Origin of the sequence: Streptomyces longisporoflavus, assembly GCF_014649775.1 — a bacterium.
In the GTDB taxonomy this organism is placed as follows: Bacteria; Actinomycetota; Actinomycetes; order Streptomycetales; family Streptomycetaceae; genus Streptomyces; species Streptomyces longisporoflavus.
In genome coordinates this window covers 1-115,343 of sequence record NZ_BMTR01000021.1, presented here as the reverse complement: position 1 = coordinate 115,343, position 115,343 = coordinate 1, and the positions used below count along the sequence as shown (strand labels likewise).

Genomic DNA, 115,343 nt, shown 5'->3' with positions numbered 1-115,343 from the left:
GAGATGGCCGCGTCGAAGATCTCCTTGTTGGTCAGCGGGCGCTTCCAGTAGCCGCCCGCGACGCTCTCGCCGCGCACCCAGATCTCGCCGACGGTCCCTTCTTCGCGCTCCTTGAAGGTCTCCGCGTCGACGATGCGTACGTCGAAGTCGTCGGCGTTGACGACTCCGCTGCTGACCAGGGTGCGGCTCGGGGCGTCCTCGCGCGGGTCGGCGAGCTCGCCCGCTTCCAGGGCCTCGGAGTCGACGCCGAGGATGACGGGCCGGCTGGCCTGCGGGGTGCCGGAGACGAGGAGCGTCGTCTCGGCCATGCCGTAGCAGGGGAAGAACGTCTCGGGCCTGAAGCCCGCGGGTGCGAAGCGCTCGGTGAAGGCCCGTATCGTCTCCGCCCGGACGGGCTCGGCTCCGTTGCAGGCGACCCGCCAGCTGGACAGGTCGAGGGTGGCGAGCTGCTCGTCGGTGACGCGGCGCAGGCACAGGTCGTACGCGAAGTTGGGGCCGCCGCCGATGGTGACCTTGTGGTCGCCGATCATCTGGAGCCAGCGGTGCGGCCGCTTGAGGAACGACACCGGCGACATCAGGGCGGCCGAGCCGCCGAGGAACAGGGGTTGCAGGATGTGCCCGATCAGGCCCATGTCGTGGTAGAAGGGCAGCCAGCCGCCGTAGCGGGTGTGGGAGTCGCCGCCCGCCGAATTCTTGATGGCCTGCTCGTTGGCGAGCAGGTTGCGGTGCGAGACCATGACGCCCTTGGGGTCGCTGGTCGATCCCGAGGTGTACTGGAGGAACGCGAGGTCCTGCGGGGTCAGGGCCGGCGCGGTCCAGGCCGCCGCGTCACCGTGGTCGGGGGCGTCGGTGGCCAGGCAGCGCACGTCGGTCATGTTCTCGGCCGCGAGCCAGGCGGTGATGTCGGGGGCGTTGTCCGAGTCGGTGAGGACCGCGCGCGCCTCCGCGTCGCGCAGGATCCCCGAGACCCGGGTGAAGTGGTTGCCCTGCTCGGTGGGGAGCGGCGCGGGCACCGCGACGGCCCCCGCGTACAGGCAGCCGATGAAGCCCTTGACGAATTCCAGGCCCGAGGGGAACAGCAGCAGGACCTGGTGCCCGGCGGCCCCGTTCTGCTGGAGCCAGGCCCCTATCCTGCGGGCCTCCTGGTCGAGTTGACGGTACGTCAGGTGCTGGGGGGCCGAACCCTTGGCGTCGTCCGGCAGAAAGATGAAGGCGTCCTTGGAGCCGAGCGCGTCGGTACGCGCCAGGACCAGTTCCGTAAAGGTTCGGAAGGCTGTCAACGTCGTTCCCTGACCTTTCGACGATCCGCCGGCGCAGCGCCGGACGTTGGTCTTTTCGGACATTGCGATGCTGCGGCGAACGGCTTGGGTGCCGCTTGTGCGGGTGCTGGGCATGCTTCGCCGGTCTTGTCGTCAGCTCGCGGACGGGCGGCCCGCGGCGAAGTCGGCCCGCAGGGCCAGATGTCCGGGCACCGGCGGGATGTCGTCGAGCCGGTGGACGAAGTCGAGCCCTCCGTCGGCCGTTTCCGCGGCCGTGCCGAATCCGAGCGAGGGGTAGAAGCCGCGCACCCGGTGGTTCTTCGCGGTGGGCCGGAAGCTCGCGTGCACGGTCGACGCCCCGGTGTCGCGGGCGTGCGTCAAAAGCGCGCTCAGGGCCGCCTGCTCGATGCCCCGGGCGAAGACCCGGCAGCTGAGCAGCATGTTGTCCAGGTGCAGGGCGTCGCCCGCGCGGTGCGCGAAGACGGCGCCGATCACGCCGTTGTCACCGAACTTGTCGCGGGCGCGCAGGGCGAGCACGAGATGGTCCGGATCGGCGCGCCGCTCCTGTACGTCGGCCTCCTGGAGCCTGCGGGTGGTGAGGTTGAACTGGTTGGTGCGCAGGGTGATCTGGGAGACGCGGGTCACTTCGTGGTCGCGTACGGGCGACATCTCGAGGCGGATGTCCAGGGCCCGCAGATAGTCCTCCATCGAGCCGGAGCTCTCCTGGAGGTCCTGTCGCTCGGCCTCGGAGCGGTACTGCCCCGAGCGCAGCCGGTCCTCGGCGGTCAGCGCGCGCACGTCGAACCAGCCGTCGGCGAGTAGCCGGTCCACGTGCAGGGCGGGCTCCTCGTCGAGCCGGACCACGGCGACCTCCGGCAGGCCGGCCGCGACCAGGCCGCACTCGAAGGGCGAGTCGTCGGCGAAGACGAAGCTGTCCACGCCGAGGTTGAGACGCGCGGCGATGTCCCGCAGATTGCCGTCCTTGGGATCCCAGTTGGCGTTGATCCGGGTGAAGTCGGCCTCGCGCAACGACATGTCGGGGTGGTCGCGCAGTACGTCGACGACGGGCTCCCGGTCGTTCTTGCTGCACACCGCGAGCAGCACGCCCTGGGCGCCGATCTGCTTGACGACCCGCTGGAACTTGCCGAACGCCTCGCCGCGGTACGTCGTCGCCGCGGCGATGCCGTCCGCGCCGTCGTCGCCGAGGATGCCGTCCCACAGGGTGTTGTCGGCGTCGACGACGAGGACCTTCTTGGCGCGTCCGCGCAGCGTCCGGGCGAGATGCCCGATCTCGCGCGCGTACCGCCCCAGGAGCTCCTCGCCCAGGTGCACCTTCGCGTACGCGGCGAGCCTGCTGTCGCGCACCGGGCCGCCGTCGGCGATCAGCGGGTCGAGGTCGACCACGTGCAGGCGCGGGTGGACGGCCGCCAGGCGAAGGAGCCCGGCGTTGAACTCGCGCCACCGCCAGGCCAGTTCACCGCGCGAGGCCTGGTCGACGAGCTGGTGGGTGTGGCCGCTCAGGAGCGGCAGGGTGTTGAGGACCAGAGTGCCGGAGCCGTGCTCGGCGTAGCGCTCGACGAGCCCGGCGATCTGCTTCAGCTTGCCGTCCAGGGCCGCGGCCAGGTCGGTGATCTGCCAGGGCAGCGGGAGCTCGTCGAAGACGATCTGTGCGTCCAGGACGCACAGGGCGAGCTCCGTGCCGGTCTCGTACAGCGGGCTCGACGTGTCCTGGAGGTCCCGCAGCCAGGAGTCGTACTCGGCGTCGGAGATCCGCACCGGTATGCCGTGCCGGGCGAACTGAGCGGTGAGGGCCGGGGGCAGCGCGTCCAGCATGCCGTGTCCGGTGAGCGCCACGGTCGCCGGCGCGACGCCCGGGTGCAGCTCTTCGATGCTCTCCGGCGGGACCCGGGCGAGCAGCCGTCCGGCGCGGGCGAGAGCGGCGAAGTCCGCGTCGCGGCCGACGAGTTCGGCCAGGAGCGCGGGCACCGCAGGGTACTCGGCCGCGATCCGCCCCTTCTGGTGCAGGTCGCGGAGCCGGTCGAGCGGACCGAGCTGCTCAGCCTCGGGGGTTGTCACTGCTGTGGTCACGTTCCTCTTCTCCCGTCAGTCGGGCAGCGGCCACACGCACGACCGTCGCCGCCGCTCGTGGCCAGTGACCGTGCCGGGGAGGGCTAAAGGGCCGGTTGCAGGCGGGCCGCCGGGCGGGAGCCGAAGGAACGGGCCGCCGGACGGGAGCCGAAGGCGGGCGCTTCAGCGAGCCGCAAGGACACGCGCGCACCCTGCGGTACCTGCACGCACGACCCACCCGGAACATCCAGTCCCCGCCGGCCACCCGGCCCGGCATGCGAGGAGACCTCATGAAGACCGACCCGGCTCCCGAGCGGGGTACCGCTCACGCGGGGGCGTCCGCACCTGCCGCCACCGCCCCGCCAGACCCCCGGCGCTGGTGGGTGCTCGGAGTCATCTCCCTTGCCCAGTTCGTCATCGCCATCGACTCGTCCGTCGTAAATGTGATGGGCCCCGAGCTGAAGGACGCCGTCGGCCTTTCGACCACCGGCCTTCAGTGGGTCATGAACATCTACGTCCTGCTCTTCGGAGGTCTCCTGCTGCTCGGCGGGCGGCTCGCGGACGTGGTCGGCCGCAGGCTCGTCTTCCTGGCGGGACTCGCGCTGTTCACGCTCGCCTCGCTGGGTGCCGGTCTCGCCGATTCGGAGGGCCAGCTGCTCACCGCGCGTGCGCTGCAGGGCATCGGCGCCGCGGCCCTGTCGCCCGCCTCACTGTCCATTCTCGTGACGGTGTTCCCCGACACCAAGGAGCGGGCGAAGGCGTTCGGCGTGTGGGGCGCGGTCATCGGCATCGGCGCGAGCACCGGCACCATCCTGGGCGGAGCCATCGCCAACGTGGACTGGCGCTGGGCGTTCTGGATCAATGTGCCGATCGGCCTGGCCGTCGGCGCGGCCGCCATCGCCCTCATCAAGGCGCCGAGGCCGTCCGGCGACCGGCCCGCCAAGGACCTCGCGGGAGCGGTCACCGCGACCGGCGGCCTGCTGCTGCTCGTGTACGCCATCGTGACCTCCGGCGACCACGGCTGGGCCGACTTGCGCACCCTGGGGGCCTTCGCCGGCGCGGCGGCGCTGCTCGTCGCGTTCGTGGTGGTGGAGAAGCGCAGCAAGGCGCCGCTCGTGCCGCTCCGGCTGTTCCGCTCGCGTTCCGTGGTGGCGGGCAGCCTCGGCGAGTTCCTCACCGCGGCGATCATGATGCCGATCTTCTTCCTGCTGCCCCTGTGGATGCAGGGCGTCCTCGGCTACAGCCCGCTGCAGACCGGTCTGGCGTATCTGCCGGTGAGCATCGCGCTGATGGTCCTCGCTCCCCTCGCCTCGACGCTGATCGGCAGGACGGGGCCGCGGAACATGTATTTGGCCGGTACGGTCGCGCTCGCGGGCTGCGTCGTGATGCTGATGGGCCTGCCCGTGCACTCCGGCTACTGGAGCTTCCTGCTGCCGGCCACCGCCCTGTTCGGCGTCGGCCTGGTCTTCTGCCTCATCCCGACCCCGGTGGTGGGCACGTCGGAGGCCACCGACGATGACGCGGGGACCACTTCCGCGCTGCTCAACGCCTCGACGCAGATCGGCGCCGCGTTCGGCATCGCCGTCGCCGTGACGGTGCTCAACAACAAGACGGCGTCGGAGGCCGCGCACGGCGCGAACCCCGATGTCGCGCTGGTGAACGGGCTGCAGTCCGCGTTCACCGTCCTGTTGGTGTTCCTGGCCCTGTCCGTGCTCACCGGTCTCCTCGGCTTCCGGCGCGGGCCCCTCACCTCTGCCGGTCCGCAGAGCACGGGCGGGGGCGCCGGCGGGAGCGCGGCCGGGACGGCGGACGTCTCCGCGGCCCCGGCGGACCGGCCCTCCGCGCAGACCGTCGGCTGAGCCATCTCCGTACCAAGCCTGTGGCCCGCCGCCCCTTCACCGGGACGGCGGGCCACAGGCTTGGTACGGGAGTCAGCCGCAGGCATCGTGGAGTTCACCGAGCCGCAGCGCGACGCTCTCGGCGAGAACGGCACCGGTCAGCGGGGCACCGCCGACCGCCTCACCGGTTTCGGCGAAGGACGGTACGCCGTCCCGCACGGTCACCGTCAGCGCGTGCTCGGCGGCGAGTTCCCCCAGCCGCGCGGGCGGAGGGTCGACCCACCCGGGGTCCACGACGGTGACCCCGACCCCCCGCTCGTCGAGCAGCCGGGCCGCCTCCAGGCAGATCCCGGCCATGGCTCCGACGGACACGACGAGTACGTCGCCGGGCAGCTGCCGCGCACCGCACAGCACGTCGAGCCCCCGGTCGTGGGCCACGGCCTCGACGTCCGGCGCCACGGGCCCTTCGGGGAAGCACACCGCGGTGGGCGCGTCCGCGACGCCGAGGGCCTCCCGCAGGCGCACCCGCAACCGCGCCCCGTCGCGCGGCACGGAACAGCGCACCCCGTCCGGAAGCCCTGCCGGGGACCGCGCCCCGTCGAGCACGAAGGTGGTCCCGTGCCCGTGCCCCACCGCGGGCGCCGGCGTCCCGCAGGGCCCGGCGACCACGGGATGCAGCCCCTCGGCGGCCAGGCCCGCCGCGCAATAGGCGGCATGCTCCCGGCTGCCGTCCGCGGCGAAGGCGCGCTCCGGGTCCATGGCGGCGAACTCCGCGAAGACAGGGGGAAGCCGCCGGGCCGCGCTCACCGCGACCACGTCCGGCCGCTCGGCCCCGGCCTCGGCCAGCTCACCGGCGAAGACGGCCGCCCACGACCGCGCGGGCGGCCCGGCGGACCGCCCGGCCACGGCCCGCCCCGGGGTCACGCAGTGCACGACCACCGGACGGCCCGCGTCCCTGGCGGCCCGCAGCGCGGACTCCAGCCGCGCGGGGCTGCGGCCGTCGACCGGACCGGTGTGTTCGAGACCCGGCCCGCCGAGCGCGTCGTACAGGCCCGTCCCGACGAGGGGCGCGCGGCGCAGGGCTCCCCCGATCCTGCCGGTGAGCCCGCCCCGCGCACCACGGGGCGGCCCGCCGTCCCCGTGCACCACGACGACGATCCGCAGTCCCGGGTTGCGGGCGAGGGAGTCCAGGGCCTCCCGGGCCGCGTCGGTGGCGAGGGTGGCGCTGTCCACGACGGCGATCGCGTGCCGGTCGGTGCGCCCGCCGAGCAGAAAGGCGCGGGCGAGCCCTTCGGCGTACGAAAGGGCCCGCCCGCCCAGGGGCGCGACGCTGCCGGTTCGGCTCGCGAACGCGCGCCGGTCCCGGAGCAGTTCGTGGGCGAAGGACGCCGTGGGGCTGTCCCAGGCCACCTGATCGCGGGCGGAGTCGAAGACGCGGTGCAGCGCGATGCCCAGCTCGACGGTGGCGTCCGCACCGGGACTCGGGGCGAGGGACTCCCGGACCTCCGCGGCCAGCGCGGGCAGTCGCGCAGGTGGCAGGGCGCGCACGTCATGGGGCCCGTAGACGTCGTCGAGCACGAGCGGCCACGGCGGAGTCTTCGGTGTCGGCATCACGGCGCACCTCCTGATCGGGTCGCGGCCCGCTCCGGCGACGCCTCACGGTGGCACGCGGGGGCGTACCGGGACAGAGATCCGGACACGGGCCGGAGCGTGCGTGCGCGGGAGCCGGACACCGCGCCGTCAGGCGGCGACGGGCACCCGCGCGTACTGGCGGACCAGGGGGGCGAGTTCACCCAGGAAGGCCTCCTCGTGGGCCCGGACGAAGAAGTGCCCGCCGGGCATCGTCCGCACCTCGCAGCCCCGCCCCGCGTGCCGCCGCCACGAGACCACCTCGGGCACCGAGACAAGCCGGTCCCTGCGCCCCGCGAACAGGTGCAGCGGCACCCGCAGCGGCTCGGAGGTGTACGAGGCGGCGTCGCCCGTGCACAGCAGCAGGTCGTCGCGGGCCACCGGCAGCAGCGCGGAGAGGAAGTCCGGGTGGTTGAGCAGCACTTGGGGGATGCCGCCGAGCGCGGCCAGGCTCTCGATCAGCTCCTCGTCGCTCGCCTCCGGGCTCGCGATCTGCGGCGCGGGCAGGTGCGGTGCACGGTAGGCGCTCAGTACGACCGCGAGCGGCAGCGGGGCGCAGCGCTGCTGCCGCCGCCAGGCCAGCGAGTAGGCGATCAGCGCGCCCATGCTGTGCCCGTAGAAGATGTGGGGCCGCTCCAGCTCGTCGTCGAGCTGGGCGTCCATGTCGTCGATCAAGGCGCGCAGATCGGTGAACCGGGGTTCGTCGATGCGTCCTTCACGGCCGGGGAGCTGGACGGGCATCACCCGCACCCCCGCGCCGTGGGCGTCCAGGGTGCGCTGCCAGCGCCCGTACGCCGAAGCGCCGCCGCCCGCGTACGGGAAGCAGAACAGCCGTATGTCCGCGCTCGAACTCTCGTCGATGCTGCTCCGGGCCAGGTATCGCGTCATCTTGCTCCGCCTCGGGTCCGTCCTGCGTGAGTGTGCCGGCGGGGGTCCGCCGCGCGGCGCTCGGCCGGCGGCCGATCGGACGGGCGGAGCCGGGCCCGCACAGCATGGACATGCGCGGGCCGGGTCGCTGCCCGGCCGGGAGGGCGCCGGATCCACTGCGGAGCGGACCCCGGCCGACACATCACGCAGCGTGCGGCCGGCGGCTAAAGGACGGCCAAATCCGTGTGGCCGCGGCGGCTCGGAGAGTCCGGCTTAACCGAGTCTTTAGTCCGGCACGCGAGGGTGGCGCCGACGCGTGCCGTACGTCGGCACCGACGCGCCGGCCCTCCCCGCACGCCGCCCCCGCCCCTCACCAGGAGTGATTCATGACGTCTTCCGCCACCCGGGACGCCACCCGCAGTTCGAAGCCGGTGGCGGTCCGCACCGCCTGGGCGCTGCTCGGCGCGTTCCTGCTCGTCTGGGTCGTGTTCGAGATGGTCAAACACGCGGGCTGGGTGATCCCGCTCGGCGTGCTCGGCTTCATCGCGCCCGACCTGTCGTTCTTCGTCGGCGCCTCGGGCCCGCATCAGCACGGTCAGCTGCCGCGCGCCACCGTGGGGGTGTACAACCTCGTCCACCGGCCGGTCGGACCGCTGGTCTGGATGACGGTCGTGGCGCTGCTCGCGGACGGCCCCGGCCAGAATGCCGCGCCGTTCACCTTCGGCCTGGCCTGGCTGCTGCACATCGCCCTCGACCGCGCCCTCGGGTACGGGCTGCGCACGCCCGACGGCTGGCAGCGCTGAGACGCCGCCGGATACGGGGCCTTTGCCGCGGCACAAGGCCCGGTTGCGACGATCTCGCGTGCCCTGACCCCCTCATGCGAGCCCCGACCCCCTCATGGAGGCAGCACCCATGGACGTCGAAGAGCAGCCGGCCCCCAGCGGCGCGAACGCCGCGGAGCCGACTCTGAGCTATCCGTTCCACCGCCCCTCCGCCATCGAAGTGCCGCCCTTGTACGCCGAGTTGAGGGAGAGCTGCCCGGTAGCTCACGTACGCCTGCCGAGCGGTGACCCGGGGCATGTGGTCACCCGCTACGACGACGTGCGCACCGTGCTCGCCGACCCCCGCTTCAGCCGCGCCGCCACCGTCGCGCCCGGCGCCCCCCAGCTGTCCAGCACGCCCCCGCTGGCCGGCGGCCTGTTCACCATGGACCCGCCCGAGCACACCCGGCTGCGCAAGCTGGTCCTGCGGGAGTTCACCGGGCGCCGTGTGCAGCGACTGCGCCCGCGCATCCAGGAACTCACCGACGGGCTGCTCGACTCGATGGACCGCCTCGCGCCGCCCGTCGACCTCAATACCGAACTGGCGTTCCCACTGCCGGTGATGGTCATCTGCGAGCTGCTCGGCGTGCCCTTCGAGGACAGGGGCCGCTTCCGCGCCTGGTCCGACGCCTTCGTGTCGCTCACCTCGCACACGCCCGAGGAGACGGCCGTCCAGCGCTCGTCGATGATCGCGTACCTGGCGGCTCTCATCCAGCGCAAGCGGGAGGAGCCCACCGACGACCTCATCGGAGCGCTCGTCGCCGCCCACGACGACGAGGGACGGCTCACCGAGCACGAGCTGATCACCATGTGCATCACGCTGCTCGTCGCCGGGCACGAGACGACCGTCTCCATGATCGGCACCTGTGTACTGACCCTGCTGCGGCACCCCGAGCACCTGGCCGCGCTGCGCGAGAACCCCGACATGATCGAGCACGCCGTCGAGGAGCTGATGCGGATCAACCCCATCGGTGACGGCGGTCCGCTGCGCGTCACCCTGGAGGACGTCGAGCTCGGCGGGACGCTCATCCCCAAGGGCAGCGCCGTGCTCGCGGCGATCTGCTCGGCCAACCAGGACGCGGCGCGCTTCCCCGAGGGCTCGCCCGCCGACTTCGACCCGCGGCGCCCCTCGGCGAACCAGCACGTCGCCTTCGGCCACGGGCCGCACCACTGCCTCGGCGCGGCCCTCGCCCGCGCCGAACTGCAGATCGTCATCGGCTCGCTGCTGCGCCGCTTCCCCGCCCTCAAGCTCGCGGAGGACGTCGCCGATCTGCGGATGACGACCGGCATGATGGTGCACGGACTGACCCGGCTGCCCGTCACCTGGTGACCTGCCCGGGCCGCGCACCCCGCGCCGGTACGGCGAAGGCCCTGACTCCCGCCCGGAGTCAGGGCCTTCGCCGTACGCGTCGGGTGCCCTCACACACGCGACGCCGGCCGGTGCGTGGCCACCGCGTGCGGTCCCGGCCGCTGCAACTGGAAGTACGCCCCCGCGAGCACCCGCTGCTTCAGCCGCTGGCTGCGGTCCACGGCCCGGTACAGGGTGCGCCGGAGCGTGCCGCCGGCGCCGTGCAGCGCGAAGAGCCGCTCCTGGCGCAGCTGGAGCGCCCGCGATTTGCTCACCGACGTCTCCCTGGCCCGCTGGAACTCCTCGCCGGCGCGGACGAGTTCCGTGACGGAACCGCCGGCCGCGAAGGCCCGCCGCACCAGCGGGGCCAGGGTCACCGCGTCGATGATGGCGTGGTTGACGCCCTGCCCCAGAATCGGTGTCAGGGTGTGCGCGGCGTCGCCGGTGAGCACCAGGCCGGGACAGGACCAGCGCGGCACCAGAGTGGTGAAGATGTCGAGCATCGACGTGTCCGACCAGCTGCGGATCTCGGAGCGCACCGTGCCGGACAGTTCGGGGGCGAGCCGGTCAAGGCGCTCGTACAGGGCGGGCAGTCCCTTGGCACGCAGTTCCTTGAGGCCGCCCTTGGGGATGTTGAAGCCCACCCGCACGCTGTCGGGACGGGTGGGGATGAACAGGCCGTGCTGATCGCCCTCGATGCGGATGCGGTACGTGCGGTCGTCCCACTCGGCCGGGAAGGGCAGCTTCAGCCACACCACGTCCCGCTCCAGCGGCATACGGGTGTAGGGCAGCCCGGACATCTCCCGCACCTTGCTGAACCGCCCGTCCGCCGCCACCGTCAGGGCCGCGTGCACCGTGACCTCGCCCTCCGGCGTACGCGCCCGCACCCCGGTCACCGGCCCCTCGCCCTCGCGCACCAGGCCCACGGCGGTGGCCTTGCGCAGCAGCGTGAAGTGGTCGGCGTGCTCCTCGCCGAGCCCGGCCAGCGCCGACAGGAGTGCGGGCTGCGGCATCTCGACCGGGTAGGGGTGCGGATAGGGAAAGCGGGTGAAGTCGGCACGCAGCACGGTGCTGCCGGAGTCCACTATCTCCATGCGGTGCATCTGCTGGTACGCGCCGTCCAGCCGCCCCAGGACGCCGAGGCGGTCGAGGAGCCACACCGAGTCGGGAGAGACCGACTCGCCGCGGAACGACCGGTCGAAGTGGCCGCTCTGCTCCAGGACCACGACGGAGACCGAGCGTTTGGCGAGCTCCACGGCCAGGGTGAGGCCCGCGGGACCCCCTCCGACCACGCACACTTGTGCGGTCAGCTCAGTTGTCATCGTCAACGCTGCCTTTCCGGAGGAGTCACGGTCGCTCGACTCTCCCGGCAGTGGCTAAAGAGGCCCTTGCAGGCCATCCGTCCGCGCGGGCCCAAGTGCGCCTTTAGAGCACCCCGGCAGGCTGCTGGACATGCGCCGCACCCGTTCGGCGCGGTCCCGGGGCGAGCCTGCCGCCGGCCCCACTTCCCCCGGGGGCCGGCGGCAGGCTCCCCTGCCAGACGCCCGGCGCCCGGCGCGCGAAGCCCGGCCCCGGCTCGTGGCTCCCGGCTCCGCTCGCGGCCGGCGGCCGGCGGCTCGCGGGCCTCAGTTCGCGGCCCGCTCCTCCACCCGCCCCTTCAGGGCATCGGTCAGCATCCCGAACCCCGTCTCGCTCTGCCGGATGACGGAGCCGGTGACGGGGACGAGCGCGCCGGTGAACGTCTCGCTCTGCAACACATGGGTGCCGCCCCCGCTCGGCGTCAGCTCGAAGGAGTGCAGTCCGTCGAACACACCGGGCACACCCAGCCGGCCCCGCCAGCGCAGCAGCCGACTGGGCTCGCTGATCAGGACGGTCGGCTTGAACACCATCTCGCGGCCGCCGTTCGGCAACCGGAAGCGCAGCATGAGCCGTTGCCCCGGCTCGGCGCGACCGGCGGCCCGCACCAGGAACGGGTTCCATTCGTGGAACCGCTCGAAATCGGTGAGGACGGCCCACACCTCGTCGGGACGTGCGCTGATCTGGACTTCGGACGCGATACGGCGCACTGTGTCTGCGCTCCTTCCACGGCATCCCGGGGGAGCCACTCACGGGCGGGTCACCACGTCACGCTACTAGGACAACACGCTCTGACGCAGGGGGCTTTGACGCCGCGCAAGCATCCCTTAAGGCCGTATACCGCCAAGGCCGTATACCGCCAAGGCCGCATGCCGCCAAGGCCGCATGCCGCAGTACGCCGACTCCGGCTGCCCCCTTCCGCTCAGGCGGACTGCGGCAGCGCCGGACCGAGAGCCGAAAGCAGCCACACCCCCGGCCTGACCTCCAGCGGCCGGCCCGCGAGGTCTCCCCCGCGGCCCGCGGCCACCGCGGCGTCCGCGGCGTCCACCGCGCCCAGCGTGCGCGTGGCGTACTCCTCCCAGCGGCGGTCGCCCGCACGCCGGGCCTGTGCCGCGCACTCGGTGAGCCGGCCGCGGGCCTCGGCGGTCCGCCCCTCCCGCAGCGCCACCAGGGCGAGGCCGCGCAGGGCGTCGGCGATGCCCCGCGGATCGTTCTCGGCCTGCCCGGCCGACAGCGCACGCACATAGCAGCGCTCGGCCCGCGCCCCCCGGCCCTGCCCCAGCATGACGTCCGCCTCGCCGGACAGACAGCGGGCCGCGGACGCGCGGTCCCCGCAGCGCGTGAAGAGGTGCCAGGCCAGGCGGTAGCGGTCGACGGCCGTCGTCGTCTCCTGGCGCTGCCACGCCAGATCACCGAGGGAGCGAAGGACCGCGGCCTCCGCGTGCGGATCACCGGCCTGCCGGGCCGCGTCCAGGGCGAGTTGGTGTCCCAGTTCCCAGTCGTCCCACAGTGCCCCGGCCTCGTAGTAGCCCGCCGACGCCGATGCCAGGGCGGAGCAGAGCTGCCAGAGCCCGGCCGCGTGCGCCTGCCGTACGGTCTCCAGGAGCCCCGCCGCCTCCTCCCTGAACCACTGGAGGGGCGCCGATCCGATCAGCGCGTCGGGGCTGATGCCGGCCGGCGGTTCCAGGGTGTCCCCCAGCGGGTCGCGTCCCGGTGCGAGCAGGGAGTCGGCGTGGCGGGCGAGGGCCAGGAACGCGCGGCCGAGCCGGTCGGTGGCGGACACCGGCCGCTTGTCGAGGAGTTCGAGGGACAGGGACCGCAGTAAGGGGTGGAAGCTGTAGCGCACCGTCGTCAGCTGCCCGGGGCGTGACCTTGCCTCCAGGAGCTGGGCGCGCACCAGTTCCTCGGTGTGCCGCTCGGCCTCGGGGAGCTCCGTGGCGAGCAGCGCCGCCGCGCTCCACAGCGCGAAGTCGGGCAGCGGGGCGAGCCCGAGCAGCCGGAATGCCTGCCGCCCCTGTATCCCCACGTCCCGGTAGGCGGTCAGGAGACTGCTGCGGACGTCGAGGTCGCCGAGTTCGAGGGAGCTGAGCCGGGTCCGTTCGTCGGCGAGCCGCCCGACGAGTTCCGCGGCACTCCAGTGCGGACGCGCGGCAAGGCCCGCCGCGGCCACCCGCAGCGCGAGCGGCAGGTTGCCGCACAGCCTGGCGGTCTCGCTGACCGCGGCCGGGTCCTCGCGCATCGCGGGACCGCCGCACCGCACCAGGAGTTCCTCCGCCTCCTCCCGGCTGAACACGTCGAGGACGAGGTGCTGTACGCCGTCGAGGGCGCCGAGCGCGTGCCGGCCGGTGAGCAGGACCGTGCTGTCGGGCAGTGCCGCGAGCACCGGCCTCACCTGCGCCTCGGACACCGCGTCGTCCAGGACGAAGAGCATCTTGCGGCCCTTGGTCAACTCGTAGAGCAGATCGGCGGGTTCGGGTTCGGGGGCGACAACGGGGGCCCCGGGTTCGCCGGCCACCACGGGCGCCGCGTCCTGACTGCCTCCCCGCAGTCGGCGCAACAGCGTCGACAGGGCGGCATGCGGGGTCAGGGCGCGCCCCCCGGCATCGCGCAGCAACAACAGCACCCGGCCGTCGGGGAAGAGGTCACCCGCGTCGTGCGCGAGGCGCGCGGCCAGCGCGGTCTTCCCGGCCCCGGCCCGCCCGGACAACGCGAGCACCCGCCCCGGCAGCGGCCCGGCTCCCGCCAGGAACCGCTGCCCCAGGGCGAGTTGGGCCGTGCGCCCGGTGAAGTGGTCCACCGGCCCGGGCAGCCGCACCACGGGCCCCGCCGGACGCGGCAGGACCTCGGGAGCGGCCGGTGTGTCCCGCTGCCAGGTCAGTGAGGCGTCGGAGGCAAGGATCCGCTCCAGGAGGCGGCTCATCACGGGGCCGGGTTCCACCCCGAGTTCGTCGACGAGGCCGCGGCGTGCCCGGTGGTACACGTGCAGGGCGTCCGACTGCCGCCCCGAGCGGTACAGCGCGACCATCAGATGGCAGTGCAGGGTCTCGCGCAGGGGGTGCTCGTGCGCGAGCGCCATGAGTTCGCCGATCAGCTCCTGGTGGCGGCCCATGCGCAGTTCGGCCGAGATGCGCTGTTCCAGGGCCTCAAGACGCAGCTCGTCGAGCCGGATCGCGGAGGTCTGGAGGGTCGGCCCGTGCGGAATGCCGGAGAGCGCGGGCCCGGTCCACAGGGCGAGCGCACGCGAGAGCCGCCGGGACGCCTCCGCGTAGTCCTTGCGCCCGTAGGCCGCCCGCCCTTCGTCGCGCAACGTCTCGAAGACCAGCAGGTCGAGATCGTCGGCGGCGACCCGGAGCTGATAGCCGGGCGGCACGGTGAGCAGCGGCTGCGCCCCTTCCCCGCTGCCCGCGACGCCCTCCACGAGTGCCTTGCGCAGATGGGAGACGTAGACCTGAAGGGTGGTGGCGGCCGTGCGGGGCGGCTCCTCGCTCCACAGCTCGTCGATGAGGGCATGGGTGGAGACCACGCTGTTGCTCTGCATCAGCAGGGTGGCGAGCACCACCCGCGGCTTGGCCGCGGTCGGCGCCCGCGGTGCCATCCGGACCGGCCCGAGCACTCGGAATCGCATGGCGTGCCTAGCAGTCCTGCAGTACGGACGCGGACACCCTGGCCACTTCGCGGTCTCCTTGCAGGAAGTCGAGACACAACCGGGCCGTGGGCAGCCCGCCGGCATCCCGTACAACGCCCTGGTCGCCCGGCTTCTCCGCGTACACCGCGCAGTGCAGGGGCAGCGCCGGCTCGGCGAAGCCCCGGAAGGCACCGTGCCAGCGGGTGAGCAGGGCGTGTGACGTGACAAACCCGTGCAGCTCCGCGGCGGCCAGCAGGGCCGCCTGCCGTGAGGCCTCCAGGAACAGCGCCGCGGGCACCTCGTCGCCGAAGACCCGGCCCGCGGCGTCCAGGTCCACGGGGAAGACGAGCCGCTCGTCCTCGCCCTCGGCCGGCAGCCCCACCAGTACGTTGTGCGCGCTGCGGCGCCCCACGCGTTCGGGCGCGGGCACGCCGGTCACCGCGATCTGCCCGTGCCCGGCGAGGAGGCTCTGCTCGCTCTGCCGCCGCCCCGCCTCGCGGTGACCGCGGTGCACTCCGGGCGAGAGGAAGACGAGTTCGGCGCCTGCCGTCCCGCAGCGCCGGCCGCCGATCGACACGACGGCCTCGCACTCCAGGCCGCGGGGCACTCCCGTGATCACGTTGACCGGGGTGAGGGCGAGTTCGAGCGCGATCCGCGCGGGCCCGCCGGACCGCCGCCACGGAGCCACGTCGGTGATCTCCGTGCCACTGACGGAGACCGCGGTGACCCGCTGCGGCGGCACCCGGAAGTACTGCCGGGCCGCGAACAGGGCCGCGTGCCGCAGCGCCTCGACGGGGAAGAGCAGATCGTGGAAGGGCGCGGCCATGTCGCCGAACAGCGGGTGATCCGCGGGCAGTTCGGTGGCGTAGGTGAAGCTCTGCCGCACGGGCGCGCCCGCACCGAGGAGGAAGGCCTCGGGGCTGTCCGGCTTGTGCACCAAGTGCTGGGGGCCGCGGAAGAAGGGCGAAAGCTCGGGAACGAGGTCCATGGCAGTCCTTCGGGGCGGGTGACCGAATCCTTGGCAGGTTCAAGTCTCGGCCCCACCCCGCCGACCAGGGAATCCTCGCCGTCATGCCTTCAACATGACGAATTCATGCGCGTACGTGCGGCATACGAATCCGGCGAGGCGAGGCGATCAACCGGAGGTGACCGGCAGGACGTCCGGGGAAAGAGCCGCCGCGTGAGACGAGGCGCTCGTCATCCGCTTGCGGTGGTGGCGGCGGCACAGCACCTCGTAACCCACCTCGTCCGCAGCGTGGTTGACGTCGCCGACGACGACCTGGGCGCCTTCCACGACCATCACGCCGCCTACCGTGCGGGCGTTGTGGGTGGCCCGGGCACCGCACCAGCACAGGGCCTCGACCTGCAACACCTCGACGCGGTCGGCGAGTTCGACCAGGCGCTGCGAACCGGGGAAGAGCTTGGAGCGGAAGTCCGTGGTGATGCCGAAGGCGAAGACACCGAGCCCGAGGTCGTCGACGACGCGGGCCAGTTGGTCGATCTGCGCGGGGGCGAGGAACTGCGCCTCGTCCACGATCACGTAGTCCGCGCTGCCGCCCCGCGAGAGATGGTCGACGAGATGGGCGTAGAAGTCGAAGCCGTCCGCGGCCTCGATCGCGTCGGTGACGAGGCCGAGCCGCGAGGAGAGCTTGCCCTCGCCGGCGCGGTCGTCACGGGTGAAGATCATCCCCTTCAGTCCGCGGGCCGAGCGGTTGTGCTCGATCTGCAGAGCCAGCGTGCTCTTTCCGCAGTCCATCGTTCCGGAGAAGAACACCAGCTCGGGCATGGGGAGTTGCGGCCTTTCGAGACGTACGTGGGGACGGTGTGCGGCGCGAACCCGGTCAGGAGCGCACCTCGATGAGCGGCACGAGCTGCTCGACGGCGGTCATGGAGCCGTGCATGCCGACCAGGGCCGACTCCTTGGGCTCCTTCTCGGTGGCGATGATCGCCACGTCGTCGTGGGCGGCCGCGATGACGTCGCCGATGCGTCCGTAGACCCGCTCGTCCATGGCGCCGGGCGGACCGAACCAGCCCGCCGCGATCGCCTCGTCCCGGCCCGCCACCCAGAACTGCTCGCCGAGCACCTCGCGCCAGACGGTCAGGACGTCGTTCTCGGCGCCCGGCACCGCGTACACGTGGCGGGCACGGCCCTCGCCGCCGAGGAGGGCGACGCCGGCGCGCAGCTCCCAGTCCTCGTCGAAGTCGATGCGGGACTGCTCGTCGAAGGGGATGTCGAGCATGCCGTGGTCTGCGGTGACGTACAGGGCGCTGCGCGGCGGCAGTTGCTCGGCCAGGCGCTGGACCAGGCGGTCGACGTACATGAGCTGGCCGCGCCAGGCGTCGGAGTCCACGCCGAACCGGTGGCCCTTGCCGTCGACCTCGGCGTAGTACGTGTAGACGAGCGAGCGGTCGCCCGCGCCCAGCTGCTCGGCCGCGAGGTCCATACGGTCCTCGCCGGAGAGCTTGCCGCGGAAGCTGCCGCCACTCAGCGCGATCTTGGTGAGCGGCGTCCTCTCGAAGGTCGGGGAGGACACCTGGGCGGTGTGCACACCGGCGGCGTGGGCCTGCTGGAAGACGGTGGGGTACGGCTGCCACTTGCGGGGGTCCGTCCACGGGTTCCAGCGGAGCTGGTTCATCAGCTCGCCGGTGGCCGGGTTGCGGACCGCGTAACCCGGCAGGCCGTGCGACGCGGGCGGCAGGCCCGTGCCGACCGAGGCGAGCGAGGTCGCCGTGGTGGCGGGGAAGCCGGCGGTGATCGGACGCCCCGTGCCGCCACGGGACGAGTCGATGAGCGAGGTCAGGAAGGGCGCCTCCGCCGGGTGGGCGCGCAGCTGCTCCCAGCCGAGGCCGTCGATCAGGAAGACGCAGTTCCGGTCGGCCGGGGCGAGCTCCTGGATGACGGGTGTGAAGCCCTCGACGCCCTGGTGGGAGACGAGCGTGGGCAGCAGGTCGGCGAGCGAGCCCGCGCCGTACTCGGGCAGGGGCGCGGAGTCGAGGGAGAGCGGCTGTACGTCGTCCCAGGCGGGCAGGGACATCAGCGGGCGGTGTCCGCGGTCGCCTCGGACAGCGCCTGGGCGAAGGCCAGAGTCTGGCGCACGGCGTCCGGCCCGTCGCCCGCCTCGCTGACGCGCAGGCTCAGGTCGTCGGCGGTAGAGCTGCCGGTGTACCCGTGGTCCGCCTCGCAATTGGGGTCGCCGCAGGCGGCGGGCTCGATGTCGATGCGCGCCACGGCGCCCCAGCCGATGGTCAGGACGACCTCGCGGGGCAGCGAGCCGGGCACGTACTTCTCGGGGTTGGCGACGACCCGGCTGACGACGACCGAGGAGATCCGGCCGATTTTCACGGACTCCGTGGAGGTCGTCGCGTACGGCGTCGGGGACGTGCTGTCCGCCGCCTGCTCGTCCGTGTGGCTGACGATGAAGCGATTGCCGGTCAGGACGAGGACCGTCACGTGCCGGCGCACTTCGTTCGCGTCGAACGTGGTCTCCTGGTGGACCAGGTAGGACCCGATGGGCTCGCCGCCGATCGCGGCCTCCACCGCCTCGGCCACGAGGGCCGGGTAGTAGCCGCTGCGCTCGATCGCCGCGCGCAGCCCCTGGGTCGTCGTACCGGTCTTTGCCATGCCGTCCATCCTACGACCCGGCGGAGGGCACGCGGTGCCCCACCGGCCGCCTCAGTACCCGGGCAGGGTCCGCGGACCGAGGTCGTCCCGGGCGGGCGGGGGCGCGAGACGCACCGAGGCGCCGAGCACGGAGAGGCCCCGCGGGGCGACGACCACGGGCTCCAGGGACACGGTGACCACCTCGGGGTGATCGTCCACGAGGCGCGAGACCCGCTGGAGCAGTTCCTCCAGGGCCGGGGTGTCGACGGGCGCGGAGCCGCGCCAGCCGAAGAGGAGCGGGGCAGTCCGGATGGACCTGACCAGGGAGCCCGCGTCGCGCTCGGTGACCGGGACCAGCCGGTGCCCGGTATCGCCGAGCAGCTCGGACGCGGCACCGGCGAGCCCGAACGAGAGCACCGCTCCGGCCGCCGGGTCGATGACCGCTCGGACGACGGTGTCGACGCCGCGGGGCGCCATCGCCTGCACCACGGGCCGCAGCTCCACGGGCTTGCCGAAGGTTTCGGTCAATTCGGCGTAGGCCCGGCGCAATTGCTCCTCGTCCGCCAGATCGAGCCGCACACCGCCGAGGTCGGCGCGGTGGCGCAGGTGCGGGGCCGTGGTCTTGAGGGCCACGGGGTAGCCGAGCGCGCGGGCGGCGGCCACGGCCGCGTCCGGGTCGGGCGCGGGCCGGGCGTCCCGTACGTCGATGCCGTACCGCCCGAGCAGTTCGCGCGCGTCGTCCTGCGTGAGGGTGGCGCCGCGCGGGTCGCCCTGCTCGGCGAGCAGCTCGTCGATGCGCCGGGCGGTGCCGTGCTCGTCGATGTCCTCGTACTCGTGCACCTTGCCGGGCTCCATGGCCTCGCGCCGCCACTGGGCGTACTTGACGGCTTCGGCGAGGGCCCGGACGGCGCGTTCGGCGGCGGGGTAGGCGGGGATGGAGGTGCGGTCGTGTTCCTTGGCCGTGGGCAGGCGTTCCGCGGGGCGGGACGGGTGGGCACGGCCTTCGGCGCCGGGTGCGGGTACAGGGGCGTCGGGGCGAGTGCGGGTAGCGGCGGCCAGCGCCTCGGCAAGCCCGCCGAGCTCCACGTGGACCACGGCGACGGGCTTCGCGGGACATCCCGCCGCGGCGGCGTGCAGCTCGTCCGCGAGTGTCTCCGGGGACGCCGTGACCCCGTCCTCCCCCACCCAGGGAATCGCCGTCACGATCACCGCGTCACAGGACTCGTCCGACAACGCCTCGGCGAGCGCCGTACGGAAGTCCGCGGGCGTGGCCCCCGTGGTGAGGTCCCGCGGAGGCGTCGGCCGAAGGCCGTCGGCCACACACGCGTCGTACGTCAGGAGCCCTAGCGACTCCGAGTTCCCGATGATCGCCACCCGCGGCCCTGCGGGCAACGGCTGCCCGGCGAGCAGCAGCCCCGCATCGACCATCTCGGTGACGGTGTCGACCCGGATGACCCCCGCCTGGCGCAGCAGCGCCGACACGGTGGCATGCGGAAGGCGCGTGGCCTGCACGGCGTGCCCCGTGGGCGCGATCCCGCTGTGCCGCGCCCCCTGCACCACGACGAGCGGCTTCGCCGTCGCCGCCCGCCGGGCGAGCCGCGTGAACTTGCGCGGGTTGCCGATGGATTCGAGGTACATCAGGGCGACATCGGTGTCGGGGTCCTCGTACCAGTACTGGAGCACGTCGTTGCCGGAGACGTCCGCGCGGTTGCCCGCGCTCACGAAGGTCGACAGGCCCGCACCGCGCCGGTGCAGACCCGAGAGCAGCGCGATGCCGATCGCACCGGACTGCGTGAAGAGACCGATCCGCCCGCGCTCGGGAGGATGCGGGGCCAGCGAGGCGTTGAGCCGCACGTCCGGCGACGTATTGATGACCCCGAAGGCGTTGGGGCCGAGGATGCGCGTGCCGTACGACCGGGCTTGGCGCACCAGTTCGCGCTGCCGCTCACGCCCCTCGGGACCGCTCTCGGCGTACCCGGCGGAGATCACGACGAGCCCGAGCACCCCGCGCTCACCGCATTCGGCGACGGCCTGCGACACGCGCTCGGCGGGCACGGTGACGACGGCGAGTTCGACGGGCGCGTCGATGTCCCGCACGGAGCGGTACGCGGGCACCCCGTCGATCTCACTGCCCTCGCCGCCCTCGGCGAAGGCGCTGTTCACCGCGTACAGGCTGCCCGTGAAGCCGGCCTCGCGCAGATTGCGAAGCACGCTGCGGCCCACGCCGCCCGGCGTGCGCCCGACGCCGATCACGGCGACCGACTTCGGCGTGAGGAGCCGCTGCACGGAACGGGCCTCGGCGCGCTGCTCACGGGCGCGCTGCACGGCCAGGGAGCGGTCGGTCGGCTCCAGATCGAATTCGAGACGTACGACGCCGTCCTCGAAGCTGCGCTTCTGCTGGTAGCCCGCGTCCGTGAACACCTTGATCATCTTGGTGTTGGCGGGCAGCACCTCGGCGGCGAAGCGGCGGATGCCGCGCTCCCTGGCGACGGCCGCGATGTGTTCGAGGAGGGTGGAGGCGACGCCACGGCCCTGGTGGGCGTCCTGCACGAGGAAGGCGACCTCGGCCTCGTCGGCGGGCGCGCTCGCGGACATGCCGCGGGAGTCGATGCGGTCGAAGCGCACGGTCGCGATGAACTCGCCGCCGACGGTGGCCGCGAGACCCACCCGGTCCACCTGGTCGTGATGGGTGAAGCGGTGGACGTCCTTGGCGGACAGGCGGGGGTAGGGCGCGAAGAAGCGGTAGTACTTCGACTCGTCCGAGACCTGCTCGTAGAAGCTGACCAGGCGGTCCGCGTCCTCGGCGGTGATCGGCCGGATGCGGGCGGTGCCTCCGTCACGCAGGACGACGTCCGCCTCCCAGTGGGAGGGATACGCCTGCCGGTCCGACGGGGTCTGCATGGGGCCAGGGTACGGGTCGCGGCGGCGCCGCGGCCGGGGCAGGCTAGGAGTCGTCGAAGGGCGGGTCGCGGGCCCCGCGGCACGAGGACGTACGGTCGACGGAGCAGGGACCACCGGTCGACGCCGTGCGGATCAGCGGCCGACGGAGCACGCGCAACGGCATGAGACACTGGTCTAGACAAGTGTGAGACACCTGGAAGGGCAGCAACACATGGCTGAGCGCCGCGTCAACGTCGGCTGGGCCGAGGGCCTTCACGCCCGACCCGCCTCCATCTTCGTCCGCGCGGCCACCGCCGCCGGCGTCCCCGTGACGATCGCCAAGGCGGACGGCAACCCCGTGAACGCCGCCTCCATGCTCGCGGTGCTCGGCCTGGGCGCGCAGGGCGGCGAGGAGATCGTGCTCGCCTCCGACGCCGAGGGCGCGGACGCCGCTCTCGACCGTCTGGCGAAGCTGGTCGCCGACGGCCTCGAGGAGCTTCCCGAGACCGTCTGACAAAGACCGGTACTCATACGCAGAAGGGCCTGTCCGGAATCGGGCGGGCCCTTCTGCGTTTTCGCGTCCGCCCGGCAATTACCGCGGCTACATCCGAATTCGGGCAGCAGAAAGAATCCCCCGCCGAATAGCATTACCTTTGTATACGGCGCCTCTGTTAATGCCGGAGGCCCGCCGTGTTTACGGCATGTTGCGAATCCCTCACACGATCACGGCTCGCGACTCGCCGGGCCTGCGGACGGCCCTGCGGGCCGACCTGCGAACCGGCCTGCGAACCGGCCTGCGGGGTAAAGCGCGGCCGGTGCGCCGTCGTCGAGCGTTCCGCGTGGGCCGCGGCGAGCGACCTGGCCCGTTCCGCGTCCCCGCGGGCGACCGCGTCGACGATCGCGGCGTGCTCCGCCCAGGTCTCCGCGGGAGTGGCCGAGGTCTCGACGACGTACATCCAGGCGATCTTGTGCCGGAGCTGGGTGAGCAGCGACGTGAGGCCGGGGCTGCCGGACGACTGGGCGAGAGTCTCGTGGAACCAGCCGTCCAGCGACCGCAGATCCTCGGTCCGGCCGCGCCTCGAACGCTCCTGGCCGAGCCTGACCAGGCCGCGCAGGACCTTCAGGTGCGCCTCCGTGCGGCGCTGCGCGGCGCGGGCCGCGCCAAGCGGCTCCAGGAGCATGCGGATCTCCAGGAGGTCGGCGGCCTCCTGCTCGGTGGGCTCCGCGACGCACGCGCCCGCGTGCCGGCGCGTGACGACGAAGCCCTCGGCCTCCAGGGTGCGCAGGGCCTCGCGCACGGGGACACGGGAGACTCCGTAGCGGCGCGCGAGCAGTTCCTCGGTGAGCCGGCCGCCCCGTTCGTAGACACCGGAGACGATGTCGTCCCGGATGGCCGTGCACACCGAGTGCGCGGGAATGCGCATGACCTGACCTCCGCCTTAATCCCCGCGAAACGCGGTCGATCGACGCTTTTTCAGTGACTCTATTGCAGAGCGGCTGAATTTCCGATGGGCGGCCGGAATCCATGGATACTTTTGGCCAAAGGTGATCGTGGCCAAAGGCGGGGCGACAAGACGCGGGAACGGCGAAAAGCCCCGGCTCGCGATGAGCCGGGGCTTTCGGTGAATCGGGTGCGCTTCGCGCGCCGGGGATCAGACGTTGACGCCGTGCGAGCGGAGGTAGGCGACCGGGTCGATGTCCGTGCCGTAGTCCGCGCCGGTGCGGGCCTCGAAGTGCAGGTGCGGGCCGCTGGAGTTGCCGGTGGAGCCCGAGAGGCCGATCTGCTGGCCCGGCGTGACCGCCTGGCCGACGGTGACGCCGAGGGACGACATGTGGCCGTACTGGGTGTAGGTGCCGTCGTTCATCTTGATGACGACGTTGTTGCCGTAGGCGCCGCCCCAGCCGGCCTCGACGACGGTGCCGGAGCCGACCGCGTGGACGGCCGTGCCGGACGCGGCGTGGAAGTCGACGCCGGTGTGGCTGCCGGAGGACCACATGGCGCCGCCGGTCTGGTAGCCCGTGGAGACGTACGAGCCGGAGATCGGGGAGACGTAGGTGTTCAGGCGCTTGCGCTCGGCCTCGCGGGCGGCACGCTCCTTGGCCTCGCGCTCCTTCTTGGCCTTGGCCTTCGCCTCGGCCTCGGCCTTGCGCTTGGCCTCTTCGGCCTTCTTCTTCGCGGCCTCTTCGGCCTTCTTGGCGGCCGCGGCGGCGTCGGCGGCCTGCTGCTGGGCGGCGGCCTGCGCGTCGATGCTCTCGGCGAGCGAGTCGCCGACGGAGACCGCCTGGGTGAGGCCGGTGTGCTCGAGGGCCGCCGCGTCGTCGGCGGCGAGCGCCGGAGCGGCCAGGCCTCCGATGACACCGGTGGTGGTCAGTGCGGCGACGCCCGCCACGTTCGCGGTGGTACGCGTGAGGCGGCTCGGGCGACGGTGCTTCCCGGTGGCACGGGTGAACGCCATGTAGCGGCTGATCCTTTCCTTCCTTCTCGCCTACCGGGTTAGCTGACGGGTTCGGAGCAGGAAGGTCTCCTACGAGTCCCTCACCTGACGGCAAGGTTCCCGATTCACCCCAAGGGGACATGTGGGTCCCCGGCTCCCCTGGCTCGCGCCGTACGGGGACTCGGCGATGACTGTCCGGTGCCGCGGGCGCGGCGTACTGCATGACGAACAGCCGGACCAGACGCTAAGCGGGGCGTCTTTCAAACGACAAACGGATCAGAGCTTTTGTAGCGCACGCCACAGGCCAGACACGTAACCTCCATACTAATTCGGACATATGAGGACCCCAGTAGCCAATTCCAGCCACTGGGGTCCCGATATGTCCTGACTGTCACTCAGCCTGGCATCGCTCTCAGCGCTCTCAGCACTCTCAGCCGGTGACGACACTCACTTCGCCGATGCCGAGCGCCCTGACGGGCTCCTCGATCTGCGAGGCGTCGCCGACGAGCACCGTCACCAGCCGGTCCACGGGGAAGGCGCTCACCACGGCCGCGGTGGCCTCCACCGTGCCGGTCGCGGCCAACTGGCGGTACAGCCGCGCCTGGAAGTCGTCGGGCAGGTGCTGCTCGACCTGGTCCGCGAGGGTGGCCGCCACGGACGCCGCCATCTCGTACTTGAGCGGGGCCACGCCCACCAGGTTCTGCACCGCGACGTCACGCTCGGCGTCCGTGAGGCCGTCGGCTGCGAGGGTGCGCAGCACCTTCCACAGGTCGTCCAGAGCCGGTCCCGTGGACTCGGTGTCCACGGAGCCGCTGATGGCCAGCATCGCGGCGCCCGAGCCGTCCGGAGCCGAGCGCAGGACCTGGGCGAACGACCGTACGCCGTAGGTGTATCCCTTCTCCTCGCGCAGGACGCGGTCCAGGCGCGAGGTGAGGGTGCCGCCGAGGCAGTACGTGCCGAGCACCTGCGCGGGCCAGACGCGGTCGTGCCTGTCCGGTCCCACGCGGCCGATGAGCAGCTGCGTCTGGACGGCACCGGGTCGGTCGACGATCACGACACGCCCGGTGTCGTCGGCGGTCACCGGGGGCACAGGGCGCGGCTGGGCCGTGTCGCCCGTCCAGGAGCCGATGGTGTCGGCGAGGACGGCGTCCAGGTCGGTGCCGGTCAGGTCGCCGACGATGACGGCGGTCGCCGTGGCGGGACGCACGTGCTTCTCGTAGAAGGCGCGCACCGCGGCCGAGTCGATGGCCGTGACCGTCTCCTCGGTGCCCTGGCGGGGCCGCGACATGCGCGCCGTGGCCGGGAACAGCTGCCGGGAGAGCTCCTTGGCGGCGCGGCGCGCAGGGTTGGCGGCCTCGTGCGGGATCTCGTCGAGGCGGTTGCGCACGAGGCGCTCGATCTCGCTGTCCGCGAAGGCGGGGGCGCGCAGGGCGTCGGAGAGCAGGCCGAGGGCCTTGGCCAGGCGGGACACCGGGACTTCGAGGGAGACCCGCACGCCGGGGTGGTCGGCGTGCGCGTCCATGGTGGCGCCGCAGCGGTCGAGTTCGGCGGCGAAGTCCTCGGCGGAGTGCTTGTCGGTGCCTTCGTTGAAGGCCCTCGCCATGATCGTGGCGACGCCGTCGAGGCCCTCGGGCTCGGCGTCGAGCGGCGCCTCCAGGTGGACCTCCACGGCGACGACCTGCTGGCCGGGACGGTGGCAGCGCAGCACGGTGAGGCCGTTGTCCAGGGTGGCGCGCTCGGGTGCGGGGAAGGCCCAGGGGCGGGCGGTGCCCGCCTGCGGCTGCGGGTGGAACTGCATCGTCGCGGCCTCGGTCACTTCGCCGCCTCCTCTTCGTCCTCGTCGGTGGCTTCGTCGGCCTCAGGGGCGATGGGCTCGTACACGAGCACCGCGCGGTTGTCGGGGCGCAGCCGGGCCGCCGCGGCAGCCCTGACCTCCTCGGCGGTGACGTCCAGGACGCGACCGACGGCGGACAGGGCGAGCTGCGGGTCGCCGAACAGCACGGCGTAACGGCACAGTTCGTCCGCGCGACCCGCCACCGTGGCAAGGCGGTCGAGCCACTCGCGCTCCAGCTGTGCCTGGGCGCGCTCCATCTCCTCCTCGGTGGGTCCCTCCGCCGCGAAGCGGGCCAGCTCCTCGTCGACGGCGGCCTCGATGACGGGGACCTCGACGTCGCCGGAGGTCTTCACGTCGAGCCAGCCGAGGGAAGGGGCGCCGGCCAGGCGCAGGAGGCCGAATCCGGCCGCCACCGCGGTGCGGTCGCGGCGCACGAGGCGGTTGTAGAGCCGGGACGACTCACCGCTGCCGAGGACCGTGAGCGCCAGGTCGGCGGCGTCGCACGCGCGCGTGCCGTCCTCCGGGAGGCGGTAGGCGGCCATCAGGGCGCGGGCCGGGACGTCCTCCTCGACGACCTCGCGCAGCTCCTTGCCGATGATGTCGGGCAGCGAGCCGTCGCGCGGCGGCTGCTTGCCGTCGTGCGAGGGGATGGACCCGAAGTACTTCTCGACCCAGGCGAGGGTCTCCTGCGGGTCGATGTCTCCGACGACCGACAGGACGGCGTTGTTGGGGGCGTAGTACGTACGGAAGAAGTTCCGCGCGTCCTCCAGCGTCGCCGCGTCCAGGTCCGCCATGGAGCCGATCGGGGTGTGGTGGTAAGGGTGGCCCTCGGGGTACGAGAGGGCGGTCAGCTTTTCGAACGCCGTGCCGTAGGGGACGTTGTCGTAGCGCTGGCGGCGCTCGTTCTTGACGACGTCGCGCTGGTTCTCCATGGACTCGTCGTCGAGCGCGGAGAGCAGCGAGCCCATCCGGTCGGCTTCCAGCCACAGGGCCAGCTCCAGCTGGTGTGCGGGCATCGTCTCGAAATAGTTGGTGCGCTCGAAACTCGTGGTCCCGTTGAGCGAGCCGCCGGCGCCCTGCACCAGCTCGAAGTGGCCGTTGCCCTTGACCTGCTTCGAACCCTGGAACATGAGGTGCTCGAAGAGGTGCGCGAGGCCCGTACGGCCCTTGACCTCGTGGCGCGAACCGACGTCGTACCAGAGGCAGACCGCGGCGACGGGGGTCAGGTGGTCCTCCGAGAGCACCACGCGCAGGCCGTTGGCCAGCCGGTGCTCGGTCGCTGTCAGGCCGCCGGAGCCGGCCTCGGCTGTGGCCGTGTGACCCTTGGGCATGTACGTCCCTTCGATCGCTGAATGCTGGAATCTCTGCCAGTCCTGACACTGTATGCAAGCGCGCTGACTACCGGCGAAGTTCCCGCTCCGCCCTCGGCGTACTCGTGCCCGAAGTCCGGGTCGTGGTCGGCGTTGTCAGTGGGACAGTCCACAATGGTCGGCGTCAGATCCCGTTGATGGTCGGCGTCAGGTCTTGCTGATGCCCTGGCAGACACCGTGAAGGAGCCGCAGCAGCGATGGCCCGCCGCAGCACGAAGACCCCGCCGCCCGACGAGTCGTTCGAGGAGAAGATCCTCGACATCGACGTCGTCGACGAGATGCAGGGCTCCTTCCTCGAGTACGCGTATTCGGTCATCTACTCGCGCGCCCTGCCGGACGCCCGCGACGGCATGAAGCCGGTGCACCGCAGGATCGTGTACCAAATGAACGAGATGGGCCTGCGCCCCGACCGCGGCTATGTGAAGTGCGCCCGCGTCGTCGGCGAGGTCATGGGTAAGTTGCACCCGCACGGAGACGCGTCGATCTATGACGCCCTGGTGCGCATGGCGCAGCCCTTCTCCATGCGCCTGCCGCTGGTGGACGGGCACGGAAACTTCGGCTCGCTGGGCAACGACGACCCCCCGGCCGCCATGCGGTACACCGAATGCAAGATGGCCGACGCGACGTCCCTGATGACGGAGTCGATCGACGAGAACACCGTCGACTTCGAGTCGAACTACGACGGCCAGGAGCAGGAGCCGGTCACCCTCCCGGCGGCCTATCCGAACCTGCTGGTCAACGGCGCGTCGGGCATCGCGGTCGGCATGGCGACGAACATGCCGCCGCACAACCTCGGCGAGGTCATCGCCGCCGCCCGCCACCTGATCAAGCACCCCGGGGCCGACCTGGAGACGCTGATGCGTTTCGTGCCGGGCCCGGACCTGCCCACGGGCGGCCGCATCGTCGGTCTCTCCGGGATCAAGGACGCGTACGAATCGGGGCGCGGCACCTTCAAGATCCGCGCGACGGTCTCCGTCGAGAACGTGACGGCCCGCCGCAAGGGCCTGGTCGTGACGGAACTGCCCTTCTCCGTCGGTCCCGAGAAGGTCATCTCGAAGATCAAGGACCTGGTCGGCTCGAAGAAGCTGCAAGGCATCGCCGACGTCAAGGACCTCACGGACCGCTCGCACGGCCTGCGTCTGGTCATCGAGATCAAGAACGGCTTCGTCCCGGAGGCCGTTCTCGAGCAGCTCTACAAACTGACGCCGATGGAGGAGTCCTTCGGCATCAACAACGTCGCCCTGGTCGACGGCCAGCCCCTCACCCTGGGCCTCAAGGAGCTCCTGGAGGTCTATCTCGACCACCGCTTCAACGTCGTGCGGCGCCGCAGCGAGTTCCGCCGCGGCAAGAAGCAGGCCAGGCTGCACCTGGTCGAGGGCCTCCTCGTCGCCCTCGTGGACATCGACGAGGTCATCCGCCTCATCCGCTCCAGCGACAACTCCGCGCAGGCCAAGGAGCGCCTGATGGAGCGCTTCTCGCTGAGCGAGGTCCAGACGCAGTACATCCTGGACACGCCGCTGCGCCGCCTGACGAAGTTCGACCGCATCGAGCTGGAGTCCGAGCGCGACAAGCTCAAGGCCGAGATCGACGAGCTGACCCGGATCCTGGAGTCGGACGCGGAGCTGCGCAAGCTGGTCTCCGCCGAACTGGCCGCCGTGGCCAAGAAGTTCGGCACGGACCGGCGCACGGTGCTCCTGGAGTCGGCGGGCACCCCGGCGCCCACGGTCTCGCTGCAGGTGGCGGACGACCCGTGCCGCGTACTCCTCTCCTCGACCGGGCTCCTGGCCCGTACGGCCAACGGCGAGCCCTTCGCCGAGCACGCCACCAAGCGCGTCAAGCACGACGTGATCGTCTCCGCCGTCCCGGCCACCGCGCGGGGCGAGGTGGGCGCGGTGACGTCCGGGGGACGGCTGCTCCGCCTCTCCGTGGTGGACCTCCCGCAGCTCCCGGAGACCGCGGCGGCGCCGAACCTCTCCGGGGGCGCGCCGATCGCGGAGCTGCTCACCCTGGAGCCGGACGAGAGCCTGATCTGCCTGATGACCCTGGACGAGTCCTCACCGGGTCTCGCCCTCGGCACCGAACAGGGCGTGGTCAAGCGCGTGGTCCCGGACTATCCGTCCCACAAGGAAGAGCTGGAGGTCATCACCCTCAGGGACGGTGACCGGATCGTCGGCGCCGCCGAGCTGCGCACGGGCGAGGAGGACCTGGTCTTCATCACGGACGACGCCCAGCTCCTGCGTTACCAAGCGTCCCAGGTCCGTCCGCAGGGCCGTCCCGCGGGCGGCATGACGGGCATCAAGCTCGCGGACGGCGTCAAGGTCATCTCCTTCGTGGCGGTGGACCCGGCCGCTGACGCCGTGGTCTTCACGGTGGCGGGCTCGCGGGGCACGCTCGACGACTCGGTGCAGACGACGGCCAAGGTGACGCCGTTCGACCAGTACCCCCGCAAGGGCCGGGCCACCGGCGGTGTGCGCGTCCAGCGCTTCCTGAAGGGCGAGGACTGCCTGAGCTTCGCGTGGGCGGGCCCGACGCCGCCGCTGGCGGCCCAGCGCAACGGCCTGCCGGCGGAGCTGCCGGAGATCGACCCGCGCCGCGACGGCTCGGGGGTCTCCCTGGCGAAGCCGGTGGCGGCGGTGGCCGGCCCGGCGTAGTCGCCTACGCTCCGTACTCCAGGGACTCCCCGGGCTCCGGTTCCTGTACGTACCGCAGTACGCCCCACATGCTGTGCTCATCGGCACCGGCGTGCGGGGCGTACGCACGACATGACTCGAGCTCCTTCTCCAGAGCAGGTAGGTCGATGCCCGCTCCGATGAGGACGAGCTGGGTCAGCCGGGTCTCGCCCGGCGCCCACGGCTCGGGGTAGAAGCGCAGGAACCGCCCCACGGCGTGCACCGCGTACTTGTTGCGCGGGTCGTCGGCACCGAAATCGACGTACCCCTTGATGCGGTACAGCCCCTCGGGCCGACTGTCGAGGAGGGCCATGAACGGGCGGGGGCTGATGGGCGCTTCGGAGGAGAAGGACAGGCTCTCGTAGGCGGAGTGCAGGTGGTCGTGGTGCTCGTCGCCCTGGTCATGGCTGTGCAGGTCGTCGAAGGACAACTGCCCGATCCGCTCCTCCACCGGCTTGCGGTCGAGGAGCAGTTCCACGTCGACGCGCCCGTACGAGGCGGCGACCACGGCGGCGCGATCGGTGCGGTCGCGCACCACGCCGAGGATGCGTTCGCGCTCCTCGGCGGGGACGCGGTCGGCCTTGTTGACGACGACGAGATCCGCGATCCCCAGATGCCGGTCCACCTGAGGGTGCCGCTGCCGGGTGGCGTCGAACTCGGCGGCGTCGACGACCTCGACGAGTCCGCCGTACACGATGTGCGGGTTCTCGCTGGCGAGCACCATGCGCACGAGTTCTTCCGGCTCGGCGAGCCCGCTGGCCTCGATGACGATCACGTCGATCCGGGCGGAGGGCCGCGCGAGTTTCTCCAGGTACTCGTCGAGCTCGTCGGCGTCCACGGCGCAGCACAGACAGCCGTTGCCGAGCGAGACGGTGGAGTCACCGAGCTGCCCGGCGACGGCCATGGCGTCGATCTCGATGGACCCGAAGTCGTTGACGATGGCACCGATTCTGCTGCCGCCGCTGCGGTGGAGCAGATGATTGAGCAGGGTCGTCTTGCCCGAACCCAGGAATCCGGTGAGGACGACTACCGGGATCTGCCTCGCACACGGCCGAGTCAACGCGCGACCCCTTTCACACTGACGCGTGCACCGGCGCGCGGCCGGCTCTCGTACGACGAATGACTGCCGCCCCAGCATACGAGCGCGTAGAAGGCCCACGGAGTGAACGATTGTTAGCGGCGCAGCCGGGGCACACATTGGGCACGGCGTCGGGACATGCGACCACCGCTGCCTTCCGTGCGCCTCCTCTCCGCCTCCCTGCCGATCAGAGCCGCTCGGCATCCTGGGAGGCGGCAAGCGCGCCGCCCATCGCTCGCCGGTCCTCACCCTGTCGACCCGCATCCGACGACCGGCGGACGGTCGCCTGATTCGGGGGTTGACATGGCCACACAGAAATTTGGGATACGGGGGTTGGGGTCCGCCGCTGCCGCGGGCCTTGCTTTCGCCGTCGGGGCCTTGACGGTCTTGACCGCTCACCAATACAAGCACGGAGCGCTGCAGCTGCGTTTCGCGCACACAGAACAGTCCCGGCACGAGCACAACACCACTTTGATCGCGCAACAGCGACTGCAGTTCGACATGCTCAGCAAGGCGATGGACGATCCTGACCTGGCGGCCGTCCTGGACACCTTCGACGTGGCTCTGGATGGCCGGACCCTCCGCCAGCACCTGTTCGCCAACGCTGTGTACACCAACGCACTGCTGTTCTGGCGCATCGGCAACTTCACCTGGGAAGAGGTGCACGGACACCTGCGCCTGATCTGCCAGAGCCCCGTTTTCCGCAGCTACTGGAAGGCCACGCGGCCGCACCGAGCCAGCCTGCTGGACGCCTCGGACGAGGCCCGCCTGGGCCGAATGGTTGACAAGCTCATCCGAGATCTGGAGGAAGCGGATACAGACGAGTGGTGGGTGGTCGGCGAACCTACATGCGAATAAGGCGAGTTGAGGCACCAGGGGACGGCACACACCGTGTTGACCCAGCTTGTCTCAGACATCAGCAGTCCCTAGGGTAAGCGCGCGCGTCACACCCCAGGCGCTGCGCCCCAAACCGCTTGTGACGTTTAGGTCGGCGCACTCAAGCCACTCCAGACTGGAAAACCGTTGAAGATCGTGCGCCGCATCGGCGCCTCCCCCCAGCAGCGGGGGAGCGCCTCAGGACAGTCCTGCCCGGATGTCTTCGAACTCAGTGACGGGAACTTCGCTGTGATCGGGACAGAGGCAACAGCGGCGCTTGAGAAAGAACTTCCCCCGGACGCCTCGCGGGCGGACTACGAACGCATCGTGATCGTGAGCCGCGAGACACTCGTTCGGGCCAAGGGCGACATCCCTGACGTCTAGCGTCAGGTGGTCGCCTAGCTTCAGTTGGTGGAAACCAGATACTCCTGATCGCACAGCACGGTTTCCCGCCCTGGGAACCAAGGGAAGAATCCTGCGGTCTCCCGAGGGAGGGAACGATGGCACGCCACACCACCTGGCGTTCAGCATTTTCCGTTTGCGCCTGGTTGACCGCCGCCGTTGCCGGCGTCGCATTGGTGGGCGCCGTTTCCGTCGTAGTCAGCGGATGGCTCGCCCGCGGTGCGGAGGCTGCCAGCGGAAGCAGGCAGACCGCGGAGGAACGCAGTGTCCTCGGGGACTATTTCGGCGGGGTGAGCGCCGTATTCTCCGGGGTCGCCCTGCTTCTGCTCATCGTCACGCTGCTCTTCCAGCAACGTGAGCTGCAGCTGCAGCGCCGGGAGCTTTCGATGCAGCGTGAAGAGCTTGCCGCATCTCGCAACGAGCTGCGTCGGAGCGCTGAAGCGGACATGCGCAACTTGCACGTACAACTGACTCAAATGGCGATGGACGACCCCTCACTGGCCGAGGTGTGGACCCGCCACGAAGGCGGGTCGGACGTCGCGCGTCGCCAGCACCTCTTCGCCAACCTGGTCTTCAGCCACTTTGTGCTCGCACTTAGCTGGGGCAGCTATTCCGAGGAGGACCTGGTCGTCTACGCCCGCGATCTCCTCGAAAATCCCGCGTTTCTGCGGTATTGGAACGCCACTCGCGAACATAAGAGTGATTTGCCGACCGAAAGCCTAGAGGGACGCCTGTTCCGCATCTTCGATCAGGCTATCGCGAACCATCATGGAGGGGCGCCCCCGCCCAGGTCTTGAGCGAAGGCACTCGAGCGTCAAGGCACACAAGCAGGACTCATCCGCACGCCCGCCATGCACTCAGCCGAGCGCCGGCACAGGTACCGGCGCCGCCGCCCCTACATACCGCGCCGCAGGCCGGATGATCTTCGAGTCCTGTGCCTGCTCCAGGATGTTGGCGCCCCAGCCCACAGCCCGCGCCGCAGCGAACGTCGGCGTGAACATCTCGCGCGGCAGACCGCACAGCTCCATGACGACGCCCGCGTAGAACTCCACGTTGGTGTGCAGCTCACGCCCCGGCTTCAGCTCCGCGAGGATCGCCTCGACCTGGCGCTCGACCTCGACCGCGAACTCCACCAACCCGCCCCCGAATTGCTGCGCGATGCCCCGCAGCATGCGCGAACGCGGGTCCTCCGTACGGTAGACGGGGTGACCGAAGCCCATGATGCGGTCCCCGGCGAGGACCCGCTCCCGGATCCAGCCGTCGATACGGTCGGGCGTACCGATGGCATCGAGGGTGTCGAGCGCACGACTCGGCGCCCCTCCGTGCAGCGGACCCGACAGGGCACCCACCGCACCCACCAGGCAGGCCGCGACATCCGCCCCCGTCGAGGTGATCACCCGGGCCGTGAACGTCGACGCGTTGAATCCATGGTCGATGGTTGAGATCAAGTACTGCTCGATCGCCCGCGCACGCGCCGGGTCCGGCTCCGAACCCGTCAGCATGTAGAGGTAGTTGGCCGCGTACGACAGGTCTTCGCGCGGCTCCACGGGGTCGAGGCCCTGGCCGAGCCGGTAGAGCGCCGTGAGCAATGTCGGCACCACGGCCGACGCGGCGAGCGCGTCCTCGCGGCGCCGGTCCTCGTCGATGTCGTACACCGGCCGGAAGCCCTTCGCCGCACCGAAGAGCGACAGTGCCGTACGGAGTCCGGAGAGCGGTCCCGACAGGGCGCCGGCGCGGGCTATGGCGGGCAGCGCGGCAAGCACCTCGTCAGGCAGGCGGCGCAGCCGCGCGGTCCGCGCGGCAAAGGCGGACCGCTGCCCGGCGTCCGGCAGTTCGCCGTGGAACATCAGGTGCCAGACGTCCTCGAAGCTGCGGGTCTGCGCGAGCTCCACGGCCGAGTACTGACGGTAGTGGTAGAAGCCCTCGTATCCCCTGACGTCCCCGAGCCGGGTCTCGGTCACGACGACGCCCGCAAGGCCGCGGGGTACCTCCACGGCCGCGGTGGGGGTGGTGGTGGAGCCATTGATCGGCATGTTCTTCCTCGACTTCCTCCCTGGACTTGATTCGACTGTCCATGCTTGACTGAGTGCCTGTCAATATTGATTGAATCAATATGAAGCTCCAGTGGATACGGTGACGCCCATGACGGATCAAGAGGCCACCCCGCAGGCCGCTGCGAACGAAGGCCGGCGCCTGAGCACCCGCGAGGCCGCCGAACTGCTCGGCGTGAAACCGGAAACCGTGTATGCCTACGTGAGCCGCGGCCAGCTCGGCAGCCGCCGCGGACCCGGCTCCCGCGGCAGCACCTTCGACGCGAAGGAGGTCGAGTCACTGGCCCGCCGGAACCGCCGTGAACCCGCGGCCCCTTCGACGAGCGGCGAGCTCTCCGTCCGCACGCGCATCACGCTCATCGACAAGGACCGCTACTACTACCGCGGCGTCGACGCGACGGAACTGGCCCTGGCGCACTCCTACGAAGAGGTCGCCGAGTGGCTGTGGACCGGCGTCATGCGCCCCGGAATCCGCTTCACCGCCCCCGAGGAGACCGCGGGCGCCGCACGCCGCGCCGTCGACGCGCTGCCCGAGCACAGCGGCCCGACCGACCGCCTGCGCGTCGCGGCCATCTCGGCCGCCGCGGCCGACCCCCTCCGCTTCGACCTCTCCGAAGAGGCCGTCATCGGCACCGCGCGTACCCTCATCCCCACCCTCGTCACCGCTCTGCCCCTGGCAAACCGAACCCACCGGGACGACGGCCCCCTGGCGCACCGGCTCTGGGCCCGGCTCAGCGGGCGGCAGCCGGACGACGCGTCCCTGCACGCCCTGGACACGGCGCTCGCCCTGCTCGTGGACCACGACCTCGCCGCATCGACGCTCGCCGTGCGCGTCGCCGCCTCCGCCCGCGCCCACCCGTACGCGGCGGTGTCCGCGGGCCTCGGCGTCCTGGAGGGCCCCCTGCACGGCGCGGCCAGCGGCCTCGCGCACCGCATGCTCCTGGACGTGCTCGACCGGGGCAGCGCGGCCCCCGTAGTGGCCGACGAACTCCGCGCGGGCCGCCGCGTCCCCGGCCTCGGTCACCGTCTCTACCCCGGCGACGATCCGCGCGCAGAGGCTTTGTTCGCCCTCCTGGAACTCATCCCCGGGGCCGGTCCCGCCCTGGCCGCGGCCCGCGACGTCGTGGCCACCACCGCCCGCCACACCGACCTGCACGCCAACGTCGACCTGGCCCTCGCCGTCCTGACCGCCTCGTCCGGGATGCCCGCCGAGGCAGGCGAGACGATCTTCGCCGTGGCCCGCACGGCAGGCTGGATCGCCCACGCCCTGGAGGAGTACGAGGAGCGCCCGCTGCGCATGCGCCCCAGCGGTCAGTACGCCGGACTGCGTCCGCCCCAGCCGATGCCCGAGTCAGGGCCCGGGCCCGCGCCCGACGGGGGATGAAACACCGCAGACCCGACGCAGGTTAGGCTCACCTCTGTGAGTAAGTGCGCCACCGCTTCGCGGGATCTGGACGAGCCCCTGGCGGGGACCGCGGCCACCGCCAGGACCTGGCTGCTGCTCGAGCAGCCGGGCCCGTGGGGCGCCAAGGCGCTCACCTCCAGCCACCTGGATCCGGAGATCGGCCGGGCACTCGAGGCGGCCGCCGAGGGAACGGGCGTGCGCATCGCGCTCATCCGCCGCCCCGGCCGCCATGCCGACAGCCGCTCCCCCGCGCTCCGCCGGGTGTACGCCGCCCACACCGTGCCCGGCAACACCTGGCTGCGCGGCCACCTCACGGACCGGCCCCGGGAACTGCTCGACCTCGATTTCACGGCACTCGGCGCGGGCGATCACGGCGGTTTCGGCACCCCGCACACGGGCGACCCGCTCGCCCTGGTCTGCACGAACGGCAAGCGTGACCGCTGCTGTGCCCTTCTCGGCAGGCCGCTCGCCGCCGAACTCAGCGCGTCCGGTGAACAAGGCGCCTGGGAAGTCACTCATCTGGGTGGGCACCGCTTCTCCCCCACGCTCCTCGTCCTGCCCTACGGCTACGCGTACGGCCGCTCCGGGCAGGCCGCCGTCAAGGAGATCCTCGAAGGGGTGCGCGCGGGCCGCGTCGTCACCGAGGGCTGCCGGGGCAGCTCCGCCTGGGACCGCCCCGGACAGGCCGCCGAACTCGCGGTGCGCGCTGCGACGGGCGAGGACGCCGCGGGCGCCCTGAGCATCGTGCACACGGACGGCACGGCCTCTGGCTGGGACGTGACGGTGGCCCACGCCGACGGGCGGCGCTGGCGCGTGACCGTCGCCCGGGGCACCTCGCTGCCGCCGCGGCCGGAGAGCTGCGGGGCGGCACTGGCGGCCCCGGCGCGGATGGATGTCGTGGCGGTGCGGCAGGTCGCGTACGACTCCGCACAGGAGATCCGCGCCACAGTGACTTCGGAGTAGCACTCCGGCCGCCGTACCGTTCGTACACATGAGCCCGACCTCCCCTGCCCGACGACTGCGCCTCGGCCTGCCGCGGCGCGTCTTCTCGCAGGTGCTGCTGATGCAGCTGGCCATCGCCGCCGGGGTCGCCGTGCTCGCCACGGGGCTCTTCCTCGCGCCGCTCGGCGATCAGCTGGACGACCAGGCCATGCGCCGCGCGCTCGCCATCGCGCAGACGACAGCTGCCCAGCCGCGGATCGCCGACGATCTGCGCGCTTCGAAGCCGACGGCCGGCGGTCCCGTGCAGGCGGAAGCGGAACGGATCCGGCGTGCCAGTGGCGCCGAGTACGTCGTGATCATGAACAAGGACGGCGTCCGCTGGTCCCACACCGACCAGGACCAGATCGGCCAGGTCGTCTCGACCGACCCCAGCGACGCGCTCGCCGGGCGCGAGGTCATGGAGATCGACGACGGCACGCTGGGCCGCTCGGCGCGCGGCAAAGTACCGCTGCGGGACATCGACGGTGACATCGTGGGCGCCGTCTCCGTGGGCATCGAGTACGACAGCGTCCGCGCCCGCCTCGTCCACGCGATCCCCGGTCTCTTCGCGTACGCGGGCGGGGCTCTGGCGGTCGGCGCCCTCGCCGCCTACCTGATCTCGCGCAGGGTCCAGCGGCAGACACGTGACCTGGCCTTCTCCGACATCTCGGCGCTCCTGGCGGAACGTGAGGCCATGCTGCACAGCATCCGTGAGGGTGTCGTCGCGCTGGACCGCGCCGGGCGGGTCCGGCTGCTCAACGACGAGGCACAGCGCCTCCTCGGCCTCGGCGCGGAAGCCATCGGGCAGCCCCTCGACACCGCGCTCGGTCCCGGCCGTACGACGGACGTGCTCGCCGGACGGGTCACCGGCACGGACCTCCTGACCGTCCGCGGCCAGCGCGTACTGGTCGCCAACCGCATGCCCACGGACGACGGAGGCGCCGTCGCCACCCTGCGCGACCGCACCGAACTGGAACAGCTGGGCCGCGAACTGGACTCCACCCGCGGCCTCATCGACGCGCTGCGGGCCCAGGACCACGAACACGCCAACCGCATGCACACGCTGCTCGGCCTCCTGGAACTGGAGATGTACGAGGAAGCCGCGGAGTTCGTCGGCGAGGTGGCGGGCGCGCACCGGGTGACCGCCGAGCAGATCACGGAGAAGATCGGCGATCCGCTCCTTGCCGCGCTCCTGGTGGGCAAGGCCACGGTCGCCGCGGAACGCGGAGTCGTCCTCTCCGTACCGCGCGACACCGCCCTGCCCGACCGTCTGATCGACCCGGGCGGCCTGGTCACCATCGTCGGCAATCTGGTCGACAACGCGCTCGACGCGGCGGCGGGCACGCCCCACGCGCGCGTGGAGGTCGATGTGCGCACCGAGGGACGCGCCGTCGTCCTCAGGGTGCGCGACACGGGCCCCGGCGTACCGGCCGGGCAGCGCGAGACGATCTTCACCGAGGGCTGGTCCACCAAGGAGCCCCCGGCGCACGGCAAGCGCGGCATCGGGCTCGCCCTGGTCCGCAGGCTGGCCGAGCGGCAGGGCGGCAGCGCGCGGGCCGGCGCCTCCCCCGAAGGGGGCGCCGAGTTCACCGTCGTCCTGCCCGAAGCGCTCGCACAGTCCGAACTGGCCCCCACGGAGGAGGCACGATGATCGAGGTGCTCGTCGTCGACGACGACGTCCGGGTGGCGGACGTCAACGCCGCCTACGTGGCGAAGGTGCCCGGATTCCACGTGGCCGCGAAGGCCCACAACGCCGCCGAGGCCCTGCGACGCGTCGAGGAACTCCCCGTCGACCTGATGCTCCTCGACCACTACCTGCCGGACGAGACGGGGCTCGCGGTGGTCCGTACGTTGCGTGAGCGCGGCCATCTGACCGACGTGATCATGGTGACGGCCGCGCGCGACGTCACCACCGTCCAGGCCGCGATGCGGCACGGCGCCCTGCAGTACCTGGTCAAGCCGTTCTCCTACGCGGGGCTGCGCGCCAAGCTCGACGCGTACGCGACCTTGCGCCGCACCCTGGACGGCGGGGGCGAGGCGGAGCAGGCCGAGGTCGACCGGATCTTCGGCGCTCTCTCGGCGACTCCGGCACCGGAGCTGCCCAAAGGGCACTCCCCCACCACGGCCGAACTGGTGCGCAGGGCCCTGATGGGCGCTGAAGGGCCCCTGTCGGCCCATGAGCTGGCGGACCGCACCCGGCTGAGCCGCCAGACCGCCCAGCGCTACCTGAAGCTCCTGGAGCGCTCCGGGCGGGTCCGGCTCAGTCTCAAGTACGGCGACACGGGCCGCCCGGAACACCGCTATGAGTGGGCCCCGAGCGCTTCTTAACCGGGTGCTGCGCGGCCGGGCGCTTCGTGGCCGGGTGAAACGCCGCCGGGTGCTACGCGGCTCCCGCTCCGGTGAGTGCCCGCACTTCGGTCTCCGCGTGCCTGGCCTCGTCCGCGGGCTCCCGCGAGGTGACGGTGCCTAGCCAGCCGGCGAGGAAGCCCAGTGGGATGGAGACGAGCCCGGGGTTCTCCAGCGGGAAGTACTGGAAGTCCATTCCGGGAAAGAGGGAACCCGGCCCTCCGGAGACCACGGGTGAGAGCACGACGAGCACCAGGGAGGGCACCAGACCGCCGTAGACCGACCAGACCGCTCCCCGCGTGGTGAAGTTCCGCCAGAACAGCGAGTAGAGCAGCACGGGCAGATTCGCGGACGCGGCGACCGCGAAGGCGAGCCCCACCAGGAACGCCACGTTGAGGTCACGGGCGAGCAGCCCCAGGCCGATCGCGACCACACCGACCCCGGCGGCGGCGAGGCGCGCCACCGCCACCTCGCTGCGCGGCTTCGACCGCTTGCGCCGCAGTGACGCGTACAGGTCATGGGCCACGGACGCCGAGGAGGCGAGGGTGATCCCGGCGACGACGGCGAGGATCGTGGCGAAGGCGATCGCGGCGACGATCGCGAACAGAACCGTTCCGCCCGTGGAGTCCGCGCCGCCCCCGAGATCGAGCGCGAGCAGCGGCACCGCCGTGTTCCCCGCGGCGTTCGACCCTCGTACGGCATCGGATCCCACGATGGCGGCGGCACCGAAGCCCAGCACGATCGTCATCAGGTAGAAGCTGCCGATGAGGCCGATGGCCCAGACGACGGAACGGCGGGCGGCGCGTGCGGTCGGCACCGTGTAGAAGCGGGAGAGGATGTGCGGCAGCCCGGCCGTGCCGAGGACGAGCGCGAGCCCGAGGCTGATGAAGTCAAGGCGCGACGTCCAGTCGCCGCCGTACTTCAGGCCGGGCGCGAGGAACTTGCTGCCGTGTCCGCTGCGGTCGGCCGCGGTCCGCAGCAACTGGTCGAAGTCGCCGTGGAAGCGCACCAGAACGAGCACGGTCAGCGCGATCGCGCCGCACATCAGCAGGACCGCCTTGACGATCTGGATCCAGGTGGTGGCCCGCATCCCTCCCAACGACACATAGACGACCATGAGCGCGCCGACGCCGATGACCGTCCAGGCCTGCGCCGCCCCGCTCGTCCCGCCGAGCAGCAGCGCGACCAGTGAGCCCGCCCCCACCATCTGCGCCACCAGATAGAGAACGGACACGGTGACGGAGGAAGTTCCCGCCGCGATGCGCACGGGCCGCTCCCTCATCCGGGCGGCGACCACATCGGCGAGCGTGAACCTGCCGCAGTTGCGCACGAGTTCGGCTACCAGGAACAACACGACCAGCCAGGCGACGAGGAAGCCCACCGAGTAGAGCAGCCCGTCGTACCCGAAGAGCGCGATCAGCCCGGAGATGCCGAGGAAGGAAGCGGCCGACATGTAGTCGCCGGCGATGGCGAAACCGTTCTCCATGGGGGAGAAGAGGCGTCCGCCCGCATAGAACTCCTCCGCCGAGCCGTGCCGGTTCCGGCTCACCCACGTCGTGATGCCGAGGGTGACGGCCACGAACACGCCGAACAGCAAAAGCGCCAGCGTCTGGTGGTCCCGGGTCATCGCTCGCTCCCCGGGACCGGCTCCTGCACGCTCCACGCGCCGGCTTCCCGGCGCCCGTGTTCCCGCTGCCGGTGATCCCGCTGATCGTGCGGGCGCCGGCCCTGCTCACGTTTCTGGTCCTGCTCCCGCTTCTGCTCGAACACGGCCCAGCGCAGGTCGAGCGCCGCACGGTCTCTCCTGAGCCGAGCGTGCCGGGCATACGCCCAGGTCAGCAGGAAGGTGGTGAGGAACTGCCCGAGGCCCGCGAGCATCGCCACGTTCACGGATCCGGCGACGGGCCGCGCCATGAGGCCGGGCGCGGTCGTCGCCGTCACGACATAGGCGACGTACCAGGTGAAGAAGGCGGCCACTCCAGGGATGACGAAGCGCCGATACCGGGCGCGCACCTCCTGGAAGGCCGCACTGCGCTGGACCTCCAGATAGATGTCGGCCGCGCTCCGCTCCGGCGCGGCTCGGGGCGGCACCACGGGCGCCGGCGCACCCGTGCCGTCCAACTCGCCCCAGCCGGACGCCAGCGCGTCGTACCAGGGATCTCTCGGATCACCGGTCCGCGCCTGCCCGGCATCGCGCCCGTCGTGCTTCTCCACCGAACTCTCCTTGTCCGCAGCCTTGTTCGGCCGCGTGCCCAAGGATGGACAGAACGGGAAGATCCCTGACTCTTCTCTCCCTCGTCTTCACCCCATCAGGTGAAGGACCTCGTCAAAGACCCCATGTGGGTCGGCCTGGCGCCCGGCGGCTTGCTCGGCGGTGCGGCGAGTCCGTGCGCGCAGGCGTTACGGGGCGGTCCTACGGCCCGGACGATGGCGGCGGTCTCGGCCGGAGAGGGCCTGGTCAGGACTTCGGCGAGGGGGCGGAACGTGGGTGGAGCCATCGGCTCCACCCACGTGTGGAGTGCGCTACGCGTCGATGCGCGAGCGGTCCAGCGTCGCCGCCGAACTCGTGATGAATTCCTTGCGGGGCGCCACATCGTTGCCCATCAGCAGATCGAAGACCTGCTCGGCGGCGTCCAGGTCGCCGATGTTGACCCGCCGCAGAGTGCGGTGGCGGGGGTCCATGGTGGTTTCCGCGAGCTGATCCGCGTCCATCTCGCCGAGACCCTTGTAACGCTGGATGGAGTCCTTGAAGCGGATCCCCTTGCGCTGGTACTCGAGGAGCGTCTCGCGCAGCTCGTTGTCCGAGTACGTGTAGACGTACTTGTCCTGGCCCTTCTTCGGCTGCACCAGCTCGATCCGGTGCAGCGGCGGCACGGCCGCGAAGACCCGGCCCGCCTCCACCATCGGGCGCATGTAGCGCTGGAAGAGGGTGAGCAGCAGAATCCGGATGTGCGCGCCGTCGACATCGGCGTCGACGAGGAGAATGATCTTCCCGTAGCGCGCCGCGTCGATGTCGAAGGTCCGGCCGGACCCGGCCCCTATGACCTGGATGATCGCGCCGCACTCGGCGTTCTTCAGCATGTCCGTCACGGACGCCTTCTGAACGTTGAGAATCTTTCCGCGGATCGGCAGGAGCGCCTGGAACTCTGAATTCCGCGCCAGCTTGGCCGTGCCGAGCGCCGAGTCGCCCTCGACGATGAAGAGCTCGCTGCGCTCCACGTCGTCGCTGCGGCAGTCGGCGAGCTTGGCGGGCAGCGACGAGGACTCCAGGGCCGTCTTCCGGCGCTGGGCGTCCTTGTGCTGACGGGCCGCGATACGCGTGCGGGCCGCGGCGACGGCCTTCTCCATCACGGCGCGGGCCTGCGCCTTGGCGTCGCGCTTGGTGGACGTCAGGAACGCCTTGAGCTCCTTGGCGACGACGTTGGCGACGATGCGGTTGGCCGCCGAGGTACCGAGCACCTCCTTGGTCTGGCCCTCGAACTGCGGCTCGGCGAGACGGACCGTGACGACCGCGGTCAGGCCCTCCAGGGCGTCGTCCTTGACGATGTCGTCCTCGGCGACACGCAGCACCTTCTGGCTTCGCATCACCTCGTTCATCGTCCTGGTGAGGGAGCGCTCGAAGCCCGCCACATGGGTGCCGCCCTTGGGGGTGGCGATGATGTTGACGAAGGACCGCAGCGTGGTGTCGTAGCCGGTGCCCCAGCGCAGGGCGACGTCCACGGCGAGTTCGCGGGTGACCTCGGTGGGGGTCATCTGGCCGTGATCGTCCAGGACCGGGACGGTCTCCTTGAAGGTGCCCTGTCCGGTGAGGCGGAGCACGTCACAGACGGCCTTGTCCTGGGCGAGGTACTCGCAGAACTCGCTGATGCCGCCGTCGAAGCGGAAGGACTCCTCGCCCTTCGTACCGCCCTCGCCGAGGCCGTACTCGTCGCGTACGACGATGGTCAGGCCCGGCACCAGGAACGCGGTCTGGCGGGCACGCTGATGCAGCGTGTCGAGGTTGAGCTTGGCGTCCTTGAGGAAGATCTGGCGGTCGGCCCAGTAGCGCACGCGCGTGCCGGTGCGGTTCTTGGGGATCTTCTTTGCCTTGCGCAGCTTGGCCGACGGATCGAAGTCGGCGTCGGGGCCGGACTTGGCGAAAGCACCGGGGACACCGCGACGGAAGCTGATCGCGTGGGTGTGTCCCGCGCGGTCCACCTCCACGTCGAGGCGCGAGGACAGGGCATTCACCACGGAGGCACCCACGCCGTGCAGGCCGCCGGAGGCAGCGTAGGAGCCACCACCGAACTTGCCGCCCGCGTGGAGCTTGGTCATGACGACCTCGACCCCGGAAAGGCCGGTCTTGGGCTCGACATCCACCGGGATGCCTCGGCCGTTGTCCCGGACCTCTACTGAGGCGTCGTCGTGAAGGATGACTTCGATGTGGTCGCAGTAGCCACCCAGGGCCTCATCGACGGAGTTGTCGATGATCTCCCAGAGGCAGTGCAGCAGGCCACGGCTGTCCGTGGACCCGATGTACATACCAGGGCGCTTGCGAACGGCCTCGAGCCCCTCCAGGACGAGCAGGTGCCGCGCGGTGTAGTTGGAACCGTCCCGGTCTGCTCCGGTCAGCAGCGCTGTGGACGGCACGGACGTCTCGGCGGTCACGCGGTTCGCTCCTCGCTGAATTTCAAGTGAGGCCCTTTGGGGTAAGGACCCGGCTTCGGTTGCCGCTCAGAGGGTACCGAGGCCTGGTAGAGCCGTTGTAACGCCACCCTCGTCTCAACTCACACTAGTCCAGCGCCGCACGCTTGTTCGATCCCTCGATGGAGTGAAGCGCACGTCACGTTCCCTTCCAGGCATGAACCATTTAGGCTCCGGGCACGTCCTCATGAACAAACGGCAACCCAGCCGGTGGACGACCGACCTGACAGACAGCGCGAAACCGTACGACACGTTAGAGACGTAATACGGCACATTCGCCGCCAACCGGCAGCAGACAGCCGCCTCGGAAAAAACTTCGAGGAAAAGCCACGAGCGGGAACGTTTTCGGCCTGGTTGGATGTTGACCCTGGTACGACAGCTCGTCGAGCTAGAGAAGAGGCGACGTGACTACTGTTCTGACCCCCGCGAGCCCCCTGACGGCCGCTGATCGCTGCGACCGCTGCGGCGCCCAGGCATACCTGCGCGTCGTCCTGTTGAGCGGCGGTGAACTGCTCTTCTGCGCCCACCACGGCCGCAAGTTCGAGCCGGAACTCAAGAAGATCGCCGCTGAGATACAGGACGAGACGGAGCGCCTGACGGCCGTTCCGGAAACCAACGACGAGGATCGCTGACGCCTCGTACCCACGACGAGCCATCCGGCGCTCTTCAGGCCGGTGACCGGGCGGCCACCCCTGCCAACCCCAGGGGTGGCCGCCCGCTCTCGTCACAGGGGCGCCCAGGCGCCTTCTCGGCGGTCCCCCTCGGCACGCCCCGCTCCCCGCGCCGGCAGCTTGCGCATTCTCAGCCGCGCAGAGGCATGTCCTGCGCCACACCCGAGATCCGCGTGTAGACGCCTGGACTCTCGGCCCGCCCGCAGCCGCTCCCCCACGACACGAGGCCGATCAGCCGCCCGCGCGCGATGAGGGGCCCCCCGCTGTCCCCCTGGCAGGCGTCCCGGCCGCCCCTGACCTCCCCCGCGCACAGCATGGATGCGGGCGTGTACGTACCGTCAGAACTGCCCGGATAGGCCTTCTTGCACGTCGCATCGGGCAGTACCCGTACCTGTGCGGCGCGCAGCGTCCGTGCGTAGTCGCCCGATCCCGTCGTGTCACCCCACCCGTAGACGGCCGCTCGGGTGCCGGGTTCGTACGCCGGGTCGCCCGCCCCGGCCATGCGGATCACGTAGCCCTGCGGAAGCGGATCCGCCAGCCTCAGCACCGCGACGTCCCCGGAGTTCGACGTACTGTCGTACTTCGGGTTGACCGTCGCCTCGCGCACCGGGATCTCACGCCCCGTCGACGTGCCCAGGTCATCCCGGCCGGCGATCACCTTCAGGTCACTCATCTTCCTCAACGGCACTCCGAGGACTTCCTCGCCCAGACAGTGCGCCGCGGTGAGGACCGTCGAGCGATCGACGACCACCCCTCCGCAGAACTGTCCCGAGCGCGTACCTCCGAACCGGTCACGGCTGGACAGCGCCACCACCCATGGACTGTCGGCCACCCGGACCGGACTGCCCCCGATGACGACGCTGTCGGCCGCCGCCGGAGCCGGAGAGGCGAGCGGCAGCACGGCCACCGGTGCAACAAGGGCCAGCGCCGCCGTAACTGTTCGGGCGAAAGGACGAGGCATGCGATCTCCCCACTCTGAGTTGCCATGGCACACCCACAGTGATCCAGAGCGGCACACCCCGCACCCGCGCCACGCGCGTCCGGGCCGGGCCGGACCCATAGAACACGACGACGCCGGGTGAACGCGTCGAACAAACGGAAGACCCGAGGCCCTGTCCGGGCCTCGGGTCTTCCTCGTGGAGCGCTGGTGCCTAGTCGAGGTAGTCGCGCAGAACCTGCGACCGCGACGGGTGACGCAGCTTCGACATCGTCTTCGACTCGATCTGCCGGATGCGCTCACGCGTCACTCCGTAGACCTTGCCGATCTCGTCGAGGGTCTTCGGCTGGCCGTCGGTGAGACCGAAGCGCATGGAGACCACGCCCGCCTCACGCTCGGACAGCGTGTCCAGTACGGAGTGCAGCTGCTCCTGGAGGAGCGTGAAGCTGACCGCGTCGGCCGGAACGACCGCTTCGGAGTCCTCGATGAGGTCACCGAACTCGCTGTCGCCGTCCTCACCCAGGGGGGTGTGGAGGGAGATCGGCTCGCGACCGTACTTCTGGACCTCGATGACCTTCTCCGGGGTCATGTCGAGTTCCTTGGCCAGCTCCTCCGGGGTGGGCTCACGGCCCAGGTCCTGGAGCATCTGGCGCTGCACGCGCGCGAGCTTGTTGATGACCTCGACCATGTGCACCGGGATACGGATGGTGCGGGCCTGGTCGGCCATCGCGCGGGTGATCGCCTGACGGATCCACCAGGTGGCGTACGTGGAGAACTTGTAGCCCTTGGTGTAGTCGAACTTCTCGACCGCGCGGATCAGACCGAGGTTGCCCTCCTGGATGAGGTCCAGGAAGAGCATGCCGCGGCCGGTGTAGCGCTTGGCCAGGGAGACCACCAGGCGGAGGTTGGCCTCCAGGAGGTGGTTCTTGGCGCGGCGCCCGTCCTCGGCGATGATCTCCAGCTCGCGCTTGAGCTTCGGCGCGAGCTTGTCGGCGTTCGCCAGCTTGTCCTCGGCGAACAGGCCGGCCTCGATGCGCTTGGCGAGCTCGACCTCCTGCTCGGCGTTGAGCAGCGGGACCTTGCCGATCTGCTTCAGGTAGTCCTTGACGGGGTCGGCGGTGGCACCGGCCGCGGCGACCTGCTGGGCCGGGGCGTCGTCCTCGTCCTCGTCGGACAGCACAAAGCCCTGGGCACCCTCTTCCGCGGGCTCGCCCTCACCGGGCTTGCCCTTGGCGGGCGCCTCGTCGGTGGCCTCGTCGTCCAGGATCTCGTCGTCCTGCTTGGACGCACTCTTCTTCGCCGTCGCCTTCTTGGCGACGGTCTTCTTGGCGACGGCCTTCTTTGCCGTCGTCTTCTTGGCGGCGACCTTCTTCGCGGGCGAGTCCTCGGCTGCGACATCTGCGGCCGACGCCTCGGGGGCGGCGGTCGCGGTGGCCTGCTTCGCCGTGGCCGTCTTGGCCGCGACGGTCTTGGTCGCGGTGCGCTTGACCGGGCTCTTTGCTGCGACGCTCTTGCGGGGGCGCTTCGGCTCCGCGGCACTGACCATCAGCGTCACACCCTCTTCCTCGAGGATCTGGTTGAGGCTGCGCAGAACGTTCTTCCACTGAGTGGCCGGAATCTGGTCAGCTTCGAAGGCACGACGCACGTCATCGCCGGCGATCTGCCCATCAGCCTTTCCCCGCTCGATGAGCGCCATGACAGAGACGGATTCGGCGATCTCCGGCGGGAGCGTACGGGATGTGCTGGCCGACACGAACAACCTCTCGGAACGTTGGAAAACGGCTTCCGGCCCCGTCCATTGTGGACCAGGACCGACGACCGACGACTGGGGATGGGCCGACGGCGCAGGCGGGGCCGGGGAGCTACACAGCGCCGCGAACGACTGCTGTATTCCTTCCTCGGCTATCACCTCTTAGGTCATCGCGCTGCCCCGACGAGCGTTACGCCCAATCTACGTGGCCCGAGTCACACCCCGTAAGCACTCAAAAGCGGCCAGATGCGGTCAGAAGACTCCAGACCGGGGCTCTGCCGCCCGCCCGGACGGCGACAACCACCTCGCCGGGCTCCGACGGATCCCTGGGGAATCCGGCAGAGGCCCGGCGACGGTGCCGTGCCATCGGAGTGATGAGGTCGGGCCGCGAGGCGCATGATGCGGCCGTCCGGACCGCTGACCCGGCCCGTCAGTGCTCGCGGGGGGCGGGCACGACGCGCTCCACCTCGGGGTGGACGGTGAGCAGCTGGCGCATGGCGGCTTCGGCGCCCGGTCCGTCGCCTGCCCCGAGAGCGTCGACGATGCGCGAGTGGTGGACCAGGGACGCCTCGGTGGGACGGTCACAGCCGGTGACCGGGCCTCCCGAGACCTGGAGCGCGGCCGAGACGATCCCGGACAGGTGCTCCAGCATGCGGTTGCCCGCGAGCTGGATGAGCAGCGAGTGGAACTCCGCGTCGGCCCGCGAGAAGGTGATCCCGTCACCCTGGCTCAGGGCGTGGCCCATGATCTCGACCATGTCGGCGAGCCGCTGCTGCACCTCCTCTCGGCCGTGGCCCGCGGCGAGCCGGGCGGCGAGGGGCTCGATCGTCCAGCGGAGCTCGCCGAGTTCGCGGCGCTGGTCATCGCGCTGCGGCCCGAAGGCACGCCACTCGATGATGTCCGGGTCAAGGAGGTTCCAGTCGCTGACGGGGCGCACGCGCGTGCCGACATTGGGCCTGGCGCTGACCAGACCCTTGGCTTCGAGCACGCGCAGCGATTCCCGGACGACGGTGCGGGAGACCTCGAAACGCTGGCCGATCTCCTCGGGGACCAGCGGACGATCGGCGCCCAGGTCTCCGGAGACGATCATCTGGCCGAGTTGTTGGACGAGTTGGCCGTGCAGTCCACGGCCTCGGCTGCCTGCGGCGCGTCGGCCGACGCGGCCGAGATCCTGGTCGGCGCTGTCCCACGAGGGCGCGACGACGCGATCGGCACCGGGGGCCTCCGCGTAGGGGTAGCGGTCGAGTTCGCCCGGGCCGGCGAGGCCGGAGTCGGCGGAGCGGGCGGCGGTCATCATGGTGTGCGCAAGGGTACTCACGGAACCTTTGTCGGCGTCGCTCCCAAGTCCCTTGAGGTCTTTGGTGAAAAGCACACGAAAGGGTGATCGCTTACCCCGCCGCAATTGACGCCTTATCGGAAAGAAGTGGCCGTTCTGTGAGGAGTTGTGTACAGCACGGGAAGAGAAGCGCCGGGCGGTCGTTATCGGGCCCTGGTTCGCATCCCTGTGAGCAGAAACGCGCAGAGTAGAGCGGTAACCGACAACATCAGTGCACTGCCTACAGGTTGGGCGACCAGCCGGACTCCGCCGGCCAGATATCTCTCGACGCCGAACGGCCACTGCACCAGAGCCAGGTCACGCAGCCGTCCCGGCAGTCCGGCCGCCGATCGCACAGACGGGCCCTCCAAGGCCTTCTGTACGAGCGGTACGACGGCGATCGGCACCGCGAGGACCGCGGCGAGGCCGGCGGTCGTGGACCGGAAGACCCCGCCGGCGAGCACCCCCGCCCAGGCGCATCCCGTCACCAGGGCAACCCAACTCACGCTCAGCGAAAGCCAGTCAGCGGGAACTTCCACGACCTCGTCTCCGTATACAAGGTGGAGCAGCGCGGCGTCGGAGGCCAGGACGAGCAAGCTCAGCAGGAGCGCGGTGGCCGCGGCGACGACCAACTTGGCGCAGAGCAGCCCCAACCGGCGGGGGACGGTGCCCCGGTCGACGGCGAGCGCGGGGTGGCGGAACTCCTCACCGAAGGCGAGCGCGCCGAGCAGCCCGGCGCCAAGTGCCGCGGGCGGCAAGGGCAGTTCCCGCGGCCAAGCGGCGAGCAGAAGTGGCTGCGGCGTGTGCCCGCTCCTGGCAAGGAAGACACAGAGCACGGCGGAAACGACAAGCACGGCAGCCGTGGTGAGGTACCCGGTACTGACACCGGCGGCGCGGCGCAGTTCGTAGCGCAGGGGACGAAGCGGGCCACGGACGGGGCGGATCGCGATGGGGGGCGGCAGGGGGGAGGGGGGCGCGGTCGGGGACGGGGTTGCGGTGGCCGTTTCGGGGTGTGGGTCGGTCTTGGCGCCGGTCCCGGTCTCGGTGCTGGCTCCAGGCCCCTCAACGTCGCCGCCAGCCCCGGCCTCCGCGTAGGCGCCGTCGTCGGTATCGGTGCCGATCTCGGGTCCGGTGTTGGTCTCGGGTCCGGTGTTGGTTTCGAGACCGGTGTTGGTCTTGATGTCAGTCTCGGGCAGCACCCCCGCCGACGCAGTCACCCCGCACCCACCCCCCTCCGAGTCGGCACCCGCCGGCCCCTCTCCCGTACCCACCGCTGTTGCCGCATCGGCCGCTGCTTCCGAAGAAGAAGCAGTCTCGACTACGCGTTCGGGAGCGGGCGTCGGCGCGGGCACCGCAGCTCCAGACACCGCGTCCCCGGGCCCCACAGCCCTGGGCCCCGCATCCCCGATCTCGTCGGCGAGTTGGTGGACGAGGATCCCATGGCGGAACGCCGTCTCTCCGATCTCGGCGCAATCGCTGCCGTACACCGAGAGCCGGTTGCCGCCCTCCTTGACCACCTCGATCGAGCGCCGCTTGGCACGGGCCTCCTTGGTCAGCAGCACGCCGAGACGTGCCGCGTGCGGGCTGCGTACCGCGACCCGCGGGCGTAGCCGGGTGCGGGCGAAGTCGCCGACTTCCTGGTCGGCGACCAGACGCCCCTCTTCCAGCGTGACGACCCGGTCGGCGGTCCGTGCGGCTTCCTTGGGGTCGGCCGTGGAGAACAGAACGGTTCCCCCCTGGGTGGCATGCGCGCGCAGCACACTGTGCAGCCACATGCCTTCCCGCGCCGAGAGCCCGTCGGCGGGACCGTCGAGGACGAGCGTGTGCGGATCGGCGAGCAGCGCGCAGGCCAGGCCGAGGCGGCGGTCCATGCCGCGCGACAGCATGCCGAGCCGCTGATCACGGAGGCTGACGAGACCGACCACTTCGAGTACGTCGTCGGCGCGCTGGACGTGCACACCCGCCGCCGCGCACAGCATGCGCAGATGGCCGCGGACCGTGCGGCCCGGATGCCCCGGCACCTCGCCCAGAAGGACGCCCACCTCGCGCGACGGATGGGTGATGCGGTGCAGCGGACGCCCTCTGAAGTAAGTGACTCCTCGCCCCTGTTCAATTTCGAGCATGAGCCTGAGCGCCGTCGTCTTACCGGCGCCCTGCGCGCCGAGCAGCGCCGTGACACGGCCTGTCCGCGCCTCGAAAGACACGTCGTCGACGGCGAGCGGCAGCTCTTGACGGGGATTGCTGGTCAGTCCGATGGCCTGGATCATCGCTTCTCTCGCGGGATGTGCGACCGCTCGGCGGCCGGGCTCCGTCCGCCGGGTCGGGGGCGGACGAACCCCGTGGGTACATCAGCAAGATAACGCGATATTTCCGCCATTTCGGTCAGGGCGTGGGTCGCGGGTGTCCATCACCCGGCCGGACCGGCACCGGACCAGCAGTTGACCAGCGTGTGACCCGTGGCGCGGGCCTCAGACCTCGGGGCGCAGCATCGGCGGGTTGAGCAGCGTCGCACCGCCCGCACGGAAGAGCTGCGCGGGGCGCCCGCCCTGCCGGGTGGTGGTACCGCCGGTGGGTACGAGGAAGCCCGGCGTGCCCGTCACCTTGCGGTGGAAGTTGCGCGGGTCGAGGACGACGCCCCACACGGCTTCGTACACCCGGCGCAGCTCTCCGACGGTGAACTCTGGCGGGCAGAAGGCCGTCGCGAGTGAGGAGTACTCGATCTTCGAACGCGCGCGCTCCACGCCGTCAGCCAGGATCTGCGCGTGATCGAAGGCCAGCGGCGCCGCCTGCTCGTCCTCGCGGCCGTATCCGCCCTGGTGGAGCAGCGCTTCGACCGGCGCCCAGCGCGCACTGCGCGCGTCGCCGCCGGCCCGTGGGGCGGGCAGATCGGGAGCGAGCGCGAGATGGGCGACGCTGACGACCCGCATCCGCGGATCGCGCTTGGGATCGCCGTACGTGGCGAGCTGCTCCAGGTGTGCGCCGTTCGCCTGGGCCGGAGCGTCCGGATCGTGTGCGCGCAGCCCCGTCTCCTCGACCAGCTCCCGCGCGGCTGCCGACGACAGATCCTCGTCGTCGCGCACGAATCCGCCGGGGAGCGCCCAACGCCCTTGGAACGGCGGTTCACCCCGCCGCACGGCAAGCGCGCAGAGTGCATGACTGCGCACGGTCAACACGACCAGATCCACGGTGACAGCAAAAGGCGGGAAGGCCGACGGGTCGTAGGGCGACATGCCGCGATCATAGTCGTCTGCCTGACGATAAACAGCTCCTCCGGCAACCGATACCGGTCAGGGTTCACCGGCTGCACGACAGGTTCGAGCCACACCCGCCGCAGGTCCACCTTCAATGCGTCAGATCCCCGGCACCGGCCCGCCGCTGGGTCTTCCCCCGTACGCCTAATCCCCGGCAGCAGCTCGTCCCCGGGCCCCCTGTGCCAGATCCCCGGCAGGGCCGCTCTTGGGCCTTCTCCCCTACGTCACACCCCCAACTGCAACCCCTCGGCGGCCTCCTCGACCATGGCGAGGCCGAGCCTGCTGACTCGCACGGAGAACGGCGCACCCGCGACACACAGCGCCGTCAGCCCCAGCTCCCCCAAGGGCGCGCCGCGTACGGGGCGGAGCGTCACCGTGCCCGACGGGGCGTCGGGCCGGATCCCGGCGAGCGCCGTAAGGAGCTGCACCCCGGCAGCCGCGGCGGTGGCCGCCGGACGGCAGGCTGCGGGGTGCGGCAACGGAGCGCCACCCTCCGTGCGCTGCTCCCCCGCGTACATCTCCGGCAGCCGGTAGCCGAAAGCCTCGGCCGCCGCCAGCACCCCCAGCAGCAGTGCACTCGCCTCCTTCTCGTAGCCGACGGCGGCCAGACCCGCGACGGCGACCGCCGTCTCGTGGACACGGACCGCTCCGCTCCGGTGCCCGAAGGGGTTGTACGCGGCTTCCTTGGCGCCCAGACTCCGCAGCCCCCACCCCGAGTCCATGGCGGGCCCGCCCAGCAGCCGGGCGAGCTGCTCGGTCTGCACCTTGTCGAGCAGCCCCGGCGCGAGCACTCCCGAACCGAGCAGACCCGTGTCCAGGAGGTGGGCGACCCCGCCCGTGAGGAGGGGCACGGGGCGGCCGTCGGCCAGCAGGGCCGCAGCAGGCCGACCGCCTGCCCGGTCCTGCACCCAGAACCTTGCCCGGAAGGTGTCCCGCAGCCGCTCCGCGCACTGCCGCAACTCGGTGGTGCCCGACCGGCCGTGCGCGTCGAGCAGGTCGGCGCCCAGCAGCGCGGCCCGGTAGGCATGGGCCTGCGTCTCGCAACGCGCGGGGCCGTCCGGATACGGATCCGTCAGGAGTTCTCCGTCGCCTGCCGCCGCAAGCAGCCACCGCAGACACCGTTCGGCCGCCGGCAGCAACTCCTCCGTCTCCCGCGCCGACAGCCCCCAACGCCATGCCTCCGCCAGCAGCGCCGGGAAGAGCAGCGTCGCCTCGACCCCCGTGCAACCGGGCGGCAGATGCGGTCCCGTGTTCCGAAGCGGCCCGGGGATCATGCCGGCTCGCGGTCCCTTGCCCGTGAGCTGACGGCGCCCGAGGGTACGCAACGTCCCCACGGCGATCCGTGTACCCAACGGCAAGACCATCCGGGCGGCAGCGAGCGCCTCTGCCGGCGCGAGACCGCAGCGCCACGGCGCCCCCGCCGCCAGGTGGACGTCGGCCGGATGATCGGGGTCCCTCAGCAGCAGCGCCTGGAGATCCGCCACGGAATGGTCCAGCAGGGCCCGGGCCCCGGGGTGGTCGCACACAGCCCGCGCCGTGGCGAGGGAGCGCGCCGCCCCGTGCCCGACCGCTCTCACGGGGCCCGCGCCCTCCGGCCGGACCCGCAGCTCCAAACTCCAGCTGCCGCCCGGCGCCAGCTCCACCTCCCAGCGCAGCAGCCCGGCGGAGGCCAGCGCATCCGCCGGCGCCGGGTGCGCGGTGACCATGCAGTGGCCGGTGGCCGACGACCAGCGCAAACCGGAGTCGTGAACACTGGCGGCCAGTTCGGGGCCGGTCTTGCCGGAGGCGACCGCCCCGAGCTCTGCCAGGTCCGTACCGAGCGACACCTCCACGGGCAGTCGCAGTGGGCGGCCTGCGGCGCTGCGCAGGAGAATCCGTTCCGTGCCGTCCGCGTACCGGGTCCGCTCGACGACCACGTCCGGATCGGGGCCGCCGTCCGCGAACGGACGCAGCGTCGCGACGAAGCGCGCACGGTCGGCCGAGACCATCCGGGCCTGCACGGGGACCGGTTCGCGTCCCGCCACCCGCACTTCGCAGCGCGACAGCAGCCTGCGCCCCGCGCGGTAGAAGCCCTCGAGCCCGCGGCCGGTCAACTGCCCCTGATCCGAGGAGATCGCGAGCGCGGGCATGGCGACACAGATCAGCATGGCGTGCGCGGGCGGCAGCTGCGCGGGCCGGCGCGACGCGGAAGCCGGTGCCTGCCCAACGGCCGGGCGTGCTGGTACTTGCCCGCCGGACAGGCGCGACGGTGCCTGCCCGCCGGACAGGCGCGCTGGTACCTGCCCAACGGACGGGCACGACGATGCCTGTCCATCGGATGGGCGCGCCGGGACCGGCGCAGGGCGCAGGGGCGCGGGCGGCAGGGGCCCCTCTGTGCCAGAGAGGCCGGGGAGGCCAGGAAGGCCAGGGAGGCCGGAGGCGCTGGAGCCACCTGCGCCGCCGGAAACGCCGGAGGCGGGAGACGGGGCGGGCCGGGGCATAGGGCGGCTTCTTCCGCGCTGTCCGCGCTACGGGGAGTCGGAGGTCGTTCGGCGGCTCGATCCGGACACAGGTACCGCCACTCAGGTGAACGGGCCCGCCCCGCCCGGAGTCACGCCCGACAGCCGTGAAGCCACCCGGCCGGCCCCTCACTTGCGCGTGCGTCACTGCCGCGGCCAACCGTCTCGCCCCTGTTCTCCGACCCACCGTCCGATCCGCCGCCCGTCGGGTCCATCCGGCGGCCCGACGACACCAGAGTCCCGCGTTCACGTCTCGTTCCTCGCTGCACGCCGGATGGTGCGGCGGCGGTTCTGCGGTCCTGCGGTGCTCGGCCTGTCGGTGGACCGTGCAGGACTGCCGCTTTTCGGGCGCACGGGGCGGCGGCGTCGCGGAACAGCGCCCACCGGTTCCTTCTCTGTGTCCAGGAGCTCCGTGGTGAGCGGCAGGTCGGCCTGGTCCTCCTTTGCGTCTCGTCCGGTGCGTTCCCCGCGCAAGCAGCGGCGGATCGGCTCGGGGTCCAGATCCCCGGCGCAGGCATGGTGCAAGAGTTGCGCGAAGGTGTAGCTGGGGTCGGCACACAGCGCCATGTCCAGCGCTTCCTGCCCCTCCGTGGTGTCACCGAGGGACCATGCGACCCAGCCCGCGAGAGACAGTGGTGCCGCGGCGTGCTCTCCGTAGGTGCCGACACAACGACGGGCCAGGGCCCTCCAGAGACGCAGCGCAGGTGCCGCGATGTCGCCTTCCATCCACTCCGCCGCCTGATCCCGCGTCGTACGGTCCTGCAGGCCGAGGATCAGCGCCGCGGCTTCGTCGTGCGCCATGAGTTCGTCGTCCTGCAGATCCGCTTCCAGCCTGTCGCTGACCAGGGGCGCGGCGGTCATGCGTCCCATGATCCTGCGGGCCAGGTCGAGTGTGTCGGCGGCGACCTCGGCGTGCCCGCCCTCTTCCATGATCCGGCGCACGATCGCCACGCCCGCCGCGTCAAGAGCGGCCTGCTGGTCCCGCGCGGCGGCGGAGTCCCACGGCATGAGCCGCGCCCGCATTTCCCTCGTCGTGACGCCCACCTGGATGCCCGCGTAGGCCGTGGCCGCGGCCAGGACCGACGTGCCCGGTCGCAGCAACGGCACGCCCTCCGGCGGGCAGCACTCCCCGTCCGGGCAGCAGTAGGTCCAGAAGCTGCCCCCGGAGATGCACACGACCTCGTACACGGGGACGTCGAGCCTTCCGCAGGCGGTACGGAGCACTTGCGCCAGCGGCCGCAGGCGCTCCATGACCTGCCGCCCGGATTCGGCGCCGTCGGGCTCCGCGCACAGGAAGGCGATAATGCCGTCGGGCCGGGCCCCCCGCCGCTCGCAGCCGCCCACCAGGCACTGGGCCAGCTGCTCCGCGATGGACGGCCAGTCCTCCGCCCGCCCGGGAATGCCGAGGCGCACCCGTCCGCCGAGACGCCCGCGCTCGCCGTGCAGAGCGATGAGGACGACGCTCTCCTCGGGCCGGAACCCGAGCAGGTACGGCAGGGCATCGGCGAGTTCGGCCGGGGTACGCAAGGTGACCAGGGCTTCGCCGACGGAACCGCTCGAGCCGGCCTGTTCGGCATGGTCGGCATGGTCGGCATGGTCGGCATGGTCGGTGGAGTCGACGTCGCTCGAGCCCGCGGAGTCGACGGTGCCGGAGGAACTGACGGCGTCGGTGCAGTTGTCGGGATCGATCGAGTCGTTTTGTTCGCTGTGGTTCGTCATGCGCCGACTCTCCCGCGGATTGCCAGACTCCGGTTTGCCCTGTGGATAACCATGGACAGGGCCACGCCAAGATTTGTCCACAGGCCGGCGGACCCGTTCGCCGAATGTCAGACCCATCGGGTTGCATGGGGGCATGAGCAACGAAGAGCTGCGCACGGCGGCCGATGCCGTACTCGCCCGCCTCGTCGGCGGCCCCGCGCCCGCACCGGGCGAGGCGCCACCGTCGAACGGTCCACGACTGCGTGAGGATCAGTGGCTCGCGATCGAAGCGCTGGTCGCCGACAAGCGCCGGGCCCTGGTCGTGCAGCGCACGGGATGGGGAAAGTCCGCCGTGTACTTCGTCGCGACCGCGCTGCTGCGGGAGCGCGGCAGCGGCCCCACCGTGATCGTCTCCCCGCTGCTCGCCCTCATGCGCAACCAGGTGGAGTCGGCCGCGCGAGCCGGAATCAGCGCCCGGACGATCAACTCCTCCAACACGGAGGAGTGGGAGACCATTCAGGCCGAGGTCGCCTCCGGCGACGTGGATGTCCTGCTCGTCAGTCCGGAGCGGCTGAACAACCCGGACTTCCGCGATCAGGTCCTGCCCAAGCTGGCCGCCGCCACCGGACTGCTCGTGGTCGACGAGGCGCACTGCATCTCGGACTGGGGCCACGATTTCCGGCCCGACTACCGGCGGTTGCGCACCATGCTCGCCGACCTGCCTCCGGGCGTCCCCGTCCTGGCCACCACCGCGACGGCCAACGCGCGCGTGACGGCCGACGTGGCAGAGCAGTTGGGCACCGGCGGCAGCTCGGACGCGCTCGTACTGCGCGGGCCGTTGGACCGGGAGAGCCTGAGCCTGAGCGTGTTGCAACTGCCCAACGCGGCACACCGGTTGGCCTGGCTAGCCGACCACCTGGAGGAGCTGCCGGGCTCGGGCGTCATCTATACGCTCACTGTCGCGGCCGCCGAGGAGATCACCGTCTTCTTGCGGCAGTGCGGGCACACCGTCGCCTCGTACACCGGAAAGACGGAGAACGCGGACCGTCAGCAGGCCGAGGAGGACCTGCTCGCCAACCGCGTGAAGGCGCTGGTCGCCACTTCCGCCCTGGGGATGGGCTTCGACAAACCGGATCTCGGCTTCGTGGTGCATCTCGGTTCCCCCTCGTCGCCGATCGCCTACTACCAGCAGGTCGGCCGTGCGGGCCGCGGTGTCGACCACGCGGAGGTGCTGCTCCTTCCGGGCAAGGAGGACGAGGCGATCTGGAACTACTTCGCATCGCTCGCCTTCCCGCCCGAGGAGCAGGTCCGGCGCACGCTGGACGTGCTGGCGCAAGCGGGAAGGCCGCTGTCGCTGCCCGCCCTGGAACCGCTGGTCGAACTGCGCCGGTCACGGCTCGAGACGATGCTCAAGGTCCTCGACGTGGACGGCGCGGTCCGGCGCGTCAAGGGCGGCTGGATCTCCACGGGAATGCCCTGGGCGTACGACGCCGAGCGTTACGCCTGGGTCGCCAAACAGCGGCAGGCTGAGCAGCAGGCGATGCGTGATTACGCCACGACCCCCGGCTGCCGCATGGAGTTCCTGCGGCGGCAGCTGGACGACGAGGCGGCGGCCCCCTGCGGGCGCTGCGACAACTGCGCGGGCGCGCGCTTCACCGACGCCGTGTCCTCCGGCGCGCTGGACACGGCGCGGGGCGAGCTGGTCCGGGCGGGTGTCGACGTGGAACCGCGCAAGATGTGGCCGACCGGACTCGCCGCGATCGGCGTCGACCTCAAGGGGCGTATCCCCGTGGGAGAGCAAGCCTCCCAAGGCCGGGCCCTTGGTCGGCTCTCGGACATCGGATGGGGAAACCGGCTCCGGCCGATGCTCGCCCCCGGAGCCCCCGACGGGCCCGTGCCCGATGACGTGGCGAATGCCGTGGTCGGCGTCCTGGCCGACTGGGCGAAGGGCCCCGGCGGCTGGGCTTCGGGCGACGCAGACTCCCAGCCGCGGCCGGCCGGCGTCGTGACCATGTCCTCGCACACGAGGCCCCAGCTGATCCAATCCCTGGGCGCGCGGATCGCCGAGATCGGCCGCCTTCCGCTCCTCGGCTCCGTCGAGTACGCCGCGGGAGCCGACACGGCGCATGTGCCCAGGAGCAACAGCGCGCAGCGTCTACGCGCCCTCGACGGAGCGCTGACCGTGCCCGCCGAGCTGGCCTCGGCGCTGCAGGAAGCGGGCGGTCCCGTTCTGCTCGTCGACGATCTGACGGACAGCGGCTGGACCCTGGCGGTGGCCGCTCGCATGCTTCGCCGGGCCGGAGCCAAGGGGGTGTTGCCGCTGGTCCTGGCTGTACAGGGCTGACCCAAGCGTCAATGCGGGGCGTCGTGGGCAAGGATATAGGTGGCGCATCGTCAGATACCGGTCGGCGGACCCAATTGCTCGTTGCCGCAAGGCAGTGCGACGGGAAGAATTGGCCTCGCTCCCCGCGCGCCTCCCGTGGTCCGGCAGGGCTGTGCCGCGGTGCGCTCCACAGTCCGACCCCGCCCTCTGGGCGCGTAGCCGAAGGGAGGACCGTGACCTTCGGATTCTCTTCGTCCGGTGCGGCATCGATGTCGGAGTTCTCGGCGTCGGCTGAGGTGCCGGCCGATTCCGCCAATCCACTGGTCCGGATGCTCGAGCCCGCGGAGTGGTCAGCCGCGGGGATCCCCTTGCTGCGCAATCCGCGTGAGGTCGTCAGCGGCCTGCATGCCCGGCATCGTCCGACGCCCGCGACAGCGGTCGTCGCCGTACTCGATCCGGAGGAACGGCTCAGGGCGAGCGCTTCGTTCACCCGGCGGCCGAGCGCGGCGGACGGCTGGGTCTTCCGTAACGCGCTGCTCGCGCAGCTGCGCAGGGTCATCCCGCACGACCTGCGCCGCCGTACTCCGGTGCGCACCGCCGTCCTGCTCTACTGCCGGGACGGTGACGCGCGTTGGACGCAGGAGGACGGGGCGTGGATGTGGGGGCTGCGGGACGCGTGCACGCTGCACGGCCTGCGGTGCGGCGCCTACATCACGCTGACCCCGGACGGCTGGCAGGTGCTCGGCGAGGGCCGTGGCGGCCGGCGGCCGAGTTCCGGCTCACGCCCCGAGGCCTTCGCCGAAACCGATCCTCCACCACCACGCACCGGCGGCGCGGCGTCCGACGTACTGCGCCGAGCGGCGGCACGCTGAGGCGTCCGCCGGCCTGCCGCACGAACCGGGACACCGGGACACCGACAGGCGGGCCGCCGGCATGAACCGGTCGCACGCCGCCGCCCGTGTCGCACGATGCGCGACGCAACCAACGGCTCAAGCCCACCCGACGCCGCCCACCCAACCCTGGGGCATCCGGCATCCGGCATCAGACTTCAGCCTTCAGTCTTCAGTCTTCAGGCAGTCGAAGCCGGAACACCGCAGCGCAGGTGTCAGACGGTGAAGAGCGTCAGACGCCTGCGCCGAGCATCGCGTTGATCCGCTGCGGGTCGCCGCAGACGATCAACAGGACTCCTGCCCGGGTGAGCGCCGTCGGCAGGGCGCCGACCGCGGTCTCCTCGCTGCCGCCGTTGAGGGCGACGACGACCACGGGGCGGGACGCGGCACGGTCCAGGGCAGCGGCGTCGGCGTAGAAGACGTCGTCTCCCGCGTCGTGCTGAGCCCAGTAGGAGGCTTCGCCGAACGACAGCTCGTGCGTGGCCCACGGGTGCGGGTCGCCGGTGGTGATCACCAGCACCTCACCCGGAGCGCGGCCCGAGTCGAGCAGCAGGTCGACAGCTTCCTCGGCGGCGTCGAGCGCCCCCTCGACGGAAGCCGGGATCAGCTGGATCTGCGGCACCGAAGCGCCGACAGCCGTGGCGGAGCCCGCGGTGGAACCAGCGGGAACGGCGGAAGATCCGGAAGCAGCCGGGGCGGACGGCCCGGGCGTTACGGCCGGCTCACGCGAAGTGCGCTGCGCCGGCGGCGTCGGCCGGGCGGGGCCCGGTCGGCCTGGGCGCGGCACGGCTGCGGGACGCGGGCCGGGTACGGGGCGGGGGGTCGGCGTGGTGCGGCCACTGGCCGGGGTCACGCGGGGACCCTGGGCACTCTCGGGAATCTGAGGCTCCTCGGGACTGAGAGGCATGCGTTGTTGTCTATCAAATGCCGATGCGTGACGCATCAGCGGGTGGCACATGAGTGCGAGTGGAACTGCCGGAGGGATCAGAAATCGAAGCCGAGCTGGCCCTCGATCTCCGGAACGCCCCCATCCGCCCAGCTGCGGGCCTTCTTGAGGTGCCGCCACTGGGGCAACGCATCAAGATACGCCCACGACATCCGGTGGTACGGGGTGGGCCCCCGCTCCGCCAGAGCGGCCTTGTGCACCGGCGACGGATAGCCGGCGTTGGCCGCAAAACCGAAGTCTGCATGTTCGATACCCAGTTCGGCCATCATTTTGTCGCGCCGAACCTTGGCGATCACCGACGCCGCAGCGACGGCCACACAGGATTGATCGCCCTTGATCACCGTACGAACCTGCCAGGGAACCCCGAGGTAGTCGTGCTTCCCGTCGAGGATCACCGCGTCCGGACGCACCGGCAGCGCCTCCAGGGCACGCACCGCGGCGAGCCGCAGTGCGGCGGTCATCCCCATGTCGTCGATCTCCTCCGGCGAGGAGTGCCCCAGGGCATGGGCCGTGACCCAGCTCTCGAGCTCCACGGCGAGCGCGGTGCGCCGCTTGGGAGTGATCAGCTTGGAGTCGGTGAGCCCTTCGGGCGGCCTGCGCAGTCCCGTGATCGCCGCACAGACGGTGACCGGTCCCGCCCACGCGCCGCGCCCGACTTCGTCGACACCGGCAACGATCTTCGCTCCGGTGGTAGCGCGAAGGGAGCGCTCGACGGTGTGGGTGGGTGGTTCGTACGGCATGGCGCCAGACAGCGTACGCCGCCGCATGCCACCCGCGACACCCAGGCCTACCGACGAAGCAGCGGAACCATGACCTGATCGATCAGTTCGGTGAACTCTTCGTCCCCCCATTCGCTCCCGCACACCTTGGAGCGGTACATCATCATCGCCGGAAGAACGTCGCACACGTACGGGTCCAGGGCATCGGCGCGCACCTCTCCGCGCTCGACTCCCCGGCGCAGGACCTCTTTGATCATCTCCACGCTCGGCCCGATGACTCCGTCGAAGATCACCGCGTGAAACCTCTCGGCCGTCACCGTGTCGCACTCGTGAAGAACGGCGCGCAGAGCGAATCCGGGCCGCGAGTACATCGCCTCACGCATCTGCCGGCACAGCTGAAGGAGATCCTCCCTGACCCCGCCGCGGTCCGGTGCGGAGTCGAGCTTCGGAAGACCGGCCTGCAGGGCGTCCACGACGAGGTCCTCCTTGGAGGGCCAGCGACGGTAGACCGCCGCTTTGCCGGTCTGCGCGCTCGCGGCCACACCTTCCATCGTCAGTCCGTTCCAGCCGACGGTGCTGAGCTGCTCGAGTGCGGCATCAAGGATCGCCCGTTCCAGGACAGGACCCCGCCGGCGCAGGGCAGCCGTCGGAGCGGAGGCGGCGTTCCAGCGCGAAGTAACCATCGATATCTCTCCGTTGAGCGAACGAGGCAGTGTCAGTGAACGGTTGCGTTCACTGAGGGGAAGTCACTACCGTGGACGGGACAGTGAACGGTGACGTTCACTAACGCACTTGTGGGGGACCCATAGTGACAACCTCTCAGTTAATTCAAGATCAGAAGCCCGGCGCGGCACGCAGAGGAAGCCGCCCCGGAATCGCCCTGACCGTCATCGCGGCCTGCCAACTCATGGTGGTCCTCGACGCGACGATTGTGAACATCGCGCTCCCGCACATCCAGGATGCGCTCGAGTTCTCTACGACCGATCTCACCTGGGTCGTCAGCGCGTACACCCTCACCTTCGGCGGACTGCTGCTTCTCGGTGGCCGCGCCGGTGACATCCTCGGCCGCCGCCGGGTCTTCATGGCCGGCATCCTTCTCTTCACCCTCGCCTCGCTTCTCGGCGGATTCGCGCAGGAGCCCTGGCAGTTGCTGGCCGCGCGTGCCCTGCAGGGCGTAGGTGGCGCGATCGCCTCGCCCACCTCGCTGGCGCTCATCACCACGACGTTCCCCGAAGGCCCCGAGCGCAACCGCGCGTTCGGCGTCTTCGCGGCCGTCTCCGCAGGCGGTGGCGCCGTCGGCCTGCTGGCAGGCGGCATGCTCACGGAGTGGCTCGACTGGCGCTGGGTGCTGTTCGTGAACGTACCCATCGGCATCCTGATCGCCTTCCTCGCTCCGCTCTACATCAGTGAGTCCGAGCGTCATCCGGGCCGGTTCGACTTCGCCGGCGCCCTCACGTCGACCCTCGGCATGGTCTCCCTGGTCTACGGATTCATCAGGGCTGCCGAGGAGGGCTGGAGCGACGGTCTCACGCTGGCCTCGTTCGGCTCGGCGGTCGTGCTGCTTCTCGTCTTCGTCCTGATCGAGAGCCGGGCGAAGGAGCCGATCACTCCGCTGAAGATGTTCGCCGACCGCAACCGCTCGGGCTCGTACGTGATCATGCTGAGCCTGGCCGCCGCGATGTTCGGGATGTTCTTCTTCATCGTGCTCTTCGTGCAGAACGTACTGGGGTACACCCCGATCGAAGCGGGCCTCGCCTTCCTGCCGGTCACGGTCGCGATCGTGGCGGGCGCCGGCATCTCCCAACGGCTGCTTCCGGTCCTCGGGCCCAAGCCGTTCATGGTGGTCGGCTCGGCTCTCGTCGCCGTCGGACTCGGCTGGCAGACCTTCGTCAGCCCGGACAGTTCGTACGTGGGCGGGGTGCTCGGTCCGATGCTGCTGTTCGGCTTCGGCATGGGTCTGAACTTCGTGACCCTTACGTTGACGGCCGTCTCCGGAGTGGCTCAACACGAGGCAGGCGCGGCATCCGGCCTGCTCAACGCGACGCAGCAGGTAGGCGGTTCGCTCGGCCTCGCCATCCTGACCACCGTGTTCGGCACGGCCAGCCGGAACGAAGGCAAGGAACAGGTGGCGGACTTCATGGCGACCGCGTCGCCGGAACAGAAGGCCGCCTTCGCCAAGACCGGCGAGCTGCCGCCGCCGTGGGCACACGAGGTGCTGTCCGAGGGAATCTCCACGGCCTTCATACCGGCCGTCGCCATGGCCCTGCTCGCCCTTGTCACCGCCGTGGTGCTGGTCCGAGTGCGCAAGAGCGACCTGGACGCGCTGGCCGGTACGGCAAGCGCGGCGGGACCTGCCGGCGGCTGAGGGGAGCGTGCGTGCGGGACCGCCCTCGACGGCGAGGGGGCGGCCCGGCACTCGCCGGCCTCACCGAGGAGGCCCCCACGCAGGCGAGCACGCACCAGGCTGGCCCAGCCCCGAGGCGGACGACCCCACGGCCACCACCACAGCTACGGCCACAGCCACAGCCACCACGGCCTCGCCTGCGTCGTGCGGCTGGAGGCTGCGTGCCGCAGACGGCCGGACCGGCGAGCTCGTAAAGGCGCCGGTCCGCCGGAGGGCACTTCAGCGGTACGAAGTCTCCCGTTCGGAGTCTTTGCAATCCCCCGGGCCGACCTCGGGCGGTCGCGCCTCGATGATCTCCCTGGCCCGCGACTCTCCGAGGCTGGTGGCATACCAAGGGTCGCGCTCGGACCCGAGGCTGTCTGCGATGCCCTCAAGAACGCAGGACCGCAGCGGCTCCGGCAGCTCGTCGATGGCCGGTACGGCATCGGCGGACAGCCCACGCGCGTACTCCAGGTCAAACTTCCCGGCGTCCTCATAGCGCTGGACATTGCGCTCGGCGACGAGGCCGTCAGGCGAAAGGAGTCCGAAAGCCAGCACACCCGCCGCAGCGCTCGCGGCGACGGCGCGCGGCAGCCAGCGTGCGCCCCACACCCCCGCCGCCATGATCAGCACGATGACCAGGCCGAGCCAGAGCTCCACGGCCACGACAGACACCCGCAACCGGGTCAGACCGTACGCGTCGACGTACATGTCCATACGTCGCACCGCCGATGCCACGACGACCAGCGTGAGGACGCAGAGCGTGCCGAGCACAGCCCGCACCAGGCCACGGTCGCGAGCCCCGTCACGCGGTGCCCAGCGCAGGGCGAGGACGATGACGAGCAGGGTGAGCAGTGTGGCGAGCAGCAGCTGCCAGAAGCCCTGGCGCGCGTACTCGGAGTACGAGAGGCCGGTCTTTTCGAGCACCGCGTCATAGCCGCCGAAAAGCACGGCGAGCTGCACCACGTTGAACGCCGCGAACAGCAGGTTCAGGACGATCAGCGGCAGCGCCCACTCCACGCGGCCCCGCTCCCGACCGGGGCCCACGACGAGCCGGTCCCAGCGCAACGGCGAGGCAGCGGTGCGCGCCGCTGCGAGCGCCCCGAGGACACCGGCCGCGAACAGCAGCAGGCGCCAGGGCCCCTCGCCGACTGAAGCGTCCGGCAGCAGATCACCCAGCAGGCCCGCGAAGGCCGCGTCGGCCCCGGCGAACAGCGCGCCGAAGACCAGTAGCAGCACGGCGGTCACCGCAGCCGACCGCAGTACGGGACCGCTCCTGGACCCGCTCGCACGGCTCCGCACCCCCTGCCAGCCCCAGCCCGGACCCGATAGCACCGCTTCGAAGAGCCCGAGCGGGCCGAGCAGGATGCCGGGCCAGGTGCGGGAGCCATGCAGGGCGAGCGAGCCGAGCGCCAGGGCGGAGACGACGGCGAGGAACGAGGGCCAGGCCGCGTCGCGCAGGGCGGGTACCACCAGCAGCCCGAGGCCACCGATCGCCCAGACCAATGTCCAGGGGCGCGGCCTGCGACCGGCCTGCTCGGCGGCGAAGTACGCGGCGAGCGCCGCGGGCACAGCGACGATCAGCAGATTGAGTGCGAGCCCGTCGCCGAGGAGCAGCATGCTCAGCAGGCCCGTCGCGCAGACCGCGCCGAGCGTGCCCGTCCGGATCGGAGCCGGCGGTTCGGCCCTCAGGTCGGCCAGCAGGGGCTCCGTCTTGCCCACCGGGTACGCCCAGTCGCCTTGGCTCGGGCTCCCCGGCGCGACACGCGGACCGGGCACGGCGTCCTCGGGTCCTTCGGGAACCGCCCCGCCGCTGCGCGCCACTGAACGCCTTGTTGCATCTCTTGGTGGATCTCCCAAATCTGAGTCTGATGGTTCAGGCGTGGACGGTGTATCGGACACGGGACCCCCTCCCGGCCGGACCGCACATGCAGCTGACGGCACGCACGCGTGGCGGGGCCGCCGGGCGACCGGCATCTCGTTGAGCGCACGCAAGTCATGATCAACTCGCGGCCTGCGGCAAGAGTAGCCGGGCCGTCGGCGCGGGCCCCCGCGCCGGCCAGGCTGTGGCATGACCGTGACAGTCACGCACGCGCGCAGCACGGCTGCCCGCAGGCCCACCACGGCAGCCATAGGGGCACAGGGCTAGCCACATACGCACCGCGACCGTCAATCAGGCCGCGCCCCAGGACCCCCCGCCGGGACCACCACACCGGCCGCACCCGGGACCAGCCCGCCGGGACCACCACACGGGCCGCGCCGCACCCCGCGATCAGCCCTCCGCAATCAGTCCGCCGCGATCAATCCGCCGCGACCGGCACCCAGCCCGGCAGCGCCTCGGTCTGCTCCAGCCACTCACCGGGGGGCGCGCCGCCCTCACCGGAGGCGACCACTCCGCAAGCGATGGCGCAGGTCGTGTCCATGTCGCCGCCCACTTGAGCGGTAGCCCAGAAGGTCCGCTCGAAGTCGCCGAGGCCACGGGCGGCCGACCAGAGGGCGAACGGCACCGTGTCATGGGCGGTCGTACGGCGGCCACAGCCGAGGACCGCGGCGACGGTCGCCGCGTCCCCGTAATCGAGCATGTCGCGAGCCCGGCGCAGCCCCGCCCCCACGGCACTGCGCGGCACCAGGTCGATGACGCCGTCGAGCAGCGTCTTCGGCGCGGGCGGCCCGGCGGGGTCGGCGGCCAGTGCCGCGGCGGCGGCCACCGCCATGGCTCCGACGACCGCCTCGCGGTGCTGATGGGTGGGGTACGCGGAGATCTCGGCCTGGTGTGTCGCCTGCTCCGGATCGTCCGCGTACCAGGCACCGAGCGGGGCGATCCGCATGGCCGCGCCGTTCCCCCAGGAGCCCTGCCCCTTGAACAGCGCGGAGGCCAGCTCACGCCAGTCTCCGCCCTCCCGGACCAGCCTGAGCAGGCGGTTCACGGCGGGGCCGTAACCGCGGTCGAAGTCGTGATGCTCGGCGAAGGAGCGGGCGAGCGCGTCCTGGTCGATGCGGTCGTGTCCGACCAGGACCGTGAACACGGAGCAGGCCATCTCGGTGTCGTCGGTCCACTGCCAGGGGCCAGAGGGCACTTCCCGGCGCTTCAGCAGCGGGTAGTTCGCGGGCACGAAAAACTGTGAGCCCAGTGCGTCCCCCACCGCCAGTCCACGCAGGCTGGCCAGAGCGCGGGCCAGGCGCCGGTCGGGAGAAGAGTCAGCGGTCATCGCCCTGCCACTCTATCCGGTGACGCCGTACGGTTCCGGTTCGCGCCAGCGCTCGAAGGGTCGGTCCAGCGTGTACTTGCCGTCGTCGCCGAGCACCAGCGTCCGCATCTCGCCGTTCCCGGGGTTCGAGAGCGACTCGAACTCCGCCACCGACCAGTGGAACCAGCGCATGCAGAACAGTCGCATGGTCAGGCCGTGGGTGACGAGGAGGACGTTCGGCGGGTGGTCCGGGGCCTCGAAGCTCCGGTACAGGCTCTCCAGGAACGCGCCCACCCTGTCGTACACGTCGGCACCCGACTCACCCTGGGCGAACCGGTAGAAGAAGTGCCCGTACGCGTCGCGGTACGCCTTCTGGAGCTTGACGTCGTCCCGGTCCTGCCAGTTTCCCCAGTCCTGCTCCCGCAGCCGCGGCTCTTCGCGCACGCGTACGAGCTCGGGGTCCAGCCGGAGGGCCCGGAAAGTCTCGTGGGTGCGGCGGTAGGGCGAGACGTACACGCTGACCCGCTCCCGGCCGACGACTTCCCTTAGCTGCTCACCCGCCTCGTCCGCCTGCCGCCAGCCCTTCTCGGTGAGCGCCAGCGCGTGGTCGGGCTCGCGTTCGTACACGGTGTCGTCGGCGTTTCCGGCCGACTCGCCGTGCCGGACAAGGAAGATGCGCTGCGGACGTGCCATAGGGAAACCCTAGATCGCCCTCCGCCGGAGGGCCCAACCGGTCAACCGTTCCAGCTCCATCCGGCGGACACACCGGACACTGCGGGCACTGCGGGCACTGCGGACACGGTCACACCGTCCAAGACGGCTCCAGTTCCACGATGTCACCGGCCAGCGCCGCGACATCGGCCTCCGTCTGGGCGCGCAGCGAGAGGCGTTCCACCCGCTCCCTGCGGTATTTTCCGTGCTCTGCGGCGGAAAGCCACATCGAGAGGACGAGGAACTCGTGCCCCGGCGCCTCTCCGAAGAGTCCGCGCACCATCCCCGGAGAGCCCGCCATCGCCGGGTTCCAGACCTTCTCCTGCATCAGCGCGAAATGCTCCACGCGAGCCTCACGAACCCGGCAGTGCGCCACACGCACCACGTCGGCGTCCGCGAAGCGCGGCTCGAAGCCGGTCTTCACGTCGAAGCGATGGACGAAGAGCTTGCTCTGGATGTCCTTGAACGTGCCCGACTGCGCGGAGGCCAGCCGGTCATGGGAGCGTGCCATGAAGGAGTCGTAGAAGGCCCGGCTCTCCCAGAAGGCGAAGACGTGCGCCACGCCCGGCCGCTCACGACTCCACCCTCCACCCTGTCCCCGGAACCCCGGCTCCCCCAGAAGCCCCGCCCACTTCCGCTGCCCCCGCTCGAACCCCCGTCGGTCCACCACGGTGCAGCGAATCCACTTGACCAGCACCGCGCCATCGTACGGCGCCTGACGTGGCCCGGGTCACGCTCCGGCGTAGTGCGCTCGGATCAGCTCGGCGCGGTCTTCGGCGTTCAGCTCGATACCGAACTCCCGGACGAGTACCTCGGCCAACTCCTGTGCAGTTACGTCGCGTTCGTCCGAAGTGCCGTCCGGCCGGGTCACCGTCAGGTGCTCGCCGACCAGGGTCCGGCGCACATCGGGAGCAGCCCTCTGGACCACGGGACGGCGGATGAACGACGACTGAGGGTGGGTCGATGTGTAGTGGTTCATCACTACGTAGTCGACAGGAAGGCGTTCTTCCAGCGTGTATTCGTAGAGATCGAACCAGCCGTCCGCGTGCTCGGTCCGCAACACGCGAGCCCCGTCTGCCTCCTGGACGATCCCGAACCGCCACTCTCCTTGTCGCACGTCCTGCCGTACGCCCTGTCGCACGTCCTGTAGTACGCCGCCCTCGTCATGCCCCTCCCCCTGCCCCTCCCCCTGATCCCGCTCCAAGGGGATCGGTTCGAGCAGGCCTTCGGCGCCGAACCCGACGTCACAGTGCCACTGCCGCCCGTCCGCCTCGACCTTCAGGAGCATGTGCGTCACCGCGCGACGCGACGAGGCGCCCGCACGGACACGGGCACCCAGCCCGGTGACGGCGAAGCCGATACGTTCCAGGGCCGCCGCGAACAAAAGGTTCTGCTCGTAGCAGTAGCCGCCCCTGCGCTGCCGTACCAGCTTGTCCTGCAGTGCCGCCAGATCCAGCGGGACGGGCCGCCCGAGCATCATCTCCAGGTTCTCGAAGGGGATCGACGCCACATGCGCCCGGTGCAGTGCACGGAGCGTGTCGAAGTCAGGCTTCGGCTCTCCCTCGTGGCCGACTCTGGCCAAGTAGGCCTCGATGTCCAGTTCTTCCCCGTTCCACGTCATGACGTCAATGATCTACGCGCCCGCGCGCGCCCGCCACCAGAAAGCCCGCGGGGGCTCAACGGACGTGCGCCCTCCGAAACTTCAGAGATGTCAGTGATACGCCGTAGCGTGTCTGTAGGGCATGCCGTGTGGACATGTCTGATGCGTCAGCATCAGCCGGGACACGAGGAGGGGAGACTCTGTGAGCAGTGTCAGCAAGGGGATCAAGAAGGTCGAAGTGGGGCTCAAATGGGATCCGAGTCCCCTCGGATCGCCCCCGCACGACCTCGACATCATCGCGGCGACCTACTTGGCGGATGCTCCGTACGACAGCCCTGTGTACCTGGTGCATTTCGACAGCCGCGCCCCCGACGGAACCATCACCCTCAACAGGGACAGCAAGACGGGGCAGGGTTTCGGCTTCGACGAGATCATGACCCTGGAACTCGACCGGCTCGCGGCCGCGTACGCGCGCGTGGTCGTCGGTGTGGCCATACAGCCCCACACCCACGAAGGCGAGAAGGTCTTCGGCGACATCCCGAACACCGCTGTACGCATCCGCACGGGACACACGGATCTGGCGATGAGCGACCTCTCCGCGGTCTCCGGGTCCACGGCCGCGACGATCGCCGAGTTCACCCGTAACGAAACGGGCGCATGGTCCTTCCGCGAACTCATCCGCGGGTTCGACGCCGACCCGACGTCCTTTGCGACGGTGATGGGCACCGCCATCTGAGAACGCCGCTCGAAGACGACTCACGGCCTTCGGGGCTGCTGGTCGTCTGGCCTTCTGGCTTCGCATCAGCTGGACTTCGGGTCTCCAGGTCATCGCGCACCGGAAACGCCAAGGGCGGTGGCGCCGATTTCTCGGCACCACCGCCCTGGCGATCAGGCTTCACTCCCGGCTAGCGCCAAGAGCTCCTGTCGAGTGCGTGATCAGCTGCAGCCGCTGGTCGAGCCGCAGCCCTCGCAGATGTAGCAGGAACCGGCCCGCTGCATCTTCGTCCCGCAGGAGAAGCACAGCGGCGCGTCGGCCTGGATACCCAGCTGCATCTCGACGAGCTCGGCGCTGGTGTGCGCCTGCTGCGGAGCCGGCTTCTCGGCCTCGACCCGCGGCGCGGCGACCGCCTTCAGGGGCTCGGCCTGCTGCGGAGCGGACTGGGCCAGACTTTCGGCGTCCAGTTCGGAACCGTCCAGGGACGGCTCGTACGAGCCGGTCTCCAGGTGACGCTGGCGCTCCTCGGCCGAGTGGATGCCGAGCGCGGAGCGGGTCTCGAAGGGCAGGAAGTCCAGCGCCAGGCGGCGGAAGATGTAGTCGACGATCGACTGCGCCATCCGCACATCCGGGTCGTCGGTCATGCCGGCCGGCTCGAAGCGCATGTTCGTGAACTTCGAGACGTACGTCTCCAGCGGAACGCCGTACTGCAGGCCCACCGATACGGCGATCGAGAAGGCGTCCATCATGCCCGCGAGGGTCGAACCCTGCTTGGACATCTTCAGGAAGACCTCGCCGAGACCGTCGTCCGGGTAGGAGTTGGCGGTCATGTAGCCCTCGGCGCCACCCACGGTGAAGGAGGTGGTGATCCCCGGGCGGCCCTTGGGGAGGCGCTTGCGGACGGGGCGGTACTCGACCACCTTCTCGACCGCGGAGCGGATCGTGTCCTCGGCCTTCTCGGTGACCTCGGCCTTCTCCTGCTCCTTCTTCTTGGCGGAGAGGGGCTGGCCGACCTTGCAGTTGTCGCGGTAGATGGCGAGCGCCTTGACGCCCATCTTCCACGCCTCGTAGTAGACCTCTTCGACGTCCTCGACGGTGGCGGTCTCCGGGAGGTTGACCGTCTTGGAGAGCGCGCCGGAGATCCACGGCTGGATGGCCGCCATCATGCGGACGTGGCCCATCGCGGAGATGGAACGCTCGCCCATCGCGCAGTCGAAGACCTCGTAGTGCTCGGTCTTCAGGCTCGGAGCGTCGATCACATTGCCGTTCTCGGCGATGTGGGCGACGATCGCCTCGATCTGCTCCTCCTGGTAGCCCAGACGACGCAGGGCCTGCGGCACGGTGCCGTTGACGATCTGCATCGAGCCGCCGCCGACGAGCTTCTTGAACTTGACCAGAGCGAGGTCCGGCTCCAGGCCGGTGGTGTCGCAGGACATCGCGAGACCGATGGTGCCGGTCGGGGCGATGACCGACGCCTGGGAGTTACGGAAACCGTTCTTCTCGCCCAGGCGGAGCACGTCCTGCCAGGCCTCCGTGGCGGCGGCCCAGACCGGCGTGTCCAGGTCGTCCATCCGAACGGCCGCGGCGTTGGCGTCGGAGTGCTGCTTCATGACGCGCTTGTGCGGCGTGGCGTTCTTGGCGTAGCCGTCGTACGGGCCGACGACCGCGGCGAGCTCCGCGGAACGCTTGTACGAAGTGCCGGTCATCAGGGAGGTGATGGCACCGGCGAGCGCACGGCCGCCGTCCGAGTCATAGGCGTGGCCGGTCGCCATCAGGAGGGCGCCGAGGTTGGCGTAACCGATGCCGAGCTGACGGAAGGCGCGGGTGTTCTCGCCGATCTTCTGCGTCGGGAAGTCCGCGAAGCAGATGGAGATGTCCATCGCGGTGATGACGAGCTCGACGACCTTGGAGAAGCGCTCGGCGTCGAAGGACTGGTTGCCCAGGCCGTCGTCCTTGAGGAACTTCATCAGGTTCAGCGAGGCGAGGTTGCACGAGGTGTTGTCCAGGTGCATGTACTCGCTGCACGGGTTCGAGCCGTTGATCCGGCCGGACTCCGGGCAGGTGTGCCAGGCGTTGATGGTGTCGTCGTACTGAATGCCGGGGTCGGCGCAGGCCCAGGCGGCCTCGGCCATCTTGCGGAAGAGCGACTTGGCGTCGACCTCCTCGATGACCTCGCCCGTCATACGGGACGTCAGACCGAACTTGCCGCCCTGCTCGACCGCCTTCATGAACGTGTCGTTCACGCGGACCGAGTTGTTGGCGTTCTGGTACTGGACGGACGTGATGTCGTCGCCGCCCAGGTCCATGTCGAAGCCCGCGTCACGCAGGGCGCGGATCTTCTCCTCTTCCTTCACCTTGGTCTCGATGAAGCCCTCGATGTCGGGGTGGTCGACGTCGAGGATGACCATCTTGGCCGCGCGGCGCGTGGCGCCGCCCGACTTGATCGTTCCTGCGGAGGCGTCGGCACCGCGCATGAAGGAGACCGGCCCCGAGGCGTTGCCTCCGGAGGAAAGGAGCTCCTTGGAAGAACGGATGCGGGAGAGGTTCAGGCCGGCGCCGGAGCCGCCCTTGAAGATCATCCCCTCTTCCTTGTACCAATCCAGAATCGAGTCCATGGAGTCGTCCACGGCCAGGATGAAGCAGGCCGAGACCTGCTGCGGCTGGGGCGTGCCGACGTTGAACCAGACCGGGGAATTGAAGCTGAAGATCTGGTGCAGGAGGGCGTAAGCCAGCTCGTGCTCGAAGATCTCTGCGTCAGCCGGCGAGGCGAAGTAGTTGTAGTCCTCACCGGCCTTGCGGTAGGTCTTCACGATGCGGTCGATCAGCTGCTTGAGGCCGGTCTCGCGCTGCGGGGTGCCAACGGCCCCGCGGAAGTACTTGCTGGTGACGATGTTGACCGCGTTCACCGACCAGAAGTCGGGGAACTCGACGCCACGCTGCTCGAAGTTGATCGAGCCGTCGCGCCAGTTGGTCATGACGACGTCTCGGCGCTCCCAGACCACCTCGTCGTACGGATGCACGCCGGGCGTCGTATGGATGCGCTCGATACGCAGACCCTTGCTGGCCTTGGATCCCTTGGCTCGGGAACCTCGTGCCGGGCCGCTCGTCGTCTCGGTCATGCCGCCTCCCTGTATCAGGCTAAAACGCCCTGAAGTGCCACGATGTTCCCGTGACACGGTGTTGTCTGGTGCCGCGGAAACCCGCGAGGGCATCCGCAACAGGTCTGTGTGGCCGCCGTCGGCCGCTGCCCCGGTCAGTCGGCGGCAGTGGCGGGCACCGGGACTTCGCCAGTCCCTCCGGGCCCGCAATCCTTCACGCCGGGCTCCCTGCCGGCGCCCTGCGGCTCTTCGTCGAGCCGCTTTTCCCGCTGGTCCCTCAGCTCCCCGACGGCAGCCTCGAAGTCGTCGAGCGAGTCGAACGCCCGATACACGGACGCGAAGCGCAGGTAGGCCACGAGGTCCAGCTCCTGCAGCGGACCGAGTATGGCCAGACCCACGTCATGCGTGGTCAGCTCGGCACTGCCGGTGGCCCGCACCGCCTCTTCGACCCGCTGGCCGAGCTGGGCGAGGGCGTCCTCGGTCACCGGCCGCCCCTGGCACGCCTTGCGTACGCCGTTGATCACCTTCGTACGACTGAAGGGCTCGGTCACGCCGCTGCGCTTGACCACCATCAGCGAACACGTCTCCACCGTCGTGAAACGACGGGAGCAGTCGGGGCACTGACGGCGCCTGCGGATCGACGTGCCGTCGTCGGTGGTGCGGCTGTCGACCACGCGACTGTCGGGGTGCCTGCAGAAGGGGCAGTGCATGAAACTCCCAACCCTCCTTCAAGACACGACTCGTAGGCCTCACCGGGCCCATGAGGCCCTCGAAGCAGCCCCAAGCATAGGCGATGCCCGAGGCCTGAAAAGACCGGGGACCACAACTTCTGGGCTGTGGTCGCAATCCAACCACTAGATCTGGGGTTTGGCCGTAAATCCGACCCCAGCGCGTGTCGCGCACCCACGGCACGTCGTGAAGGTTACGAGGCCATCTCGCGCGACCCACAGGAAGGGGGGCGGTACCGGATCGACCGAGCGACGAGTGGCAGTATGGGAGCCCCACCGAGGGGCCGCGATCCCGGCGGTGAAGCGTACCGTAATCAACCGAAATGCCATTCGGCTCGAACGTTAGCCATACACCCAGACGCATGATCACGGCAGACCTTCTGCGATTTTTCACTCGAACGTGTGTTTGGCGCAACCTTTCGAAAGCAACTACCGTTGGCTAACTAGGGAGAACATTCTCGAGAGGGGCCGACCGACGTGACCACCACCGCAGACAGTGCCACCATCACTGCTCAGGACCGCCAGAGCCGACTCGAGCCGGTGCATGCCATGAGTGACGCAGACACGAACCAGGAGGGCGCCAAGCCCACACGCTCCCTACCGGGCCGACCTCCAGGTATCCGCGCCGACAGCTCGGGTCTCACCGACCGGCAGCGCCGCGTCATCGAGGTCATCAGGGACTCGGTGCAGCGCCGTGGCTACCCCCCGTCGATGCGCGAGATCGGGCAGGCGGTGGGCCTCTCCAGCACCTCGTCGGTCGCCCACCAGCTGATGGCCCTGGAACGCAAGGGCTTCCTGCGCCGTGACCCTCATCGTCCGCGGGCGTACGAGGTCCGCGGCTCGGACCAGCCCAGCAGCCAGCCCACCGACACGGCAGGCAAGCCCGCCGCTTCGTATGTCCCGCTGGTCGGCCGTATCGCGGCCGGTGGTCCGATCCTCGCCGAGGAGTCGGTGGAGGACGTCTTCCCGCTCCCCCGGCAGCTCGTCGGCGACGGTGAGCTGTTCGTCCTCAAGGTCGTCGGTGACTCCATGATCGAGGCCGCGATCTGCGACGGGGACTGGGTGACGGTCCGCCGCCAGCCGGTTGCGGAGAACGGCGACATCGTCGCCGCCATGCTCGACGGCGAGGCGACGGTCAAGCGGTTCAAGCGCGAGGACGGTCACGTATGGCTGCTGCCTCACAACTCCGCGTATCAGCCCATCCCCGGTGACGAGGCCACGATCCTCGGCAAGGTGGTGGCGGTGCTGCGGCGGGTGTGAGCCTCCGCCCCCGACCGGGCCCCGGAACCAACTGCGCCGGTTCCGGGGCCCTGCTGCGTCCCGAGGCCATGCCGCAGCTCCGACCTCCGCCCATGCCGGAGCTCTGGCCGCCCCGGGCTGCGTCTTCGCGCCTGACCGCTACTTCGCGTCTGCCTTGCCCTCGTCGGCGTCGTCGGCGTCCTTGATCGTGACCGTGGCCTTGGCCGCCGCGTCGATCGCGGCCAGGGAGCGGCGCGCCTGATTACGGTCCGTCGTGTACCAGAAATCAGGCAGGGACGCCTTCAGATAGCTGCCGTAGCGGGCCGTGGCGAGCCGGGGGTCCAGGACGGCCACGACTCCGCGGTCGGCGGAGGCCCGCACGAGGCGACCCGCGCCCTGCGCCATCAGAAGCGCCGCATGCGTCGCGGCGATGGCCATGAAGCCGTTGCCGCCGGCGTCGTCCACCGCCTTCTGCCGTGCGCTCATCAGCGGGTCGTCGGGGCGCGGGAAGGGGATCTTGTCCATGACGACCAACTGGCAGCTGTCGCCCGGCACATCGACGCCCTGCCACAGTGACAGCGTCCCGAACAGGCAGGTCTGCGGGTCCGCCGCGAAGTTCTTGATCAACTCGCCCAGCGTCTCCTCGCCCTGCAGCAGGATGGGCATGTCAAGGCGGCCGCGCAGCTCCTCTGCGGCGTTCTGAGCGGCGCGCATGGACGAGAACAGACCGAGCGTACGGCCGCCTGCCGCCTCGATCAGTTCGGCCAGCTCGTCGATCATGTCGCTGCGCGTGCCCTCGCGGCCCGGCCGGGCCAGGTGCTGGGCCACGTACAGGATCCCCTGCTTGCGGTAGTCGAAGGGCGAGCCGACGTCCAGGCCCTTCCAGACCGGGGCGTCGTCGGACTCGGTGCCCTCGGGGGCGAGGCCGAGCGAGGCCCCCACGCCGTTGAAATCGCCGCCGAGCTTGAGGGTGGCGGATGTCAGGACCACCGAGCGGTCGCTGAAGAGCTTCTCGCGCAGCAGACCCGACACGGACATGGGTGCGACGCGCAGCGAGGCTCCGAAGCGGTCATGGCGTTCGTACCAGACGACGTCCCACTCGGAGCCGTTCGAGATGCGCTCCGCCACGTCGTGGATCGACTCGACGGAGGCGAGGGCCTGCTTGCGTACGGCGTCCTCGTCCTGGACCGACTTGTCGCGGGTGGAGCCGAGTGCCGAGATGACCGTGCGGGCGGCGTCGCGCAGGGCCATCAGCGCATACCCGAGGTCCTCAGGAACTTCCTCGATGCGGCCCGGCAGGGCCAGCTCCATCACTCGCTCGAAGCCTTCGGAGGCGGTCTGGAGCTGATCGGCCGCCTTTTCGTTGACGAGCTTGGCGGCTCGGCGCACGGCGCGGTTGACCTGGCCCGGAGTGAGCTCGCCGGTGGCGACACCGGTGACCCTGGAAACCAGCTCATGGGCTTCGTCCACGATCAGCACTTCGTGCTGGGGAAGGACGGGAGCGCCCTCGATGGCGTCGATCGCAAGGAGAGCGTGATTGGTGACCACGACCTCGGAGAGCTTGGCCCGCTCACGCGCCGCCTCGGCGAAGCACTCCGCTCCGTACGCACACTTCGACGCCCCCAGGCACTCCCTGGAGGAGACGGACACCTGGGACCAGGCGCGGTCGGAGACTCCCGGCGTGAGGTCGTCCCGGTCGCCGGTCTCGGTCTCGTCCGCCCAGTCGCGCATCCGCAGCAGGTCCTGACCGAGCCTGCTGGTGGGGGCGGCGGCCTCGAACTGGTCGAAGAGCCCCGGCCCGTCCTCCTCTTCCTGCGGCACCCCTTCGTGGAGGCGGTGCAGGCACAGGTAGTTCGAGCGGCCCTTGAGCATGGCGAACTGGGGGCGGCGGCGCAGCAGGGGATGCAGGGCGTCGACCGTCCGCGGCAGGTCGCGCTCCACGAGCTGGCGCTGCAGCGCCAGCGTGGCGGTCGCGACCACGACACGCTCGCCGTGCGCGAGGGCGGGCACCAGGTAGCCGAGGGACTTGCCCGTGCCGGTACCGGCCTGGATCAGGAGGTGGGAGCCGTCGTCGATCGCCTCGGCGACGGTCTCGGCCATCGTCACCTGGCCAGGACGCTCTGTGCCGCCGACGGCGGTGACGGCGGCGTGCAGGAGCTCGGGAAGGGAGGGCTTTGTCATAGCGCGACCACCCTACGGGTCTCCACTGACAATCCCTCGATCAAGGCCGGTGGAGAGGGTTGGGCACGCTCCCGTGCACGGCGGCGTGCGGGCGCTCGGGGCGGTCCCGGTACCCATCGAGGTGGAGCCTGTTCCGGTTGAGGCACAGGCGCTCGATACGCGGGGTGAGCAGATCGAACATGTCGTATCGCTCCCTGAGCTGCGGGGCGCGCGCCTGATGACGGAGGATCTCCGCGCGGACGAGTGCCCAGAAGTCGCTCTCCGGGATGCCCAGCTGCTCGTCGCACAGCGGGGCGAGATAGCGGAAGACCCCCACGAAGAGCCCCGAGTGGATGAACTGCGTGAGGAAATCGGGGCGTTCGGTGAGCAGGACGTCCCGGACGTCGTCCGGCATCGACGCGTGCTCCGGAAGGACGTCGGCGCTGACGTTGACGTCGTCGACGAAGTCCTTGACCGCGAGCCGGACGGGCACGTCCTTGTCGTCGAAGACGACGATGGCGTTCTCCCCATGAGGGGAGAACACGGTGCCGTACCGGTAAAGGAACTGCAGGAGCGGCGGGAGCAGTGCGGCGAAGAGGCGCCGCAGCCACGTCTCCGGAGCGAGGCGTGAGCGCTCGACCAGCTCGGCGACGAAGGCTCTGCCCTGCGGGTCGGTCTGCAGTAAGGAGGCGAGCGTGCGGGCGCGCTCGTCGGGAGCGAGGTACCGGGTGATCGGTTCGCGCCAGATCGCACCGAGCAGTTCCTTGTACTGGTAAGGGACCTCGGGCAGCTCTTCGTACAGCGGGTGCTCGACGGTCACCGACGCGACCTCGCCGAGCAGGATCACCCGGCATTCGTCGCGCAGGAAGGGGTCGGCGTCGCGCAGGGCGTGCATCCAGGCGGTGACGGCGGGGGCGGCCAGGGTGCGCTCGGTCGGCAGTCCCCGCCACACCAGGGTGTTGAGGACCGACAGTGGCAGCTTGACGGTGTGCCGGTCGGGGCGGGACAAGTTCAGGAACGTACGAATGGACTGCTGGGGCAGCCGCAGATCGGCGTCTGCGGTGAGCGGAACGATGGCTCCCGCGGCGACGGAAGGGGCGAAGAGGGGCAGGACGACGTCGTCCCATTGCCACGGATGCACCGGCAAGTAGAGGTAGGCCTGCGGGTCGAGCCCGCGTGCCCTGAGTATGTCCGCGAAGGACTCCCTGGTCGCCGGGGTGAGTTCACGGATGTAGAGATCCTCCGCGGTCTTCACGCCCGCGACCCCCCGATAGGCGGCAAGGTCGGTGTGGACCGCGATCCAGGGAAGCCGCGTGGTGCGGCGGGCCTCGGGCGCCCAGCGGGCGGTGTCGCTCGCGGAGAACCCGATGCGGCCCTTGTTGAGTACGAGCCAGGGGTGGCCCGTCTGATGCCCTTCGAGTTCCGCGTAGTCGAGGTCGGCGAGCTGCGCCGCGGTGAGGGCGGTCTGGTCGAGCCGGGCGTCGGCGGAGAGGGTGACGGTCAGCTCGCGGATGAGGTGGCCGAGCGTGGCACCGTCGATTCCCAGGGTGCGGCGGGCCCGGGTGAGGAAACGGAGAGGGTCGTTGAAGGGAAGCGTCGACCCGTCGTCTTCGGCCAGGGCCAGGCTTTCCGGGTCGACGTGCCAGCTGCCGTACGAGCCGCGGCGGGCTCGGAAGAGGAGGCATCCCCCGTCCTCGGCGTCGAGGCCGAGGCTGTAACTCTTCGACTCGCCTTTGCCCGGTCCGTCCGGGGTGGGCTCGATGATCTCCTCATAGGCGAATTCCGCGACCATCTTGGCGAGCAGGCGGCGCCCTCCCCTCTCCCACCTGTCCGGGGTCAGCTCGGGCGGGTCGTAGAGGACTGATGATTCTCGGGATGTCGACGGTTCTCGGGACGTCGGGGGAACGGTCGGATTCGGCACGGGGACTCCTCGGGGAGGGAACCGGATCGGGTCGAGCGGTGTACCAAGAGTGAAGGGGTCAGAGCACTGCGCGAAGGGCCCGGTCACGGACCATGAGGGCCGCGCGTTTGTCGGGGAGATCCACCTCCGCGGCGAATCGGAATCCGGCGCTCAGGAATGCGGAGACGGAGGGGGTGTTGCGCAGGTCGGGCTCCGCGATGACGCGGGCGCTCGCGGCCCGATGGTCGAGCACGAGGTCGGCGACGGCTCTGAGCAGAGAAGTACCGAGGCCCCGGCCGCGGTCTGCGACACCACCGATGAGGAGGTGAAGACCGGTGTCGTGCGGGCGGGCCGGATAGTGGCGGGCCAGGCCGTCCAGATCCGCCCGGTAGATCTCCCAGTAACTCATCGGCGTGTCGTCCAGCACGCCGAGGCAGGGGACGCTGCGTCCGTCACCGTCGATCTGGCCGCGCAGATGGGCTTCCGTGACGTCATCGGGGCCGGCCAGCTCCCAGAAAGCCGCCACGGCGGGGTCGTTCATCCACCGGCTGACAAGGGGCAGATCGCGCTCGATACATACAGGGACGAGTTGGAAGACACCGGCAGGGGTGGTCGCGGGGCCCCAGTCAGCGACATGGTCGAGCAGATCGTCGGCCGCGCCACCCGGACCACCCGCGCCGCCCGCACCACCCGCACCACCCGCGTCACTTTCGCCGAACAGGGCGATGAGCTCGTCCGGGAGGCGCAGGTCCAGGGTGTCCTGGGCATCCGCTCTGTCCGCTGGGGCCCTGTCCGAAGGAGCCCTGTCCGCGGGGGAGGACTCGGGGGCGGTCTCGGTTCCGGCGTCGGTACTCGCGTCAGGCGGAGGCACGGCGTCGCTCCTCTCAGGAAAGGCGGTTCATGTTCCTCAGGAATGAAGGGGGTTGGCGATGGAGACGTAGACGGACTGGGTGTCCACCGGGCCCACGAGTTCGTCGAGCCCGCGAAGGCGGGTCAGCAGATTGGCCTTGCAGCGCAGCACGGGTGATTCGAGGAGCAGGGCGGGGAGGGGCGTACGAAGGGAGGCGGGGCCGGAGGCGACATCGCCGAGGAAGCGGCGAAAGGCCGCGAGCAACAACTGCTCGTCGGCCAGGCCTTGGGCGCCGAGCGCTCCGATGAGGCCGAACACGTTGTTGATGCCGAGGTAGTAGGCGAACCGCTCGTCCGCCACCTCGTCGGAGACGAACGTGTCGCTGTGCCGGCCGATGCCGGGAAGCCGTCGTTCGAGTTCGGCCCGCCGGGACTCGCGGTAGTAGTAGCCCTGGTTGTCGCGGTAGCGGCCGCCCACGGGCCAGCCGTCGGGGTCGAGCAGCAGGAGCGTGTTCTGCTGATGGGCCTCCAGGGCGACGCCTGCCTCGCTGTCCAGCCAGAGCACGGGGCGTACGACGTTCTCCAGGTAACGCAGGAACCACTCCGTGGCCGCGGCTCCGCGGGGGCGGCCCGTCCTACCGGCGAGGCGGGTGACGATCTCGCCGAGCCGGGAGAGCATCGGGGCACGGTCATGACCGGTGGACTGCGGTGACGGTCTGGGCGAGACGAGTCCTGCGATGCAGGTGACGTCGTCACCGGGGCCGAAGGGGTTGTGGCGGATCATGACGTCGAGCCCGGCGACGGGCACGCCGTCGGGGCCGGTCACGGCGAGCCAGGCCGGGTCGCGGATCACGTCGAAGCCCGGGTGGACGGCCTGCCACTGCTCGGCGAGGCCGCTGCGCAGCAGTCGGTGGACCTCGACCCCGCGGTGGAGTTCCTTGCGGAGGTTCTCACGACGGGAGTTGGTGATGCGCAGGCCGAGCGAGAGCTTCAGCATGGCCGGGGCGCCCGAGCGGTAGAGGGTGCGCACGGACGAGGTCGGGTACCACGGTGCGCCGTGGGGGCCGAGGTCCTGGAGGAGTCCTGCTTCCAGGAGCGCGGCGGTCGCGGGTCGGTGCCTGAGTTCGCGGATCTGCCACGGGTGCAGGGGCAGGGCGGCGCGGCCGTCCGGCAGCGGCAGGTCGGGGCCCGCGAGCCGGGCGGTGAGCTGCCCGGCCGGGACGGTCCGGCCGCGCTCGGTCCAGGCCGAGTCCGCGGCGAGCACGGAGGCGTCGACGGCGAGCCAGTGCAGGGCGAACGCCCCGCGCAGCTCTGGTGAGTAGAGACGGGATTCGGTGTCGGAGAGTCCTTCGCGGCTCTTGGGGGTGGGGTGCAGGGGGTGGCCGAGGACCAAGGACTGTTCGGCGGCGAGGAAGAGGTCGGGCTCGTCGGCGGGGTTGTTCCGGCGGTCGGCGATGAAGGTGGCGGTGCGCCGTACCGAGTCGGCGACGCGGCCGACGAGGTCCCCTCCCTCGACTCGTTCGGCGTCGATGCCGGAGCCGGCGCCGGAGTAGGTGCCGATGCCGAAGCCGGTGCGACCGGGCGCATCCCACGCCGCGTCGCTGTCCTCCACCCCGTCGGCATCCGGCGCCCCGTCGCCGTCCTCCACCCCGTCGGCATCCGGCGTCCCGTATTCACCGTGCGTCCCGTATTCACCCTGCGTCCCGCGTTCATCGAGCGCGGCGGAACCCTCCTCCCCCCGGGGCTCCCCTCCCGCGCCGGGCTCCCCGGCCGCGCCGCCGACGCCCTCGCCCGCCGCCCATTCGCCCGCGTGCTCCTCCGGATCGGCGGCGTCGTGACGCCTGCCCGTCTCGCGGCCCAGGAGGGCAGCTACGGTGACGGCGTCCGCCGGGGGCGCGCTCCGGGGGCCGTCCTCCAGGTACGGGAGGCCGAATCGGTGCCAGCCGGTGGCCGACCAGTAGTGGACGGGGACGAGCAGGGCCGTGCCGCTGGCATCGAGCGGGATACGCAAAGCGCCGTGCTCGGGGGCGGGGAAGCCGTTCTCGCGTACCCAGCAGCGCAGGAGGTTCTCGATGGCCGCCACTTGCGCGGCGGTGTGCGGATCGGGGTGCTCCAGGAGGTCGGCGGTCGCGCCTCGCAGCCGTTCGGTCTGCCGACCTTGTTTCTGCCGGGGAACCGTACCGGGCTCCGCCACCAGCGCGGATTGCTTGCCGCACGCCTTCGGGGCGTGGAGCTGGGGTGGGCCGTCGGATGCGGGAGTGGCGTTCAAGAGGGCTTCCTTGTGCAGTCGTTCGGGCTCCGGGGCGACGGGCTGGAGCTCTGCTGATGTCTCTCGGCCGTCCGCGGGACGGCCCGGTTCCGGCGTGGCTATCCGTAGTGCGGACGCGCCGCGGCGGAGATCGCGTCGGCGAGGCGGGACAGGATCGCTGCCGCCTGCTCGTCCGTGATCGTGAGAGGAGGAAGGAGGCGTACGACACTGGAGTGCCGCCCTCCCAGCTCGACGATGAGGCCTCGGCGCAGACATTCCCGCTGCACCTCGGCTGCCAGTTCGGGCGCCGGGGGAAGCGGTCGCGGAGAGCGGCCCGGAGCCAGGAGCCCGGCGGATACGCCGGCCAGAGGCCGGCCCTCCGAAGCGCCGCCCCGCATGCCCGCGTCACCGACCGAAGCACGACCCGACATACCCGCATCACCGTCCGAAGCGCAACCCCGCATGCCCGAGCAGCCCCCCGCCGAAGCGCCACCCGACGCCCCCGAACCCCCACCCGCGGGCTCCGGCTCGGAACTCGCCGGCCGAGGGCCGGGCACAGGGGCGTCCCCGGCAGCCGGATCCACGAGTTCGACGCCGATCATGAGGCCTCTGCCACGGACGTCACCGATACAGGGATGTTCGGCGGCCAGGGAGCGCAGCTGGGCGAGCATGCGGGCGCCCAGGATTCCCGCGCGTTCCGCCAGACCGTTCTCGCGGACGTAGGCGAGGGTGGCCGCGCCTGCCGCCATGGCGAGCTGGTTGCCCCGGAACGTGCCCGCGTGCGCACCCGGCGGCCAGACGTCGAGGTCGTCGCGGTAGATCACGACGGCAAGGGGCAGGCTGCCGCCGATGGCCTTGGAGAGCACCATCACGTCCGGGACGACGCCGCTGTGCTCGACGGCCCAGAACGCGCCGGTGCGCCCGACGCCGGTCTGGACCTCGTCCGCGATGAGCGGGATGGAGCGCGCGGCGGTGATCGCACGCATCCGGCGCAGCCAGTCGTCGGGGGCGGGGAACACCCCGCCCTCGCCCTGCACCGGTTCAAGGATCATCCCGGCGGGCCGTGGCACACCCGATTTGGTGTCGTCGAGGAGGCTCTCGGTCCAGCGGGCCGCGACTTCGGCGCCGTCCGCGCCGCCGATGCCGAAGGGGCAGCGGTAGTCCTGCGGGTAGGGCAGCCGCGTGACCCGTACGTCCGTTGCGCCGCCGGATGCTTCGAGCGCCCCCGCCGTCATCCCGTGGTAGGCACCGGTGAAGGCGAGCATGCCGTCGCGCCCGGTCGCCGTGCGCACGAGTTTGAGCGCCGCCTCCACCGCGTCCGTGCCGGCGGGGCCGCAGAACTGGATCCGCGCGCGGTCCGCGAGCCCGCGGGGCAGCGTGCGGAACAGCTCGGTGGTGAAAGCGTCCTTGACCGGCGTGGCCAGGTCGAGGACGTGCAGCGGCGCCCCCGAGTCGAGGACCTTTCTGATCGCCTCGAGCACGACCGGATGGTTGTGCCCGAGGGCCAGGGTCCCCGCACCCGAGAGGCAGTCGAGGTAGCGCTGCCCGTCGGCGCCCTCGATCGTCAGACCGCGCGCCCGTACCGGCACGATCGGCAGGGCGCGCGCATAGGTGCGCGCCGCCGACTCGCGCGCCGACTGGCGTCGCAGGATCCCCTCGTGTGCTGCGGAGTGCGCCGCGGAAACCGCCGCGGGTGCCGGCTCGGTCACGGCCACGACTGTTGGTCCTCCCGCTGGGTGGGCGCTGCCCGCACGATCCGGGCCGCGCGCCGACGAGTTGGCAGGGGAGATGAACGCAGGCCGCCAGCCCCCCGTACGTACCAACGACCGGGGCTGCGGAGGAACACGGGTAATCGGAAGATCCTTGCCGTGACGGAACCGTTGCCGTTCCGTCGGCAGTCCCTCACGGCACCGGCATAGTGTGAGGTGCCGTTCATCCGACAACCGGATGGGCAGCGAAACGGAACACCGTGCTCAACACACCGCTCCGCGAGCGGTGTCCGGCATGCGAACGATCTCGAAGCCCAGGGGGACTCTCTCTATGCGACCCATACGCCCGCTCAATACCGCTCGTCGTGGGAGGAGCGCGCGCGGCAGAACCTCCCCCGTGGCGGCCGCCGTCGCCATCGGCGCGGCACTCGTGCTGACCGCGACGGCCTGTGGTCCGAGCGAGGACAACGCGGGCGACGAGCCGTCCGCGTCCCAGCCCGCCGACGACAGCAACAGCGACGGCAAGGTCAAGATCCCGCAGGAGATCCAGGACCGGCTCAAGGAGCACGGCATCGACCTGGACAAGTGGAAGAACGGGGCCTGGAAGGACTTCAGCAAGGACGACTGGCTCCGTGAGGCCGGTGACTTCGTCAACCCGATCATCGAGGGCCTGTGGGACTCGGACCGCATGCGGGACGCGGACGAGAACCCCGACCGCGGAGTCGACGACAATGACATCTCCGGTGACCAGGGCGTGACCGACCCGACCCCCGAGCCGGTGGAGGCGGCGGCCGTGAAGACGCCGTACGACGCCAGCGTTCCCGAGTCGGGCAAGTTGTTCTTCGACGGCCCCGACGGCTCGATGGTCTGCTCCGCCACCGTCGTCAAGGACCCGGCGCACCCCGGCAAGTCCAACATGGTGTGGACCGCGGGTCACTGCGTGCACGCCGGCGCCGAGGGCGGCTGGTACCGCAACATCGCCTTCGTCCCCTCGTACAACAACAGCGGCAAGTCGGTCGACGAGCTGCGGAACGCCCCCAAGGAAGAAGTCGCCCCGCACGGCGTCTGGTGGGGTGACTGGGCGCAGACCTCCGACCAGTGGATCGAGAAGGGCGGCCCGACGGGTGGCGCCGGCGCGCCGTACGACTTCGCGGTCATCCACGTGACGCCCGAGAAGGGCAGCGAGGGCAAGTCCCTCGAGGAGCAGGTCGGTTCGGCGCTCCCGGTGGACTTCAACGCTCCTTCCGTGCCGCAGATCGCCGACATGACGGCGACCGGCTACCCGGCCGCTCCGCCGTTCGACGGCCAGAAGGCGTTCCAGTGCGCCGACAAGCCGGGCCGGCTCTCGATCAGCAAGCCCGACCCGACGATGTACCGCATCGGCTGCACGATGACCGGTGGTTCGTCCGGCGGCGGTTGGGTCGCCGAGGGTTCGGACGGCAAGCCCGCCCTGGTGTCCAACACCTCCATCGGCCCGGTGACGGCGGGCTGGCTCGCCGGCCCGCGCCTCGGCAAGGAGGCCAAGGGCATCTACGGCTCGGTCAGCAAGAAGTTCGCCGACCACTAGCCGACCCGCAGCCGACCCGTAGGGGTCGCCTGACACGGACGGCGGGGTCGCCGGAAATCTTCACGGCCCCGCCGTCATTCGTCCTCAATTACACAGGCATAGTGAGGTGTCGCGTCGGCGGAAAGCTCTCGGGGGCTTCCTCGCCCATACCTGACAAGTACATGGCAAGCACAGCATTCACACGTTCACTTCGGGGGTTACAGCTTCATGCGTTCCATACGTGCGCCCTACGCACGCAGTCGCGGGCAGCGTCTCGCTCTTGCCGCAACCGGGCTCGCCGCGGCTCTGGCACTCACCGCCACCGCCTGCGGTCCCAGCGAGGACAAGGCCGGCGACAAGGCTGATTCCGGCACCGCGCAGGGCGCCGACAAGGGTTCCGGGACCGGCTCGGACAACGGCTCCGACAACGCCTCCGATGCCAAGCTGCCCGGCGACCTCGCCGACAAGCTGAAGAAGCACGGCATCGACCCGGACAAGTGGAAGAACGGCGGCTGGAAGAACTTCGAGAAGGATGAATGGCTGCGGGAGGCGAAGGACTTCGTCAACCCGGTCATCGAAGGGCTCTGGAAGCCCGAGCGCATGAAGGACGCCAAGGAGCCGAAGAAGACGATCGCCGCGAAGGACGCCCCTGCCGACCAGGGCGCGACCGACCCCGAGCCGTCGCCGGTCCAGGCCAAGCGCGAGAAGACGCCGTACCACAAGAACGCCGCCCCGGTCGGCAAGATCTTCTTCGACGCTCCCGCGGGCTCGATGGTCTGCTCCGGCACGGTCGTGAAGGACCCGCGCAACCCTGGCAAGTCGAACCTCGTGTGGACCGCCGGCCACTGCGTGCATGCCGGCGCCGAAGGCGGCTGGTACCGCAACATCACCTTCGTGCCTTCTTATAACGACCTCGGCAAGTCCGGGGCCGAGCTGAGCAACGCCGCTCCGCAGGAAGTCGCCCCCTACGGCCAGTACTGGGCCGACTGGGTCTCGACCTCGGCCGAGTGGATCGACCAGGGCGCGTCTTCGGGCGGGGCCGGTGCTCCGTACGACTACGCCGTGATGCACGTGAAGCCGCAGCAAGGCTCCAAGTCCCTCGAGGAGACCGTCGGAAAGGCCCTCGACGTCGACTTCACGACGCCGGCGACGCAGAGCGTGAGCTCGATGGGCGCCTGGGGCTACCCCGCCGCTCCCCCGTACGACGGCGAGATCATGCACAAGTGCATCGACAAGCCGGGGCGTCTCTCGCTGACCTCCGCCCAGCCGACCATGTACCGCATCGGCTGCACCATGACCGGCGGTTCGTCCGGCGGCGGCTGGTTCCGGATGGTGGGCGGCAAGACCCAGCTGGTCTCGAACACCTCGATCGGCCCGGCCGAGAACACCTGGCTGGCCGGACCGCAGCTGGGCGAGGGCGCCGAGCAGGTCTACGACATGATGAGCAAGAAGTACGGCTCGCAGTAGCCGCACGGCGGACGAGGTCCGCACCTCGCACATGACGCGGCGAAGGCCCGCCCCCTACGAGAGGGGGCGGGCCTTCGCCCTGTGGTCCGCGCCTGCCGGAGCCCGTCAGCCCGCGACCGGGACGTACGGCGCGAGGTCCGCCGCCAGTTCCGCGTGCACCTTCGCCTTGAGCAGCGTGCCCTCGGCGGTGTGCTCCTCGGAGAGGACCTCGCCCTCGGCGTGCGCCCGCGAGATGAGCGAACCCTGCGTGTACGGCACGAGGGCCTCGATCTCGACCTCGGGCCGCGGCAGTTCGGCGTCGATCAGCGCGAGCAGTTCCTCGATGCCGGCGCCCGTGCGCGCGGAGACCGCGATCGCGTGCTTCTCGTTGCGCAGCAGCCGCTGGAGGACCAGCGGGTCGGCCGCGTCCGCCTTGTTCACGATCACGATCTCGGGCACATCGGTCGCGCCCACGTCGCGGATCACCTCGCGCACGGCGGCCAACTGCTCCTCCGGCACCGGGTGCGAACCGTCCACCACGTGCAGGATCAGGTCGGACTCGCCGACCTCCTCCATCGTGGAGCGGAACGCCTCGACGAGGTGGTGCGGCAGATGCCGTACGAACCCGACGGTGTCGGCCAGGGTGTAGATCCGGCCGCTCGGCGTCTCGGCCCGGCGCACGGTCGGGTCGAGGGTGGCGAACAGGGCGTTCTCCACCAGGACGCCCGCGCCCGTGAGGCGGTTGAGCAGGGAGGACTTGCCCGCGTTCGTGTAACCGGCGATCGCGACCGAGGGCACCTTGTTGCGCTTGCGCTCCTGGCGCTTGATCTCGCGGCCCGTCTTCATCTCCGCGATCTCCCGGCGCATCTTCGCCATCTTCTCGCGGATCCGACGGCGGTCCGTCTCGATCTTGGTCTCACCGGGCCCACGGGTCGCCATGCCGCCGCCACCGCTGGATCCGCCGCCGCCCATCTGACGGGAGAGCGACTGACCCCAGCCACGGAGGCGCGGGAGCATGTACTGCATCTGGGCAAGGGCGACCTGCGCCTTGCCCTCTCGGGACTTGGCGTGCTGGGCGAAGATGTCGAGGATCAGGGCGGTCCTGTCGACCACCTTGACCTTGACGACGTCTTCGAGGTGGATCAGCTGGCCGGGACTCAGCTCACCGTCACACACGACGGTGTCGGCCCCGGTCTCGAGGACGATGTCACGCAGCTCCTGCGCCTTGCCGGACCCGATGTACGTCGCCGGGTCGGGCTTGTCGCGGCGCTGGATGACGCCGTCGAGCACGAGCGCGCCCGCCGTCTCGGCGAGAGCGGCCAGCTCCGCGACGGAGTTCTCCGCGTCCTGCACTGTGCCCGAGGTCCACACCCCGACGAGTACCACGCGCTCCAGACGGAGCTGTCGGTACTCGACTTCGGTGACGTCCTCGAGCTCGGTGGAGAGGCCGGCGACGCGGCGCAGAGCCGCGCGCTCGGAGCGGTCGAACTGTTCGCCGTCCCGCTCTCCGTCGATCTCGTGGCTCCAGGCGACGTCCTCTTCCATCAGGGCATCGGCCCGAAGACCTTCGGGGTAGTTCTGCGCGAAGCTCTGTGCGTCCTGGGAAGGGGAAGAAGAGGAGGTCATTGGATCCTTACGTCGATGGGATTCTTCATGGTGGTCAACGCTCGGGGCCGCCCCGTGATTCCCCGGGCCGGCCGACACGCGCCCTGAGATATCCCCGAGGGGTTTTCCCGGACCCGCGGCGGCGCCGACCTGAAGATGGTTGCACGGAACGGCCCGTCTCGTCACGTGGGTTATTTCCCGGTTATTTCCCGGCGGGAGCGGCCTTACGCCAGTCCGGGTGCCCCGGCATCGCCGGTGTCTTCGCCCCGTAGAGCCAGGCGTCGAAGAATCCGCCCAGGTCCCGGCCGGAGACCGACGAGGCGAGCTGCACGAAGTCCGCGGTCGTCGCGTTCCCGTCCCGGTGGGTCCGCACCCAGAGCCGCTCGAGACGCTCGAAGGCCGGTCGGCCGATCTCCTGCCGCAGGGCATAGAGCACGAGGGCACTGCCGTCGTACACGACCGGCCGGAAGATGCTGATCTTCTGTCCCGGCGCGGGCCCCTTCGGGGCGGCCGGCGGTCCGCCCGCGGCGCGCCAGTTGTCCGAGAGCCGGTAGGCCTCCCGCATCCGCTTCTGGAGGGGCTTGTCCGCCTTCTCCTCGGCGTAGAGCGCCTCGTACCAGGTGGCGTGTCCTTCGTTGAGCCAGAGATCGGACCAGGTGGCGGGGCTCACGCTGTCGCCGAACCACTGGTGCGCCAGCTCGTGCACCATGATCGAGTCCACGTACCACTCGGGGAACTCGGGCCGCTTGAACAGGTCGCTCTCGAAGAGGGAGAGGGTCTGCGTCTCCAGCTCGAAGCCCGTCCGCGCCTGCGCCATCAGCACGCCGTACGTCTCGAAGGGGTAGCGGCCGACCTTCTCCTCCATCCAGCCGATCTGGTCCGGCGTCTTCTTCAGCCAGCGCTCCATCGCCTTGCGGTCCTTGGTGGGCACCACATCGCGTACGGGCAGGCCGTGCGGCCCGTCCCGGTGCACCACGGTGGAGCGGCCGATGGAGACCTGCGCCAGCTCCGTGGCCATGGGGTGGTGGGTGCGGAAGACCCGTGTCGTGGTGGCCCCCCGGTGCGCCGTGGCGACGGGCAGGCCGTTGGCCACGGCGGTCAGCCCCTTCGGGGTGGTGACGCGGATGGTGAACATCGCCTTGTCGGCGGGGTGGTCGTTGGACGGGAACACGCGGTGCCCGGCGTCGGCCTGGTTGGCCATGGCGAGCCCGTCGGCGGTGGGCACCCAGCCGCCGTCCTTGTCCTTCGTGGGCCGGGGATCACTGGTGTGCCGGACGGTGATCCGCATCCCCTCCCCCGGGTTCAGCGGCTTCGGCGGCGTGACGACCAGGTCCTCACCGGTGGACTCGAAGCGGGCGGGAGCGCCGTTGACCTCGACCGAGCGGACCTTGCCGTGCGCGAAGTCGAGGTTGATCCGCTCCAACGGAGCACTCGTGCGGGCGTCGATCACCGTCGTGGCGTCGAGCGGCTTCTTGTTGTCGCCGCGGTAGGTGAAGGCGAGGTCGTACGACATGACGTCGTAGCCCGGATTGCCCAAGTGCGGGAAGAGCCGGTCGCCGATGCCGAGCGGTTTGACGGGTGCCGGTGCGGTCGCGGCGAGGAGGGTGGCGGAGGTGGCCGCGGCCAGGAGCGCGGTCGCGATGCGAAGGGTCTTCGGCCGCGAGGCCCTGACCCGGGGGGTGAGCAGCATGAACTACCGCTATCAGCGCGGACCTGTCGCGCCGGTGTCAACGCGCGCCGGGCCACTCGAACGAGTCGCCAGTAGGCCGCTGCGGCGACGCCCGGCTTTCCCGTGGCAGGGCGGCCGGGGCGACACCCTGCGCTCGGGGCGTGCTGCTACGGAGCCGCCGCGGCAGGGTGCTGGGCGCGGCTCACGTCGTACACCCCGGGCACCGCACGCATCGCGCGCATCAGCCCCGGAAGGTGGTCCGCGTCCGGGAGTTGCAGCGTGTACGTGTGGCGCACGCGCTGCTGGCTCGGGGGTTCGACGGTCGCCGACATGATCTCCACGCCTTCCATGGCGATGGCCTCGGTGAGGTCGGCCATGAGGTGCGCCCGCCCGAACGATTCAGCGATCAGCGTGACCCGGCACTCCGCGCTGTCCCCCCAGCGCACTCCGACCTCGGCGCGGCCCACCTCCTTCATGCGTGCGACCGCGGGGCACTCGACGCGGTGCACGGTGACGACGCCGCCGCGCACGGCGAAGGCGGTCACCTCGTCCGGCGGCACCGGCGTACAACAGCCCGCGAGCCGTACGCTCGCGCCCTCCCTGTCCACGACGGCGTTCGCCGCGGCGGGGCGCGGGAAGCCGGCGGCCTGCGGCGGGGGGACGGGCTTCTCCGGGGTCGAGGCCGAAGGGGCCGACGCGGGCGCGGGGTGGGTCGTGAGCCAGCGCCGGATGGCGATCCGGGCGCCGGGCGTGCGCGCGTGGTCGAGCCACTCGCGGGAGGGACCGGCCGCCGCGTCCTGACCCATGAGCAGCTGGACCGTGTCGCCGTCCCGCAGGACCGTGCTCAGCGTCGCCAGGCGGCCATTGACACGTGCCCCGATGCAGGCGTGAGCGTCCTCGCCGTACTGGGCGTAGGCGGCGTCCACGCAGCTGGCACCGGCAGGCAGTCCGAGTGTGCCGCCGTCGGGGCGGAAGACCGCGATCTCGCGGTCCTGGGCGAGGTCTTCGCGGAGGGTGGACCAGAAGGTGTCCGGGTCGGGGGCCGCTTCCTGCCAGTCGAGGAGGCGGGAGAGCCAGCCGGGCCGGGTCGGGTCGGCGCGCTCGCCCTCGACGGCATCGTCGGAGGGGGCGCCGGAACCGGAATCGGACTGCTCGTCCGAAGGAGGAGCGTACGGATTGCGGAGGGCGACGACGCCGGCCTCGGCCACCTTGTGCATCTGGTGCGTACGGATGAGGACTTCGGCGACCTCTCCGTCCGGGCGGGCCACGGCCGTGTGCAGCGACTGGTAGAGGTTGAACTTCGGTACGGCGATGAAGTCCTTGAACTCCGAGACCACCGGCGTGAAGCAGGTGTGCAGCTCGCCGAGGACTCCATAACAGTCCGCGTCCTCGTTCACCAGGACCAGGATGCGTCCGAAGTCCGCCGCGCGCAGCTCGCCGCGTTTGCGGTGCACCCGGTGGACCGAGACGAAGTGCCGTGGCCTGATGAGGACTTCGGCCGCGATGTCCGCCTCACGGAGCACCGCGCGGACGTCGTCGGCCGTCTCCTCCAGGGGGTTGGCGCCGCCCACCGCGTTGGCCGCGATCAGCTCCTGGACCCGGCTGTACTCCTCCGGGTGGAGGATCGCGAAGACGAGGTCCTCCAGCTCGGTCTTGAGGGCCTGCACGCCGAGGCGTTCGGCGAGCGGAATGAGCACGTCCCGCGTCACCTTGGCGATTCGCGCCTGTTTCTCGGGGCGCATGACACCGAGCGTTCGCATGTTGTGCAGGCGATCGGCGAGCTTGATCGACATGACGCGTACGTCGTTGCCGGTGGCCACCAGCATCTTGCGGAAGGTCTCCGGCTCGGCGGCCGCTCCGTAGTCGACCTTTTCGAGCTTCGTGACGCCGTCGACGAGATAGCAGACGTCGTCGCCGAATTCCGTACGCACCTGGTCGAGCGTCACGTCCGTGTCCTCGACGGTGTCGTGGAGCAATGACGCGGTCAAGGTCGTGGTCTCGGCGCCCAGTTGGGCGAGGATCAGGGTCACCGCGAGCGGATGTGTGATGTACGGCTCACCGCTTTTGCGCATCTGGCCGCGGTGGGACGACTCCGCGAGGACCCACGCACGCCGCAGCGGCTCCAGATCCGCGTCCGGGTAGTGGGCCCGGTGGGCTTCCGCCACATGGCCGATCGCGTCCGGCAACCGGTCCCGGGTGGCGGGGCCCATGAGGGCAGCCCGGCCGAGCCTGCGCAGGTCAAGCCGCGGACGACCGCGCCTGCGCTGCCCTGCGGGGTTCGCGGGGCCGGACATCGCGGGGTTTGTGGCCTCCGCACTCATGGGCACCTCCGGCTGCTCCTACCGGCGGTGAGCGGACGGCGGCATGCTCCGTCCGCGCCGGTGCTTGATGCTACCGAGCCCATCACGCGCCGCTGACCGCCTCTCGCCGAGCGTGAAACGGATCACCCATTCGAGCGACAGTTCACGGGTTTACAGTTTCGAACCATTCCGCGTCGATCTCGCCTTCGGCAACGATCACCGCGGGGCCTGTCATCTCGATCTCGCCGTCGGGACGCTCGGTGATCACCAGGCGCCCACCGGGCAGGTCGACGGTGTAGGTGACCGGCGCACCGGTCGCCGCAGGGTCCGCCCCGTCCCTGCGGGCCGCCGCGACGGCTACGGCGCACGCGCCCGTGCCGCACGAGCGGGTCTCGCCGGCACCGCGCTCGTGCACGCGCATGGCGACGTGCCGAGGGCCGCGGTCGACGACGAATTCGACGTTCACCCCGTCCGGGTAGGCCGAGGCGGGGCTGAACGGCGGCGGGTCATACAACGTGCCCGCGTGGGCCAGGTCGTCCACGAAGGCGACCGCGTGCGGGTTGCCCATGTTCACGTTGCGTGCGGGCCACTGCCGGTCGGCCACGGAGACGGTGACGTCGTCCCCTTCGGGGAGGAACGCCTTGCCCATGCCCACGGTGACGTCCCCGCCGGCCGCGGCCTTGGCGATGTGCACGGTCTTCACGCCGCCACGGGTCGCGACGGCCAGATCACCCTCGCCCACCAGTCCGGCGTGCTGCAGATAGCGGGCGAAGACGCGCACGCCGTTGCCGCACATCTCGGCGATCGAGCCGTCGCCGTTGCGGTAGTCCATGAACCATTCGGCCTCGGGGGCCAGATGGCGCGCCTCGGGGTGTGCCGCGGAACGGACGACATGAAGCAGGCCGTCGCCCCCGACGCCCGCGCGGCGGTCGCACAGGGCTGCCACGGCGGCCGGGGGCAGCTCGATGGCGTTGTCGGGGTCCGGGACGATCACGAAGTCGTTCTCGGTCCCGTGCCCCTTGAGGAAGGCGATCCGCGTGCTCATTCCTCGATCGTACGGGGTGGCTAGGACACTCGGTCCGTACGGTGCCTCTCACCGCCCTGACCTCGTACGACGCGGTCAGCGAAGGCGTGCGACGCGCCACACGGCGAGAACGGCGACGGCCAGGAAAGCCAGCGCGTACGCGGAGACGATCCGCCAGTCCGGGCGGCGCCCGGAGCCGCGCTCGGGCAGCCCCGGCCAGGTGTGCCCCACGCGGCGGGCGGCCATCATGCCCCAGCCCGCGGCGCAGCAGCTGATCAGGAGTCCGAGCATGGCGACGACGGCGCCGCCGTCCCCGAATTCGAAGGCCAGCGGGAAGGCGAACATCAGTGACCCCGCCGCGGCGAGGACGACGATCGGTGCGAGCTGCCAGATGCGCAGACGGCGCTGCGGGCGCAGTTCGACCTCGACCTCGGCAACGGCCATCTGGTCCGCGCCGGGACCGTCGTCGGTCACGCCGTCCGGCGCCCCGTCGGGGCCGTCCGGAGTCAGCTCGCCGCCGTCATGCGCGGTGTCACGAGGGCCGGCCTCCATCGCCATCCGCCCTCCTACTTCGGACTCCACTGGTCGATCGATGGTCGATGATGGCACGGCGCCGGGGGCCGGGATGACCGCCGGAGCGTCCCGATGCCATCACGTGATCAGGCTGTGACCGCTCGTTCGACCAACGCCAGTGCCCGTCCTGGGAGTTCCCTTCGGTCGGTCATGGCGCCGCTGAGCCAGTGCACGCGGGGATCGCGACGGAACCACGAGTCCTGGCGACGTGCGAAGCGCTTGGTCGCGCGCACGGTCTCCGCGCGCGCTTCGTCGTCGGTGCACTCCCCCGCGAGCGCCGCGAGCACCTGCTGGTACCCGAGCGCGCGCGACGCCGTACGCCCCGTGCGCAGCCCCACCGCCTCCAGGGCACGCACCTCGTCGACGAGGCCCGCGTCCCACATGCGGTCCACGCGCGTGGCGATGCGTTCGTCGAGTTCGGGGCGGCCGACGTCGACGCCGATCTGGACGGTGTCGTAGACGGAGTCGTGGCCCGGGAGGTTGGCGGTGAAGGGCTTGCCGGTGATCTCGATGACCTCGAGGGCGCGGACGATCCGGCGTCCGTTGCTGGGCAGGATGGCCTGGCCCGCCCCCGGGTCGGCGGCGGCGAGGCGGGCGTGCAGCGCGCCGGGGCCGTGCAAGGCGAGCTCGCCCTCCAGGCGGGCCCGGACCTCGGGGTCGGTGCCGGGGAACTCCAGGTGGTCGACGGCGCCCCTGACGTAGAGCCCGGAGCCGCCGACCAGGATCGGCCAGCGCCCGTCGGCAAGGAGGCGGTCGATTTCGGCGCGCGCCAGCTTCTGGTACTCGGCGACGCTTGCCGCCTCCGTGACGTCCCAGATGTCCAGGAGGTGGTGGGGCACTCCGTCGCGCTCTTCGAGCGTCAGCTTGGCGGTCCCGATGTCCATCCCTCTGTAGAGCTGCATGGAGTCGGCGTTGACGACTTCGCCGCCGAGACGCTGGGCAAGGAAAACTCCCAGATCGGACTTTCCGGCCGCGGTCGGCCCGACAACGGCGATGACCCGCGGTGCGGGAGCTGCTCTACTCACCGCCCCAGTCTCGCAAACCCCGCGACCACTTCCCGAACGAGCTACGTGACGTCACACCTTCGGGGTCGTTGCCTGTTGCGAGGTTCCGGCCGCCGGTTTTGAGGACCGGCGACCCGGGTGGCGCAACAGGGCGCACCGGGCGGCGCGGGATTTCGCCCACACGAGTACCGTATGGAGTAGATATGGGCGTTTTTGCACGGTTCCGTAGGAAGTCCAAGGACGCGGAAGAGGCGTCAACAAACGAGGCGGCGGCCGCGACCCTGACGGCCGAGCCGGAGGCGGCCGGGGAGACTCCCGAGCCCGGGACCGGCAAGGAGGCCAAGGCCGAGGCAGGCACCGAGGACGCGACCAAGGCCGGCGCGGAGGCTGACGCCGGGACCGACGCCGGGGCCGCGGGCAAGTCCGAGGACAAGGCGGCGGACTCGGAAGAGGCTGCCGCGGAGAACGTGGACATCCCGAAGCAGCAGTCCGCGGACAAGGCCGCCGACAACGACGAGGCCGACGAGGGCGCCCGCAAGTGACCCTCCCGGCGAGGGAAGGCAACCGATGGGCATTCTGCAGAGTCTGAAAGACAAGCTCGCCCCGGCGAAGGACAAGGTCGCGGGCCTCGCGCAGCAGCACGGGGACAAGATCGACCGAGGTCTCGACAAGGCCGCGAAAGCGGTCGACGCCAAGACCAAGGGCAAATACAGCGACAAGATCCAGACCGGGTCGGGCAAGGCGAAGGACGCCGTGGACCGCCTCGCCGGGACGCCCGACGAGGGCAAGGACCCGGGCGGCGGCACCGCCCGTCCGACGCCCCCTCCGGCTCCCTGAACCACCGGCTGGATCACTCGCCGCTCACCGACGCCAGAGCGTCGGCTGAGTCAGCCGACCGGGTCACCGAACAACACCGGCGGACGGCCGTGGAGCACCACCAGCTCCACGGCCGCCGCCACGCTCCGCCAGGCGCGCGGCCGGCCGCTTGCGGGCAGGCGCCCATGGTCAGCCCTTGAACGGGCAGGCGGCCACGGTCAGCCCTTGAACGCGAGCAGCGCGTACGGCCGCTGCGTGGCTTTGCTTGGCGCCACCGGTCGCTCCCCGGCCCTGGACAGCCTGCATGCGCCCCTGAACGCGAACAGCGCGCGCACAGCCGATCCCCGGCCCTGGGCGGCGTGCAGAGCCGACGCCCGGCCCCGGGCAGCGCGCAGCGGCCACCCCGTGGCCCCGGCGGCGCACCCCCGCCACCGAGCGGCCCGCGGCATGCGCGGCCGTCGTCGTATATCCGGCAGTACGCACGATCGTCACCCACCGCCCAGCAGCCCGCCCCACCGACAAAATGCGCCCGCCGGCACGCGTTATCGCCCCCGGGCAGGCCGCTACGACCAGGTGGCGACCAGGTATCCGACGCCGTACGGAGCGTCCTCGTAGAGCAGTTCGCCCTTCAGGCCCGCGTCCTCGGCCGCGCCGGCCAGGATCTGCCACGGTGCTCGGCCCGCGGCCTTCAGTTCGTACGCCAGTTCCGCGTCCAGCGCCTTGAGCGCCCCGATGTCCGCAGCTCCCAGCGCGCGGGCTACCTCCGCGTCGAACGGGGCCGCCCGTTCGTCGAGGTATCCCGGCGCCTTCAGCGTGCGGCACGCGCTGGCGTCGCCCATCACCAGCAAGGCCACTCGGTCGCTCCGCGCCGCGATTTCCCCTCCGACTTCAGTACACCGCTCGGGCGCCAGAGATTCCCCCACTCCGAGCCCTTCCAGCGGGGCCGCCGACCACTCCGTACGGTCGAGCAGCCAGGCGGCGACGGCGAGCGAGGACGGAAGCTCGCGCTCCGCCACGGCCCCATCCGTGTCCTCGTCATCCGTGTCCTCGCCGCCGCGCCCGAGGCGTACGTCGAGGTGGACACCGAAGCCGCGGAACGAGCCACGGGCGCCTTGGGGATGCTGCCCGCGCCCATTCTGCTCGGCGGGCCCGATCACGACGAGCCGGTCGGGCCGCGAGGCGGCGAGCACCCCGACGGCGTCCGTGCACGCGGCGCGCGCGGCGTCTAGTTCGGGGGCAGCGCCTGCCGCGACCTCGGGGACGAGCAGGGGCGGGCAGGGGCAGACGGCTGCGGCGACAAGCATGATCCGCAGCGTAACGCGCGCCCGCGCGCTGGCAGGAGATCGGGCCCGAGTCCCGCTCCGGCTCGGAGAGCGGGAGCGGGAGCGCGAAGCGGCACGGAAAGGAGCCGCCGGACGAGCCGTCGCCGATCACCATCCACCCGCCGACCGAGCGGGAGCGCCGCATCCGTACGGGATAGCGCGGCTGCTTGGGGCGGTAGAGCGGCAGAGGAGGCCCCGGAGGGTTCTCCGTCGTCCGCCGCTCGCCCCGGTCAGTCGCAGCCGCAACCGCTGCCGGCGGCCACCGGAAGGGGCTCGGGAGCGCCCACCTTGGGCAGGCCGAGCATCACGCCTGCGGGCTTGGCCGCGGGCTCGGCGTTGCGCTTCTCCCAGGCGTCACCCGCGCGCGTGCGGCGCACGTTCAGGACGGGCCCCTCGGCGAGCAGGTGGTGCGGCGCCGCGTAGGTGATCTCGACCGTGACGACGTCGCCCGGGCGGACCTCGGTGTCCGGCTTGGTGAAGTGGACCAGGCGGCTGTCGGGGGCGCGTCCGGAGAGACGGTGGGTAGCGCCGTCCTTGCGTCCCTCTCCCTCGGCGACCATCAGCTCCAGGGTCCTGCCGACCTGCTTCTTGTTCTCGTCCCAGGAGATCTCCTCCTGGAGGGCGGAAAGACGCATGTAGCGCTCCTGCACGACCTCCTTGGGGATCTGCCCCTCCATGGTCGCCGCGGGCGTACCGGGACGCTTGGAGTACTGGAAGGTGAAGGCGCTGGCGAAACGGGCCTCGCGGACCACGTGCATCGTCTGCTCGAAGTCCTCCTCGGTCTCTCCGGGGAAGCCGACGATGATGTCGGTGGAGATCGCCGCGTCCGGCATGGCGGCGCGGACCTTCTCGATGATGCCGAGGAAGCGGTCCTGCCGGTACGAACGGCGCATCGCCTTCAGGATCGGGTCCGAGCCGGACTGGAGCGGCATGTGCAGCTGCGGCATCACGTTCGGGGTCTCGGCCATGGCGGCGATCACGTCGTCCGTGAAGTCGCGCGGGTGCGGGGACGTGAAGCGCACGCGCTCCAGGCCCTCGATCTTCCCGCAGGCGCGCAGAAGCTTGCTGAAGGCCTCGCGGTCACCGATGTCCGAGCCGTACGCGTTCACGTTCTGGCCGAGGAGGGTGATTTCGGAGACGCCCTCACCGACGAGGGCCTCGATCTCGGCGAGGATGTCGCCGGTCCTGCGGTCCTTCTCCTTGCCGCGCAGGGCGGGCACGATGCAGAACGTGCAGGTGTTGTTGCAGCCCACGGAGATGGAGACCCACGCCGCGTAGGCGCTCTCGCGGCGCGTGGGCAGCGTCGAGGGGAACGCCTCGAGCGACTCGGCGATCTCGACCTGCGCCTCTTCCTGGACGCGGGCCCGCTCCAGGAGGACCGGCAGCTTGCCGATGTTGTGCGTCCCGAAGACGACGTCCACCCAGGGCGCCTTCTTCACGATGGTGTCGCGGTCCTTCTGGGCCAGGCAGCCGCCGACGGCGATCTGCATGCCGGGCCGCTTGGTCTTCATCGGCGCGAGGCGGCCGAGGTTCCCGTACAGCCGGTTGTCGGCGTTCTCCCGCACGGCGCAGGTGTTGAAGACGACCACGTCGGCATCGCCGTCCGAGCCCTCGGGCGCTCGCTCGTACCCGGCGCCCTCGAGGAGACCGGAGAGACGCTCCGAATCGTGGACGTTCATCTGGCACCCGTAAGTGCGTACCTCGTACGTTCCTTTAACGCCCACTGCCTGTCCCCGGTCGCCGCTGCTCATGTGACAAGGGTAGGCGGTCGGTGAAGTTTCCCTGCCGGGAGCTCGGCCCTGGCCATCACTGTGCGTGGCCTGGCAGGATCGCGCGCATGCTCAAGGCACTCCCCCACATCAGCAGGCGCCGCGCACTCCAGGGTGCGGCGGCCGCCCTCGTGGTCTTCGGGCTGCTGATGTGGTGGCTGGTCCCGGCGGGCGACGATTCCCCGACGGGCCGGATGACGTTCAGCACGGGCGTGAAGAACGCGGTCTACGAGCGGTACGGAAAGCTCCTGCGGACCGCGGTCTCCCACGACATGCCCAAGGTGGACGTGGACCTGCTCAACAGCCAGGGGTCGCAGCAGAACGTCGAGCGGGTGGCTACGGGCAAGGCCGATTTCACCATCGCGGCCGCCGACGCCGTCGCGAAGTACCGCCTGGAGGGACGCCAGGGCGCGGACCGGCTGCGGGGCTGTGCGCGGCTGTACGACGACTACGTACAGCTCGTCGTCCGGCGTTCTTCGGACATCGAGAAGGCGCGGGACCTGCGGGGCAAGAGGGTGGCCGTGGGCCAGCCGCGCTCCGGCGTGCGGCTGATAGCGGGCCGGGTGCTCAAGGCGGCCGGACTCGATCCCGGGAAGGACCTGACGTCGGTGGACGCCGGGATCGACACCGCTCCCGATCTTCTCAAGAAGGGCGACATCGACGCCTTCTTCTGGTCGGGCGGGCTGCCGACCACCACGGTGCGGCTGCTCTCCGAAGAGTTCGACGTCCGTCTCGTCGAGCTCGGCACCCTGGTGGACGCACTGCACAAGCAGGGCGGCGCGTCGCGCTACTACCGGGCAGCGGTGATGCCCGCCGACGCCTACCCCGCCGCGCAGGAGAACGACGCCGTGCCGACCCTGGCCGTGGCGAATCTCCTGGTCACCACGGACCGGGCGGACCCGAAGCTGACGGAGGGGCTGACCCGCACGGTGATCGACAGCCGCGACCACATCGGCGATCAGGTGCATGCCGCCCAGCTGGTGGATCTGCGGACGGCCCTCTACACCGATCCGCTCGCCCTGCACGAGGGTGCGCGCCGCTACTACCAGTCGGTCAAGCCGTAGCGGCGGGCCGCGTCAGCCCGCGCCGCCGGGCTCGCCGCGCGGGACGCCGACGGTCACCCGCAGTCCGTGCGGCTCGTGCTGCTCGTACGTGAGGGAACCGCCGCCCGCGGTGAGCAGGGCCCGCGAGATGGACAGGCCGAGCCCCGAGCCCTGCACGTTCTGGTGGCGGTTGCTGCGCCAGAAGCGGTCTCCGACGCGGGCGAGTTCGTCCTCCGTGAGGCCGGGGCCGCCGTCCGTGATCACCACGGTCGTCAGCGGACCGCTCCAGGAGACCGCCACCCGCACCTCCTCGCCCTCGGGCGTGAACTTGAGGGCGTTGTCGATCACCGCGTCCAGGGCGCTGGACAGTGCCACCGGGTCGGCCCAGCCCGTGGTCGCCGGGCAGGTGCCGGTCAGCCGCACCCCGCGCTCCTCGGCGAGCGGCCGCCAGGCGCCGACACGTTCCGCCGCGAGCTCGCCGATGTCGGTGAGCTGCAGATCGGCCGCCGTGTGCTCGGCCAGCGCGAGGCCCAGGAGGTCGTCGAGGACCTGCGCGAGGCGCTTGCCCTCGGTGCGGACGGAGGCGATCTCCTCGTTCCCCTCGGGCAGTTCGAGGGCGAGCAGTTCGATGCGCAGCAGCAGGGCGGCGAGCGGGTTGCGCAGTTGGTGCGAGGCGTCGGCGACGAAGGCCCGCTGCTGTTCGAGGACGTCCTCGACGTTGTCTGCCATCTCGTTGAACGAGCGGGCCAGCCGCCGGAGTTCCGGCGGGCCGCCCGTGGCCGCCACCCTCGACTTCAGGCGTCCGGTCGCGATGTCGTGCGTCGTCGCGTCCAGGATCCGTACGGGACGCAGCACCCAGCCGGTGAGGCGCAGCGCGGCACCGACGGCGAGGAGCATGGCCGCCGACTCTCCGGCGATGATGAGCAGCCAGCCCTGCAGCGTCTTCGAGCGCATGCGCCCCGTAGGTGATTCGGTGACGACGACCGCGATGACGTCGCCGTCCCTGATCACCGGAGAGGCGACGACGAGCCGGCCGCGCTGCCAGGGCCACACCTGCTCCGGATCGTGGCTTCCGCGGGACCTGAGGGCCTCCTCGAAGGCCTCACGCACCTCGGCGCCCCTGGGAGGCAGGAACCAGCCCCCCGGGGCGTGAGCCATGGGCGCACGGTCCCTGAAGAAGACGCCCGCCTTGATCCCGTATATCTCGTGGTAGTAGTCGAGTTCGGTCTGGAGGGTTTCGCGCCGTTCGTCCTTGTCCCGCAGGCGCGACCCGGTGGGACGTTTCGTGACGAACTGCGCGAGCGCCGCGAACCGCGCGGTGTCGTCGATCCGGTCGACGACCACCTTCTGCTGCTGCGCCGCGGCCACGCTCACCGCGAGCGGGAAGCCGAGGGCGAGCAGCACACCCGCCATGAGGACGATGAGCAGCGGGAGGAGGCGAGAGCGCACCTGTCCTCGCTACCGGCTACGCGGCCGGGGCGACAAGCCGGTAACCGACGCCCCGTACGGTCTCGATCAGGGCCGGCATGTGCAACTTGGAGCGCAGGGAAGCGACATGCACCTCAAGCGTGCGCCCCGTTCCCTCCCAGCTGGTGCGCCACACCTCGCTGATGATCTGCTCTCGGCGGAACACCACGCCGGGCCGCTGCGCCAGGAGCGCGAGCAGGTCGAACTCCTTGCGGGTCAGCTGGACCGTCGAACCGTTCACGCTGACCTGGCGGGTGGGCAGTTCGATGCATACGGAGCCGAGGCGCAGTTCGCTGTCCGCGGGTCCCGCGGCGGCGCCGGACGGGGGCCGGCGGATGACCGCGTGGATACGGGCGATGAGTTCCCCGGTGTCGTACGGCTTCACCACGTAGTCATCGGCTCCGAGGTTCAGGCCGTGGATCCGCGAGCGCACGTCGGCACGCGCCGTCACCATGATCACGGGGGTCGATCCGCGCTTGCGGATCTTTCCGCACACCTCGTAGCCGTCCTGGTCGGGCAGCCCGAGATCGAGGAGCACGACTCCGAAGGGCGCCGTCTTGCCGGGCAACAGTGCCTGCAGGGCTTCCTCGCCGCTGCGTGCGTGCACGACGTCGAAGCCGTGCCTGGCCAGGACCGCGGACAGGGCGGCCGCCACGTGATCGTCGTCCTCGACGAGGAGCAGTCTCATGCGGGCCCCCTCCGGTTCATCGGTCGTTCCGTTCGCGCTCGCCGACGGCCGGTACGCGCGCGTGCACTGGCACCAAGGCATCCACGCCGATACATAAGGACCGCGTCAAGAGGGTTCGGGTCACGGACACGTTCCGTTATGGAGCCGGTACGTGCGACCGCGTCCCCTTCACGCGGAGTGTCCGGTTGCGGCCGGATCGTTATGCTCAATTTCCCCTCAGATGTAATGACGCTGGTCGCACCGGGTTATTACTGTCCTCCCAACCGAGGAGGATGGAGCAACAACCCGTGACCGAAGTATCGGTGACCAAGGACGCCATACCGCCCGGGGCGGACGACCTGGTCGTGCTGAAGAACGTCAACAAGCACTTCGGCGCTCTGCACGTCCTCCAGGACATCGACCTGACCATCACCCGCGGTGAGGTCGTCGTCGTGATCGGCCCCTCCGGGTCGGGCAAGTCGACACTGTGCCGCGCCATCAACCGCCTGGAGACGGTCGAGTCGGGCGACATCTCGATCGACGGCAAGCCGCTGCCCCAGGAGGGCAAGGCGCTCGCCCGCCTCCGTGCGGACGTGGGCATGGTCTTCCAGTCCTTCAACCTTTTCGCGCACAAGACCGTGCTCGAGAACGTGATGCTGGGCCAGATCAAGGTGCGCAAGACGTCGAAGGCGGAAGCCGAGACCAAGGCGCGCGGCCTCCTGGACCGTGTGGGTGTCGCCACCCAGGCCGACAAGTACCCCGCGCAGCTCTCCGGCGGCCAGCAGCAACGTGTGGCGATCGCCCGCGCGTTGGCGATGGACCCCAAGGTCATGCTCTTCGACGAGCCCACGTCGGCGCTCGACCCCGAGATGATCAACGAGGTCCTGGAAGTCATGCAGCAGCTCGCGCGTGACGGCATGACCATGGTCGTCGTCACCCACGAGATGGGCTTCGCCCGCTCCGCGGCCAACCGCGTCGTCTTCATGGCTGACGGCCGCATCGTCGAAGAGGCCGTGCCGGAACAGTTCTTCAGCAACCCGCGCAGCGACCGGGCCAAGGACTTCCTGTCGAAGATCCTTAAACACTGAGGCTCCCACGTCGTCTCAACGCCAGTCGAAACAAAGGATGTTCACCATGAAGCTCCGTAAGTCCGCCGCCGCAGTAGCGGCCGTCGCCGCGCTCTCGCTCGCCGCCACCGCCTGCGGCGGCAAGGAGGGTTCCGCCGGCGACAAGCCCGAGGGCCCGGACACCTCCGGCTCCAAGGCCCTCAGCTACGACGTCAAGAAGGACGCCGCGGTCGACTCGGCCGTCTTCGAGGCCGCCAAGAAGCGCGGGAAGATCGTCATCGGTGCCAAGGCCGACCAGCCGTACCTGGGCTTCCAGGACCAGTCGACCAAGGAGTACTCCGGCTTCGACATCGAGATCGCCAAGATGATCGCGGCTGATCTCGGTTTCTCGCCGAAGCAGATCGAGTGGAAGACGGTCGACTCCGGCGCACGTGAGACCGCCGTCTCCAAGGGCGACGTCGACCTGATGATCGGCACGTACACGATCAACGACGAGCGCAAGAAGCAGATCGACTTCGCGGGACCGTACTACCACGCCGGTGCCTCGCTCCTGGTCCGCAAGGACGAGAAGGACGTCAAGGGGCCCGAGACGGTCCGTGACAAGAAGGTCTGTTCCATCGTCGGCTCCACGCCGCTGCAGAACATCAAGAAGCCGAAGTACGGCGCCAAGGTCACCGAGCTCTCCAAGTACTCGGAGTGCGTCGCCCAGCTCCTGAACAACCAGGTCGACGCGGTCACCACGGACGACGCGATCCTGATGGGCTACGCGGCGCAGAACGAGGGCAAGCTCAAGGTCGTCGGCAAGCCGTTCTCGGACGAGCCCTACGGTGTCGGCCTGAAGAAGGGCGACGCGGCCCTGCAGAAGGCCGTCGCGGACGCCATCAAGGCGCACCAGGAGAGTGGCGACTACAAGAAGGCGTTCGAGGCCACCATCGGCAAGTCCGGCTCCGAGTACCAGGAGCCGCCGGCCTTCACCGACCCGAAGTAATCCGGCACGCCCCGCTCCGTCCGCGCCTGATCGCGGTACGGAGCGGGACGTTCGCTGCGTGCACAGCTGCCGGACCCGTCGCGAAACCCTGCCACCGCCCCCTGCCCTGACGACCGGGGCCCGTCGCGCTCACCTGCGACCCGTCGCGAAAGACCTCGCGGAGAATTCATGGACGTACTGCTCGACAACCTGTCGCTCTTCCGCGAAGGGTTTTTCGGGACTCTGAAGCTGACCGGAGCCAGCGCGATCGTGGCTGTGGTCGTCGGGGTCATCATCGCCGGATTCCGGGTGTCCCCCGTGCCGCCGCTTCGAATATTCGGAACCCTGTGGGTCACGCTGCTGCGCAACACCCCGCTGACCCTGCTCTTCCTCGTGGCGTTCTTCATCGTCCCCAAGGTGTTCTTCCCCGACCTGGACTCCTTCCTCCTGGCCACGCTCGCCTGCGGTTTCTACACCTCCGCGTTCGTGGCCGAAGCGGTCCGCTCGGGCATCAACACCGTGCCGCTCGGTCAGGCCGAGGCGGCGCGTGCGATCGGGTTCACCTTCACGCAGACGATGCGCCTCATCGTGCTGCCGCAGGCCACCCGCACCGTCGTGCCACCGCTCTCCAGCATCTTCATCGCGCTGACGAAGAACACCGCCATCGCGGGCGCCTTCGACAACGTCGAACTGTTCAACGTCTCCAAGACGCTGAGCAATGACGGCTACGACATCGCGATGATCTTCCTCTGGATCACCCTCGCGTACCTCATCATCACGTATGCCATCAACGGGCTCTTCCGGCTGATGGAGCACCGCCTGGAGGTCGCTCGATGAGTGCCAACGTTCTCTTCGACGCTCCCGGCCCCAAGGCCCGCGTCCGCAACATCATCTACAGCGTCATCGGCACTGCGGCCCTCCTGGGCGGCATCCTCTGGGTCGTTCTGCGTCTGAGCGACCAGGGCGAGTTCGACGCCGAACTGTGGGACATCTTCAACTACACCGGCATCCAGCAGAACATCTTGGACGCCCTGATCGCCACGCTGAAGGTTTTCGCCCTCGCGGGCGTCTTCTCCCTGGTGTTCGCTGTGGTGCTCTGTGTGGCGCGCCTGTCCGTGCACAAGCCGGTGCGCTGGGTCGCCGTCGCCTTCATCGACCTCTTCCGTTCAATTCCGCTGCTCATCACCATCTTCGCCCTCTGGGTCGGCCTGTTCGGCAGCATGACCCCATTCTGGGCGCTGGTGATCGGCCTGACCATCTACAACGGATGCGTCCAGGCCGAGGTGCTTCGCGCGGGCATCAACGCGGTGCCCAAGGGTCAGATGGAGGCCGCCTACGCTCTGGGGCTGCGCAAGACCCAGGTCATGGCTTCCGTGCTCTTCCCGCAGGCAATCCGTTCGATGCTGCCGACCATCATCAGCCAGCTGGTGGTGACACTGAAGGACACCTCGCTCGGGTTCATGGTCCTCTACCCGGAGCTGCTCCACTCGGCCCGGCTGATCGCGAACAACACGCCGGTCAACGGTGTCTACCCGTTCGTCCAGACGGTCACGGTCTTCGGCGCCATTTACATCGGGCTCTGCCTTCTGCTCTCCTCGCTCGCCACCTGGCTCGAGAAGCGCGGACGTCGCACCAAGACCGGCATCGCGGTGGCCGCGGCCGCCGAGCCGGCCGAGACACCGGGGGTACTCGACCCTTCCGCTCCGCTCGGCCCGTCGACCGAGGCCGAGACGACCGCCGCGCTACCGGGTGTCAGCCCTTCAGACGAGGTAGACAAGAAGGATTAACCCGTCAGCGACGCCAGGGAGAAGGTGCCCGGTCCGCAGAGGCCATATGATGCGACCGGCCCCCACTCGTAGTTGGTCACTGCGATGTTGCCGACGATCCTCAGCCAACCCGGTTTTGACGGGTCGGAGTGGGGAACGGAGGCTATCGACTTTGCTCGCAGCGACAGTACTTCGCCCGAGGGCACTTCAGTCTTCAGCCAACTCGTTACGCCAGCTCCGTGCCGTGGCACGGAGCTGGCGTACGCGGTTTGCGATAGTGCTCCCCGGTCCCCTTGTTGAGTTGCAGTGAGATGGCGGGTCAATCACTGGTGAGCAGGCGATGGCATGAGCCACGGGATGGCCCGTCAATAGGGCCATCGGTCGGCTGCGGCCGGCCAAAAGCCCTGAAGGCCCGGCACGTTGGGGGGCCCACTCCACGTTGCAATGTCGCTCCCAACGCGAAGATCGTGCGGCAGGCGAACACAGAGCGATTGAGGCCAAGCCGATGAAGTGGCTCGCCAGCCTGCTGATCTCTACACGCCTCTGTATCCGCTGGCCGTAGCGAAATCGCCGATCTACCTCTGTCACAACGTCGGCCCCCGAGAACAATCTCGGGGGCCGCAAGATCACGCGCAGAGGGCTACGCCAACGGGGTAGTTAGCTGACGCCCCCTCATGAAGGCTGTGACTAAGACGCCTTCGTTATGAACCCGTGCCGCAGGGGGGACGACTCCGGTGGGCAGTACGCAGATGACCATGCTCCGCCGGACGACCACTTCACCGCATCACGCACGACAGTACCGTGACCGTCCCACCTTTCACAGGTCACAGTTGCCTTATAGTGCCCGCCATTGCTTTTATCGCAATACGCTCTCGCGCCGCCTGCCGCCATAAATGATGTGCATTTCGACGGCCAGCCCTTTACCTCAACGGCTCCACTGGGGGCAGATTCCTGAGCGACCGCAGAGGACGTTCCTTGAAATCCCAAGGCAAAGGCTGCCAGTGCACCGCCAACAAGCAGCATTGACCTTCTGTTCTTCTTCATTAGCGCGAACCCTTTCCTGATCGACCCGCTCCAGGTCGATCCATGTCAGTTACTTCGACACCCGCACCCTTAGACCTTTGTCTCAATTCCTGCACTCTTCGGCCTGGCGCTTCCCTGACAGTACGCCTTGGACCAGCCGCTCTTCCTCCAGTCCCCCACGTACTCTCGAACTTCTCCGCTTTCTGCATCCTTACACCGCGCAAGAGCTCGGTAGGAACCACCGTTAGAGTTGGCACAATAAGCCACCGTCCGCCACGCATCAGCAATCTGATACTTGCACCCAGTGGGCCGCGCCTTTACCTCGATGCTGTCAGCCGATGCAGTGACAGGTGCGGCGAATGCAAGACCAAGCATCGCGACCCCCACCAGAAGGATTCTAGGTTTCGTACGCACTGATCGCTCCATTCCTCTTCTCGGTTCTGCTGGCACGGTGAATCACACCGTCCAGTTCCGGCCAGTTCTGAAACTCGACCGGAAAGCAGATGAGAATGACGATAAGGATCCGATAGCGATTCCGACACCCCCCATTCAGGGGGATCGGAAACACATACCCCCACACCGGGGGTCCTGGATCCGCTACCGCAACGACCACGGCTGACACGCCCACACACGCCTCTTGAGCTTCCCTGGGTAGCACCGCGACATCACGGACATAGCGACGCCGAGAGTTACCACTCACCCCACGCCTCCTCAATAAAACCTCAAATCCCGTCGCGTTCACCAAGAGTTGCTTGACGACTACAGGGAGACTTCGGCAATGTTGACTTCACGCCTTTCACCCTGACCAGGAGATGGCGACACTTCGGGATATCGGGGAGCCGGGAGTTTAATGATCCAGGTATCGATTGCCAGCAATCAGGAGTTCTTTCGGGCCAGCTTGGCCGCCATTCTTGGCTCTCAAGCAGGAGTTAACGTCGCGGCGCAGGGGAGACTAAACCAAGTGCTGTCACTGCCTGGGGCTGCACGCGCTGATGTCACTGTAGTTTGCTCCGCCACCGCGGGCGATTCCATTGAATTCATCGAACGCACCAAGCAACTCAAGGAACCCCCCAAGATTCTCGTAATAGCACAGAAGATACGAGAGAACGAAGTTCGGAACCTGCTCACACTGGGCGCATTCGGAATCCTGCTCCAAGAGACAGCCGTACGGCACCTCCCCTGGGCCATAGATGCGATACGAAACGGCAGCCGCGCCCTTTCACCCAAAATCGCAGACCACATAATTGACGAGTTCTCGAGACCAAATATATGCTCCAACAACACCAGAGCAGCTCGCGAAAAAGTTGGACAACTCAGCACTCGAGAGCGTCAGGTACTGGAGCTCATCGCCGAGGCTCTATCCAATAGGACAGTAGCGAATCACCTCGGAATAAGCACTGAGACGGTGAAGGGACACGTCCGCTCAATCTGCATGAAGCTTGACGCCGAGAGTCGACTCCACGCCGCCCGAATTGCTTGGCAAGCCTCTGCAGCCGCATAACTGTCCAAGAAGATCGTTCTCGGCTGCCGGGGGAGGCGGCGGGCCGCTCGGGGATGCCCGCTGAGCGGCGGCGTGACGCCGCCGCTTACCCGCACGACGTCGTCACTTGACGCAAGCACCGGCAATAGGTTGCATACGTTCTGTGATCGCGCACCGGGCTCCAACTGTAAGTTCCTGTACGTACGTCCAATGCTCCCGGGCCCTTGCGGCGGGAGGGTACGCACTGTGGACCCGGTGATCGTCGTCGGCGCGGGCCCCGTGGGGCTCACGCTCGCCCTGGCTCTCGCGCGTCACTCCGTACCCACCGTCGTACTCGATGAAGGCCCCGGCAAGGACGAGCAGCGGCCCGCGCGGACCGCCGTTCTGCGGGACGACACGGCAGCCCTCATGGAACGGCTCGTCGGTCACTCGTTCGGGGACGCGGACGCCGGTGCGCGGTGGGTCGGCTGGCGGTCCCTGCGGCGTAAGCAGGTGATGCGGGAAATCACGTTCAGTGATGAGATGCCGCCCCCGCTCCATGTGCCCCAGCACGTGCTGACCGGTGCTCTGCGCGCGGCCATCGCCGAAGAGCGCCTCGTCAAGATCGCCGTGGAGAGCAAGCTCGACTCCCTGGAGCAGGACCCGGGCGGAGTGACCGCCCACACGCGCGGGCCCAAGGACACCTGGTGGCGCGGCAGTTATCTGGTGGGCTGCGACGGGCCGCGCTCGACGGTGCGCAAGCTCCTCGACATCCGCTTCCCGGGGCGCACGGCCGTCGAACGACACGCCGTGGCCGCGCTGCGCACGGAACTTCCCCGGCCCGGTGAAGCGTTGTTGCACCGAGCGCCTCCGTGGCGCCACGGAGGCGCCGAGGTGACGGGGCGTCCGCTCGCCGGCGGGGTGTGGCGGATCGACTGGCTGCTGCCGCCACGCGGCGACCTCGTGACGCCCGAGGCTCTCGTGGTCCGCATCCGCGAGACGCTCGCGGGCTGGTGCGGGGGCTCCACACCTCCGTACGAACTGCTCGACACCGGCGTGCACACCGTCCACCACCGGCTGGCCCGGCGCTGGCGGGCCGGCCGCGCCTTCCTCGCGGGGGACGCCGCACATCTCCTCGGAGCGCTCGGCACGCACGGGCTCGACGAAGGGCTGCGGGACGCGGACAACCTCGCCTGGAAGCTGGCCCTCGCCTGGCACCACGGCGCGCGGGACGCCCTGCTCGACAGCTATCAGGCCGAGCGGCGGGCCGGCGTCGCCGCACGGCTGCGCGCGGCCGACCAGTCACTGCCGATACTGCGGGGCGGCGGGGGCCTGCGTTCGTACGTGCCGGGGTCGGCGCGCGGCCACGACATGCTTCTCGCCGACGGCCACGTGGGGCGCGGGCCGCTCGGCGCGCCCGGATCGTACGCGGACTCGCCGCTGGCGCCCGCGCCCTCCGAGTCCGAGGTGGTCGTGGGCACGGAGCCGGGCGAGCCCGTGGTCGACGTGCCGGTGACGGCGCCCGACGGCTCCTTGGTGCGGCTGCGGGACCGGCTCGGCGTGGCACAGCTGCTCGTCGTCCTCGTCGCGCCCGGCACCGTGGTGTGGGAGCGGCGGCACTGGGTGACGGCGGGGATCATGCCCCGCCTCGCCGCCGCCGTCTCGGCGCTGCCGCTCCCGGCGGAGCTGCTCGTCGCGGAGAGTTACCCCGGCGCCCCCGCGCACTCGGTGCTCCTCGTCCGCCCCGACGGTCACCTGGTGACCGCGCTCGGCGGGGTGCGGCCCGCCGAGCTGTATACGGCGGCGGAGGCGGCCCTCGGCGGGCCGGAACCGAAGCTCCGCACGGACCGTACGGAGCGGACAGACGCCACGGAGAAGGCGGAGAGCACGGCCTCCGCGGGGCGGCCGACCACCCAGTGAACAGGAGTTGACCGGTTCGCGGCGTCATGGTCTACTCCGAAACGTGACCGACACCGATGTGCGCCTGTGGCGACGGGTCCACATGGACCTCGTCCGCTATGCGGGCTGCGTGTGTCGTCCGTCCTTCTGAATTCGCCTTTCTCTCCGCGCGCCCTCTTCTTCGGCGCGCTCTTCCGCGAACTTCCAGGACGGTAGCCGTGTCTCCCTCTGTTTCTGCTCCCAGTGTTTCCAGCGCTCCCGGCGTTTCCGGTGTTTCCGGCGTTCCCTCTGCGCACGCCTCCACGACGGTGTCCGCGCCCACCGCCGCCGAGCTTCTTGATTTCGTGCGCCGCAGCGCCGCCGACCCCGAACTCATCGCCTCGCTGCCGCTCGACCCCGAGGGGCGCACCTGGGTGCGCCTCGAAGGGCCCGGCGGCAGCGAGGCCTGGCTGATCGGCTGGCCGCCGGGCACCGGCACCGGCTGGCACGATCACGCGGAGTCGGTCGGCGCTTTCCTCACCGCCGCCGGCACCCTCAAGGAGAACTCCCTCGCCGCCCGGCTGCCCACCGACGGCTGGAAGACCCTTGAGCTCTCCGATGGGGTGGACCGCGAGCGGGAGTTGACACTCGGCAAGGGCAGGGCGTTCGGCCGGAACCACGTACATGAGGTACTGAACGAATCGACGGGTGAGCACGCCATCTCCGTGCACGCCTACTATCCGCCGCTCCCCCGCATCCGCCGCTACAGTCGTACGGGCCCGTTCCTGCGTCTTGAGTCCGTGGAGCGGCCGGAGGACTGGCAGTGAGCGAGCACTCCGTAGAAGCCCTCTCCGTAGAAGCCCGCTCCGCAGACGAGCCTCCCGTAGGCATCGACGAGTTGCTCGAGCGTGTGCGGCTCGACCTCGACCGCGTCACCCCGCACGAAGCGCGCGACGTTGCCGCCGCGGGAGGGCTGCTGGTCGACATCCGGTACGCGGCCCTGCGCGAGCGTGACGGTCTGATCCCGGGCGCCCTCGTCGTCGAGCGCAACGAGCTCGAGTGGCGCCTGGATCCGCAGGGCAGTCACCGTGCCGCGGAGGCCGTCAGCCATGACCTGCGGGTGGTCGTGATCTGCAACGAGGGGTACGCGTCGAGCCTCGCTGCCGTGTCCTTGCGGCAGTTGGGGCTGCGGCACGCCACCGACCTCATCGGCGGGTTCCAGGCGTGGAAGGCGGCCGGGCTTCCTGTCGCGGGATGAGTAGCGCATGTCACGCGAGGTGAGTACGCGCGCGTGGGCGCCCCTTACCGGGTCCGGTAAGGGGCGCCCACCATTGCGTAGCGCCGCTTACTCCTTGGCCGTGGCCACCGTGACGGGACGCGGCTTCAGGGCTACGCGGCCCGGCAGCGCGGTCGCCGTGAGGGCGAGCAGTGCCGCGACGGCCACCACGGAGACGTACACCAAGGGAGTGACCGAAGGCGCGGCGCTGCCCGTCATGCCGACACTGAAGGCGGTCAGGACGGCGAGCGCGATGCCGCTGCCGATGGCCGTGCCGATGAGCAGGACGGACAGCGCCTCGGTGCGCAGCATGCCGAGGACCTGTCGGCGGCTCGCGCCCGCCAGACGCAGCATCGCGAACTCGCGGATGCGCTCGGAGACCGACATGGCCAGGGTGTTGACGACGGCGATCGCGGTGAAGGCCAGGATGAGGCCCATGGCCAGGTAGTTCACCTCGGCGTTCGCCTCCTGGCGCTCGGCCTGGAGGTTGTCGGCGGCGGCCGGGGCGAGCACTCGCACGCCGGGGAACTTCTCGACGCCTGCCGCGAGTTGTGCCTGTGTACGGTCGCTCTTGATCAGGACGGTGGCGGCGAGCGGGTTGTCGACGTGGCGGGCGACCAGGTCGTGCGCCATGGTCAGATCTCCGAACCCGAGCCCGCGCGCGTACACGGCACGGACCCTGAGCGCGGTCTTCGTGCCGTCGCCGAGCGTGAGCTTCAGAGTGCTGCCGGGCTTCAGGCCGAGCTGGTCCGCGGCCAGTTCGCTGACCGCGACGCCGCCCTTGCCGAAGCCCTTCAGGGATCCAGCGGTCACCTCCGGGTCCCAGGTGCGGGTGAGACCGGCTGTGCTGACACCCTGCGCCGGGTACTTGTCGAGTCCTACGCGCACGGTGGTGCGCACGACTTCGGTGGCGGCCTCGACGCCTTCGGTCGTACGCAGCTTCTGCGCGACCCCGGCCGGGACGCCGGGCCCCTGTGCCGCCAGGACCCAGTCGGCGCGGATACCCTCGCGTGCCTGGGCGCGGGCCGCGTCGCCGAGGGTGGGCTGGACGAACAGGACGGTGCAGGTCATGCCGGTGAGCAGGGCGAGCGGGGTGACGGCCGCCGCCATCCGGGCGGCGTTGCCCCGGAGGTTGGCGTGCGCGAGGCGGCCGCCGGGTCCGGAGAGACGCAGGGGGCCGCGGAGTACGGCAGCCGCTGCCCTGACGAGGAGCGGACCGAGGAGCGCGACGGCGCAGGAGAGGACCACGACGGCCAGGAAGGTGACGGGCGTCGACGCCGGTTCGGTGCGCAGCACGCTGAGCACGGCGACCAGCACGGCCCCGCCGGCCAGGGCGACCAGCCCCGCGATGATGCGGCTCCACGCCGGGCGGGTGCGCTCCACGCGTGCTTCGGCGAGTGCCTCGGCCGGGCGGATACGGGCGATCCGGCGGGCCGAGAGACGGGCTGCGGCCCAGGCTCCGAGCAGCGTCGCGGCCACGGCGGCGAAGGGCGGAAAGACGCTCACGGTCCGCTCCAGGGTGGCGGGGACGGCGCCCATGTCCACGAACTTGCCGTGCAGCCAGCCGCCCAGCGGGATCCCGGCGAGCGCGCCGCCGACGCCTGCTGCCGCGCCGACGATCAGGGCCTCGCGGCCGAGGAGGCCCCGGATCTGCTTCGGGGTGGCGGCGATGGCGCGGAGCAGGGCGAGTTCGCGGTGGCGCTGCTGCACGGACAGGGCGAAGGTGCCGACCACCACGAGGACGGCGACGAGGAGAGAGGTGCCGCCCATCGCACCGCCCATGCTGACCAGCTTGACGCGGGCTCCCGCCGCGTCGAGGAACTCCACGGGGCCGCGGTCGTCGCCGGTGCTGACCTTCGCCTTCGTACCGGCGAGGGCGTCGGTCACCGCCTCTTTGAGGTCAGCCGTCTTGGTGCCCTCGGCCGGCACGACGCCGAGCGTGGTGATCCGGCCGGGGTGGGCGGCGAGCCGTTCGGCCTCTGCGGCGGAGAAGAAGAGGGATGTCTGGTGGGCGAGGTCGCCCCGGGCGGGGGCTGCCACACCGGTGACGCGGTAGGAACGCGGGGCCTGTGTCGACTGGACCGTGAGACGGTCGCCGGGCTCGAGGCGGGCGCGCTCGGCGAGACTGCTGTCGATGACGAGGTCGCCGGTGGCGCGCGGGGCCACTCCTTCGACGAGGCGGAAGGGCGTCAGCGCGGCCGACTCCCAGGCGTGGCCGTATGAGGGTTTGTCGGCGAGGTCGCCGGTCCCGGCGGACAACGGCACGGCGAGGAACGTCAGCTCGGGGACCACCTTGCCGACCCCCGGCACTCGTCTGACTTTGTCCGCCACACCGTCCGGCAGCCAGGCCCGCTCGGCGATCGGCTTGGCTTTGTGCTTGACCTTGGTCTTGCCCTTCTTGTGCTTGACGGTGGTCTTGTGGACGTTCTGATCGGCGGAGACGATCACGGGGGCCGCGGCGTAGCGCTCGGTCCTGATGGTGCCTCGCAGCCCGGTCTCCAGAAGGGTGCCGCAGGCCGTGATGAGAGCGGCGGCGCACATCAGTGCCAGAAAGGCGCCGAGGAATCCGCCCTTGCGGTCGCGGACTGTCTGCAGTGCGTAGCGAAGCATCATGGGGTCGCCTCTGGTTCGGAGGAGGGGGCGGGCGGGCTCGTCGTCATTGCGGGTGCTGTGGGGTCATCGGTCGGCTCGGGCGCCGGGAAGGCGAGGAGCCGTGTGAGCACGGTGCGGGCGTCTGCCGGGGTTTCTGCTTCGGGGCGCTTGTAGCGGTTGAGCAGGGCGATGTACTCCTCGAAGAACTCGCGGAGTTCGGGGAGCGTCAGCCGGATCGTGCCGCGCGAGTACGGGAACGCGTCGGCCCATTCGCCGGGTCCGGCACCGCCCTCTCGTTGCAGCTGCTCGAAAAGCTTCAGGTCAGCTGCGTACGAGAGGTGGTTCAGCTCGTCCATGACGAGCCGCGTCTCGGCGCTCTGTTTGCTGCGCGGCGGGAAGCGCCGGTCGCCGGGGATCGCACGCCACCAGCGTTCACGTCCGTGGCCCGCGTCCCCGGTCTCCTCGACGAAGCCGTAGCGGGCGAGCTCGCGCAGATGGTAGCTGGTTGCGCCGGTGTTCAGGCCGAGTGCCCTCGCGAGCGTCGCGGAGGTGGCCGGGCCGTGCGCGGTGAGGTGCTGCAGCATCTGCTGGCGCCGGGGCTGCGCAAGCGCCTTGAGGGTACGGAGGTCGCTCAACTCCTCGGGGGCGCCGTCCGTCGTGCCGGGTTCCTTTGCCATGCGTACACAGTCGTCTGTGCACAGGTCCCTGTGCAGTGCGGTGACCCGGCGTCTTCAGCGGGGGGTTAACCCCACCTTGCGGGAATGGAAGGGGAGTTGAGGGTAAGCCGGGGGAGCGTTAAGGGAGAGTCGGGGGCGCTGAGGGCCGGCTGCGAAGCAGGTGGGATGCGCGAAGCTGCTTTACGGGGCGGACTCGCGGAGGGGGCTGCGGGGGCGGGGCTGGCCGGGGTGGAACCACCGGGGTGGAGCTGCCGCGGGGCTTTGCCGGGGCGATGTGCACCCAGCGACACGCCCACATCACCCCTGAGCCCGCGGCACCCCCCCAGCACGCCCACCCCCACAGAACGCCAAAGGGCCGGGTCGCGGTTCGCACCGCGCTCCCGGCCCGGACCCGGGCCCCACCCCCGCGAGGGCCCTGGTCAGCTCATCCTCCGTCGTACCCCAAGTCCCCCGCGTCCTCGCCCTCTTCCTCGAGCGCCTGCCGGACGATCCGGAGTGCCAGGCCTTCCGAGTAGCCCTTGCGGGCGAGCATGCCCGCGAGGCGGCGCAGCCGCTTGTCGCGGTCGAGGCCCCGCGTGGCACGGAGCTTGCGGGCGACCAGCTCGCGTGCGGTCGCCTCTTCCTGCTCCGAGTCCAGCTGCCCGACGGCCTCCTCGATCAGCACGGCGTCCACGCCCTTCGTACGCAGCTCCTGTGCGAGCGCTCGTCGGGCCAGACCCCGGCCGTGGTGCCGGGACTCCACCCACGCGCCCGCGAAGGCACCGTCGTTGATCAGGCCGACCTCTTCGAAGCGGGTCAGTACTTCGTCCGCCACGTCGTCCGGGATCTCCCGCTTGCGCAACGCGTCCGCCAGCTGCTTGCGCGTGCGCGGGGTCCCGGTGAGCAGTCGCAGGCAGATCGCCCGTGCCCGCTCACCCGGATCCCCCGTCGGCGACTCCCCCTTCTCGGCCCTCGACGAGGAAAGGGGGCCGCTGTCCTGCGTCCCGTCACCCCGGCCTTCACCGAAACCACCACGCCGCCGGCGGCCCCTCCGGCCGCCGCCCCCGCGGAAGCCGGTGCCGTCATCGGCCCGGTCGGCGCCGCCCTGATCCGCACCGTCCGCGAAGCCTCGGCCCGCGGGGTCGGTGCGGTGCTGCTCAGGAGTGATGTCCGCCCAGTCCGTGCGCCGCGTCATGGATCAGCTCTTGGCCGCGGCGGCCTTGGGCTTGGTGGCCTTGGCGGCCGGTGCGGGCACCGTCTTGGCGGCGTCCTCGGCCGCACCCGCCGCGTCCTTGCCCGGCTCGGCGGCAGGCTCCTCCGCCGGCTTCACGCCGACGCCCAGCTTCTCCTTGATCTTCTTCTCGATCTCGTTGGCGAGATCGGGGTTGTCCTTCAGGAAGTTACGGGCGTTCTCCTTGCCCTGGCCGAGCTGGTCGCCCTCGTACGTGTACCAGGCGCCGG

The 115,343-nt window shown here is 70.4% G+C and carries 89 protein-coding genes, 1 pseudogene and 1 riboswitch (1 of these 91 running past the window's edge); of the genes and pseudogenes, 32 read left to right on the top strand and 58 right to left on the bottom strand.

The window, feature by feature from the left end; genetic code table 11:
• Positions 1 to 1,280: the 5' portion of a fatty acyl-AMP ligase gene (locus IE226_RS33305; protein ID WP_190085171.1), read on the bottom strand. Its footprint begins 511 nt before the window's first position; 1,280 of the gene's 1,791 nt are visible here — the first part of the coding sequence; the start codon lies at positions 1,278 to 1,280; its stop codon lies off the left edge, out of view.
• Between the two features lie 132 nt (positions 1,281 to 1,412).
• A complete protein-coding gene (locus IE226_RS33300; RefSeq protein WP_190085170.1) occupies positions 1,413 to 3,347 on the bottom strand; it encodes an HAD-IIIC family phosphatase in 1,935 nt (644 codons plus the stop codon).
• 269 nt (positions 3,348 to 3,616) lie between these two features.
• Between IE226_RS33300 and IE226_RS33295 the strand changes: the two genes are divergently transcribed.
• On the top strand, positions 3,617 to 5,185 hold the full coding sequence (locus IE226_RS33295) for an MFS transporter (RefSeq protein ID WP_190085169.1): 1,569 nt from the start codon (positions 3,617 to 3,619) through the stop codon (positions 5,183 to 5,185).
• Between the two features lie 72 nt (positions 5,186 to 5,257).
• Here IE226_RS33295 and IE226_RS33290 read toward each other — a convergent pair whose 3' ends face one another.
• Both IE226_RS33290 and IE226_RS33285 read right to left on the bottom strand, forming a co-directional pair.
• Positions 5,258 to 6,775, bottom strand: a complete 1,518-nt coding sequence (locus IE226_RS33290) for a 1-deoxy-D-xylulose-5-phosphate synthase N-terminal domain-containing protein (protein WP_190085168.1) — start codon at positions 6,773 to 6,775, stop codon at positions 5,258 to 5,260.
• 129 nt (positions 6,776 to 6,904) lie between these two features.
• Positions 6,905 to 7,681: a thioesterase II family protein gene (locus tag IE226_RS33285; protein ID WP_190085167.1), complete on the bottom strand. Its 777-nt coding sequence runs from the start codon at positions 7,679 to 7,681 to the stop codon at positions 6,905 to 6,907.
• A gap of 365 nt (positions 7,682 to 8,046) precedes the next feature.
• Between IE226_RS33285 and IE226_RS33280 the strand changes: the two genes are divergently transcribed.
• Positions 8,047 to 8,463: a DUF4260 family protein gene (locus IE226_RS33280; protein WP_190085166.1), complete on the top strand. Its 417-nt coding sequence runs from the start codon at positions 8,047 to 8,049 to the stop codon at positions 8,461 to 8,463.
• A 109-nt stretch (positions 8,464 to 8,572) separates the two neighbouring features.
• The gene (locus tag IE226_RS33275; protein ID WP_190085165.1) at positions 8,573 to 9,811 is read left to right on the top strand and encodes a cytochrome P450; all 1,239 of its coding nucleotides are present in this window, start codon (positions 8,573 to 8,575) and stop codon (positions 9,809 to 9,811) included.
• Between the two features lie 89 nt (positions 9,812 to 9,900).
• Here IE226_RS33275 and IE226_RS33270 read toward each other — a convergent pair whose 3' ends face one another.
• The 8 genes from IE226_RS33270 to IE226_RS33235 all read right to left on the bottom strand — a co-directional run bounded on the left by IE226_RS33270 (position 9,901) and on the right by IE226_RS33235 (position 21,312).
• A complete protein-coding gene (locus IE226_RS33270) occupies positions 9,901 to 11,151 on the bottom strand; it encodes an FAD-dependent oxidoreductase (RefSeq protein WP_190085164.1) in 1,251 nt (416 codons plus the stop codon).
• Between the two features lie 303 nt (positions 11,152 to 11,454).
• Positions 11,455 to 11,895, bottom strand: coding sequence for an SRPBCC domain-containing protein (locus IE226_RS33265; protein WP_190085163.1), 441 nt, complete (start codon positions 11,893 to 11,895; stop codon positions 11,455 to 11,457).
• Positions 11,896 to 12,107: 212 nt separating this feature from the next.
• Entirely contained in the window at positions 12,108 to 14,810 is a 2,703-nt protein-coding gene (locus IE226_RS33260; RefSeq protein WP_190085162.1) for an AfsR/SARP family transcriptional regulator, read from the bottom strand.
• A 7-nt stretch (positions 14,811 to 14,817) separates the two neighbouring features.
• Positions 14,818 to 15,798, bottom strand: coding sequence for an AfsA-related hotdog domain-containing protein (locus tag IE226_RS33255; RefSeq protein ID WP_190085161.1), 981 nt, complete (start codon positions 15,796 to 15,798; stop codon positions 14,818 to 14,820).
• Between the two features lie 147 nt (positions 15,799 to 15,945).
• Entirely contained in the window at positions 15,946 to 16,596 is a 651-nt protein-coding gene (locus IE226_RS33250; protein WP_190085160.1) for a thymidine kinase, read from the bottom strand.
• Positions 16,597 to 16,651: 55 nt separating this feature from the next.
• The gene (locus IE226_RS33245) at positions 16,652 to 17,845 is read right to left on the bottom strand and encodes an alkaline phosphatase family protein (protein ID WP_190085159.1); all 1,194 of its coding nucleotides are present in this window, start codon (positions 17,843 to 17,845) and stop codon (positions 16,652 to 16,654) included.
• The gene (locus IE226_RS33240) at positions 17,845 to 18,441 is read right to left on the bottom strand and encodes a DUF5998 family protein (RefSeq protein ID WP_190085158.1); all 597 of its coding nucleotides are present in this window, start codon (positions 18,439 to 18,441) and stop codon (positions 17,845 to 17,847) included. Before IE226_RS33240 ends, IE226_RS33245 begins: the two co-directional genes overlap by 1 nt.
• A 42-nt stretch (positions 18,442 to 18,483) precedes the next feature.
• On the bottom strand, positions 18,484 to 21,312 hold the full coding sequence (locus IE226_RS33235) for a bifunctional acetate--CoA ligase family protein/GNAT family N-acetyltransferase (protein WP_190085157.1): 2,829 nt from the start codon (positions 21,310 to 21,312) through the stop codon (positions 18,484 to 18,486).
• A 211-nt stretch (positions 21,313 to 21,523) separates the two neighbouring features.
• On the opposite strand from IE226_RS33235, the gene IE226_RS33230 reads away from it, so the two are divergent.
• Positions 21,524 to 21,805: an HPr family phosphocarrier protein gene (locus IE226_RS33230; RefSeq protein ID WP_190085156.1), complete on the top strand. Its 282-nt coding sequence runs from the start codon at positions 21,524 to 21,526 to the stop codon at positions 21,803 to 21,805.
• Positions 21,806 to 21,962: 157 nt separating this feature from the next.
• Here the strand turns inward: IE226_RS33230 and IE226_RS33225 are convergent, their stop codons facing one another.
• From IE226_RS33225 to IE226_RS33210, 4 genes are all read right to left on the bottom strand, one after another.
• Positions 21,963 to 22,715 carry a GntR family transcriptional regulator gene (locus IE226_RS33225; RefSeq protein WP_190085155.1) on the bottom strand — a complete coding sequence of 251 codons (753 nt, stop codon included), beginning with the start codon at positions 22,713 to 22,715 and terminating at the stop codon, positions 21,963 to 21,965.
• A 228-nt stretch (positions 22,716 to 22,943) separates the two neighbouring features.
• Positions 22,944 to 23,747 carry a M23 family metallopeptidase gene (locus IE226_RS33220; RefSeq protein WP_190085154.1) on the bottom strand — a complete coding sequence of 268 codons (804 nt, stop codon included), beginning with the start codon at positions 23,745 to 23,747 and terminating at the stop codon, positions 22,944 to 22,946.
• A 12-nt stretch (positions 23,748 to 23,759) separates the two neighbouring features.
• Positions 23,760 to 23,923, bottom strand: a riboswitch (cyclic di-AMP (ydaO/yuaA leader).
• Positions 23,924 to 24,156: 233 nt separating this feature from the next.
• Positions 24,157 to 25,542, bottom strand: a complete 1,386-nt coding sequence (locus tag IE226_RS33215) for a M16 family metallopeptidase (protein ID WP_190085153.1) — start codon at positions 25,540 to 25,542, stop codon at positions 24,157 to 24,159.
• Positions 25,539 to 26,891, bottom strand: a complete 1,353-nt coding sequence (locus tag IE226_RS33210) for a M16 family metallopeptidase (protein ID WP_190085152.1) — start codon at positions 26,889 to 26,891, stop codon at positions 25,539 to 25,541. Before IE226_RS33210 ends, IE226_RS33215 begins: the two co-directional genes overlap by 4 nt.
• Positions 26,892 to 27,127: 236 nt before the next feature.
• On the opposite strand from IE226_RS33210, the gene IE226_RS33205 reads away from it, so the two are divergent.
• Complete coding sequence (locus IE226_RS33205) at positions 27,128 to 29,581, top strand: DNA gyrase/topoisomerase IV subunit A (RefSeq protein WP_190085151.1); 2,454 nt, start codon at positions 27,128 to 27,130, stop codon at positions 29,579 to 29,581.
• A 4-nt stretch (positions 29,582 to 29,585) separates the two neighbouring features.
• On the opposite strand, the gene IE226_RS33200 is transcribed toward IE226_RS33205, so the two are convergent.
• A complete protein-coding gene (locus tag IE226_RS33200; RefSeq protein WP_229871676.1) occupies positions 29,586 to 30,659 on the bottom strand; it encodes a CobW family GTP-binding protein in 1,074 nt (357 codons plus the stop codon).
• A 321-nt stretch (positions 30,660 to 30,980) separates the two neighbouring features.
• On the opposite strand from IE226_RS33200, the gene IE226_RS33195 reads away from it, so the two are divergent.
• The 3 genes from IE226_RS33195 to IE226_RS33185 all read left to right on the top strand — a co-directional run bounded on the left by IE226_RS33195 (position 30,981) and on the right by IE226_RS33185 (position 32,752).
• Positions 30,981 to 31,535, top strand: a complete 555-nt coding sequence (locus IE226_RS33195; RefSeq protein WP_190085149.1) for a DUF6082 family protein — start codon at positions 30,981 to 30,983, stop codon at positions 31,533 to 31,535.
• A 165-nt stretch (positions 31,536 to 31,700) separates the two neighbouring features.
• Positions 31,701 to 31,937, top strand: coding sequence for a hypothetical protein (locus tag IE226_RS33190; RefSeq protein WP_190085148.1), 237 nt, complete (start codon positions 31,701 to 31,703; stop codon positions 31,935 to 31,937).
• 116 nt (positions 31,938 to 32,053) lie between these two features.
• Entirely contained in the window at positions 32,054 to 32,752 is a 699-nt protein-coding gene (locus tag IE226_RS33185; RefSeq protein ID WP_229871675.1) for a DUF6082 family protein, read from the top strand.
• 60 nt (positions 32,753 to 32,812) lie between these two features.
• Here the strand turns inward: IE226_RS33185 and IE226_RS33180 are convergent, their stop codons facing one another.
• Positions 32,813 to 33,988, bottom strand: coding sequence for a citrate synthase/methylcitrate synthase (locus IE226_RS33180; RefSeq protein ID WP_190085147.1), 1,176 nt, complete (start codon positions 33,986 to 33,988; stop codon positions 32,813 to 32,815).
• 109 nt (positions 33,989 to 34,097) lie between these two features.
• On the opposite strand from IE226_RS33180, the gene IE226_RS33175 reads away from it, so the two are divergent.
• Genes IE226_RS33175 through IE226_RS33160 form a run of 4 tightly spaced genes read left to right on the top strand, consistent with a single transcriptional unit; the run spans position 34,098 to position 38,720 of the window.
• Positions 34,098 to 35,390, top strand: a complete 1,293-nt coding sequence (locus IE226_RS33175) for a citrate synthase family protein (protein WP_190085146.1) — start codon at positions 34,098 to 34,100, stop codon at positions 35,388 to 35,390.
• Positions 35,391 to 35,426: 36 nt separating this feature from the next.
• On the top strand, positions 35,427 to 36,374 hold the full coding sequence (locus IE226_RS33170; protein WP_190085145.1) for a ferredoxin family protein: 948 nt from the start codon (positions 35,427 to 35,429) through the stop codon (positions 36,372 to 36,374).
• A 28-nt stretch (positions 36,375 to 36,402) separates the two neighbouring features.
• Positions 36,403 to 38,043 carry a sensor histidine kinase gene (locus IE226_RS33165; RefSeq protein ID WP_190085144.1) on the top strand — a complete coding sequence of 547 codons (1,641 nt, stop codon included), beginning with the start codon at positions 36,403 to 36,405 and terminating at the stop codon, positions 38,041 to 38,043.
• Positions 38,040 to 38,720, top strand: a complete 681-nt coding sequence (locus IE226_RS33160) for a response regulator (RefSeq protein ID WP_190085143.1) — start codon at positions 38,040 to 38,042, stop codon at positions 38,718 to 38,720. The genes IE226_RS33165 and IE226_RS33160 overlap by 4 nt, the downstream gene beginning before the upstream one ends.
• 52 nt (positions 38,721 to 38,772) lie before the next feature.
• On the opposite strand, the gene IE226_RS33155 is transcribed toward IE226_RS33160, so the two are convergent.
• Genes IE226_RS33155 through IE226_RS33140 form a run of 4 tightly spaced genes read right to left on the bottom strand, consistent with a single transcriptional unit; the run spans position 38,773 to position 43,385 of the window.
• The gene (locus IE226_RS33155) at positions 38,773 to 40,365 is read right to left on the bottom strand and encodes a monocarboxylic acid transporter (RefSeq protein ID WP_190085142.1); all 1,593 of its coding nucleotides are present in this window, start codon (positions 40,363 to 40,365) and stop codon (positions 38,773 to 38,775) included.
• A complete protein-coding gene (locus IE226_RS33150) occupies positions 40,362 to 40,994 on the bottom strand; it encodes a DUF485 domain-containing protein (RefSeq protein WP_373307086.1) in 633 nt (210 codons plus the stop codon). The genes IE226_RS33155 and IE226_RS33150 overlap by 4 nt, the downstream gene beginning before the upstream one ends.
• A gap of 53 nt (positions 40,995 to 41,047) precedes the next feature.
• Entirely contained in the window at positions 41,048 to 41,236 is a 189-nt protein-coding gene (locus tag IE226_RS33145) for a hypothetical protein (RefSeq protein ID WP_190085140.1), read from the bottom strand.
• A gap of 25 nt (positions 41,237 to 41,261) precedes the next feature.
• The gene (locus IE226_RS33140; RefSeq protein ID WP_190085139.1) at positions 41,262 to 43,385 is read right to left on the bottom strand and encodes a DNA gyrase/topoisomerase IV subunit B; all 2,124 of its coding nucleotides are present in this window, start codon (positions 43,383 to 43,385) and stop codon (positions 41,262 to 41,264) included.
• A gap of 440 nt (positions 43,386 to 43,825) precedes the next feature.
• On the opposite strand from IE226_RS33140, the gene IE226_RS33135 reads away from it, so the two are divergent.
• On the top strand, positions 43,826 to 44,053 hold the full coding sequence (locus IE226_RS33135; RefSeq protein ID WP_160507629.1) for a DUF7455 domain-containing protein: 228 nt from the start codon (positions 43,826 to 43,828) through the stop codon (positions 44,051 to 44,053).
• 169 nt (positions 44,054 to 44,222) lie between these two features.
• Here the strand turns inward: IE226_RS33135 and IE226_RS33130 are convergent, their stop codons facing one another.
• The 7 genes from IE226_RS33130 to IE226_RS33100 all read right to left on the bottom strand — a co-directional run bounded on the left by IE226_RS33130 (position 44,223) and on the right by IE226_RS33100 (position 55,562).
• Complete coding sequence (locus IE226_RS33130) at positions 44,223 to 45,053, bottom strand: serine protease (protein ID WP_190085138.1); 831 nt, start codon at positions 45,051 to 45,053, stop codon at positions 44,223 to 44,225.
• Positions 45,054 to 45,243: 190 nt separating this feature from the next.
• Positions 45,244 to 46,788: an RNA polymerase sigma factor gene (locus IE226_RS33125; RefSeq protein WP_190085137.1), complete on the bottom strand. Its 1,545-nt coding sequence runs from the start codon at positions 46,786 to 46,788 to the stop codon at positions 45,244 to 45,246.
• Positions 46,789 to 47,209: 421 nt separating this feature from the next.
• On the bottom strand, positions 47,210 to 48,097 hold the full coding sequence (locus IE226_RS33120) for a FadR/GntR family transcriptional regulator (RefSeq protein ID WP_190085136.1): 888 nt from the start codon (positions 48,095 to 48,097) through the stop codon (positions 47,210 to 47,212).
• A 161-nt stretch (positions 48,098 to 48,258) separates the two neighbouring features.
• The gene (locus tag IE226_RS33115) at positions 48,259 to 50,361 is read right to left on the bottom strand and encodes an ABC transporter ATP-binding protein (protein WP_190085135.1); all 2,103 of its coding nucleotides are present in this window, start codon (positions 50,359 to 50,361) and stop codon (positions 48,259 to 48,261) included.
• Between the two features lie 201 nt (positions 50,362 to 50,562).
• Positions 50,563 to 51,324 (bottom strand): NUDIX hydrolase, encoded by a 762-nt coding sequence (locus IE226_RS33110; RefSeq protein WP_190085134.1) that lies wholly within the window; start codon positions 51,322 to 51,324, stop codon positions 50,563 to 50,565.
• A 245-nt stretch (positions 51,325 to 51,569) separates the two neighbouring features.
• Positions 51,570 to 53,474, bottom strand: a complete 1,905-nt coding sequence (locus tag IE226_RS33105; protein WP_229871674.1) for a glycogen debranching N-terminal domain-containing protein — start codon at positions 53,472 to 53,474, stop codon at positions 51,570 to 51,572.
• 615 nt (positions 53,475 to 54,089) lie between these two features.
• Positions 54,090 to 55,562 carry a DUF4192 domain-containing protein gene (locus IE226_RS33100; protein ID WP_190085132.1) on the bottom strand — a complete coding sequence of 491 codons (1,473 nt, stop codon included), beginning with the start codon at positions 55,560 to 55,562 and terminating at the stop codon, positions 54,090 to 54,092.
• Between the two features lie 133 nt (positions 55,563 to 55,695).
• Here IE226_RS33100 and IE226_RS33095 point away from each other — a divergent pair, with 133 nt between their 5' ends.
• Both IE226_RS33095 and IE226_RS33090 read left to right on the top strand, forming a co-directional pair.
• Complete coding sequence (locus IE226_RS33095) at positions 55,696 to 57,885, top strand: RecQ family ATP-dependent DNA helicase (protein ID WP_190085131.1); 2,190 nt, start codon at positions 55,696 to 55,698, stop codon at positions 57,883 to 57,885.
• A gap of 212 nt (positions 57,886 to 58,097) precedes the next feature.
• Positions 58,098 to 58,736, top strand: a complete 639-nt coding sequence (locus IE226_RS33090) for a hypothetical protein (protein WP_190085130.1) — start codon at positions 58,098 to 58,100, stop codon at positions 58,734 to 58,736.
• A gap of 250 nt (positions 58,737 to 58,986) precedes the next feature.
• Here the strand turns inward: IE226_RS33090 and IE226_RS33085 are convergent, their stop codons facing one another.
• The 3 genes from IE226_RS33085 to IE226_RS33075 form a co-directional block, all read right to left on the bottom strand.
• Positions 58,987 to 59,661 carry a hypothetical protein gene (locus IE226_RS33085; protein WP_190085129.1) on the bottom strand — a complete coding sequence of 225 codons (675 nt, stop codon included), beginning with the start codon at positions 59,659 to 59,661 and terminating at the stop codon, positions 58,987 to 58,989.
• Between the two features lie 77 nt (positions 59,662 to 59,738).
• Positions 59,739 to 60,440 (bottom strand): ribonuclease HII, encoded by a 702-nt coding sequence (gene rnhB / locus IE226_RS33080; protein WP_190085128.1) that lies wholly within the window; start codon positions 60,438 to 60,440, stop codon positions 59,739 to 59,741.
• 47 nt (positions 60,441 to 60,487) lie between these two features.
• Positions 60,488 to 61,102 (bottom strand): TetR/AcrR family transcriptional regulator, encoded by a 615-nt coding sequence (locus tag IE226_RS33075; protein ID WP_190085127.1) that lies wholly within the window; start codon positions 61,100 to 61,102, stop codon positions 60,488 to 60,490.
• A 125-nt stretch (positions 61,103 to 61,227) separates the two neighbouring features.
• On the opposite strand from IE226_RS33075, the gene IE226_RS33070 reads away from it, so the two are divergent.
• Positions 61,228 to 62,784: an MFS transporter gene (locus IE226_RS33070; RefSeq protein WP_190085126.1), complete on the top strand. Its 1,557-nt coding sequence runs from the start codon at positions 61,228 to 61,230 to the stop codon at positions 62,782 to 62,784.
• A gap of 258 nt (positions 62,785 to 63,042) precedes the next feature.
• Here the strand turns inward: IE226_RS33070 and IE226_RS33065 are convergent, their stop codons facing one another.
• The 5 genes from IE226_RS33065 to IE226_RS33045 form a co-directional block, all read right to left on the bottom strand.
• Positions 63,043 to 64,779 carry a DUF4153 domain-containing protein gene (locus IE226_RS33065; RefSeq protein ID WP_190085186.1) on the bottom strand — a complete coding sequence of 579 codons (1,737 nt, stop codon included), beginning with the start codon at positions 64,777 to 64,779 and terminating at the stop codon, positions 63,043 to 63,045.
• Between the two features lie 323 nt (positions 64,780 to 65,102).
• A complete protein-coding gene (locus IE226_RS33060) occupies positions 65,103 to 66,011 on the bottom strand; it encodes an ADP-ribosylglycohydrolase family protein (RefSeq protein WP_190085125.1) in 909 nt (302 codons plus the stop codon).
• Between the two features lie 12 nt (positions 66,012 to 66,023).
• Positions 66,024 to 66,683, bottom strand: a complete 660-nt coding sequence (locus tag IE226_RS33055) for a histidine phosphatase family protein (RefSeq protein ID WP_190085124.1) — start codon at positions 66,681 to 66,683, stop codon at positions 66,024 to 66,026.
• Positions 66,684 to 66,792: 109 nt separating this feature from the next.
• A complete protein-coding gene (locus tag IE226_RS33050; RefSeq protein WP_190085123.1) occupies positions 66,793 to 67,398 on the bottom strand; it encodes a YdbC family protein in 606 nt (201 codons plus the stop codon).
• A 33-nt stretch (positions 67,399 to 67,431) separates the two neighbouring features.
• A complete protein-coding gene (locus IE226_RS33045) occupies positions 67,432 to 68,322 on the bottom strand; it encodes an arylamine N-acetyltransferase family protein (protein WP_190085122.1) in 891 nt (296 codons plus the stop codon).
• A gap of 181 nt (positions 68,323 to 68,503) precedes the next feature.
• On the opposite strand from IE226_RS33045, the gene IE226_RS33040 reads away from it, so the two are divergent.
• Complete coding sequence (locus IE226_RS33040; RefSeq protein ID WP_190085121.1) at positions 68,504 to 69,037, top strand: TerD family protein; 534 nt, start codon at positions 68,504 to 68,506, stop codon at positions 69,035 to 69,037.
• Positions 69,038 to 69,237: 200 nt separating this feature from the next.
• Here the strand turns inward: IE226_RS33040 and IE226_RS33035 are convergent, their stop codons facing one another.
• Together IE226_RS33035 and nrdR are read right to left on the bottom strand one after the other, a co-directional pair.
• Positions 69,238 to 72,135: a vitamin B12-dependent ribonucleotide reductase gene (locus tag IE226_RS33035; protein ID WP_190085120.1), complete on the bottom strand. Its 2,898-nt coding sequence runs from the start codon at positions 72,133 to 72,135 to the stop codon at positions 69,238 to 69,240.
• A 134-nt stretch (positions 72,136 to 72,269) separates the two neighbouring features.
• A complete protein-coding gene (gene nrdR / locus IE226_RS33030) occupies positions 72,270 to 72,824 on the bottom strand; it encodes a transcriptional regulator NrdR (RefSeq protein WP_190085119.1) in 555 nt (184 codons plus the stop codon).
• 495 nt (positions 72,825 to 73,319) lie between these two features.
• Here nrdR and lexA point away from each other — a divergent pair, with 495 nt between their 5' ends.
• Complete coding sequence (lexA, locus tag IE226_RS33025; RefSeq protein WP_190085118.1) at positions 73,320 to 74,102, top strand: transcriptional repressor LexA; 783 nt, start codon at positions 73,320 to 73,322, stop codon at positions 74,100 to 74,102.
• A 138-nt stretch (positions 74,103 to 74,240) separates the two neighbouring features.
• Here lexA and IE226_RS33020 read toward each other — a convergent pair whose 3' ends face one another.
• The 5 genes from IE226_RS33020 to IE226_RS33000 form a co-directional block, all read right to left on the bottom strand.
• Positions 74,241 to 76,262 (bottom strand): ATP-dependent DNA helicase, encoded by a 2,022-nt coding sequence (locus IE226_RS33020; protein ID WP_190085117.1) that lies wholly within the window; start codon positions 76,260 to 76,262, stop codon positions 74,241 to 74,243.
• A gap of 40 nt (positions 76,263 to 76,302) precedes the next feature.
• Complete coding sequence (locus tag IE226_RS33015; RefSeq protein WP_190085116.1) at positions 76,303 to 78,162, bottom strand: IucA/IucC family protein; 1,860 nt, start codon at positions 78,160 to 78,162, stop codon at positions 76,303 to 76,305.
• Between the two features lie 58 nt (positions 78,163 to 78,220).
• Entirely contained in the window at positions 78,221 to 79,012 is a 792-nt protein-coding gene (locus tag IE226_RS33010) for a GNAT family N-acetyltransferase (protein WP_190085115.1), read from the bottom strand.
• 36 nt (positions 79,013 to 79,048) lie between these two features.
• The gene (locus IE226_RS33005) at positions 79,049 to 81,259 is read right to left on the bottom strand and encodes an IucA/IucC family protein (RefSeq protein WP_190085114.1); all 2,211 of its coding nucleotides are present in this window, start codon (positions 81,257 to 81,259) and stop codon (positions 79,049 to 79,051) included.
• A 98-nt stretch (positions 81,260 to 81,357) separates the two neighbouring features.
• Positions 81,358 to 82,953 carry a diaminobutyrate--2-oxoglutarate transaminase family protein gene (locus tag IE226_RS33000; RefSeq protein WP_373307085.1) on the bottom strand — a complete coding sequence of 532 codons (1,596 nt, stop codon included), beginning with the start codon at positions 82,951 to 82,953 and terminating at the stop codon, positions 81,358 to 81,360.
• Between the two features lie 325 nt (positions 82,954 to 83,278).
• Between IE226_RS33000 and IE226_RS32995 the strand changes: the two genes are divergently transcribed.
• Both IE226_RS32995 and IE226_RS32990 read left to right on the top strand, forming a co-directional pair.
• Positions 83,279 to 84,514, top strand: a complete 1,236-nt coding sequence (locus IE226_RS32995) for a trypsin-like serine peptidase (RefSeq protein ID WP_190085113.1) — start codon at positions 83,279 to 83,281, stop codon at positions 84,512 to 84,514.
• A 207-nt stretch (positions 84,515 to 84,721) separates the two neighbouring features.
• On the top strand, positions 84,722 to 85,960 hold the full coding sequence (locus tag IE226_RS32990; protein WP_190085112.1) for a trypsin-like serine peptidase: 1,239 nt from the start codon (positions 84,722 to 84,724) through the stop codon (positions 85,958 to 85,960).
• 105 nt (positions 85,961 to 86,065) lie between these two features.
• Here the strand turns inward: IE226_RS32990 and hflX are convergent, their stop codons facing one another.
• The 6 genes from hflX to miaA form a co-directional block, all read right to left on the bottom strand.
• Positions 86,066 to 87,565: a GTPase HflX gene (gene hflX, locus IE226_RS32985; RefSeq protein WP_190085111.1), complete on the bottom strand. Its 1,500-nt coding sequence runs from the start codon at positions 87,563 to 87,565 to the stop codon at positions 86,066 to 86,068.
• 181 nt (positions 87,566 to 87,746) lie between these two features.
• A complete protein-coding gene (locus IE226_RS32980; RefSeq protein ID WP_190085110.1) occupies positions 87,747 to 89,234 on the bottom strand; it encodes a M1 family metallopeptidase in 1,488 nt (495 codons plus the stop codon).
• A 146-nt stretch (positions 89,235 to 89,380) separates the two neighbouring features.
• Positions 89,381 to 91,534: a RelA/SpoT family protein gene (locus IE226_RS32975; RefSeq protein ID WP_190085109.1), complete on the bottom strand. Its 2,154-nt coding sequence runs from the start codon at positions 91,532 to 91,534 to the stop codon at positions 89,381 to 89,383.
• Between the two features lie 142 nt (positions 91,535 to 91,676).
• Positions 91,677 to 92,558: a diaminopimelate epimerase gene (gene dapF / locus IE226_RS32970; RefSeq protein WP_190085108.1), complete on the bottom strand. Its 882-nt coding sequence runs from the start codon at positions 92,556 to 92,558 to the stop codon at positions 91,677 to 91,679.
• Between the two features lie 75 nt (positions 92,559 to 92,633).
• The gene (locus IE226_RS32965; RefSeq protein ID WP_190085107.1) at positions 92,634 to 93,095 is read right to left on the bottom strand and encodes a hypothetical protein; all 462 of its coding nucleotides are present in this window, start codon (positions 93,093 to 93,095) and stop codon (positions 92,634 to 92,636) included.
• A gap of 101 nt (positions 93,096 to 93,196) precedes the next feature.
• A complete protein-coding gene (gene miaA / locus IE226_RS32960; RefSeq protein ID WP_190085106.1) occupies positions 93,197 to 94,135 on the bottom strand; it encodes a tRNA (adenosine(37)-N6)-dimethylallyltransferase MiaA in 939 nt (312 codons plus the stop codon).
• A gap of 182 nt (positions 94,136 to 94,317) precedes the next feature.
• Here miaA and IE226_RS32955 point away from each other — a divergent pair, with 182 nt between their 5' ends.
• Both IE226_RS32955 and IE226_RS32950 read left to right on the top strand, forming a co-directional pair.
• Positions 94,318 to 94,656 carry a hypothetical protein gene (locus IE226_RS32955; protein ID WP_190085105.1) on the top strand — a complete coding sequence of 113 codons (339 nt, stop codon included), beginning with the start codon at positions 94,318 to 94,320 and terminating at the stop codon, positions 94,654 to 94,656.
• A 25-nt stretch (positions 94,657 to 94,681) separates the two neighbouring features.
• Entirely contained in the window at positions 94,682 to 94,951 is a 270-nt protein-coding gene (locus IE226_RS32950; RefSeq protein WP_190085104.1) for an antitoxin, read from the top strand.
• 542 nt (positions 94,952 to 95,493) lie between these two features.
• Here IE226_RS32950 and IE226_RS32945 read toward each other — a convergent pair.
• Together IE226_RS32945 and miaB are read right to left on the bottom strand one after the other, a co-directional pair.
• Positions 95,494 to 96,234, bottom strand: coding sequence for a class III extradiol dioxygenase subunit B-like domain-containing protein (locus IE226_RS32945; RefSeq protein WP_190085103.1), 741 nt, complete (start codon positions 96,232 to 96,234; stop codon positions 95,494 to 95,496).
• A 248-nt stretch (positions 96,235 to 96,482) separates the two neighbouring features.
• Positions 96,483 to 98,003 carry a tRNA (N6-isopentenyl adenosine(37)-C2)-methylthiotransferase MiaB gene (gene miaB / locus IE226_RS32940; protein WP_190085102.1) on the bottom strand — a complete coding sequence of 507 codons (1,521 nt, stop codon included), beginning with the start codon at positions 98,001 to 98,003 and terminating at the stop codon, positions 96,483 to 96,485.
• An 86-nt stretch (positions 98,004 to 98,089) separates the two neighbouring features.
• Between miaB and IE226_RS32935 the strand changes: the two genes are divergently transcribed.
• The gene (locus IE226_RS32935) at positions 98,090 to 99,085 is read left to right on the top strand and encodes a TAXI family TRAP transporter solute-binding subunit (RefSeq protein ID WP_190085101.1); all 996 of its coding nucleotides are present in this window, start codon (positions 98,090 to 98,092) and stop codon (positions 99,083 to 99,085) included.
• Positions 99,086 to 99,097: 12 nt separating this feature from the next.
• Here the strand turns inward: IE226_RS32935 and IE226_RS32930 are convergent, their stop codons facing one another.
• Entirely contained in the window at positions 99,098 to 100,513 is a 1,416-nt protein-coding gene (locus IE226_RS32930) for a sensor histidine kinase (RefSeq protein WP_190085100.1), read from the bottom strand.
• A gap of 16 nt (positions 100,514 to 100,529) precedes the next feature.
• Complete coding sequence (locus tag IE226_RS32925; RefSeq protein ID WP_190085099.1) at positions 100,530 to 101,219, bottom strand: response regulator transcription factor; 690 nt, start codon at positions 101,217 to 101,219, stop codon at positions 100,530 to 100,532.
• Positions 101,220 to 101,506: 287 nt separating this feature from the next.
• Between IE226_RS32925 and IE226_RS32920 the strand changes: the two genes are divergently transcribed.
• The 9 genes from IE226_RS32920 to IE226_RS32885 all read left to right on the top strand — a co-directional run bounded on the left by IE226_RS32920 (position 101,507) and on the right by IE226_RS32885 (position 110,616).
• Positions 101,507 to 102,286: an amino acid ABC transporter ATP-binding protein gene (locus IE226_RS32920; protein WP_190085098.1), complete on the top strand. Its 780-nt coding sequence runs from the start codon at positions 101,507 to 101,509 to the stop codon at positions 102,284 to 102,286.
• Positions 102,287 to 102,332: 46 nt separating this feature from the next.
• On the top strand, positions 102,333 to 103,253 hold the full coding sequence (locus IE226_RS32915; RefSeq protein ID WP_190085097.1) for a glutamate ABC transporter substrate-binding protein: 921 nt from the start codon (positions 102,333 to 102,335) through the stop codon (positions 103,251 to 103,253).
• A 168-nt stretch (positions 103,254 to 103,421) separates the two neighbouring features.
• Positions 103,422 to 104,069 carry an amino acid ABC transporter permease gene (locus IE226_RS32910; protein ID WP_190085096.1) on the top strand — a complete coding sequence of 216 codons (648 nt, stop codon included), beginning with the start codon at positions 103,422 to 103,424 and terminating at the stop codon, positions 104,067 to 104,069.
• Positions 104,066 to 105,019 (top strand): amino acid ABC transporter permease, encoded by a 954-nt coding sequence (locus tag IE226_RS32905; RefSeq protein WP_190085095.1) that lies wholly within the window; start codon positions 104,066 to 104,068, stop codon positions 105,017 to 105,019. Before IE226_RS32910 ends, IE226_RS32905 begins: the two co-directional genes overlap by 4 nt.
• Positions 105,020 to 106,871: 1,852 nt before the next feature.
• Positions 106,872 to 107,522, top strand: coding sequence for a response regulator transcription factor (locus IE226_RS32900; protein ID WP_190085094.1), 651 nt, complete (start codon positions 106,872 to 106,874; stop codon positions 107,520 to 107,522).
• Between the two features lie 225 nt (positions 107,523 to 107,747).
• A complete protein-coding gene (locus tag IE226_RS32895) occupies positions 107,748 to 109,400 on the top strand; it encodes an FAD-dependent monooxygenase (RefSeq protein ID WP_190085093.1) in 1,653 nt (550 codons plus the stop codon).
• A gap of 43 nt (positions 109,401 to 109,443) precedes the next feature.
• Complete coding sequence (locus tag IE226_RS45285) at positions 109,444 to 109,530, top strand: putative leader peptide (protein WP_361058708.1); 87 nt, start codon at positions 109,444 to 109,446, stop codon at positions 109,528 to 109,530.
• 67 nt (positions 109,531 to 109,597) lie between these two features.
• Positions 109,598 to 110,185 carry a cupin domain-containing protein gene (locus IE226_RS32890; protein WP_373307084.1) on the top strand — a complete coding sequence of 196 codons (588 nt, stop codon included), beginning with the start codon at positions 109,598 to 109,600 and terminating at the stop codon, positions 110,183 to 110,185.
• Positions 110,182 to 110,616 carry a rhodanese-like domain-containing protein gene (locus IE226_RS32885; protein WP_229871672.1) on the top strand — a complete coding sequence of 145 codons (435 nt, stop codon included), beginning with the start codon at positions 110,182 to 110,184 and terminating at the stop codon, positions 110,614 to 110,616. The genes IE226_RS32890 and IE226_RS32885 overlap by 4 nt, the downstream gene beginning before the upstream one ends.
• A gap of 87 nt (positions 110,617 to 110,703) precedes the next feature.
• Here the strand turns inward: IE226_RS32885 and IE226_RS32880 are convergent, their stop codons facing one another.
• The 4 genes and pseudogenes from IE226_RS32880 to IE226_RS32865 form a co-directional block, all read right to left on the bottom strand.
• Positions 110,704 to 113,247 carry an FtsX-like permease family protein gene (locus tag IE226_RS32880; protein ID WP_190085091.1) on the bottom strand — a complete coding sequence of 848 codons (2,544 nt, stop codon included), beginning with the start codon at positions 113,245 to 113,247 and terminating at the stop codon, positions 110,704 to 110,706.
• Positions 113,244 to 113,903: a winged helix-turn-helix domain-containing protein gene (locus IE226_RS32875; protein WP_190085090.1), complete on the bottom strand. Its 660-nt coding sequence runs from the start codon at positions 113,901 to 113,903 to the stop codon at positions 113,244 to 113,246. Before IE226_RS32875 ends, IE226_RS32880 begins: the two co-directional genes overlap by 4 nt.
• A 424-nt stretch (positions 113,904 to 114,327) precedes the next feature.
• Positions 114,328 to 115,077 carry a recombination regulator RecX gene (recX, locus tag IE226_RS32870; protein WP_190085089.1) on the bottom strand — a complete coding sequence of 250 codons (750 nt, stop codon included), beginning with the start codon at positions 115,075 to 115,077 and terminating at the stop codon, positions 114,328 to 114,330.
• Positions 115,078 to 115,080: 3 nt separating this feature from the next.
• Positions 115,081 to 115,343 (bottom strand): annotated as a pseudogene (locus tag IE226_RS32865) (recombinase RecA); the annotation flags it as partial.

Excerpts from the sequence above, each read along its gene's own strand:
- IE226_RS33295 (WP_190085169.1), top strand. The coding sequence starts at position 3,617 with ATGAAGACCGACCCGGCTCCCGAGCGGGGTACCGCTCACGCGGGGGCG.
- IE226_RS33290 (WP_190085168.1), bottom strand. The coding sequence starts at position 6,775 with ATGCCGACACCGAAGACTCCGCCGTGGCCGCTCGTGCTCGACGACGTC.
- IE226_RS33285 (WP_190085167.1), bottom strand. The coding sequence starts at position 7,681 with ATGACGCGATACCTGGCCCGGAGCAGCATCGACGAGAGTTCGAGCGCG.
- IE226_RS33280 (WP_190085166.1), top strand. The coding sequence starts at position 8,047 with ATGACGTCTTCCGCCACCCGGGACGCCACCCGCAGTTCGAAGCCGGTG.
- IE226_RS33275 (WP_190085165.1), top strand. The coding sequence starts at position 8,573 with ATGGACGTCGAAGAGCAGCCGGCCCCCAGCGGCGCGAACGCCGCGGAG.
- IE226_RS33270 (WP_190085164.1), bottom strand. The coding sequence starts at position 11,151 with ATGACAACTGAGCTGACCGCACAAGTGTGCGTGGTCGGAGGGGGTCCC.
- IE226_RS33260 (WP_190085162.1), bottom strand. The coding sequence starts at position 14,810 with ATGCGATTCCGAGTGCTCGGGCCGGTCCGGATGGCACCGCGGGCGCCG.
- IE226_RS33255 (WP_190085161.1), bottom strand. The coding sequence starts at position 15,798 with ATGGACCTCGTTCCCGAGCTTTCGCCCTTCTTCCGCGGCCCCCAGCAC.
- IE226_RS33250 (WP_190085160.1), bottom strand. The coding sequence starts at position 16,596 with ATGCCCGAGCTGGTGTTCTTCTCCGGAACGATGGACTGCGGAAAGAGC.
- IE226_RS33245 (WP_190085159.1), bottom strand. The coding sequence starts at position 17,845 with ATGTCCCTGCCCGCCTGGGACGACGTACAGCCGCTCTCCCTCGACTCC.
- IE226_RS33240 (WP_190085158.1), bottom strand. The coding sequence starts at position 18,441 with ATGGACGGCATGGCAAAGACCGGTACGACGACCCAGGGGCTGCGCGCG.
- IE226_RS33235 (WP_190085157.1), bottom strand. The coding sequence starts at position 21,312 with ATGCAGACCCCGTCGGACCGGCAGGCGTATCCCTCCCACTGGGAGGCG.
- IE226_RS33230 (WP_190085156.1), top strand. The coding sequence starts at position 21,524 with ATGGCTGAGCGCCGCGTCAACGTCGGCTGGGCCGAGGGCCTTCACGCC.
- IE226_RS33225 (WP_190085155.1), bottom strand. The coding sequence starts at position 22,715 with ATGCGCATTCCCGCGCACTCGGTGTGCACGGCCATCCGGGACGACATC.
- IE226_RS33220 (WP_190085154.1), bottom strand. The coding sequence starts at position 23,747 with ATGGCGTTCACCCGTGCCACCGGGAAGCACCGTCGCCCGAGCCGCCTC.
- IE226_RS33210 (WP_190085152.1), bottom strand. The coding sequence starts at position 26,891 with ATGCCCAAGGGTCACACGGCCACAGCCGAGGCCGGCTCCGGCGGCCTG.
- IE226_RS33205 (WP_190085151.1), top strand. The coding sequence starts at position 27,128 with ATGGCCCGCCGCAGCACGAAGACCCCGCCGCCCGACGAGTCGTTCGAG.
- IE226_RS33195 (WP_190085149.1), top strand. The coding sequence starts at position 30,981 with ATGGCCACACAGAAATTTGGGATACGGGGGTTGGGGTCCGCCGCTGCC.
- IE226_RS33185 (WP_229871675.1), top strand. The coding sequence starts at position 32,054 with ATGGCACGCCACACCACCTGGCGTTCAGCATTTTCCGTTTGCGCCTGG.
- IE226_RS33180 (WP_190085147.1), bottom strand. The coding sequence starts at position 33,988 with ATGCCGATCAATGGCTCCACCACCACCCCCACCGCGGCCGTGGAGGTA.
- IE226_RS33175 (WP_190085146.1), top strand. The coding sequence starts at position 34,098 with ATGACGGATCAAGAGGCCACCCCGCAGGCCGCTGCGAACGAAGGCCGG.
- IE226_RS33165 (WP_190085144.1), top strand. The coding sequence starts at position 36,403 with ATGAGCCCGACCTCCCCTGCCCGACGACTGCGCCTCGGCCTGCCGCGG.
- IE226_RS33160 (WP_190085143.1), top strand. The coding sequence starts at position 38,040 with ATGATCGAGGTGCTCGTCGTCGACGACGACGTCCGGGTGGCGGACGTC.
- IE226_RS33155 (WP_190085142.1), bottom strand. The coding sequence starts at position 40,365 with ATGACCCGGGACCACCAGACGCTGGCGCTTTTGCTGTTCGGCGTGTTC.
- IE226_RS33145 (WP_190085140.1), bottom strand. The coding sequence starts at position 41,236 with ATGGCTCCACCCACGTTCCGCCCCCTCGCCGAAGTCCTGACCAGGCCC.
- IE226_RS33130 (WP_190085138.1), bottom strand. The coding sequence starts at position 45,053 with ATGCCTCGTCCTTTCGCCCGAACAGTTACGGCGGCGCTGGCCCTTGTT.
- IE226_RS33115 (WP_190085135.1), bottom strand. The coding sequence starts at position 50,361 with ATGATCCAGGCCATCGGACTGACCAGCAATCCCCGTCAAGAGCTGCCG.
- IE226_RS33110 (WP_190085134.1), bottom strand. The coding sequence starts at position 51,324 with ATGTCGCCCTACGACCCGTCGGCCTTCCCGCCTTTTGCTGTCACCGTG.
- IE226_RS33105 (WP_229871674.1), bottom strand. The coding sequence starts at position 53,474 with ATGCCCGCGCTCGCGATCTCCTCGGATCAGGGGCAGTTGACCGGCCGC.
- IE226_RS33100 (WP_190085132.1), bottom strand. The coding sequence starts at position 55,562 with ATGACGAACCACAGCGAACAAAACGACTCGATCGATCCCGACAACTGC.
- IE226_RS33095 (WP_190085131.1), top strand. The coding sequence starts at position 55,696 with ATGAGCAACGAAGAGCTGCGCACGGCGGCCGATGCCGTACTCGCCCGC.
- IE226_RS33085 (WP_190085129.1), bottom strand. The coding sequence starts at position 59,661 with ATGCCTCTCAGTCCCGAGGAGCCTCAGATTCCCGAGAGTGCCCAGGGT.
- rnhB (WP_190085128.1), bottom strand. The coding sequence starts at position 60,440 with ATGCCGTACGAACCACCCACCCACACCGTCGAGCGCTCCCTTCGCGCT.
- IE226_RS33075 (WP_190085127.1), bottom strand. The coding sequence starts at position 61,102 with ATGGTTACTTCGCGCTGGAACGCCGCCTCCGCTCCGACGGCTGCCCTG.
- IE226_RS33065 (WP_190085186.1), bottom strand. The coding sequence starts at position 64,779 with ATGCCGGTCGCCCGGCGGCCCCGCCACGCGTGCGTGCCGTCAGCTGCA.
- IE226_RS33060 (WP_190085125.1), bottom strand. The coding sequence starts at position 66,011 with ATGACCGCTGACTCTTCTCCCGACCGGCGCCTGGCCCGCGCTCTGGCC.
- IE226_RS33055 (WP_190085124.1), bottom strand. The coding sequence starts at position 66,683 with ATGGCACGTCCGCAGCGCATCTTCCTTGTCCGGCACGGCGAGTCGGCC.
- IE226_RS33045 (WP_190085122.1), bottom strand. The coding sequence starts at position 68,322 with ATGACGTGGAACGGGGAAGAACTGGACATCGAGGCCTACTTGGCCAGA.
- IE226_RS33035 (WP_190085120.1), bottom strand. The coding sequence starts at position 72,135 with ATGACCGAGACGACGAGCGGCCCGGCACGAGGTTCCCGAGCCAAGGGA.
- nrdR (WP_190085119.1), bottom strand. The coding sequence starts at position 72,824 with ATGCACTGCCCCTTCTGCAGGCACCCCGACAGTCGCGTGGTCGACAGC.
- IE226_RS33020 (WP_190085117.1), bottom strand. The coding sequence starts at position 76,262 with ATGACAAAGCCCTCCCTTCCCGAGCTCCTGCACGCCGCCGTCACCGCC.
- IE226_RS32995 (WP_190085113.1), top strand. The coding sequence starts at position 83,279 with ATGCGACCCATACGCCCGCTCAATACCGCTCGTCGTGGGAGGAGCGCG.
- IE226_RS32990 (WP_190085112.1), top strand. The coding sequence starts at position 84,722 with ATGCGTTCCATACGTGCGCCCTACGCACGCAGTCGCGGGCAGCGTCTC.
- hflX (WP_190085111.1), bottom strand. The coding sequence starts at position 87,565 with ATGACCTCCTCTTCTTCCCCTTCCCAGGACGCACAGAGCTTCGCGCAG.
- IE226_RS32980 (WP_190085110.1), bottom strand. The coding sequence starts at position 89,234 with ATGCTGCTCACCCCCCGGGTCAGGGCCTCGCGGCCGAAGACCCTTCGC.
- IE226_RS32975 (WP_190085109.1), bottom strand. The coding sequence starts at position 91,534 with ATGAGTGCGGAGGCCACAAACCCCGCGATGTCCGGCCCCGCGAACCCC.
- dapF (WP_190085108.1), bottom strand. The coding sequence starts at position 92,558 with ATGAGCACGCGGATCGCCTTCCTCAAGGGGCACGGGACCGAGAACGAC.
- IE226_RS32965 (WP_190085107.1), bottom strand. The coding sequence starts at position 93,095 with ATGGCGATGGAGGCCGGCCCTCGTGACACCGCGCATGACGGCGGCGAG.
- IE226_RS32955 (WP_190085105.1), top strand. The coding sequence starts at position 94,318 with ATGGGCGTTTTTGCACGGTTCCGTAGGAAGTCCAAGGACGCGGAAGAG.
- IE226_RS32950 (WP_190085104.1), top strand. The coding sequence starts at position 94,682 with ATGGGCATTCTGCAGAGTCTGAAAGACAAGCTCGCCCCGGCGAAGGAC.
- IE226_RS32945 (WP_190085103.1), bottom strand. The coding sequence starts at position 96,234 with ATGCTTGTCGCCGCAGCCGTCTGCCCCTGCCCGCCCCTGCTCGTCCCC.
- miaB (WP_190085102.1), bottom strand. The coding sequence starts at position 98,003 with ATGAGCAGCGGCGACCGGGGACAGGCAGTGGGCGTTAAAGGAACGTAC.
- IE226_RS32935 (WP_190085101.1), top strand. The coding sequence starts at position 98,090 with ATGCTCAAGGCACTCCCCCACATCAGCAGGCGCCGCGCACTCCAGGGT.
- IE226_RS32925 (WP_190085099.1), bottom strand. The coding sequence starts at position 101,219 with ATGAGACTGCTCCTCGTCGAGGACGACGATCACGTGGCGGCCGCCCTG.
- IE226_RS32915 (WP_190085097.1), top strand. The coding sequence starts at position 102,333 with ATGAAGCTCCGTAAGTCCGCCGCCGCAGTAGCGGCCGTCGCCGCGCTC.
- IE226_RS32910 (WP_190085096.1), top strand. The coding sequence starts at position 103,422 with ATGGACGTACTGCTCGACAACCTGTCGCTCTTCCGCGAAGGGTTTTTC.
- IE226_RS32905 (WP_190085095.1), top strand. The coding sequence starts at position 104,066 with ATGAGTGCCAACGTTCTCTTCGACGCTCCCGGCCCCAAGGCCCGCGTC.
- IE226_RS32900 (WP_190085094.1), top strand. The coding sequence starts at position 106,872 with ATGATCCAGGTATCGATTGCCAGCAATCAGGAGTTCTTTCGGGCCAGC.
- IE226_RS32880 (WP_190085091.1), bottom strand. The coding sequence starts at position 113,247 with ATGATGCTTCGCTACGCACTGCAGACAGTCCGCGACCGCAAGGGCGGA.
- IE226_RS32875 (WP_190085090.1), bottom strand. The coding sequence starts at position 113,903 with ATGGCAAAGGAACCCGGCACGACGGACGGCGCCCCCGAGGAGTTGAGC.
- recX (WP_190085089.1), bottom strand. The coding sequence starts at position 115,077 with ATGACGCGGCGCACGGACTGGGCGGACATCACTCCTGAGCAGCACCGC.